The sequence below is a fragment of the Corynebacterium massiliense DSM 45435 genome (assembly GCF_028609805.1).
In the GTDB taxonomy this organism is placed as follows: Bacteria; Actinomycetota; Actinomycetes; order Mycobacteriales; family Mycobacteriaceae; genus Corynebacterium; species Corynebacterium massiliense.
This window is the reverse complement of record NZ_CP063189.1, coordinates 1,720,031-1,835,373: the sequence shown is the minus strand read 5'-3', so window position 1 is coordinate 1,835,373 and position 115,343 is coordinate 1,720,031. Positions and strand designations below refer to the sequence as shown.

The following is a 115,343-nucleotide window of genomic DNA, read 5'->3' as shown; positions in this document are numbered from 1 at the left end:
TATAGCCGTTGCATTCGATATCGCGCTTCGCTTTCTTGGCTCGCTGGGCGGCGCGCTTGTCTTCGATGTTGCAGATCATCAGCCACAGCGTTTTCAACGCCGCGGTATCGTTCGGGAACTGGCCGCGGTTACGGGTAGCTTTACGCAGTTCAGCATTCAGCGACTCGATCGAATTGGTGGTGTAGAGCACCCGGCGTGCCGCCGGCGGGAACTGTAGAAACGGCACGAACCGCTCCCAAGCGTCGCGCCAGACTTTGACCGATTGCGGGTATTTCCGGCCCAGTTCACTGGCTTCGAACGCATCCAAGGCGGCACGGGCGGTGTCCTCGTTTGCGGCCGTGTAGACCTCACGCAGCGCCCGGGAGACCCCTTTGCGGTCTTGGTAGGACACCCACCGGTTCGCAGCCCGAATCAGGTGCACGATACAGGTCTGCACCATGGAATTCGGCCAGGTGGCTTCCACGGCTTCCGGCAGGCCTTTGAGCCCGTCGCAGCAGACAATGAACACGTCCTGGACACCGCGGTTGGCCAGATCCGCGCAGACCGATGCCCAGAATGCGGCACCTTCATTTTCAGCGATCCACAATCCCAGGATGTGCTTGATGCCGTCCATGTCGACGCCAACCGCCATATAGCAGGACTTGTTGACCACGCGGTGGCCGTCACGGATTTTCACGCGTAGCGCGTCGAGGAAGATCACCGGGTAGAACTCGTCGAGCTGGCGGTTTTGCCAGATCATGACCTCGTCTAACACCGCATCGGTAATGGTGCTGATCGTATCCGGGCTCATATCCACCCCGAGCGTGGTCGCGAGGTGATGCTGGATATCGCGCACTGTCATCCCGCCGGCGTATAGCGAGACGATCATGTCGTCGAGTTCTGTGAGTCGGCGTGCGCCCTTGGGCACCATCCGGGGAGTAAAGGTGCCGGCACGGTCCCTGGGCACGGTCACTTCCACCGCGCCGTAGCCAGAATTGACGGTCTTGGTGTACGACCCATTGCGGTGATTGTTGCCCTGTGCGGATTCGACTTGGGCTTTGGTCTTGCGGTCAGAATGGCTATAGCCCAAATGCGCATCCATCTCCGCCTGCAGACCAGCGTTGATTGATGCCTGTAGCAGGCCTTTGACCAGCTCGCTTGCATCATCAGCGGAAGCCGACAGCTCGCTGATCAAGCTGGCGAGCTCAGGATTTTCCATCAGCTTCTCGCTGATCTCATTGACCTTTGCCGGGTCATGGTTTTTCTTCGGTGACACCGTAGTCATTATCGGTGAAACTCCTTCTAGATCAGAGCCTCACACACAAACTTCCTGACACCCTCCCGGCTTTTGGGCCCGGGTTATCCACAGGACTCGTCTCGTCCGCTAGCCGTGGCTGGCGGCGCGCTTTAGGTTCAGGTTCATGACTCTCACGAACCCGACCGCCAGCTCCGCGACCAGCTCCGCCGCCAAATCCGCGACCGACTCCGCCAGCCACACCCCCGATACGCCTCTCCTCGAGGTGTTCGCCGGGTTGCTTGCCGATGGTCTCAGCCTCCTCCATGCGTGCCGCGGCCACACCCGCGACGAGCTGATACACCTCGGCATACCAGATACCACCGCCCGGGATTTAGCCAAACTCGCAGATACCTATTTTGGCCAAACTGCCTATACCCGCCTACGGGATCAAACCCTTACGGCCATCGCGGAAAACCAGCACAGCCTTGTCACCCTGTTGGCGGTAGAAAAGCTCACCAACCAACTCAAACACTCCCGCGACAAATGGAAACTACGCCACCACGCCACCAACCACCCCGGCCCCACCAGCGCCGTATGTACAGCCGCCAGAGCCTACTGCCGAGGTCTGAAAGACCCACCCCAACCACCACAACCCGGCCTAGACATCATCCGGCGTAAATCAGGTGATACCTGGACACTGAAACTACACGCCACCAGCGACCAAGTCGCCGAAATGGCCCAACACATCACCACCCCAGAAGACCTCATCGGGCTGATCCGCCACCACGAACACACCACCGCCACCGCCACAACCAACCCCACCGACGCGCACACGTCATCGAATGAGCCACACGCCGCCGGGGCCAATAGCTCGGGTGACAATCAGCAATACTCCACCAACTCAAGCCCTGCAGCCGCACATCCTGACAACGGGCACACGGCCGGCGACTACCCCGCCCCGGAGGTGACAACCCAACACGTTATCTGCACCGACTGCGGCGCCACCACGGAAGCTACCCAGGTTGTCGCGGGATTGCGCACCAACGTAATCATCACCCTCGACCAGTTCACCGACATCCTCAACGACAACGGCGACGACGTCTTGCTCAAGATGACCAACAGCGCAACCATCACCGGCACCGAGCTGGTCACCCGCATGCTTGCCGATATCGGGCTGGTCACCCTCGTCCACCCCGTGGAAGGACCGATCAACCTGTACCGGCTAAGCAGGTTCGCCAACGACAAGCAACGCCTGATGGCGATGGCCGAAAACCCCACCTGCCCATGGGACGGATGCCACCACCCAGCAGACACCGCCCAAATACACCACCTAAAAGCGTGGAAGAACGGTGGCAACACCAACCCGAAAAACCTGACCGTTGCCTGCCCCTACCACAACGGCGTCAACGACGACGACCCGTCAAAACCCCGCCGCGGGCGGCTAGAACGCGTCAACGGCAAAGTCCGCCGCATCCCACCCTGGGCCACCACCTACCACACCACCACCAACCAACCCACCTAAACAACCGCGCCCGGCTAAACGGCAACACCGCCTAGATGGTCACGCTTGACCGAGCTGCATCCGGCAGGGCGAAACCACGCAAAACAGAACGCGCAAAGAGCCAGTTAACAACGGTCCCAAAGGGGGGGCGGCTGGTTAGCAACGGCCCCAACGGAAGAGCGGCTGGTTAGCAGCGGGCCGGACGGTTATGCGCCGACAAGGAGGGGTGGCCACCAGAGCGGGGAAACACAGCGAGACGGGTGGGGGAGAGCCGTTACTGCCCCGGCATAAACCCGGTCGCGCAAAAGTTAGCGCAGGCCGGGGCTACAGGCATGCCCTTTTACGCCCTAGACCAGCCGATTTGTGTGACAATTGTCGGTACCTGTAAAGTACTCATTCGTGCCGAACGGCACACATAACAATTAAAAATGGCCCTGTGGCGCAGTTGGTTAGCGCGCCGCCCTGTCACGGCGGAGGTCGCGGGTTCAAGTCCCGTCAGGGTCGCCGAGGCTACGGCCTCTCGGCCAGATAGCTCAGTTGGTAGAGCACACGCCTGAAAAGTGTGGGGTCGCCAGTTCGATCCTGGCTCTGGCCACACTCAGCCCCTCCCAAACCGGGAGGGGCTTTTGTGGTACATACGGGCGTATGGCCAACGAAGTCTCACTAAACAACGACTACCCGCGCTACGAAATCCGAGTTGGCGGCGAACTCGCCGGATTCGCCGACTTCATCGAGCGCGATGGCGTGCGCACCTTCAACCACACCGAAGTCTTCCCCGAATTTCAGGGCCAAGGCCTCTCGGGCGAGCTCATCCAATACGCCCTCGACGACACGCACGACGAAGGCAAGCAGGTTGTCCCGCAGTGTTCAGCGGTAGCGCACTTTATGGACAAGCACTCCGGCTACAAGAAGCTTCTCGCGCAGTAGCTCGAGGTGCACCTCAAAACGAAAAAGCCCCTCTCGGCTTACGCACCGAAAGGGGAGAGAAGCGGCTTAGGCTAAATAACGTAAAAGTCCGGGTCGACCAGCTTGACGCGCTCGCTGCCCTTGCGCGGACGGTTCTTCGCCGGAATACCAATAGAAATGTGCTCCGGCGGCACGTCCTTGGTTACCACAGCATTCGCGCCCACAGCCGAGTCGTGGCCAATCGTGATAGGGCCCAGCACCTTCGCGCCCGCACCGATGGTCACGTTGTCCTCCACGGTCGGGTGGCGCTTGGTCTGGGTGAGCACCTGCCCGCCGAGGGTGACTCCGTGGTAGAGCATTACGCCATCGCCAATCTCAGCGGTCTCGCCGATGACAATGCCCATGCCGTGGTCGATAAAGAAACGCCGTCCGATCGTCGCGCCCGGGTGAATCTCAATACCCGTAAAGAACCGGTTAATCTGCGCCAGAATCCGCGCCGGCCCCTTCGCTCCGCGCTTCCACATCCAGTGGCACACGCGGTGGCACCAGATGGCATGAAGGCCGGAGTACACGACGGCATTTTCGGCATCGCTACGCGCGGCGGGGTCGTGGTCCCTGGCGTTGGCCAAGTCTTCCCGAATCATTTTGAGGAGCTCCATAGACGGCATCCTACAGTGAGGTCGGTCATAAAAAAGCGCCTGCCCGTCCGGCGCGGGGACTGAGCAGGCGCTTTTCGATGGAAATTAGTCCTCGCGAATGTCCTGGTACAGGATGGTGGACACGTAGCGCTCGCCGAAGTCGCAGACGAACGTCACGATGGTCTTGCCCTCGTTTTCCGGGCGGGATGCCAGCTCGAGCGCGGCCTTGATGTTCGCGCCGGTGGAAATGCCGCCGAGGATGGCGTCTTCGGTGGCCAGCTTGCGGGAGTAGGCCACGGCGTCTTCGTTGGAGACGGTGATGGTCTCATCGAGAAGCGCACGGTCCAGGATCTCCGGCACGAAGTTCGCGCCCAGGCCCTGGATCTTGTGCGGGCCGGCCTGGCCCTTGGACAGCAGCGGGGACGCGGCCGGCTCAACGGCCACGGCCTTCAGGTCCGGGTTCTTTTCCTTCAGGAACTTGCCTGCACCGGAGATGGTGCCGCCGGTGCCTACGCCGGCGACGAGGATGTCGACGTTGCCGTCGGTGTCGTCCCAGATCTCCGGGCCGGTGGTCTTGTAGTGGATCTGGCGGTTGGCCTCGTTGGCGAACTGGCGGGCGAGGATGGCGCCGTCGTTTTTCTCAATAATCTCGTTCGCCTTGTCCACGGCACCCTGCATGCCGTCAGCGCCCGGGGTGAGGACGATTTCCGCACCGTAGGCGCGCAGCAGCACGCGGCGCTCGTTCGACATGGTCTCCGGCATGGTCAGCACGACCTTGTAGCCGCGCGCCGCGCCAACGAGCGCCAGGGCGATGCCGGTATTGCCGGAGGTGGCCTCGACGATGGTGCCGCCGGGCTTGAGCTCGCCGGATTCCTCGGCGGCATCGATAATCGCCTTGCCGATGCGGTCCTTCACCGAGTTTGCCGGGTTGAAGGACTCGACCTTCACCAGCACGTCGGCCTTCAGGCCCTCGGTCAGCTTGTTGAGCTTCACCAGCGGGGTGCCGCCGATGGTGTCCAAAATGTTGTTGTACAGCTTGCCCATTGGGGTGACAGCCTCCTTTAACGGATTCGTTTTCGTCCCCGCTCGGTGCCAAGCCCGGTCCGGGGAAATACAGCCCTTACCTTACACCGAAAAAGCAGACTCACCAGTCCACCCCAACTAGACAGACCTGTACAGTGGGGTAATTGGTTGTTTTACCCCCAAGCGGTTTAGAATTACCCCCGGACGTCAGCGAAAAGCTGGCACTAGCATTGATTTTCGCCCGTTAGCGCGGGTGTATTTGGGCGGCGTTTTACCCGCCCTGGACGAGGAGAGGGTCATGGATTCGCACCGCATCAAAAGTGATGACGAAGCTGTCCGCGCAGCACTTTCTTCGCTCAAGACGGCCACGGGGATTCCGGTCACGATGTACGGGAACCTGTTGGCGGACAACCGCCTGCAGATTACGCAGTGGGTTGGCTTGCGCACTCCCGCGCTGCAGAACCTCACGGTGCCCGTCGGCTCGGGTGTGGGCGGCCGCGTCGTCAGCACTCGCCGCGCGGTCGGCGTGTCCGACTACACCCGCGCGAACGCGATTAGTCATGAGCATGACAAGGCCATCAAGGACGAGGGGCTGCATTCGCTCGTGGCCGTGCCGGTGATGGTGCAGCGCGAGATCCGCGGCGTGCTCTACGTCGGCGTGCACTCGCCGGTGCGCCTGGGTGACAAGGTCATCGAGGAGGTCACCACCACCGCCCGCTGCCTGGAACAGGATCTGGCGGTCAACGCCGCGCTGCGCCGCACCGACGGCGGGGGACAGGCTGCGTCCCGTGGCGGGCACGTGATGAACGGCGCCGAGTGGGAGCAGGTGCGCTCGACGCACTCCAAGCTCCGCATGCTGGCCAACCGCGTCGATGACGAGTCGTTGCGCGGCGAGCTGGAAGCTCTGTGTGACCAGATGGTCTCGCCGGTGCGTGTGAAGCAGCCGACCAAGCTGTCTGCCCGCGAGCTCGACGTCTTGTCGTGCGTCGCGCTCGGCCACACGAACGTGGAGGCCGCCGAGGAGATGGGCATCGGCGCGGAGACCGTAAAGTCTTATCTGCGCTCGGTGATGCGCAAACTGGGTGCTCACACCCGCTACGAAGCGGTCAACGCCGCCCGCCGCATCGGTGCGCTGCCCTAAACAATTCCCCCTAACCCGACTCCGCGAGCGGAGCGCAAAGACCGTAAACTGGTCGCCGTGAAGGACCAATTTATCGTCTCGGGAGGCGCCCGCCTTGAGGGCTCTGTCAAGGTCGACGGCGCGAAGAACAGTGTTTTGAAGCTGATGGCCGCCGCGCTGCTGGCGGAGGGCACGACAACGCTGACCAACTGCCCGGAGATTCTCGATGTTCCCCTGATGAAAAAGGTCCTCGAAGGCCTGGGGTGCACCGTCTCCATCACCGGCGACACCGTGGTGATCGATGCGCCGGATAAGCCCAGTAGCTACGCGGACTTCGACGCCGTGCGCCAGTTCCGCGCGTCGGTGTGCGTGCTCGGCCCGCTGACCGCGCGCTGTGGTCACGCGAAGGTGGCTCTGCCGGGTGGCGATGCCATTGGTTCTCGGCCGCTGGACATGCATCAATCGGGGCTGGAGAAGCTCGGGGCATCGACACGCATTGAACACGGTGCTGTGGTTGCGCAGGCCGATCGCCTCACGGGAGCTTCTATCAAGCTCGATTTCCCGTCGGTGGGGGCGACGGAGAATATCCTCACCGCCGCCGTGCTTGCCGATGGAACCACTGTCCTCGACAACGCCGCCCGTGAGCCGGAGATTGTCGACCTGTGTGACATGCTCTGCGAGATGGGCGCACAGATTGAAGGCGCGGGCACGTCCACGCTGACCATCCACGGCGTGGACAAGTTACACCCGACCAACCACGAAGTTGTCGGTGATCGGATCGTCGCGGGCACGTGGGCGTATGCCGCCGCGATGACCCGCGGCGACATCACCGTCGGCGGGATTGCGCCGCGTCACCTGCACCTGCCGTTGTCCAAGCTGAAGTCCGCGGGTGCCGATGTCGAGACCTACGACCAGGGCTTCCGCGTGCGGATGGAGGGGCGACCGGCGGCGGTGCATTACCAGACGCTCCCGTTCCCCGGTTTCCCGACGGACCTACAGCCCATGGCTATCGGCCTGTCCGCGGTGGCGGAGGGTACGACCGTTATCACGGAGAACGTCTTCGAGTCGCGCTTCCGCTTCGTCGACGAGATGCTGCGCCTGGGAGCGGATGCCCAGGTCGATGGCCACCACGTGGTCATCCACGGGATCGAGCAGTTGTCGTCGACGGATGTGTGGAGCTCTGACATCCGCGCCGGTGCTGGTCTCGTGCTCGCCGCACTGTGTGCGGATGAAAAGACCACGGTCCACGACATTTTCCATATTGACCGCGGGTACCCAGATTTCGTGCACAACCTCAATCGCTTGGGCGCGAACGTGGAGCGTGTGTCTGGCATCTAGCGCGGGTGTCGCAGAAATTTTGAGCCGTCGTGGGTGTGTGTGCCTTCGGCGGTTTTTGTTGTTGTGGTGGTGGGTTGGTTTTGTGGGTTTGTGCTGGGGATTTGTGTTGTGTTGTTGGGGTGTGTAACTTAGTTCGAGTCGCCGCGAGGTAGCCGAGAGGTTAACGGGCGGTGACGGTGAAATAATTTTGAGATGAAGTGGTTTGCTTCCGGTTGTTGTTGGTGGTAAGCTTCTTCGGGCTTGCATTTCGCTCGGATGGTTTGTTCGGGTGGGTGTGGGTTGTGATGTGTGAGAACTCAATAGTGTGCCAATGTTTGTTTTGGCCAGCCCCTGGTTTTTCCTCGTTGATTGTGGGGGTTGGTTTGTTTGGTAATTTTTTTGCTGGGTGTCAGGCTCTTTTGGGCTTTGATGTCTCACAATTTTTTGTGGAGAGTTTGATCCTGGCTCAGGACGAACGCTGGCGGCGTGCTTAACACATGCAAGTCGAACGGAAAGGCTCCAGCTTGCTGGAGTACTCGAGTGGCGAACGGGTGAGTAACACGTGGGTGATCTGCCCTGCACTTCGGGATAAGCCTGGGAAACTGGGTCTAATACCGGATAGGACCGCACTTTGGTGTGTGTGGTGGAAAGGTTTTTTCTGGTGTGGGATGAGCTCGCGGCCTATCAGTTTGTTGGTGGGGTAATGGCCTACCAAGACGGCGACGGGTAGCCGGCCTGAGAGGGTGGACGGTCACATTGGGACTGAGATACGGCCCAGACTCCTACGGGAGGCAGCAGTGGGGAATATTGCACAATGGGGGAAACCCTGATGCAGCGACGCCGCGTGGGGGATGAAGGCCTTCGGGTTGTAAACTCCTTTCGCTAGGGACGAAGCTTTTTGTGACGGTACCTGGAGAAGAAGCACCGGCTAACTACGTGCCAGCAGCCGCGGTAATACGTAGGGTGCGAGCGTTGTCCGGAATTACTGGGCGTAAAGGGCTCGTAGGTGGTGTGTCGCGTCGTCTGTGAAATTCCGGGGCTTAACTCCGGGCGTGCAGGCGATACGGGCATGCTTGAGTGCTGTAGGGGTAGCTGGAATGCCTGGTGTAGCGGTGAAATGCGCAGATATCAGGCAGAACGCCGATGGCGAAGGCAGGTTACTGGGCAGTTACTGACGCTGAGGAGCGAAAGCATGGGTAGCGAACAGGATTAGATACCCTGGTAGTCCATGCCGTAAACGGTGGGCGCTAGGTGTGAGGCCCTTCCACGGGTTTCGTGCCGTAGCTAACGTGTTAAGCGCCCCGCCTGGGGAGTACGGCCGCAAGGCTAAAACTCAAAGGAATTGACGGGGGCCCGCACAAGCGGCGGAGCATGTGGATTAATTCGATGCAACGCGAAGAACCTTACCTGGGCTTGACATGCACCAGACAGGCGTAGAGATACGTTTTCCCTTTGTGGTTGGTGTACAGGTGGTGCATGGTTGTCGTCAGCTCGTGTCGTGAGATGTTGGGTTAAGTCCCGCAACGAGCGCAACCCTTGTCTTATGTTGCCAGCATTTGGTTGGGGACTCATGAGAGACTGCCGGGGTTAACTCGGAGGAAGGTGGGGATGACGTCAAATCATCATGCCCCTTATGTCCAGGGCTTCACACATGCTACAATGGTCGGTACAACGCGTGGCGATACTGTGAGGTGGAGCTAATCGCTTGAAAGCCGGTCGTAGTTCGGATTGGGGTCTGCAACTCGACCCCATGAAGTCGGAGTCGCTAGTAATCGCAGATCAGCAATGCTGCGGTGAATACGTTCCCGGGCCTTGTACACACCGCCCGTCACGTCATGAAAGTTGGTAACACCCGAAGCCGGTGGCCCAAACTTGTTAGGGAGCCGTCGAAGGTGGGATCGGCGATTGGGACGAAGTCGTAACAAGGTAGCCGTACCGGAAGGTGCGGCTGGATCACCTCCTTTCTAAGGAGCTTTATTTTTGTGGTCTGCAGTTGCAGGCTGTGTTGGTGGTTTGTGGATCCGGTTGTGGTTCCGCCACCTTTTGTGGACGCCTGCATCACGCCGTGAATGAGTGTGTGGTTGTGGGTGCGTGGCCAGCCTGGTCAGGCCAATGGGCTGTGGTTGGTAATGAGGACACGGTTAATTTTTTTCTTTTGGCAAATGTTGGTGCATTGTTGGGTGTCTGGGGCATCATGTCCCTTTATTGTGTGCCCATTCTGGTGGTGCCGCCACGTTGTTTGTGTGTGGTGGTTGCTTCTGGGGTGGGGTGGTGTGTGAGAACTGTATAGTGGACGCGAGCATCTGAATACGTGCAACATGCTGCATGTGACTGGTCATACGTGTGTGTGGCTGGTTGTGTGTGGGTGTGTTGTTTGTGTGTGTGATGTGATTATTTTTTGTGTGTTGTTGGGTCATCTTGGTGTGTTGTCGTTGAGGCGCATGGTGGATGCCTTGGCATGCTGAGCCGATGAAGGACGTGCTAGGCCGCGATAGGCCTCGGGGAGTTGTCAAAGGAGCGTTGATCCGAGGGTGTCCGAATGGGGAAACCTACTGCCTGTTATTGGGTGGTACCAGCTCGTGAATGTATAGCGGGTGTGGGGGTTACGCGGGGAAGTGAAACATCTCAGTACCCGTAGGAGAAGGAAATAATATTTTATGATTCTGCTAGTAGCGGCGAGCGAACGTGGATGTGGCTAAACCGTGTGTGTGTGATACGTGGCAGTGGTTGCGCATGCGGTGTTGTTGGGATTGATGTGTCTGGGTCTGCCAGCCTGGAGCATGGCTGCGACAGTTAGGTGAACTGGCCTGGGATGGTCGACCGGAGCAGGTGAGAGTCCTGTAGCTGAAGGCTGTGTGTGGTTGTGTTGTGTCTTTTCCCGAGTAGCAACGGGCTCGTGGAATCTGTTGTGAATCTGCCGGGACCACCCGGTAAGCCGAAATACTCAGTGTGACCGATAGTGGATAGTACCGTGAGGGAATGGTGAAAAGTACCCCGGGAGGGGAGTGAAATAGTTCCTGAAACTGTGTGCTGACAATCCGTCAGAGCACCTTTGTGTGTGTGATGGCGTGCCTTTTGAAGAATGAGCCTGCGAGTTTGCGGCATGTCGCGAGGTTAACCCGTGTGTGGGGTAGCCGTAGGGAAACCGAATCCTAATGGGGTGTTTTTAGTGGTGTGTCCAAGACCCGAAGCGGGGTGATCTACCCATGGCCAGTGTGAAGCAATTGTAAGAGGTTGTGGAGGCGCGAACCCACGTAGGTTGAAAACTGCGGGGATGAGTTGTGGGTAGGGGTGAAAGGCTAATCAAACTCCGTGATAGCTGGTTCTCCCCGAAATGCATTTAGGTGCAGCGTCGCACGTTAGGCCTTGTGGAGGTAGAGCTACTGGTTGGTTGAGCGGGACTATCATCTTAGCAACATCAGCCAAACTCCGAATGCCATAAGTGTTGGTGCGGCAGTGAGTCTGTGGGGGATAAGCTCCATGGTCGCGAGGGATACAGCCCAGATCGCCGGTTAAGGCCCCTAAGGGTGTGCTAAGTGGGAAAGGATGTGGGATCGCGAAGACAGCCAGGAGGTTGGCTTAGAAGCAGCCATCCTTGAAAGAGTGCGTAATAGCTCACTGGTCGAGTGGTTCTGCGCCGATAATGTAGTGGGGCTCAAGCACACCGCCGAAGCCGCGGCAAGCAACTTTTTGTTGTTTGGGTAGGGGAGCGTCGTGCATGTGGTGAAGCCATACTGTAAGGAGTGGTGGAATGTGTGCGAGTGAGAATGCAGGCATGAGTAACGAATTGTAAGGTGAGAATCCTTACCGCCGGATGACTAAGGGTTCCTGGGTCAAGTTCGTCTTCCCAGGGTGAGTCGGGACCTAAGGCGAGGCCGACAGGCGTAGTCGATGGATAACCAGTTGATATTCTGGTACCCGTAAACACGCGCCCCTGGTAAAGCAGTGATACTAACCACCAAACACATACTGACTTTCGCTGCACCTTTCGGGGTGTGGTTGTTGGTGTGTGTGCGGTGGGGCCTTATCTGTGGTCCACGTGATGGGGTGACGCATCAGGGCAGCCACGCCGCTTAGTGGATTGTTGGTGTAAGCGCATCGAGCGTGCAGGCTAGGCAAATCCGGTCTGTGTTATGCGTGAGGCGTGATGCATAGACCCTTTTTTGGGTTGAATGTGGTGTGCTTGTGGTGTCGAGAAAAGCCTCTAGCGATGTGTGTTTATGGCCCGTACCCGAAACCGACACAGGTAGTCAGGTTGAGCATACTAAGGCGTTCGGGTGAACTGTGGTTAAGGAATTCGGCAAAATGCCCCCGTAACTTCGGGAGATGGGGGGCCCACCTGGTGGTGGGTCGCAGAGAATAGAGGGGTCCGACTGTTTATCAAAAACACAGGTCTATGCGAAGACGGTAAGTTGATGTATATGGACTGACGCCTGCCCGGTGCTGGAAGGTTACGAGGACCTGTTAGACCCTTGTGGGTCGAAGCGGAGAATTTAAGCCCCAGTAAACGGCGGTGGTAACTATAACCATCCTAAGGTAGCGAAATTCCTTGTCGGGTAAGTTCCGACCTGCACGAATGGCGTAACGAGACCTCTGCTGTCTCAACCACAGGCCCGGTGAAATTGCATTACGAGTGAAGATGCTCGTTACGCGCGGCAGGACGAAAAGACCCCGGGACCTTCACTATAGCTTGGTATTGCCAGTCGGTTCGGTTTGTGTAGGATAGGTGGGAGACTATGAAGCTATCACGCTAGTGGTGGTGGAGTCGTTGGTGAAATACCACTCTGGCCGGATTGGCTGTCTAACCTTGGCCCATGATCTGGGTTGGGGACAGTGCCTGGTGGGTAGTTTAACTGGGGCGGTTGCCTCCTAAATGGTAACGGAGGCGCCCAAAGGTTCCCTCAGCCTGGTTGGCAATCAGGTGTTGAGTGTAAGTGCACAAGGGAGCTTGACTGTGAGACAGACATGTCGAGCAGGGACGAAAGTCGGGACTAGTGATCCGGCACCTACTTGTGGATGTGGTGTCGCTCATCGGATAAAAGGTACCCCGGGGATAACAGGCTGATCTTCCCCAAGAGTTCATATCGACGGGATGGTTTGGCACCTCGATGTCGGCTCGTCGCATCCTGGGGCTGGAGTAGGTCCCAAGGGTTGGGCTGTTCGCCCATTAAAGCGGCACGCGAGCTGGGTTCAGAACGTCGTGAGACAGTTCGGTCTCTATCCGCCGCGCGCGTGGAAACTTGAAGAAATCTGTCCCTAGTACGAGAGGACCGGGACGGACGTACCTCTAGTGTGCCAGTTATCCCGCCAGGGGTATGGCTGGTTGGCTACGTACGGGAAGGATAACCGCTGAAAGCATCTAAGCGGGAAGCCTGTTCTAAGATGAGGTTTCATACTTGAGGCGCCCTATAGACTATGGGGTTGATAGGCCAGATCTGGACGCGTGGTAACACGTGAAGGTGACTGGTACTAATCCGCCGAACAAACACAACTAAAACAAAAAAGACCCACACAACACAGTCGGGTCACAATCACACCATTTTGGTTTCGCGTCCACTATGCAGTATCTGACACACCACCCAAAGGTGTGCACACAAACAAAATAATGACATGGACAAGCCCTTATAGGTTTGTCGGTGGTGATAGTGGCAGGGCAACGCCCGGTACCCATTCCGAACCCGGAAGCTAAGCCTGCCCACGCTGATGGTACTGCACCCGCCAGGGTGTGGGAGAGTAAGTAACCGCCGACACCACACAACACAACAACTCAATACAACCCGGAGGGGGAGAAACACCAACCAACCACACGGCTGGTTCGTGTTTCTCCCCCTTCTTTTTCTATGTATTCAACCCCTGAACGGGACACTGTATGGCCGCTGCAAAACTCTACTGACGGTGCGTATACGTCCAATACGGGTGGGAACACACAATCCACCCCCGCATAGCTTTCTTGTGTTGTGTGCCGGTTCCGGGTGGGGTGCACGAAACGAGTACACAAGCACCCAAACCAGGCGGATAACCGGCCCTTGAGGACACACAACGTGCACCCGGGTCGTTACTGCCCAATGTGGGGAGACCAGCAACCTACCCAGGCGCCGCCCTTCAACCGCGGGGTACGCCTCGGTGCCTGAAAATGGATCCCAACCACCCCCACAACACGGGGTGGACACCCTAACGATCCAAAAACAGGCAGCGGGTGTCACAAAAGCAGTAGCAACCGAACCGCCATGGGTGCGGAACGCCGGGCAACACCCGTCCCGCTGGCACCTCCTTTACCCGCCTGCCGTACCCTGTACTCCGTAGCTATCCCGCGTGAAATTCAACACCCACCGCGGGAAAAATGACGCTTTAGATTACGGAAGGGAACGAATGACGAATCCGTCCGCTCCGGTCGCCGCCGCGCGCGCCGTTGAGCTGTACAAGCAGTACGGGGAGGGGAGCACCCGTGTGGTCGCCCTGGACCACATCTCCATCGAGTTCGCCCGTAACGAGTTCACCGCCATCATGGGCCCATCAGGTTCCGGTAAGTCGACTCTGATGCACTGCATGGCCGGTCTCGATAGTGCGACCTCGGGATCCGCGTTCATCGGCAATACGGATATGTCGCGCCTGTCCGACCGCGACATCACCAACCTGCGGCGCGACCGTCTCGGCTTCATCTTCCAGTCGTTCAACCTGGTACCGACCCTGACTGCCGCCGAGAACATCACTCTTCCCAGCGACATCGCGGGCAAGAAGGTGGACCAGGGCTGGTTCGACGAGGTCACGACCCGCCTCGGCCTGACCGAGCGCCTGAGCCATCGCCCCGCGGAGCTTTCCGGCGGCCAGCAGCAGCGCGTGGCATGTGCCCGCGCGCTTGTGTCCCGCCCGGAAATCATCTTCGGCGACGAGCCGACCGGCAACCTGGACTCCAATTCGTCCCACGAAGTCCTGCAGATTCTCCGCACTGCGGTGGATCAGGATAACCAGACGGTGGTCATCGTCACGCATGATGCGAAGGCCGCAAGCTTCGCGGACCGGGTCGTCTTCCTCGCCGACGGCCGCTTAGTCCATGAGATGCGGCAGCCGACCATGGAACGAATCCACGACGTGATGGCGGAGATTGAACAGTAATGGCACGTTCTAACACCATGCGCAAGGTGTCAATGCGCAACGTGTTGGCACACAAAACGCGCCTGGCCCTCACCCTGCTGGCCGTGGTGCTGGGCACCGCGTTCATCGCGGGCTCCTTCATGTTCACCAACTCGCTGTCCAACACCTTCGATTCGGCAGTGACCAACGCCTTCTCGGGCGTGGACGCCGCCGTCTCGCCGGCGGAGGGACAGCCGGGCGTGTCCAAGGAGACGCGCGAGGCCATCGAGAACGACGACAAGGTCGGCGGCGTCAACGTCAACTCGCAGCAGACCGTCGTCCTGGCCAACGAGGACGCGGAAGCCTACCAGACCCAGGGCGGCAGCGCGTCCATCTCGCCCTTCTACCAGGGAGATCAGAAGGTAGGCGAGCCGGACGAAATCACCGACGGCGAAGCCCCACACGAGGCGAACCAAGTAGTCCTCAACGAGGACGCGGCCGAAAAATTCGACATCCACATCGGCGACAAGGTGCTCGTGGTCCACCCGGATTCCCGCGAGACCGCGACGGTGACCGGCACGTTCAAGTCGGCGCTGGACCAGGCGGAGGCCCCCGGGACCATCCGCCTGGGCATGGATCCGGACAAGTACCTCGAGCGGTACCACCCGGACGGGATGACCGAATCGCTTGCCGTCGCCGCCGCCGAGGGGGAGGACCCGCAGGCGCTGGTCGACCACCTCAATGACACGTACGACGTCAAGGCGGAAACGGGCGAGAAAATCGCCGACGACATGTCGGAGACGATCACCAGTGCGCTGAAGTTCGTCAATTACTTCTTCGTCGCGTTCGGCCTCATCGCCCTGCTGGTGGGCACGTTTATCATCGCCAACACTTTCTCGATGATCGTCGCCCAGCGCACCAAGGAGTTCGCGCTGCTGCGCGCGCTCGGTGCGTCGCGTAACCAGATCATCCGTTCAGTGATCGGCGAGTCCATCATCGTCGGCATCATCGGCTCCCTGGTCGGTGTCCTCGCCGGCGTGGGGCTGGTCGCGGCCATCAAGGCCATCATGCGCGGCCAAGGCATGCCCATGGATAACGGCCTCGGCCTGAGCCCAACTGCGGTGTTGGTGCCGGTCTTGCTGGGCACCGTCGTAACGGTGGTGTCGGCGCTGGCGCCGTCTCTGCGTGCCGGTGCCGTGGAGCCCGTCGAGGCCATGCGCAGCACCGAGACCGCGTCGGCCACGTCGCTGAAGGGCCGGACCATCGCCGGCGTCATCCTTTTGGTGCTCGGCGTGGGCATTGGCCTCGCGGGGGCTTTGCTTGACGATGCCTCCACGACCAACCGCGCCATCTGCATCGGCGTGGGCGCGCTGCTCATCATCGTCGGCTATTTCCTCGCCGGCCCGGCGTTTACCATCCCCGTCGTCCCGGCATTGGGCCGTGCGGTGGGTGCCCCGTTCGGCGCCGTCGGGCGCCTGGCGGCGACCAACTCGCGCCGCAACCCGCGCCGCACCGCGGCGACGGCCTTCGCGCTGACGCTGGGTATCACGCTGGTGACGACCATCGGTATGCTCGGCGCCACGATGAAGTCCTCGGTGCAGGACACGATGGACCGTAACGTCGCCGCGGACTTCATTTTGACCGGGCCGCGCAGCGGTAACTTCCCGACCCCGGCGGACACCGCGGAGAAGGCCCGGGAGGCCGAGGGCGTGGACAAGGTGCTCGCGGTCTCCACCGCGCCCGTGACTGTCGATGGCGCCGGCTCGTACGGCATGGCCTCCATGGTCATGGACGACAACCCAGACGCGTTGGTAGAGCTCGATATGGTCGATGGCTCCGCCGACCTGAAGGGGGAGGGAGGCTTCCTCGCGTCGAAGAAGGTCGCCGACGAACACGGCTGGAAGGTTGGCGAGAGCTACCCGCTCGAGTCGGCGATGCAGATGGCGGGCGCGCAGCCTGGCGGCGCGCAGCCGGATGGTGCACAGCCTGGCGGCGGTCAGCCTGGCGGCGAGGAGAAGACCGTCAAGCTCACCGGTGTTTTCGAAGACAACAACGTCATCCAGAACCTCGTCGTCTCCAAGGACGTGGTAAAAGATGTGGTGCCCGATAAGGCCATCAACTTAACGATGGTCGGCGTGACCGGTAAGGAAGGCGTCAGCGACGACGATCTGCGCGCCAACCTGGAAAAGGCGGTCAAGGACTTGGTCGTCGTGCAGGTCATCTCCGCCGATGAGTTCGCCAGCGACGCCGCCTCGAGCATCGACATGATGCTCAACATCCTCTACGCCCTGTTGGCGCTTGCGGTGATCGTGGCTGTCCTGGGCATCATCAACACGCTCACGCTGGGTGTTATCGAGCGCCGGCAGGAGATTGGCATGCTTCGCGCGGTGGGCACGCAGCGCCGCCAGATCCGCACGATGATCACCCTGGAGGCGATCCAGGTGGCGGTCTTCGGCGCGATTATGGGCATCTTGCTCGGCCTCGCGCTGGGGTGGGCATTTATCCGCGTGCTCAGCTCCGAGGGGCTGGACTCGATGCAGATCCCGTGGACGCTTCTGGCGGTCATGCTCGTCGGGTCGGGCATCGTCGGCATTGTCGCCGCGGTGTGGCCGTCCGGCCGCGCGGCAAAGACCCCGCCGCTGGACGCTATCCAGGATTAAGCCGCTGCGGGCAGGGTCCCGCGGGGTGCTGTTACAGCCCGTAAACGATGCGCTCGGCCCACACCGCGCCGCGCCACGCGGCAATGATGCCGATGGCGAGTGTGGCCAGCGCGTACCACATAAGTTCGCGCCAGCGGCGGGCGCGGATCATTTCACCTAACTCTTTGGCCAGCGTGGACCACGTGGACAAGCCGCCGGCAAAGCCCGTGGCACACAGCGCGTAGAGCAGATCCTGGTGCGCCGGCGCCGACAGGGAAAGAAGTCGGGTCGCAATCCCGATGCAGAACGCGCCGAGAATATTGGCCGCGAAGGTGCCCCAGTGATTGTCGATAACCTTCGATAACCCATAGCGCACCATGCCGCCAGCAAAGGCTCCGACGGCAACCGCGATGGCCGAGTAGACAACAGTCACTGGCGGCCTCCCTCGATACCTCGCGCGTTGCTCGGCTGAGCCCCGCCACGCTGCGCGCCAATAAGCCATCCGCCCACGCAACCCACGACGGTCGCCGCGACGTACGCCGCCGCGCCGGCTGCGGAAAACTCGCCGGTGTACAGGGCGAAGGTGGCGAAGCTGGTGAAACCGCCCAGAACGCCCTTGCCCCAGAATGGGCCGGGGCGAAAAGCGCCCATCGCCACGCTGCCTGCGACGTTGATGAAAAGTAGCAGCATCGCGCCGCCGCCCAGGGCGGCAGTTAAGGCGAAGCGGGCCAGCGCGCCCACAGCAGCGCCGGCGCCGACGAGAAAGCTAGTGCGCATGGTCTACATGGTAGGCATCGCCACGCGGATGCTAACTCCAGTCCATCTTTTGCTGCTGGACGAAGCGGCGGACGTCCTCTGCAGGCTGGGTAAGTTTCGGATCGAACTTCAGGTAGGCCTTGGTCTCGCGGGCGACCAGGCCGGACAGGATGATGAGGCCGATGAGGTTCGGGATGGCCATGAGACCGTTGGCCAAGTCGGAGAAGGACCAGACCACGCCGAGCTCAGTGGCCGAGCCGATGAACAGTGCGACGATGAACACCATTCGGTAGGGCAGCGTTCCGCGCGGGCCGACTAGCGACTCCAGAGCGCGCTCGCCGTAGTAGCTCCAGCCGACGATGGTGGAAAAGGCGAAGAAGATTATCGACAGGGAGACGACCACGCCGCCCCATTCGCCGGGGAGGCCGGTGGAGAAGGCATCGGCAGTCATGGTGCCGGCGCGGTCCTCGCCCTGGTCCCACACGCCCGTGACGATGATGACTAGGCCCGTGATGCTCACCACGACGATGGTGTCGATGAAGGTTTGGGTCATCGACACCAAGCCCTGGCGGGCAGGGTGCGGAGTCTTGGCCGCAGCCGCCGCGATGGCCGCAGAACCCATGCCGGACTCGTTGGAGAAAATACCGCGGGCCACACCCAGCTGGACGGCGAGGATGATGCCGGAGCCCACGAAACCACCGGTCGCGGCGGTGCCGGTGAAAGCGTCGGTAAAAATCGTCGCCAGCGCGCCCGGGATGTTCGCGAGGTTGGCGCACAAGACGGCGATGCCGCCGCCCACGTAGAGCAAGATCATCAGCGGCACGAACGCAGCGGTGATCTTGCCGATCGCCTGGATGCCGCCGAGCAACACCGCGCCGACGAGGATGAACAGCAGGGCGCCGGTGGCGATCGGGGCGATGCCGAAGGTCTCTTCCATGTTGGTTGCCACGGCGTTGGCCTGCGTGAGATTGCCGATGCCGAAGGACGCCACGACCGCGAACACCGCAAACGAAACGCCGAGGACCTTGCCCAGCGGGCCTTTGATGCCGCGACGCAGGTAGTACTGCGGGCCGCCGGCCTGGTCGCCGTGCGCGTCGGTGGTGCGGAAGCGGATGCCGAGGTACGCCTCGGAGTACTTGGAGGCCATGCCCACCAGGCCGGTGACCCAAATCCAGAAGAGCGAGCCGGGGCCGCCGAGCGAGATCGCGGTGGCCACACCGACGATATTGCCCACGCCGACGGTGGCGGCGAGCGCAGTCGTAAGCGCCTGGAAGTTGGAGATATCACCGCCGTCCTTGTCGGAGCTGTCGCCGCTGCCATCGATAAACGCATGCCGCAGCGCGCGGCCCAGCATGCGGAACTGGAGGCCACCGAGGCGGTAGGTCAGCCACAGCCCGGTGAGGAGAAGGAGCGGCATGAGGACGAAGGGTCCCCATACCACTGCGCCGATGGCGTCGAGGACGCGTTGTATATCTTCCATGTGAGATAAACTACAGCAGGCGGACGTGTTCGCGATCACAATCGGGCAAATGGGTTTTGGTAGATGTGTCTACTACCACTCGTGCGCGGGCGGGAAACGCTTAGGTCGCGGGCGGGGCGCGGGGTACGATTCCGTGTGTGACAAAAAATCGCGTTCTCGACGTCATTAGCGCAATTGCACGCTTCTGGATGGGGTACGTGTGGTTGAGCGCTGGCATGTCCAAGCTCAACCACCAGCTCACGGTCTCGCAGAACATCCAGGGCTATCAGATCTTCACCCCGGAGTGGTCGGACTTCCTCGCGCACCTCATCGGCCCCCTCGAGGTGGCCGGCGGCGTGCTGCTCATCCTGGGCATTTTCCTGCGTGGTTCGTCCAAGGTGGCCTTCGCCGTGCTCGTGTTGTTTATGGTGGGCATCTCCCAGGCGTGGATCCGCGGGCTCGACATCGACTGCGGCTGCTTCGGCTCCGAGCCGAGCGACGTGCCGGGGATGGACTACGCCTGGACGCTCGCGCGTGACACGTTCTTCTTGTTCCTCACCGGGTGGACGATCTGGCGCCCATTCCGGAAGTTTGCCGTTTACGTGTAGCTCGCAGCGCCGCGAACGCGATAGTCTGTAGCAGATTTCGCCTCGGCAATAGATTGGAGAATGTGCCCCGTGACTGACACGAATCCTGGCGCAGGGAAGAACGACGCGCCGAAAAATTCCGCGCGGAAGGTGAGCCGCGCCGCGGATCAGGTTTCCGATAAGGGTGCGGTCAAGAAGGAGACCGCCAAGAAGACTGCTCCGAAGAAGGACGCAGCCAAGGCGCGCAGCGTCAGTGACCCGAGCGCGCAGAGCAACCGCGGGTTCCTGTGGGCGCTGCTCGCGCTGCTGCTTATCGTCGCGGCGGTCATCGCCTACATCGTCTGGTCCGGCCGTGGCGCGCAGCTGGACAAAATTGCAGAGCACAAGGAAGAGGTCAGCTTCACCGCTACCGAAAAGGACGACAGCTACGTCGAGCTGAAGTCCGACAAGGCGGCGAAGGACGCCAAGACCGTCGACCTGTACGAGGACTTCTCGTGCCCGCACTGCGCGGACCTGGCTAAGGCAACGGATGACCAGATGAAGGACGCCATCGATAAGGGCGACCTCATTGTGAACGTCCACCACCTCAACTTCCTCGACGGCCAGGACTACGGCACCAACACCGGCCACTCCACCCGCGCGCTGGCGGCCACGCACGTGCTGGCCAAGAACGGCGAGACCGACGCGTGGTGGAGCCTGCGCAAGTACCTGCTGGAAAACCAGGACGACGCCTACTCCTGGGAGGCCAAGGACTTCGCCGAGGCCGCCAAGGCCTTCGGCGCTGACGGCGAGTCCGTCTCCGAAATCAAGGACGGCAACCTCAGCGAGGCGCAGGACGTCGCCGAGAACAACGCCAAGAAGCTGGACGAGCAGACCGGCAACGTGTCCTCGCCGCGAGTGCTTGTCGATGGCAAGGACATGGACATCCAAAACCCCATGGACTGGGTGAAGGAAGCGACGAAGTAACTTCGCGGTTTCCTCTCTAAGGCGGGAAGGCTGACTCCTTGCGCGGGTCGCCTTCCCGCCTCTGCTCTTTTAGGCTTTGAGCAGGCGATTTGGTGAAATCTAGACCGCGATGTAGGTTATTAGAAGTTCACCCCAAGGGGCTATGGCGCAGCTGGTAGCGCACCACACTGGCAGTGTGGGGGTCACGGGTTCGAGTCCCGTTAGCTCCACAAGTTAGCCGCCTGGATGAAAAATCCAGGCGGCTTTTTGCATGTGGTGTTTCCGCATCGCGTGGCGATGCCTAGCCTGGAACCCATGACTTCACACGACGCGGAAACCACTACCTTTACCAAGCGCGTGGGCGACCCGGAAGCGGCCCTGGCGGAAGCGGCCGGCCTGCGGTGGCTGCGAGAGGCGACCGGCGCGGTGGTGCGCGTGGTCGAGGCGACCGAGCAGGCGATCACCACCGAGCGTGTTGAGCCCGCCCAGCCCACGGCGCAGGCCGCCCGCGCGTTCGGTGCCGAACTTGCCCGCATGCACAAGGCCGGGGCAGAGGCCTTCGGCGCCCCGCCAGCCGGTTGGGAGGGGAAGAATTTCATCGGCACCGTCGAGCAGGCGTGCGAGCCGACCGATCACTGGGGTGAGTTCTACGCCCACCAGCGTGTGCTGCCCTTCGCGGAGCGGGCGGGGCTGAAGAAGGCTGAGCTCAACGCGGTCGCAGACGCCTGCGAGGCCATCGCGGCGACTGACTTCGACGTCACGCCGGCCCGCATCCACGGTGATTTGTGGGCGGGCAATGTGCTCTTCGGCTCGCAAGGCGCCGTCATGATCGACCCCGCCGCCCACGGCGGACACCCGCACACCGATCTCGGCATGCTGGCGCTGTTTGGCGCGCCGTACCTCGACGACATCTTCGCCGGCTATGGCGCCCCGGAAGACATCGACACCTGGATCCCCATGCACCAGCTGCACCCGCTCGCGGTGCACGCGATGACGCACGGTCCGGCGTATAACGCCCCGCTGGCGCGGGCGGCGCGGCACACTCTCAAAGTCCTGGGATAAAACGCCCTGCTGCCACACCGCGCCTAGTTGGAAGCACTGTGCGGCCCCGGTGGCATCGTGCGCTTGTGCTCGCCGCGGCGCCACAACTCTTCGATGCGCTCGCGCGCAGCCGGCGGCACGTCGTTTCCTTCCAGGTAGTCGTCGATGTGCTGGTAGCTGACGCCGAGCGCTTCTTCATCGGCAAGCTGCGGGCGGTCGTCCTCTAGGTCGGCGGTGGGGACTTTCTGCCACGTCGAATCCGGTGCGCCGAGGTGGCGCAGCAGCGCCGCGCCCTGCCGCTTGGTCAGCCCCTCCAGCGGAATGAGGTCGGCGGCCCCATCGCCCCATTTGGTGAAAAAGGCGGTCACGTTCTCCGCCGCGTGGTCGGAGCCGACCACCAGCAGGTTCTTCTCTCCGGCGACCGCGTACTGCGCGCACATGCGCAGCCGCGCCTTTAAGTTGCCGCGATTGAAGTCGGTTAGGGAGGTGGTGCCGAGGGCGCTCGCGGTGGCATCGGCAAGCGCGGCGGTGGAGTCCGCGATGTTGATGGTCAGCTCATGGTCGGGCTGGATGAAGTTGAGGGCGACGCGGACATCGTCAAGGTCAGCCTGGACGCCGTGGGGCAGGGACACCGCATAAAACTCGGCGCCGGGGACCTCGTCGCACGCCAGCTGCGCCAGCCGGCCGGCAAGCGTGGAATCCTGGCCGCCGGAAATGCCCAGCACGTACCCGCCGGCGCCGGTCGTGCGCAGGTAATCCGCCAGGAACGCCACCCGGCGTTCCACCTCCGCTTCCGGTTCGATGTGGGCCCGCACGCCCAGGCGCTTGACGATGTTTTCCCGCACTGACCTATCCGTCTCAGACATGGCAGCCATCGTAAATGAGGCGCGACGAGTTTGGTTGTGTGCGCACGGTGCACTAAAGTAAGCGGTCGTGTCCCCGGCTGGTGGTTCGCCACGGCCGGTTGAAGGCAGCCGCGACCGCATCGCGGCGCCGTGTGATGTAGTGAGAATACTGCCCTCAAGCAGAGAAAGGAGCGCCCGATGAAGGTCCGTAAGTCCCTTCGGTCGCTGAAGAAGAAGCCGGGCGCCCAGGTTATCCGCCGCCACGGCAAGGTCTTCGTGATCAACAAGAAGGACCCGCGTTTCAAGGCTCGCCAGGGCTAAGCGCGGCAGTTCCGCATAAGCAGCGTCCCCTCCATCCTCGATTCGCCCGAGGGTGGAGGGGATTTTTCATGCCTACATGCGCCCGGGTGGCCGCCGCAAAGGGGGACCCCGCGGATGTGTGAGGTTGGCCACGTTTTCACATCCGTCCCTGCGGAAACGTGGCGGTAATTTCAGCGATGTTGTTTGCGGCTGCGGCGCGGGGTGAGGGCGGGTGGCTACATGTGGGGCTCGGGCTGGTCCCGTCCTGCGAATATCACGGCTGTAACTACTACATGTTGTGATGTTTGCGGGTTTCAGGCACAAAGTATAGTGTCGTTTCCAGCAAACGCGGCGAGTGAGACGGCGTCCCACTTACCGCGGTTCGGGGCCCTGGATACGGCAAGGATCCGCGGCCTCGGACTGGAGAAAAATGTCAGCCGTAACCGTTTTAGTGCAGCCGTAAGGAAACAGCCTGTATGTCTATCACCCTCTACACCAAGCCCGCCTGCGTGCAGTGCAACGCCACCAAGAAGGCCCTCGACCGAGCAGGGCTGGACTACGACACCGTGGACATCTCGGCCAACGATGAGGCCCGCGATTACGTCATGGCGCTTGGCTACGTGCAGGCCCCGGTCGTAGAGGCCAACGGCGAACACTGGTCCGGTTTCCGCCCAGACCGCATCAAGGCGCTGGCCAGCCTGCAGGCGACCGCGTAACCAGCGGGGTAGAAAGGGCGAATCGACGTGCTGGTCGTGTACTTTTCCTCAGCCACCGGAAACACCAAGCGTTTCGTGGACAAGCTGGGCCTTCCCAGCAAGCGTATTCCCCTGCGACGCAACGACGAGCCGCTGGTTGTCGATGAGCCCTACTGCCTCATCTGCCCGACCTACGGGGGAGGGGCGTCCATCAACCACCAAAACAGCCGCCCCGTGCCGCCGCAGGTGATCCGCTTCCTCAACAACGAGCACAACCGGGGGCTCATCCGGTGCGTGGTCTCGGGAGGAAACAGCAACTTCGGTCCGGACTTCGGCAAAGCGGGAGACGTCATCTCCCAGAAATGCCACGTGCCGTACGTCTACCGCTTCGAGCTGCTGGGCAACGACGAGGACGTCGATGTCTGCCGCGGCGGCCTTATCCACAACGCTGAGCAGCTCGGCCTGCGGCCGCTGGATTCCGCAGCGTAAGCCTAGTTTTCGGGCAGGTGTCTGACCTGCCTTATATGCTGTTTTCTGCCCGCTTAGAATTGTCTGTCTACAACTTCACATCTGTCTTTAACACCCCACTTTCACGCTTTGAACGAAAGGTCGAGTGCCGTCGTGAGTACGCAACTAGGCAAGAACGTCGCTGAACCTGTCAACCCCGAAGAGCAGCTCGACTACCACGCGCTCAACGCGATGCTGAACCTGTACGACGAAAACGGGCAGGTCCAGTTCGAAAAGGACCGCGAGGCGGCGAACCAGTTCTTCCTCCAGCACGTCAATCAGAACACCGTCTACTTCCACGACCTGGAAGAAAAGATCGGCTACCTGCTGGACAACAAGTACTACGAGCGGGAAGTGCTCGATCGGTACGACTTCTCCTTCGTGAAGGACCTGTTCAAGCGCGCCTACAGCTACAAGTTCCGCTTCAAGTCCTTCCTGGGCGCGTACAAGTACTACACCAGCTACACGCTGAAGACTTTCGATGGCCGCCGCTACCTCGAGCGCTTCGAGGACCGCGTGTCCATGACGGCACTGTTCCTCGCACACGGCGATACCGGCTTGGCGGAGCAGATTGTCGATGAGATCATGACCGGCCGCTTCCAGCCGGCGACGCCGACCTTCCTCAACGCCGGCAAGGCCCAGCGCGGCGAGCTCGTCTCCTGCTTCCTGCTGCGCATCGAGGACAACATGGAGTCCATCGGCCGCTCGATCAACTCCGCGTTGCAGCTGTCCAAGCGCGGCGGCGGCGTGGCGCTTTTGCTGTCCAACATCCGCGAAGAGGGCGCGCCGATTAAGCACATCCAGAACCAGTCCTCGGGCGTGATCCCGGTGATGAAGCTTCTGGAGGACTCCTTCTCCTACGCCAACCAGTTGGGCGCCCGCCAGGGCGCTGGCGCGGTCTACCTCAACGCCCACCACCCGGATATCCTGCGCTTTTTGGATACCAAGCGCGAAAACGCCGACGAGAAGATCCGCATTAAGACCCTCTCGCTCGGCGTGGTGATTCCGGACATTACCTTCGAGCTGGCTAAGCGCAACGAGGACATGTACCTGTTCTCGCCGTACGACGTCGAGCGCGTTTACGGCAAGGCCTTCGGCGACATCTCGGTCTCGGAGCACTACGAGGAGATGGTGGAGGATCCCCGGATCCGGAAAAAGAAGATCGGCGCCCGCCAGTTCTTCCAGACGCTGGCTGAGCTGCAGTTCGAGTCCGGCTACCCGTACATCATGTTCGAGGACACGGTGAACCGTGCCAACCCGGTGAAGACCGGGCGCATCAACATGTCGAACCTGTGCTCGGAGATCCTCCAGGTCAACAACGAGTCGCTGTTCAACGCGGATCTGACCTACGAGCAGATCGGCAACGACATCTCCTGCAACCTGGGCTCGCTCAATATCGCGATGACCATGGATTCGCCGGACTTCGCCCAGACCGTGGAAACCGCGATCCGCAGCCTGACCGCCGTGTCCGATCAGACCTCCATCGATTCGGTCCCGTCGGTGCGCCAGGGCAACGACCAGTCCCACGCCATTGGCCTGGGCCAGATGAACCTGCACGGCTACCTGGGCCGCGAGCACATTGAGTACGGCTCGGAAGAGGCGCTGGATTTCACCAACGCCTACTTCGCGGCGGTGATGTACGCCGCGCTGCGGGCATCCAACAAGATTGCGCGCGAGCGCGGCGAGTACTTCCGCGAGTTCCCGGAGTCCGACTACGCCACCGGCGAGTTCTTTGATTCCTACGACCCGGCAGAGTTCGAGCCGAAGACCGACCGGGTCAAGGAGCTGTTCGCGAACTCGAGCATCCACACCCCGACTGCCGATGACTGGGCGCAGCTCAAGGAAGACGTCCGCCAGCACGGTCTGTACAACCGCAACCTGCAGGCCGTTCCGCCGACGGGTTCGATTTCCTACATCAACAACTCCACCTCGTCGATCCACCCGATCGCCTCCAAGATCGAGATCCGGAAGGAAGGCAAGATCGGCCGCGTCTACTACCCGGCGCCGCACATGGACAACGAGAACCTGGACTACTTCAAGGACGCCTACGAGGTCGGCGCGGAAAAGATCATCGACACGTACGCCGCTGCCACCCGGTACGTGGATCAGGGCCTGTCTCTCACCTTGTTCTTCAAGGACACCGCCACGACTCGCGATATCAACCGCGCCCAGATCTACGCGTGGCGCAAGGGCATCAAGACCCTCTACTACATCCGCCTGCGCCAGCTGGCGCTCAGCGGCACCGAGGTCGAGGGCTGCGTGTCCTGCATGCTCTAACGGGGGCGGGGCGTGCAACAGCCCTAGCTGTCGCCGGCGCGGTTCGTATCCAAGATGCGCCGCGCCAGCTCCTCGGCGGCGTCGCACGCACCCTTATCGATGGCCCGCGCCAACTCCGCGTGCACACTCGCCGTGCCTGCCACGGGGTCGCGTTTGCGCGAGCCGTAGATGGACTTTCCCTTTAATATCGCCAACAGGCTCGGCGCCAGCGCCGCGAACATCTCGTTGTGGGACGCGCGCAGCACCGACGCGTGGAACTCCAGATCGGTTTCCAATTCCTCGCCCACGCGCTGGGAGGGGTGCGCAGCCAGCGACATCAGCCGGTTGGACAACCGGATGAGCTCGGCGCGTTCTGCCGCGGTCGCGTGTTCCGCCGCGGCGCGCGCGGCTATCGGTTCTATCCCGAGGCGCACTTGATTGAGCGAGCTCAACTGCGCGGCCCGCGACTTTTCCGCCTGTAGCCGCCACGAGATCACCTTGCTGTGAAACACCTGCCACCTCTCCTGTGGCAGCACCGTCATCCCGGTCCGCCGCGCCGCCGAGACCATCCCCAGCTGCTCGAGCGCGCGCATCACTTCACGCGCGACGGTGCGGGAGGTCTGCCAGCGGGAGGAGATATCGCCAAGCGTGAACGTCTCACCGGCCGGTAGGTCCCCGGCTGCGATAGCCGCGCCCAAAGAATCCAGGATGTCGTTCACCCGCGGGGGAGTGGTTCCGGTTCGGCCTCGGGGCCGCTCGGCGCGTCGGCCGCCAGGCCGATCACTTGGTCGGTCGCTGGTTCGGTCGCTGGGGGAGGCGGGCATTGAGACGAAAACCTCCTTCGCGTCGTGGGCGTGAATGTGGGCACCAGCGTACCGCACGGCCGTGCCGAATCGCCTGCTTAACGGCTTTTTATCCGTTTGCTGGCAAGGGGAGGGTTCCGCCAAAGTGGCGCCGGGCGGCGGGTAGGGTAAGGAGGCGAACGAACGGTATTTGCACATCGACAAGCAAGGCAGGTGGACACCCTCCATGTCGCACGAGTACGACTCCTACGTCGCTAGCCACGACAAGCCCGTAAAGGCGATCAACTGGAACAGCATTCCGGACGATAAAGACCTCGAGGTCTGGGACCGCCTCACCGGTAACTTCTGGTTGCCGGAAAAGGTTCCGGTCTCCAACGACATCCCCAGCTGGAACAAGCTGACCGACAGCGAGCAGGAGACGACCATGCGCGTCTTCACCGGCCTGACCTTGCTGGATACGATCCAGGGCACCGTCGGTGCTGTCTCGCTGCTGCCGGATTCGCTCACCCTCCATGAGGAGGCGGTGTACACCAACATCGCCTTCATGGAGTCGGTGCACGCGAAGTCCTACTCCAATATCTTTATGACCTTGTCGTCGACCGCCCAGATCAACGACGCCTTCCGCTGGTCCGAGGAGAATGAGAACCTGCAGAAGAAGGCCAAGATCGTCCTGTCGTACTACGAGGGCGACAACCCGCTGAAAAAGAAGGTCGCCTCCACGCTGTTGGAGTCCTTCCTCTTCTACTCCGGCTTCTACCTGCCGATGTACTTCTCCTCGCACGCGAAGCTCACCAACACCGCGGACATCATCCGCCTCATTATTCGCGATGAGTCCGTGCACGGCTACTACATCGGATACAAGTACCAGCAAGGGCTGAAGAAGCTCAGCGAGGCCGAGCAGATGGAGCTCAAGGAGTACACCTTCGACCTCCTCTACGATCTCTACGACAACGAGATCGACTACACCGAAGACCTCTACGACGAGCTCGGCTGGACCGAAGACGTCAAGCGGTTCCTGCGGTACAACGCGAACAAGGCGCTCAACAACCTGGGCTACGAGGGCCTTTTCCCGGCCGATGAGACGCGCGTGTCGCCGGCGATCCTCTCGGCGCTGTCGCCGAACTCGGATGAGAACCATGACTTCTTCTCTGGTTCCGGTTCGTCCTACGTCATCGGCAAGGCGGAGGAGACCACCGACGACGACTGGGACTTCTAACACGCCCGATCGTTCGGAAGTTTGATACTAACCGGGGGTGCATCGCGGGGCGTGGGAGAGCGTGCGGCCGCCGAAAAAGTGCGGTGCGTCACGCGCTTGCCGATGCCCTGCCCTCCCGCGCGACCGCCATACAGCGGTTAAGGCCGGTGCGGGGTGTGCTCGGGCCGTAAAGGGCCGGCTCATTTCTTATCGAGAGCTGGCAAAACCTCTGGGCCGTCCTTTACTATCAGAGGTTGTACAACAATAGCGTCGTGGGCTTGTGCCCGTGACGCTTGTTAGTCAGGAGGATTTTAATGACCGCTGTGGCGCCACGGCTCGAGGAATACGTCGAGCCGACCCGCCCAGAGCCGACGGGGAACGGGAAACCGGGCTCCAAGGCATGGGAGATGATCACCACCACCGACCACAAGCAGCTGGGCATCATGTACATCATCATGGCCTTCAGCTTCTTCTTCCTCGGTGGCTTCATGGCCCTGCTGCTGCGCGCGGAGCTTTTCACTCCGGGTCTGCAGTTCCTGTCCAACGAGCAGTTCAACCAGCTGTTCACCATGCACGGCACCGTCATGCTGCTGCTGTTCGCGACCCCGGTTGTGTGGGGCTTTGCCAACTTCGTGCTGCCGCTGCAGATCGGCGCGCCGGACGTGGCCTTCCCGCGTCTGAACAACTTTGGTTTCTGGATCACCACCGTCGGTGGTTTCGTCATGCTGGCCGGCTTCCTCACCCCGGGTGGCGCGGCTGACTTCGGCTGGACCATGTACATGCCGCTGGCTGACGGCGTCCACACCCCGGGCATCGGCGCGGACATGTGGATCGTTGGCGTCGGCGCCACCGGCGTGGGCACCATTGCTTCCGCCATCAACATGATCACCACCCTGCTCACCATGCGTGCGCCGGGCATGACCATGTTCCGCATGCCGGTGTTCTGCTGGTCCATCTTCACCGCCTCCGTGCTGGTCCTCATGATCTTCCCGCTGCTGACCGCCGCGGCCCTCGGTGTTCTGTACGACCGCAAGCTCGGCGCGCACATCTACGACTCCGCCAACGGCGGCGCCATCCTGTGGCAGCACCTGTTCTGGTTCTTCGGCCACCCGGAGGTCTACGTCCTCGCGCTGCCGTTCTTCGGCATCATCTCCGAGGTCGTTCCGGTCTTCTCCCGCAAGCCGGTCTTCGGCTACATCGGCCTGGTCTTCGCGACGCTGTCCATCGGCACCCTGTCGATGGCCGTGTGGGCTCACCACATGTACGTCACCGGCGCCATCCTGCTGCCGTTCTTCTCCTTCATGACCTTCCTCATTGCCGTTCCGACCGGCGTGAAGTTCTTCAACTGGGTCGGCACCATGTGGAAGGGCCACATCACTTGGGAGACCCCGATGATCTTCGCCATGGGCTTCATGGCGACCTTCCTTTTCGGCGGCATGACCGGCGTCATGCTGGCGTCACCGGCGCTGGACTTCCACCTGTCGGAGTCCTACTTCCTCATTGCGCACTTCCACTACACCCTGTTCGGCACCGTCGTCTTCTCCGCTTTCGCGGGCCTGTACTTCTGGTTCCCGAAGATGACCGGCCGCATGCTGGACGAGCGCTTGGGCAAGATCCACTTCTGGCTGACGTTCATCGGCTTCCACGGCACCTTCCTGGTTCAGCACTGGCTGGGCAACATGGGCATGCCGCGCCGCTACGCCGACTACGCCGCGTCCGACGGATTCACCGTGTACAACCAGATCTCCACGATCTTCTCCTTCGTACTCGGCGCGTCCGTCATCCCGCTCATCTGGAACGTGTTCAAGTCCTGGCGCTACGGCGAGATCGTCACCGTGGACGACCCGTGGGGTTACGGCAACTCGCTCGAGTGGGCCACCTCCTGCCCGCCGCCGAGCCACAACTTCACCTCGCTGCCGCGCATCCGCTCCGAGCGTCCGGCGTTCGAGCTGCACTACCCGCACATGGTTAAGCGCATGCGCGAGGAGGCGCACTCCGGCCACGGCCACTAAGCCGCCGCGCCACTCCTGACCGACCGGCACCTCACCTGCGAGGTGCCGGTTTTGGCGTTTTAGCGCCCCATCTCACACCGGAAGGCCTATTGATGACCGAGGATATGATGGACAACGATTTCGCACATAACCCCTCCCGCTGCGCTTATCCCCGTACGACCGATTTCCGTACGGCTGATCTCCGTACGGCTGATCTCCGCGCCGCCTATGACGAGCTCGTCGCGGCGTGTAGCGGCCGCGATTGGCGGGACGACCCCGAGGACGCCGACCGCCCCGAAACGATTCAGGCGATGCAGATTGCTTTGGACATGCCGAAGCAGGAACCGCCCGCCCGCAGCGCGCTGCTCGCCGCCGCGGCCCGCGCAGTGGTGGCGGTATGTCTCGACGCGCGCTTCTTAGATGAATTGCGCCCCTGGTACGGCCATCGCATCCGCAAGGTGGCGCGCCGCGCGCGGAACAAGGCGTGGAAGGACGTCCAGGAGCTTCCAGGCATCACCATCACGCACGCTGCCCCCGCTACCGCTGCCGACGAATCCGGTGCTGACACAACCGGCTCTGCCGCCCAGGCGCGCGTGTTTCCGCCGTCAGCGGTGAGTGAGGTGGACCCGCGCCTCGGCAAGCTGCAGATCGGCCACACTGACCTCCCGTACGACGAACCGGCGCTTCCTGACGATGAGTGGCCGGTCCTCTACGTCGACCGCGCCCTCAACATGAGCGCTGGGAAGGCGGCCGCGCAGGCGGGGCACGCGTCGATGCTGCTCGCCGGGAGCTTGCCGTTCGCGGCGGTGCACACGTGGGCCGCGTGCGGCTTCCCGCTGGCCGTGAGAGAAGTACCCCGCGCCGAGTTCGAGGCGCACTGCGGCGAACCTGGTGCAGTGGTGGTTCGCGATGCCGGCTTCACCGAAATCGCCCCCGACTCCGCCACGGTCGTGGCTGTCCCCGCCTCGTTGCGCGGGTAAAAGACCAGCAGCCGACGTTCACGCCGTCGCGACACCGGCCGCGCCTATACGCCGAGTGTCTTTTGCCAGCGCGGTGCACAACACAGCGGGGTGCGGCGGAGCGGATTCTGCCGGGCCGCTAGGTGCGCGGGGCGGTGGCGGCCTGCGCCAAGCGGCGCAGCGCGCCGCGCACCGTGTCGGGGTTCGTCGTCTGCCAAAACGGCGGCAGCGACGCCTTGAGGAAGCCGCCGTAGCGCTTCGTCTCCAACCGGTTGTCCAACACCGCGACGACGCCGCGGTCCGTCGCCGACCGCAGAAGACGCCCCGCGCCCTGCGCCATCAGCAGCGCCGCGTGGGTGGCCGAGACCTCCATGAAGCCGTTGCGGCCGGCGGCTTTGGCGGCATCGGCACGCGCTTGCAGCAGCGGGTCATCCGGCCGCGGGAACGGAATGCGGTCGATGAGCACCAGCGAGCACGCCGACCCTGGCACATCGACGCCCTGCCACAGGCTGAGCGTGCCAAACAAGCACGCATTTTCGTGGTCGGAGAACTTCTGCACCAGCGTGCCGATGGAATCCTCACCCTGCCGCAAAATCTCAAACGGCGTCCGCTGACGCATCGCATCCGCGGCTTGGTCGGCGGCCCGCCGCGATGAAAACAGCCCGAGCGTGCGCCCGCCGGCCGCGGTGAGAAGCTCCGCTATCTCCTGGAGTGTCTCCTCGGCCAGCCCGTCCCGCCCTGGCGTGGGCAGATGCCGCGCGGTGTAGAGAATGCCGGACTTGCCCGGGTCAAAAGGCGTGCCGGCGTCGAGGCTGTCCCACTTGCCGTCGGGCAACCCCCACGCGGCGGCCATCGCGTCGAAGCGCCCGCCCAGTGCGAGCGTCGCCGACGTCAGCACCACCGTGTTGTCCGAAAACAGCGAATTGCGCAGCGTATCCGCGACCGATAGGGGAGCGACCGACACCCCGCGGGTGTGCTCGCTTTTGTCTACCCACACCACGTCGTCGGAATCGGCAGGGTCGCCGGTGTCGAACACGTCGAGGATGCGCGTGACCGTCTCACCCATCTCCGCCAGCAAGTTCGACAGGTTGTAGCGTTCGGCCGCCTTCTCCGGGTCGTTTGCCGCCTCGCCCTCCGGCTGCCGGCCCACGGCCTCGCGGGCGCGGGCGAGCGTCTTGCCTAACCCCTCGAGCTGGGAGGCAGCCGTTTCCTCTTCCGTGGATTTCACCGCGAGCCAGCGGCCGGCGGGCAGCTCTTCCACCGTGGCGTCGAGTTCTACCGCCTGCTCTTCAATCTCGCTGGCTTCCTTCTCCGAGCCGAGCGTGCGGGTGCGCTTCGCCGCGAGTTTCAGAGAGCGCTGGCTCAGCGTCGCCGTGGCCACCCCGGTGATGCGCGCGTCGAGCTCGTGCGCCTCGTCCACGATGACGGCGCTGTGTGCGGGCAGGATATTTGCCTCGGAAAGCGCATCGATGGCGAGCATCGCGTGGTTGGTCACCACGATGTCCACGTCGGCCGCCTTCGCGCGGGCCAGTTCGGCGAAGCACTCCTCCCCGTGGGGGCAGCGTGCGGCGCCGAGGCATTCTTGCGCGCTTACCGATGCCTGCTTCCACGCCAGGTCGCTCACCCCCGGTTCGAGGTCGTCCCGGTCGCCCGTGTCGGAGTCGCCGGCCCACTCGTAGATGCGTTTGACCTGCGCACCGGTCCGCGACACCGCCGTCTCGTCGAGCAGCGCTTCCTCCGGCAGCGCCTCGTCGCGCGCGAGCTTGTTCAGGCACGCGTAGTTCGAGCGGCCCTTCAAGATGGCGAAGGTCGGTTTGTGGTCGAGGTGGCCGTCGAGGGCATCGGCAAGCCGCGGCAGATCGCGTTTGACCAGCTGGCGCTGCAGGGCCAGCGTCGCGGTGGACACCACGACGGCGGTGTCGTGTTCCTGCGCGTAGCGGATCGCCGGCACGAGGTACGCCAAGGACTTGCCGGTGCCGGTGCCCGCCTGCACCGCGAGGTGGCGGGACGAGTCCAGCGCCTTGGTCACCGCCGCGGCCATGCGTTCCTGGCCGGCGCGCCGGCTGCCGCCCAGCCCCGCTACGGCGGCGGCGAGTAACTCATCCCTGTCGTTCACTTCACCCGAGTCTAGTGGGAGGCGAAACCGGTCATGCGGGTGGGGACGGCGGCATCGTCACGCGTGAGCGCCAAACCCTCCCACGGCAGCGTCTTGATGTTTTCCGCCAGCATCTCCCGCGACTCCTCCAACGTGGGCAGGCCGGAAACGATCTCGCCGTCGCGCATGAGCGGGTGGGTGAGCTCGCGGACGGTGAGCGACCCGGTGTCCGGCGCCTCGGCCCCGAGCGGGAAGACGATCTCCTCCACGGCCACACCGGTGGAGCGGAAGGTGCGGATGGCCTGCTTCGCCCCGCCGGTCGACTGCTTCGACGACGAGCGCTTGGCCACCGGCACGCCGTCGACCTCCACGACCTTGTACACCAGCCCCGCGGTCGGGGCGCCAGAACCCGTGGCCACAGAGGTGCCCACGCCGTAGACGTCGATGGGATCGCCGCGCAGCCCGGCGATGGCGAACTCGTCCAAGTCCGACGAGACGACGATCTTGGTGTTGTAGGCGCCCAGCTCGTCGAGCTGCTGGCGCACGCGCCGGGTCACCGCGCCCAGGTTGCCGGAGTCGATGCGCACCCCGCCTAGGTCCGTGCCCGCGACCTCCACCGCGTTGTCCACGCCCTGCGTGATGTCGAACGTGTCCACCAGCAAGGTCGTGTCCGCGCCGAGCGAGTCCACCTGCGACTGAAACGCCGCCTTCTCGTTCGGCGTGCCGTCCGGGTTGACGTGGTTGAGCGTCCACGCGTGCGACGAGGTCCCGCCCGCCGGGATGCCGTAGCGGTGGCTCGCCTCCAGGTTCGACGTTGAGTGAAAGCCCGCCAGGTAGGCTGCCCGGGCGACGGTGACGGCGGCCTGCTCGTGGACGCGGCGCGAGCCCATCTCGATGATTGGGCGCCCGTCCGCGGCGACCACCATGCGCGCGGCGGCCGCGGCGACGGCGGAATCCGCGTTCAGGATCGACAGGATGACCGTCTCGAGAATGATGGCATCGGCGAACGTCGCGCGCACCGACAAGATCGGCGAGTTGGGAAAGTACAGCTCGCCTTCCAAGTAACCGTCGACCTGCCCGGTAAAGCGGTAGTTGCGCAGGTACTCGCGCGCCTCGTCGTCGAGGAACGACAGGCTGTCTAGCTGCTGTTCGCTGAAACGGAAATCGCGGATGGCCTCCAAGACGCGGGGGATGCCCGCCACGACGCCGTAGCGCCGCTCGTTGGGCAACTTGCGCCCGAAGACCTCGCAGGTGACCTCGCGGTGCGCGGTCCCGTCGCGCAGTGCCGACTGGAGCATCGTCAGCTCGTACATATCGGTCAGCAGGGCCGTGGAAGTGTTCAACGTTGCATCAGTCACAGTGCCCACCCTACGCGACCCTGGCACCCACTTTGGTTAGGGTGGAGGCCATGAATGCGCGCATGTCTCCGCAACTTATGGCCCCGCCGTTGGCCACCCCGGACATCGACGAGGAAGTCCAGGTGTCCACGAGCCCCGATCTGCCGTGGATGTGCATCGTCTGGGACGACCCAGTCAACCTGATGAGCTACGTGACCTACGTCTTCCAGACCGTATTGGGCTACGACAAAAAGCGTGCCCAGGAACTGATGATGCAGGTGCACACCGAGGGCAAGGCCGCGGTGTCGTCCGGCGCGCGCGACAAGGTCGAAGGCGACGTGAAAAAACTGCAGGTAGCCGGCCTGTGGGCCACGATGCAGCAGGCCGGGTAAGTAAAGGAGCGCGACGCATGCAACCGTGGAAGAAAAAGAAGCCGCTGATGCGGCAGGCGAAGTTCACCACCGTCTTCGACCCGATGGAGCGCGAGGTGTTAGGCAACCTGACCTCGACCGTCTCCGAGGCGATCATCCAGCGCGCGCAGTCCGCCCCGAAAGACGAGCTGGCGGAGATGATGGACATGCCCAGCGGCCACACCGAGGCGCCGGAGGATCCGTCGCTCGCCCGCCTGTTCCCCGACTTCCAGCGGCCCGAGGATCAGGAGTACGACGGCGACGCCTCGCTGTTGCGCTCGCTGCACGAAAATGACATCGCCAAGGCCAAGCTCAAAAACCTCCAGGTGGTAAACACCGCGCTCGGGCCGACCGGGGGCGTCGAGGTGGCCATCGGGGAGGACGAGGCCCAGGCGTTCGTCGCGGCGCTCAACGATCTCCGCCTCTACGTCGCCGCCGGTGAGGGCCCGAACGAGACGGACCGCGACGCCATCGTCGAGTGGCTGGCGTTCAATCAGGACTCCCTGCTGACCGCGATGATGGAGGGCTAATGCTTGGCGATGCCCAGCGCCGCCCCGTCCCCCAGCGCGGTGGCGCCCACGTGGGCCTGCGTTACGCGGTGGGCTACCTCGCCGTCATCTGGGCGGTCTTTTTCATCAACACCGTGTTCTTCGCCGGCCAGCTCAACGCGTTCGGCATCCGCCCGCGCGATACCGCGGGGCTCATCGGCATCGTGTGCGCGCCGTTCCTGCACGGCGGGGTGGACCACATCGTGTCCAACTCCATCCCGGGCGCTATCTTCTGCTTCCTCGTCGCCGCGACGTCGCGGCGCACGTGGTGGGAGGTCTCGCTCATCGTCATGCTGGTCAGCGGCATCGGCACGTGGTGCTTCGGCGGGGTGGGCACCATTCACGTCGGCGCGTCCGGCATGATTTACGGCTGGCTCGCCTACCTCGTCGTGCGCGGCTTTTTCAACCGCAGCTTCCGCCAGATCCTTTTAGGCGTGGTGCTCGGCCTGTTCTACTCCAGCCTGGTGTGGGGCGTGTTGCCGCTTTCCGAGGGCGTGTCCTGGCAGGCGCACCTGTTCGGCGCGGTGGGCGGCGTGCTCGCGGGGCTTACCATCACCTCCGATGATCCGGTGCGGCGGGAGTACACTTACCAGCCGTGAGTTCTGCGTCTGCACCCATCGGAATCTTTGATTCGGGCGTCGGCGGGCTGACCGTCGCGCGCACCATCGCCCAGCTTTTGCCGCGCGAATCCATCGACTACATCGGCGACACCGCGCACGGGCCCTATGGCCCGCTGCCCATCGCCCAGGTGCGTTCCTACGCCCAGGACGTCGCAGACCAGCTTGTCGATGCCGGCTGCAAAATGCTCGTCATCGCCTGCAACACCGCCACCGCCGCATTTCTTCGCGATGCCCGCGAGCGCTACGACGTGCCCGTCCTCGAGGTCATCCACCCGGCGGCGCGCCGGGCGCTGGCGACGACGCGCAACCGGCGGATCGGGGTCATCGCCACGCAAGGCACCGTCAACTCCGGCGAATACCAGGACCTGTTCAGCATCGCGCCGGGGGTCGAGGCGTGGGCAGTGGCGTGCCCGAAGTTCGTGGAATTCGTCGAGCGCGGCGAGACGTCCGGGCCCGAACTCATGGCGGTCGCGGAGAAGTATTTGGCGCCGCTGCGGGAGGCGGGCATTGATACGCTGGTGCTGGGATGCACGCATTACCCGCTGCTCAGCGGTGTTATCCAGATGATCATGGGCGACGATGTCCGGCTGGTCAGCTCCGCGGAGGAAACCACCAAGGACGTCTACCGGGTGCTCACGGAAAGCGGGCTGCACGCGCCGGCGGGATCGGCGGCGGTGCGGTCGTTTTCCGCCACGGGTGAGACCGCGGACTTCGACCGCGTGGCGGCCCACATCCTCGGGTTCGGCCCCGGTGAGGTCAACCACAGTGCCAACGTGAATTGAGATTCACCCCAAAAGGGCGACAAGCGGGGGCGATTCGTGAGAAGCTAAGCGGTATGAAATTGTCCGTCCTGGGATGCTCCGGCAGCGTGCCGGTGCCCGGTAACCCTGCCTCGGGTTACCTCCTGTCCTTCCCGGACGCTCCGTCGATCATCCTGGACCTTGGCCCCGGGACGTTCGCCGAGCTGCAGAAACTGCAGGACCCGTGCCGCGCGCACGTCGCGCTGACCCACCTGCACGCCGACCACTGCTCGGACTTTCCGTCGCTGATGGTGTGGCGGCGTTTTCACCCCACTGCGCCGGCGGCCCAGCGCAACCAGTTCTTCGGCCCGGCGGAGGCCTGCACGCGGCTCGGGCGCGTGTCGGCGGATTGCGACGGCGACATCGACGACATGTCGGATACCTTCGAGGCGCACGTGTGGCGCGAAGGTGAAACGGAGCGTGTCGATGCCGTCGCCATCACCCCGTACCAGACCGTTCACCCGACCGAGGCGTATGCGCTGCGTATCGAGGACGAGGCTGGGCGCGTGCTGACGTACTCGGGCGACAGCGCGTACACCGACGTGTTGGTCACGGCGGCGCGCGGGGCGGACGTGTTTATGTGCGAGGCGGCGTGGGGCGAGACCTCCGCGGGCAAGGCCGGGGGCATGCACATGTCCGGCGCGGAAGCCGGCCGGCTGGCGCGGGAGGCCGGCGTGGGCCAGCTCGTCTTGGTGCACCTGCAGCCGTGGGGTGATACGGAAGCGACCGTGGCCGCCGCCCGTAGTGAGTACGCCGGCGAGATCACCGTCGCCCGCGCGGGGATGACTTTTACTGTGTAGTGCGCGCTTGGGCGTCCGCCCGAGCGAGGTCAACCGGGCCGTTAAGCGCCACGACGTGGCGGGTAGGCTCGAGCGCATGACTGAACGCGAAACGTTTACCCGTGCCGATGGCCGCGCCTTCGACGAACTGCGCCCCGTGCGCATCACCCGCGGCTTCACCACCAACCCGGCCGGCTCCGTCCTCGTGGAGTTCGGCAACACGCGCGTGATGTGCACCGCGTCGGCGGAGACCGGCGTGCCGCGCTTCAAGCGCGACTCCGGCGAAGGCTGGCTGACCGCAGAGTACGCGATGCTGCCCGCCGCGCCCGCCGAGCGCATGCCGCGCGAGTCCATGCGCGGGAAGGTCAAGGGGCGCACCCACGAAATCTCCCGGCTCATCGGCCGGTCCCTGCGAGCCGCGGTGGACCTCAAGGCGCTGGGGGAGAACACGATTCAGATCGATTGCGACGTGCTGCAGGCCGACGGCGGCACCCGCACCGCGTCGATCACCGGCGCCTACGTCGCGCTTGCCGATGCCATCGCCGCCCTCCGCGAACGCGGCGTCGTCCCGGGCGAGCCGCTCCTCGACCCGATCGCGGCGGTCTCCGTCGGCATCATCGACGGCCGCGTGTGCCTCGACCTGCCCTACGAGGAAGACTCCCGCGCGGAAGTCGACCTCAACGTCGTCATGCAGTTGTCTGGAGACTTCGTCGAGATCCAGGGCACCGGCGAAAACGGGCTCTTCGGCCGCGTCGAGTTGGACGAGATGCTGGATGTGGCGCAGAAGGGCTGCCAGGAGCTCATCGTCAAGCAACGCGAAGCACTGGAGGGCTAAATGCAGCTGCTAGTCGCATCGAACAACCCCAAAAAGCTGCGCGAGCTGCAGCGGATCCTGGACGCCGCGGAGATAACCAACGTGGAGCTCGTCCCGCTCTCTAAGGCCCGCGCGTACCCCGAGCCCGTCGAGGACGGGGGTACGTTTGCGGACAACGCGCTGATTAAGGCGCGGGCCGGCGCGCAGGCCACCGGGCTGGCGTGCGTGGCGGATGATTCCGGGCTGGCAGTAGAAGAGCTCAACGGGATGCCCGGTGTGCTGTCGGCGCGGTGGTCTGGCGGCCACGGCGATGACGACGCGAACAATGAGCTGCTTTTGGGACAGATGTCGCACGTGCCGGACGAGCGCCGCGCGGCCGCGTTCGTGTCGGTGTGCGCGCTGGTCACGCCTGCGGGGCAGGAACACGTCACAGAGGGGCGGTGGCCCGGGCGGCTGCTGCGCGAGCCGCGCGGGGTAAACGGCTTCGGCTACGACCCGCTATTCCAGCCCGCGGGCGAAGAGCGCTCGGCGGCGGAGATGTCCGCGGACGAAAAAGACGCCGTCTCCCACCGCGGCCGCGCGCTGGCGCAGCTTGTCGATGTAATCCGGCGTCTCGCAGATTAGCGCGGACTGGCTTCCGCGCGGTCCGATTCCCGCGCGGTCCGATTCCCGCGCCAACTACATCAGGTATTTGTCCAGCACCTCGTGGCGGCGCTTTCCCTCCATCCAGAACGAGCAGAACGGGATGGTGCCCGCGAGGGCGGTGACCAGCATCTTGCCCGGCCCCCACTTCACGGCGGTGCCGAGCAAGAGCAGCGAAATGAGGAAGATGAAGTAGACCACGCCGTGGACCTGCGGGATGGCCCGTGCCCAAGCCGGCAGGTCGGCTTCGAACCCGTACTTCGCAACCATCTCGCCTACCAAAATGAGCAGGAAAATACCGGTCACGGTCGCCATGATGGTGAAAAACCGCAGCCGGATCGCGATGCCTTTGTTCTCCTCAGTGGTCATGGAGGGTCCTTTCCTAGTCGGTGGCCAGCTGTGGACTGCCGGCTCGAATTTAGCGCGAGTACTTAACGGCGGCGTCGCCGTTCGTGAGGGTCGTTCATCTCGTTGAAGGTGTCCACGTCGACGGTGGGGCGGTGGGGGAGGAAGTCGTCATCGATACGCGCTTCGCTCCCGGACTCGTACCGTGCGGGGCCCTCGCCGCTGTCCGCGGACTTGTGCTCGGCCTCGAGGCGCTCGTTTTCGTATTTGAGCGTGGCACGGTAGCCCACGACGACGAACAGTGCGAAAAGCGGCCACTGGAGTGCGTAGCCCAAGTTTTGGAAGGTGCCGGATCCCGATTGGAATCGGGTCCACTGCCAATACGCGAGGCCGAGGAACGCGACGACGACCAGCGCGATGAGCGCGATGTGCCACCAGCGGATTTTCACCTGGCGCGGCTGGGTGCTCGGGTCGTCTGTACTCACGGGGGTTAGCCTACTTTCCAAGGGATGCGATTTTCGAGTCGCGGGTGCATTTCGCCGCGGTTAGGCCGGGCATGTAGACTCTGGGCCTAGCTTTGCGCGCCCGTGGCGGAATTGGCAGACGCGCTAGATTTAGGTTCTAGTGTCTTTGACGTGTGGGTTCAAGTCCCACCGGGCGCACCACGAATCAGCAGCACAAATACGGCCGATCGCCTTGGCTGCACACTGGCTACATTCGACGGCTGCGCGGACATCGCCGTGCCGCGCTTGTTGTCCCCAGTAACCCGCTCGTTGCGTGTGTTTTGTTTTGGGCATGCGTTAGTGGCCGGGGAGCGGTGCTTTCCCGGCTGTGGGGCAGTGTGTGGACTATGCCCAGTTCTTTCCCGTTAGGACTCTTCCTTTCTGGGCTCTCTTTACCCTGGAGTCTTCGCACCCTGGGTCGGTTAGGCGGGTGCGGTTGTTTAGGTGGGTTGGTTGGTGGTGGTGTGGTAGGTGGTGGCCCAGGGTGGGATGCGGCGGACTTTGCCGTTGACGCGTTCTAGCCGCCCGCGGCGGGGTTTTGACGGGTCGTCGTCGTTGACGCCGTTGTGGTAGGGGCAGGCAACGGTCAGGTTTTTCGGGTTGGTGTTGCCACCGTTCTTCCACGCTTTTAGGTGGTGTATTTGGGCGGTGTCTGCTGGGTGGTGGCATCCGTCCCATGGGCAGGTGGGGTTTTCGGCCATCGCCATCAGGCGTTGCTTGTCGTTGGCGAACCTGCTTAGCCGGTACAGGTTGATCGGTCCTTCCACGGGGTGGACGAGGGTGACCAGCCCGATATCGGCAAGCATGCGGGTGACCAGCTCGGTGCCGGTGATGGTTGCGCTGTTGGTCATCTTGAGCAAGACGTCGTCGCCGTTGTCGTTGAGGATGTCGGTGAACTGGTCGAGGGTGATGATTACGTTGGTGCGCAATCCCGCGACAACCTGGGTAGCTTCCGTGGTGGCGCCGCAGTCGGTGCAGATAACGTGTTGGGTTGTCACCTCCGGGGCGGGGTAGTCGCCGGCCGTGTGCCCGTTGTCAGGATGTGCGGCTGCAGGGCTTGAGTTGGTGGAGTATTGCTGATTGTCACCCGAGCTATTGGCCCCGGCGGCGTGTGGCTCATTCGATGACGTGTGCGCGTCGGTGGGGTTGGTTGTGGCGGTGGCGGTGGTGTGTTCGTGGTGGCGGATCAGCCCGATGAGGTCTTCTGGGGTGGTGATGTGTTGGGCCATTTCGGCGACTTGGTCGCTGGTGGCGTGTAGTTTCAGTGTCCAGGTATCACCTGATTTACGCCGGATGATGTCTAGGCCGGGTTGTGGTGGTTGGGGTGGGTCTTTCAGACCTCGGCAGTAGGCTCTGGCGGCTGTACATACGGCGCTGGTGGGGCCGGGGTGGTTGGTGGCGTGGTGGCGTAGTTTCCATTTGTCGCGGGAGTGTTTGAGTTGGTTGGTGAGCTTTTCTACCGCCAACAGGGTGACAAGGCTGTGCTGGTTTTCCGCGATGGCCGTAAGGGTTTGATCCCGTAGGCGGGTATAGGCAGTTTGGCCAAAATAGGTATCTGCGAGTTTGGCTAAATCCCGGGCGGTGGTATCTGGTATGCCGAGGTGTATCAGCTCGTCGCGGGTGTGGCCGCGGCACGCATGGAGGAGGCTGAGACCATCGGCAAGCAACCCGGCGAACACCTCGAGGAGAGGCGTATCGGGGGTGTGGCTGGCGGAGTCGGTCGCGGATTTGGCGGCGGAGCTGGTCGCGGAGCTGGCGGTCGGGTTCGTGAGAGTCATGAACCTGAACCTAAAGCGCGCCGCCAGCCACGGCTAGCGGACGAGACGAGTCCTGTGGATAACCCGGGCCCAAAAGCCGGCAATCGGACCGAAAACAGCAAAACCGGCAGTTATCCACAGGCGATCCGATTCGCGCCAATAGAAAACGGGCGGAAACGAAAACCGGGCGACCAATAAACCGAGCGGGTAATGAACCAAACGGACGGAGAAGCAAGCGCGGGCCGGCTCCCCGCAAAACGAAAAAATCCCCGCCCGAGAAAGGGCGGGGAGAAAGAGAGGAGCTTTAGACGTTCTCCTGCTCGATGAGGTCGCCAGCCTTGTCGTTAACCTTCACGAAGTTGGTGGCGCTCACGCGGTCGTCGTCCTTGTTGCCGCGGATGAAGTCAGCAACCTCGGTGGCAGCGTTCTTGCCCAGGTCCTGGGACTCCTCGGAACCCTTGTCCACGTCCAGGTCGACAATCAGGTTGTTGCCGTCGGTGCGGACCTTGTCCACGTGGCCGCCCCAAGCGGCCGGGTCGCCAGCCAGCTCGTCGTAGTTCTGGATGCCCAGCTGCTCCTTGACAAAGGCGTCGGCCTCAGCGTTCGCAGCCTCGTCCTCCTGGCCGTTGACCGGCTTCTCGGTGCCGGTAGCGGTCTCCGCCTCGGAGGTGGCGACCTCGGAGGTAGCAGCCTCGGTGGTGGCCGGCGCCTCGTTGTCGTCGTCGTTGTTGCCGGACAGCCACCACCACAGCAGACCCGCCAGGATCAGCAGGGCCAGCAGCGGCAGCAGCCACTTCATCGGGTTGGAGCCCTCATCCTTGACCGGCTCGGCGTCGCGGCGCGGCTGGACCGGCTTCTCGTGCACGGTCTTCTCACGCACCGGCTGCTCGCGGCGGACTTCCTGACGGTTCTCGCGGACCGGGTCGGTGACGCGGTCACCGTTGCGCGGAGCGACGTGCTCCTGGCCGCCACGCGGGGAGAGCTGCTCTTCGCGGCCCACGCGGCCGGCGTTGTCGGCGCGGCCGGCATCCGGGCGCTCGATGCGGTGAGCGTCCTTGCCGTTGTTCTTCGGATCGTTCGGGTTAGTCATGTCGTTTCCTTTCCGGGAATCCGGGAACCGGTCCCGCTGTCTAACTCAAGGGCGACTTCGGTCAATTAGTAATGGCACGCGCCATCTGCGACCACTGTACGGGCGAAAGTGCAAGAGGATCGGGGGCGGGCATCGGCAAGCACGTGCTCCAGACCGCACCCCGGGCGGGCCGGAACGCCGCCTAGCAGCGCTTTTTATGGAAAGATAACGACCGCGACAAGAAAACGGAACAAATATAACAAGTCTGTAAAAACCGGACTGGAAGGGAACTTTATGGCGCCGCTAGTCGTCGGCTTCGTCGTGGTGGTCCTCCTCATCATTGCCCTCCTCAGCGCCTACACGGTGCGCACGCGCGAGGCGGCGATCCTGGAGCGGCTCGGGAAATTCCAGGGGGTCGCACACGCGGGCCTGCACTTTAAGATGCCGTTCGTCGACCGTGTGCGGGCGAAGATCAGCCTGCAGGTCCGCCAGCTCGACGTGTTGGTGGAGACGAAGACCCGCGACAACGTCTTCGTCCAGATTCCGGTGGCCGTGCAGTACCAGGTGGTGGAAGGCCGCGAGCGCGAGGCGTTCTACCTGCTGTCCAACCACGAGCAGCAGATCGTCGCCTACGTGCAGGACAACGTGCGCTCGTCGGTGGCGGAGATGGGGCTGGATGAGTCCTTTTCTTCTAAGGACGACATCGCGAAGAACGTGGCGCTGTCCCTGCGCGACAACATGGCGGAGTACGGCTGGGACTTCATCAACACGTTGGTGACCGACATCCGCCCGGACGAGCGCGTGCGGGAGTCCATGAACTCCATCAACGCTGCCCAGCGTGAGCGGGAGGCCGCCATCGCGCAGGCGGAGGCGGAAAAGATCCGGGTGGTCAAGGAGGCGGAAGGCGCGGCCGAGGCCCGCAAGCTGCAGGGCCGTGGCGTGGCCGACCAGCGAAAAGAGATCGTCGAGGGCATCGCCGCGCAGTACGAGATGCTGCGCAACGCCGGCGTGCAGGAGTCCCCGGAGGCGCTCATGCTGGTCTCGCAGTATCTCGACGCGATGGTCGACGTCGCCCAGAACGGCAAGGCGTCGGTGCTGTACATGCCGTCCAACCCGTCCGGGATGGGCGACATCTTCGACGGCATGCGCGACGTGTTGATGTCGAATTACGCGCTGACGGATTCAGCCAAGACCAAGGCCCCGCTTGACGATGCCCCGGTGGCCACCCCGGCATCGGCAAGCAAGGCTCCCGCGCCGCAGGAGACGGAAACGAATAAAAATACGGAGGAAGACAGCTAGGTCTCCTGCCGTTCGACCCCAGCTCACGGGCTGTATTTCAGGGGTCATACATTGTCCTTTCAGAAACTTGTGCGCTCCCGTAGTATGGCCTAAGTTTGATCCAGGAAAAGAAGGTGCGGGCCCGCCGCCCTCCCGCGCATAATTCCCGCGCAGGTAGTGGCGCGCCAGGTCAGGTCCCACTTTTTTAAACGACCCCAGTATCTCCCCATCTCTATAGGGCCAGAGTTGTCGGAAGGACAAGTATGGGACTGACAGGGTTCTCCCACCCGCGGGTGTCAACCGCGCTCAAACGCCTGTTCGCCGTCGTGGCCGCCTTCATCCTGGTGGCCACCCTCGCCGTCGCGCCGCAGGGCAACCCGCTCGCCACGACGCCCGATGCCGATGCGCAGACCAACAACGGCGGCGCCAGCAGCGGCGGTGCGCCAAGTAACTTCAACTTCGGTGACTGCAACTACCGCAAGGGCAGCGGCGAGGCGGCCGCCCGCGCCAACCAGCTGTGCTGGATCGACCTCGCCCACATGCCGCTGAACTACGACTCGGTGTCCGGCGATTTCACCCGCAAGATCGGGCGCTACACCTTGCGGTTCAAGGTGGCGGTGACCGATCCGCCGCGCATGAACCGGGATAAGCCCGGCACGCTGTCCACCCAGCGCGGTCCCACCTCTGATTCCACGATCTTCGGCAAGACGGTGAACGGCACCGACTATTTCGTCCCGCATGACGGTGACAACTCGGAGCTCATCATCCTGGCCAGGAAGTTCCTGTTTACGCGCATCCAGTTGCGGGACATCCGTTTTACGGACGAGGCGGGCAAATCCGTTCCGGGCTACCAGATGGCAGTAGCTGACGCCGAGGACACCACGCTGAGTGAGATGATCAGTGTGAATAACAGCACTTCCGAAGACAGCACGACTTTCGGTAAGGGCGTCAATATCTGGGAGCGCCTGACTCCCGACGGAAAGAGGGACGCGTGTAGGACCGGTCTTTCCTAGAAGTTCGGCCGGACCAACGAGTTCACCGACTGGGGAACCAGTAAGTACGAACGGGATTTCGTGTGTGGCGTGGGCAGTTCCGGCGCCAGTAACCCCGGCTCCTTTTTGGTCTCCGCGCCAGAGCCGACCACTTTGGACATCGGCATGGGCGCGTGGAGGGACAACGAGGCTGTGGCCCTCGCCATCCCTATGGGGCGCGTCGGTTTCGATCCTGAGCCGGTGAAGGCGAAGACCGATTTTGAAAAGAACGTCACCGGCACCGCCCGCCACCGAATTCAACTACAAGGCGTTCCAGCGCTCCGGTAGCGATGAGAAGGAAATTCCAGTAAACAAAGCGGGCTACTCCGGCGTTGTCCGCCCGCTCGATAACACCGGCAAGCCCACTGACGTTCTCGGCTTCCGGTCGGAGCCGAACGGGCTGGCTAATAATAGGGTCTTCGACCGCTACAAGCCGACGTGGCGCTGCACCCTGACCGATTCCCAGGACAAGCAGGAAGCCTTCACCATCACTGAGGGCAACGTCCCGGATAAATTCACCCTCAAAAACGATAAGGAAAAGGGCACCAGTGAGGTGACCCGCGCTGTCCGGGACAACCGGATCATTAACTGCTCGGTGGAGTGGACGCCCAAGTTCAGCCCGGCGACGGTGCAGCTGTCGAAGACTGTGGACGGCACCGCGCAGGACTTCACGTCCGTGCTGCGGCGTAAATTCGATATCAAATACACCTGCCAGTCGGATGATGCGTACAAGCAGGCGTACCCGGATAACCCGCTGGAGGGCACGGTAGAGCTGCAAAAGGGTGAGGCGCGCACCCTGAACTCGTTCCCGGCAGGTGCGAACTGCACGTTTAGCGAGTCTTTTCCGGAGGGCGACCCCGCGGTGCGCCCCGGCAAGAGCCTCGACCTGACGTGGTCGACGGGCGAGAAGTCTGGCAACTCCCGCAACGCGGAGCAGAAAACGACGGTCAAGCTGGGCGAGACGGTCAACCTGCGTGCGAACAACCAGTACAACTTCCGCGCCGGTTCGGTGACCATCAATAAGCAATTGCTTGGCGATGCCGCACCCGAACTCGGCGATCCCAAGACGTACCGTTTCCGCGTGCGTTGTGAGGGCACTCCGTTCACCGTGGAAAAGGATCTGGTGATCCGGAACAACGGCGGCAACCGCACTGGCTCGGTCACCGTCGACGGGCTGCCAGTTGCGCGTGACTGCTACCTGCGCCCGCTGACCGGCCTGTCCCAGGAGGAAAGCCGCACCATCCAGTTCGATGGCCGCGACGTGAACTTCAATGGTCAGCACGTGGACGCGGAGTCGAATGGCGAATACAAGTTCCGGCTGGACGACTACCAGGAGGGCGCTACCCCGACGAAGGGGACGCTGGATCTCAAGACCACGTATAACTACAAGGTCCGAGACGTCACGGTGGTCAAAGACATCACTGGTGATGGTGCGGGCAGCTCGGATCTCGAGGGGAAGACCTTCCCAGCTGCCTACCGCTGCACGTGGAAGAACGGCGGCAGCAAGGAAGGAAAACTCGAGCTGCAGCCGAATGCGTCCGAGCCCGCCAAGATCGAAGGCGTGCCCGTCGATGCGGACTGTCTGGTGTGGGAGGAAAATTCTCCCGAGCTGGAGAACGTGCGTCTGCAGGGGACTGAGGTCTCTGCGTCGAGCGTGTCGGACAACGGGAAGACCCTGAAGAACGATGAAGCGAAGAAGACGCCCATCCTGAAGGTGAGCCCGTCTACCGACGCAGGGCAGAACCGCGTCATCGTGCGCAACACTTACGCGCGCCGAATCGGCTCGGTGGATCTGCACAAGATTGTGGATAGCAACCTGTCGGTCCCGGTCCCGGAGAACTACACCTTTAACTTCACGTGCGGTACCCGCACGGTTGTGCGCGGGGACGGCACGTCCGTGCCCGTGGAGCTGAAGGGCACCGTGCAGGTGAACGGTGGCCAGACCCAGGGTCTGGTCGCGGACGTCGCAGACCCGGAGCTTGCCGAGCTGGTCAACGATCGAAACGGCAAGCTGGGCGTTCCGTACGGCAACAAGTGTTCCTTCGAGGAGAAGCAACCTGATTTCCCGTCGGGTGTTATCTGGAACTCCGACGCCGAAGAGTCTGTGGTGACCGTTAGCCAGGACACCACCACCAACGACATCACGAACAAATACACCGCTGCCGGCAAGGGCCTCACCATCACTCAGCGCAACGCTGGTGTGCCCCAGCTGAGCGAACCGGTCGAGTACTCCTTGCGCTGCACGCTGGATGGCGAAGACGTCGACCTAGGCGAATACTCCACCATCAAGATGGACAGCTCGCAGGGCGACAGCAACGTGGAGATTCCGGCAGACGTTTTGCCGGAGGGCACGGAGTGCCAACTGCGAGAGAAGAGCGCGATCAACAAGACCCGTAAGGGAGATAAGGGGCAGGATTTCCCGGTGCAGCGCGACTCGACGTCGCGCATCGCCAACACCAGTAGCCCGGCCGAGGATGGCAAATACGACGAGAGCGTTCCGGTAGATATCGACTTCTCCATCGGTGACACCACCACGTTGTCGATCACTCATACCTACAAGTTCGTCACCAGCTCGGTTACTGCGAACAAGGTGGTCGAATTCGACCCGGCGACGCAGCAGTACATCTCTGACACTCGAAAGGACACCAAGAATCACCGTAAGTTCCCGGTGACACTGCAGTGCACGGCGCCTATTGGTGGCGCGCGTTTCAGTACGACCGGAGACGTGGTTGCGGCAGAGGATGCCAAGGCGACGGTTTCGCTGGACGGTGTGCCGGCCGGCTCGACCTGTGTGGCATCGGAGGGCCAGACGAATACGGCCGAGGGCATTACCCTCACTCAGCAGACGTCCGCTGGCGGGGGACCGCGCCAGGACGGTGCGGCCGAATTTACGGTGGGAGCCGAGTCGACACCGGTGACGTTCTACAACTCGTACTCGCGCCAGATGGACAAGCTCCTGGTGAAAAAGAGCGCGCACCTGCCGGGTGACATCCGTGGTCAGATGGGCGATAGGCTCAATGACAACCTCTACGAACACAACTTCAATGTGGTGTGCAAGGACCCAGAGACTGACGACAAGGAGCAGCTGTCTAACGGAACTTTCGTCATCAAGGGCGAGGGAGAAAACACCGTTGAGATCCCGGTCGGCGCTGACTGCCAAATCACCGGCGATCACTTCGGTTCTCTCAAGCTGAACGACGGCGAGGATGAAGCGTATGTCCGCCCCGAACACGTGGAGTGGGTCGTAGATAGCAACGACGGTGACCGCCACCAAGATCGTGACTTGGTGGATGGAGTTACCGAGTCGCAAATGTTTAGGACCGTGTCGACCCCGGAGGGGCAGACCACGCCGGCGAACCAGGCGGTTTTGCATAACTACTACGAGTACGAGCGGTCTAACGTCCGAATGGATAAGGACGTGGTCGTCTCGGATGCTGACTGGAACATGCTTGACGATGATTTCGCCATGGACTTCACCATGCAGTGCAAGGGCGTTGGCTACCAGACCAGCACGATCGGCCAAGGCGACAAAACGCTTCCGACCCGCCTGACCAAGAAGGACTTCAAGGTCGTTGGCGAGGAGAACGGGAAGAAGATCCTGCGCTACAACTCGGACGACGCGTCTGTCCCGGCCGGCGCACTGTGTACATTCACCGAGGCCGGCATGGACAACCTGCCCGATTCGTTGAAGCACTCCGTGGACGAGCAGACCGTGCGCGAACGCGCACCGGAGCCGGACGTCAAAGAGGCCCAGCCGTTGAAATTCGTCAACCGCTTCGACCGCAAGACCGCGCCGGTGCGACTTGCTGTCCTGCAGGACGGCTACTTCAAGGATCTCGAGCCTGGTTACAAGGCATCCTTCGTCTGCAAGCCGTCCAAGGGCGGAGCGAGTGAGGTGCGCGTGGAGCGCGAGCTCGGTGCGCAGGACATCATCGACGGCGGCAGCGTGGCCAACCCGTCCGCACCAAATGGTGGTGTGACGGTAGATCTCCCGGTCGGCTACGACTGCGAGTTGGACCTCGACGGCAGCCCAGCCCTCGGGGCTCGGAACGTCGTCGAGAACATCGACGGCAACCGACAGCCGGTTGTTCAGTTCAACCACTGGGCCGATAACAAAGCCGACCAGAACGACTTGAGCAGCCTGGCGAAGACGGATCGTTCCGAGCTGAAGGGAACGAAGAAGAACTACAAGCATTCCTTCACCGTCCCGGACAACCTGGCGAAGAAGGATGCCGAAGAGTTCGTCGTCGGCGCCGAGGTGTTCAGCCCGCGCGCAGTCCGAGGGCAACTCTGGCGGCAGCGGCACGTTCAAGTTCACGGAGCAGTGCTCTGCTGACCAGAAACCATTCGACCTCAAGGCGGGCAACAAGCACACGCTGAAGTCCGTTCTGGTGGACACCAAATGCCTCGTCGAAGAGGTCAACGATGGCTCTGACGATCGCGACGCGCGCATCAGCATTACCCAGCAGGGTGACCGTCTGGCGGATGTTGAGGCCTCGAACACGGAGACAACGGTCGATCCGAATGCAGCTCACCCGGTCGACGGCGGCGTCGACGGTGCTGCGGCGAACAGCGACGAGGAGACCGAGGAACACGCCGGCAAGCCGGAGGATTCGAGTGAAGCATTGCACCGTGACATCAGCTTCACGGTCCTGCCTGTGGCGCAGGCCAGCGACTTGAGCAACTCCGGCCCGGCGTGGAGCCTGACCGCACTCAACAGCTTCGCCAACATGAACGTCACCAAGACCATTGACGGTGCTCCGATCAGCGAGGCCGTCGACGGCGTGACCAACACGGCGGTGCTGCCTGACGATGCCCAGTCGATGCGCGTTCACTACAAGGTGGCCAACGACGGCGCGGGTGCCCTGTCGAACTTCGCCATCAAGGACCCGAGCCTGGCGGGCCGCACGGTCAGCCGCGTCGGCTCGGGTGATACCACCACGGACGATTCCTTCACCGTCGGTGAGGAGGGAGTCATCCCGGCAGGTTTCTGCGGGCTTGGCGATGGCGCCGAGATCGCCAGCGGCGCCGAAAACGAGTGCGTCTTCGACGTGGACATCTCCAACGAGCCCATGGACAAGATGTTCCGTTACAGCGGCGAGGTCACCGTCACCGCAGACACGCAGAACCTGGGCAAGGTGACCGGCAAGGACTCCTACGGAGCGATTCGCCTGCCGCAGTCGGTGGCGTGGATGCTGCCGGACACCGGCCGCCAGACCCTCGTGTGGGTCTTGGTGCTGGGACTTATCGCCCTGGCCATCGGACTCCTGCGGTACCTGCGCAAGGACGACGAGGAAGAAGCGGACGCCGCCTTGGAACACTCCCGGGAGTAAGCCCCGCGAGTAGTCTCCGCGAGAAAGCCCCGCGGCTAACCGCCGCCCCCGGGCGTAGGGGGAGAAGCGTAAGGGCCGGCAGGTGAAAACCTGCCGGCCCTTGTCGCGTGTGTGTGGGGGAGAGAAGTCGGCGCCTACGCGTCTCCGCCGAGGCCGGCCTGCGCGGCGGCATCGGCACCCGGCACGCGCATCTCGAAGCGCTCGGTGACCACGGTGTAGTCGAAGTAGCCCATGCGCGCGATGGGTTTTGCCTTCAGGATGTCCAGCTTGCCGTCGGTGATGTAGTCATCGTCGATGTGAATGGTCTCCACCTGGGCGAAGACAATGTCGACGCTGCCGACATCCGAGTTCCCCGGTAAGCGATGAGTGGACAAGTACCGGCACTCGAACTTCACCGGGCTTTCCTTGACCATCGGGATGCGCAGGTTGTCCGCGTACTCCTTGGTCACGTCCAGCCGGTCCCACTCGCTGTCGTCGTGCTCTAAGGCCATGGCGGACTTGTTGACCTCCTCGTGCAGCGCGTAGGTGGCCATGTTCCACACGAACCAGCCGGTCTTTTCTGCGTTGAGCACGGTGTCCTTCCGGCGGCCGTCTGGGTACTGGTTGGCGGAAAACATCACCCGCGGCGGATCGAAGGTGAGGTTCTGCCACTGGCTGTAGGGCGCGATGTTTTCCCGGCCGTCCTCATCGATGCTGGAAAGCCAGCCGATGGGGCGCGGGACGGTGCTCGCCTTGAACGGCGAGTAGGGCAGCGGGTTCTTTTCTTCTTGCGGCTTCCACTTCATGGCGTGCGCCTTTCCTGTTGGTCGTGGGCTAGGTCACTTGCCGACTCTAGCCCGCGCAGGTGCCCAGCTGCGTCTGCAGCGCATCGCGCTCCGCGGGGGTGACCCACAGGCCGTAGGCGTGCTTGACACCGATGATCCGCCGCGCATACTCGCACCGGAACGCCTTGTTCGGCGGCAACCAGGTCGCGGCATCGCCCGCGCCCTTCTGCATGTTCAAGTGGCCGTCGACGGCGAGGAGGTTGCGCGGGTCGTTTGCAAAATTCCGGCGGGTGGAGGTGTCCCAGGACTGGGCGCCTTTCTGCCAGGCATCGGCAAGCGGCACGAGGTGATCAATCTGTACCGCATTCGAGGTGCCCTGCCCGCGCTGGAACGCGATGTGCGTGCCGGAATACGGATCGTCCAATACCCCGGTCAGCACAACGCAGCCGTGCGTGCGCGGCTTGAATGTCACCTCGGTGAGATCGCGGGCGAGGATGTTGTTGCGGGTGTCGCAGCCGTCGTGGCCGAATTCCACGTCGACGTCGTCGGACCAGCGCTGCCCGAACTGCTCGCGCGCGTAGCCGGTCTTGGGCGCCCGGCCCTTGACGGGGATGTCTGCGAGCGCCTGGTAGGCGGCGGCAGTGGCGGGGTCGGGATCGGATGCAGCATCCGGCGAGGGTTCTTCGGACGAAGGCTCGCCAGACGGGGCAGAGGTCGCGCCCGCGTGGGTATCGCTTAGACGCGTGTCGCTCGGACGTGGCGGGAGATCCTCTAGCACGCCGCCCACGGGCACCTCCGGCACCGAGCACGCGCTCACGCCGGCAGCCAGGGCGGCCGCAGCGAACACAAACGCGGCGCTTCGGCGGAGGGTGGAAAGCCAGCGCGACACGAGAGGGCGTGCCAAGCGGCGACGCGGCAAGCGGCGACGCGGCAAGCGTCTGGGCGGCGAAAATCGACGGGTGGACATGATGCTCGCTTACCTTAGGCCCCACCCCGGACACGGCCGAATCCCCACGATTGCCCGGCGCGTAAAATCAGCGTGAGCTTGTCGTCTGCAGGAGGTGGAAGCGACCATGGGACGCGCGGAATTCACCCGCCCCGGATTCATTCTCACGTTCGCCGGCCAGGGCAGCCACTGGCAGCCGGTGCTGCGCGAGTGGCTGGACCACCCCGACGGGGAGACGCTGCGCGCAGACATCCCCGCCGCAGACGGCATCCTGGGCGCGCTCGCCACCCAGCTCCCGTCACTAGAGCTGAGCACGGACGCCCCGACGCGCCCGGCGTATTCCACCCCGGGCATCCTCCTGGTGCAGCTCGCCACGTTAGATTCCCTCGCTGCCCAGGGCTTCCCGGTCGACACCGCGCGGGGGCACCTCGGCCACTCGCAGGGCGTGCTCGCCCAGGCAGCGGCCGCCGGGGAGCTCACCCGCCCGCAGGCGGTGGCGCTGGCCCGGCTTATCGGCGCGGCCATCGAGAAGGTGGCAAGCGTGACCGGCCTTCACACCACCCGCGACGGGGCGCCGATGCGCGCGGTTATGGGGTGTGCGCAGAAGGAGGTGGAGGGGGCCATCGCCAAGCAGGGCGGCGACGAGGTCTACCTGGGCCTTACAAACGCCCGCGACGAGCACATCCTTACCGGCACGCCCGCCGCGCTGAACCGGGTGGACCAGGCCCTCCCGGAGCACGCCACGGTGCAGCCGCTGCGTGTCGATGCCGCCTTCCACCATCCCGCCATGCGCCGCGCCGTGGACATGGTCGACCGCTGGGTCGGCCAGCTCAATAACCAGATCCCCGCGGCAACCGCCGCCCGCCTCGCCCGCGCGGTGCTCACCGATGTCATCGACTGGCCGCGGGCCCTGCGCGGTGCCGTGGCCGAGCACGACGCCGGGTGGGTGCTCGAAATCGGGCCGGGCACGCATCTGACCGTGATGAATGAGAAGGTGCTGGCTGGGCGCGGCGTCGGCACGCTGGCGGCGGGCACGCCAGACGGGCAGAACCTCCTTTTGACCCCCGGCGCGCAACCGCGCCAGCCCCGGCCGTGGGCAGCCCACACACCCCGCGTGGAGCACGGCCGGGTGATAACCCGCCTGACGGAGGTGACCGGCTACCCGCCGGTGTTGCTCGCCGGCATGACGCCGGGGACCGTGGACCCGGCTATCGTCGCCGCGGCCGCGAACGCGGGGTACTGGGCGGAGTTAGCCGGCGGCGGGCAGCACACGCTGGCCCAGCTGGAGGGCGCGCTGGCGACCCTGCACGACCAGCTCGATGACGGCGTGAATGCGCAGTTCAACGCGCTGTACCTCGACGCGAAGCGGTGGCGCGAGCAGATCACCGGCCCGCGCGGCATCGTTTACCAGCGGCGGGCGGGCGCGCCGATTAATGGCGTGGTGGTCTCCGCGGGGATCCCGCCGCGCGAGGAGGCCATCGAGCTGGTTCGCCGGCTTAAGGCCGCCGCGATCCCGTGGGTGGCGTTCAAGCCGGGGACCGCCCGCCACGTGGAGACGGTGCTCGCGCTTGCCGATGCCCTGCCCAACCAGCCCCTCATCCTCCAGCTGGAGGGCGGCCAGGCCGGCGGCCACCACTCGTGGCAGGGGCTGGAAGACACGCTTGCTGAGACGTACGGCGCCATCCGCGCCCGCGACAACGTGCTGCTCGTGGTGGGCGGGGGCATCGGAACACCGGAGCGCGCCGCCGAGTTCCTCACCGGCACGTGGGCAGAAGATTTCGACCTGCCGGCCGCGCCTGTCGATGGCGTGCTCATCGGCACCGCCGCCCTCACCGCCCGGGAATCGACCGCCTCGCCGGCGGTGAAACAGGCGTTGGTGGACACGCCGGGCACCAGCGAGTGGATCGCGCCGGGCACCGCGGCCGGCGGGGTGTCGGCTGGGCGTTCGCAGTTCGGCGCGGACCTCTACGAACTGGACAACGCCTGGGGTCGGGCCGGCCGGCTGCTCGGGCGGGTCACCCGGCGCGCGGCGGACGGGGACGCGGACGCGATTGACCGCGCCCGCGACGAGATCATCGCCGCGCTGGCGGAGACCGCGAAGCCGTACTTCGGCGACATTGCGGACATGACGTACGCGGGGTGGCTGCGCCGCTACGTGGAGCTGTCGTTTTTCGGTGCGGGCGACGGCGACGTGGGCGAGCGCGTCCTGCACCCCTGGGTCGATGAGAGCTGGGCGGCGCGCTTTGTCGCGATGCTTGCCCGCACCGAGGCGCGCCTGACCGACCGCGACGACGGCGAATTCCCGCTGCGCGTGGCTGGGCGAGTGGATGCGGCGCGGGACCCGGAGGGGGCCATCGCCACGCTGGTGCAGGCCTACCCGGCGGCCGCGGAATGCACCGTGCACCCGGCCGATAGGCACTGGTTCATTGAGCTCGTGCGCGGCGGCGACGGCGCCGGGAAGCCGCCGGGGTTCGTGCCGGTTATCGATGCTGACGTCCACGCCTGGTGGCGCCGCGATTCCCTGTGGCAGGCCCACGACCCGCGGTACGGCGCCGACGCGGTGTGCGCCATCCCGGGCCCGGTCGCGGTGGGCGGGGTGACCCGCGTGGACGAGCCGGTGGCCGATATTCTGCGGCGGTTCGAGGACGCCGCGGCGGCGCGGCTCGCGGGCGTGAAGGAGGCTTCCCACCGCAGCGAGGACGCGCGCTGCGAAGGGGAGCGCCCCAGCGATGTCGTGCGCCGCGCCCCGGTGCTTGAGTGGGCTGGCCGCCCGCGCGTCAACCCCGTGCACGCGGGGTCCGCGGCCGTCGTCGACGCCGCACACAGCGCAGATGCCGAGTCGGGCGCAGCCGCCGCGCTGCACCTTCCCGCCGCGGGGCCGACAGGGGAGCTCAACGGCGCGCCCGTGTCGGTCCCCGTCCACGTCGATACCGCGCTGCCCGCCGCGCGCCCACCGCGGGTGAGCCGTGAGGCGGCCCTGAGCGCGATGCGCGAGTGGGCCCGCCGCGCCGCCGGGGGAGTGCTGCCGGAAGTACGGGGCACCGATCGGGTCGCCGAGTGGACGGCCACGGTGGGCCCGGAGTGCGTTACCGCCCACGCGCTGGCCGTAACGGGTGCGGCCACGCGTGTCGATGCCCTCGTCGGCCTCGCCTGGCCCGCCATCTACGCGGTGCTCGCGGATCGCGAGGACCTCGTCGTCGATCTCCCAGACTTGCTGCACGCGGAGCACCGCATCGACGTCGCCGACAGCGACCTGGGCGCGTTCGATGACGACACGCACGACGTGACCGCCACCGCGAGGATCCGCGCGGTGGAGGCGGACGCGGCAGCGCGCCGGGTGACCGTCGCGGTGTCGATGCGCGCAGCTGCATCCGGCCGGCATCGCGAGCTGGCGCGCCTCGAGGAGGTCTTCGTACTGCCCGGACGCGGTGGGACGCCCACCCGCGGGGACGAGTCGGCAAGCGGGGACGCGCTGGCAAGCGACGCGTCGTACACGGCGAAGCCGCGCAGCTTCGTGCACCGCGCGACCGTCCGCGCCCCGCGTGACATGCGCGAGTTCGCCCTCGCCACCGGCGACATGAACCCGCTGCATCTGGCCGATCCTGGCGCGATCGTGCACGGCATGTGGACCTCGGCGGCGGCGCAATCGGTGGTGCAGGAGGCCACGCAAGAGGCCGCTCCGGCAGCCGTGCGCGACTGGTACGCCACCTTCCTCGCGCCCGTGCACCCCGGCGATGATGTCACCGTGACCGTCGAGCGCGTCGGCGTCGATCCGCGCCCCGGCTGTGGCGCGGTGCTTTCCGCCCACGCCACCGTGGCGGGCGAGCCAGTCCTGGAAGCGACCGCGACTCTAAGCGCCCCGGTCACCTTCTACGCCTTCCCGGGCCAGGGCATCCAGCACCGCGGGATGGGGATGGGGGCTTTCGGGGCATCGGCAAGCGCCCGCGCCGTGTGGGAACGCGCCGACCGGCACACGAGGGACCAGCTGGGCTTTTCCGTGCTGCACATCGTGCGGGCGAACCCGCGCCGAGTGCGCGTGGCCAGCGAGGACTTCACCCACCCGGACGGGGTGGTCAACCTCACCCAGTTCACGCAGGTGGCCATGGCCGTGCTCGCCTACGCGCAGGTCGAACAGCTGCGGGAGGAGGGCGTGCTGGAGGAGACCGCGTACTTCGCCGGCCACTCTGTGGGCGAGTACACCGCGCTCGCCGCCTTCGCCGGGGTGCTCAGCCTCGAGGCGGTCATCGACGTGGTCTACCGCCGTGGGCTTACCATGTACCGCCTGGTCAGCCGCGACGCGGACGGAAACTCCGCCTATGCGATGGCCGCGCTGCGCCCGCACAAAATGGCACCCCCGCCTGCCGATGCCGCCGCCTTCGTCGCCCACGTCGCCGACGCGTCCGGTGAGTTCTTAGAGGTGGTCAACCACAACGTCGCCGGCCGGCAGTACGCCGTGGCGGGCACGCGCGCCGGGATCGCGGCGCTGGAGGCTGCCGCGCACGCGGGGGCTGCGCGTGCCGATGCCGTCGTGCGCATTCCCGGCCTCGACGTGCCGTTCCACAGCTCCCGCCTGGTGGGCGGCGTGGACGATTTCCGCGCACACCTAGAAGAGCTCATTCCCACCGACGTGCCCGCCACGCGGCTGGTGGGGCGCTACATCCCGAACCTTGTGGCGCGGCCATTCGCGCTGGACGACGACTTCCTCGCCGCCGTGGAAGGGGTCGTCGATTCGCCCGTCATCGCGAAGCTGCGCCGGCAGCGGGCAGACGGCACGGCGCTTTCCGATGCCTCCCTCGCCCGCACCCTGCTCATCGAGCTGCTGGCCTGGCAGTTCGCCTCGCCGGTGCGCTGGATTGAAACGCAGGAGCTCATCCTGGGGCAACTTGGGGTGGAGCGTTTTATCGAGGTGGGCGTGGCCCAGTCGCCGACGCTTGCGAACATGCTGGGCCAGACCCTGAGCGCCCGCGGCAACGCACCGGACGGGCTCGAGGTGCTCAACGTCGAGCGTGACGCCGAGCGGGTTTTCGCCACCGACGTGGTGGAGGCGCCGGATACAGCGCCGGACGACGCGCCGAACGCGGTGCCGGAAGACGCACCGGACGCGGTCCCGGGCCAGGTTCCCGACGCAGCGTCCGATAAAGCCCCGCAAGAAGCGCCCGCGGAGTTGCCCGCGCCGGCCGACGGAGTTGCGGATCGCCCCGCGGATCGGCCTGCGGATAATCCGCTGTCTGTCGACATCGCGCTGCACCTGCTCGCCGCGGTGTGGACCGACGTGCGCCCGGATCAGATTGCGGCAACCGACAGCATCGAAACGCTGGTTGACGGCGTCTCGTCGCGCCGCAACCAGCTGCTTCTCGATGTGTGGCACGAGTTCGGCATCCCCGCCATCGACGGCGCGGCCGACCTGTCGCTGGCCGAGCTCGCGGAGGCAATCGCCGCGCGCGCAACCGGGTACCGCACCTTCGGGCCGGTACTGCGCGCGACCACTGCGGCAACGCTCGCGGGGATTTCCGGCCCGGCGGGCAAGAAGCCGGGGGAGGCGGCCCAGCGCGTCACCGGCGCATGGGAGCTCGGCGGCGGCTGGGCCGATCGGGTCATTGCCGAACTTACCGCCGGCACCCGCGCGGGTTCCTCCGTCCGCGGCGGGCAGCTGGCCACGCTCGCGCCTGCGAACCCCGCGTCCGCTGCGGAACTGGGCCAGCTCATCGACGCCGCCGTCGAGGCCGCCGGCGAGCGCGCCGGAGTGGCCATCCCGCGCCCGCGCCGGGAATCGTCGGGGGAGATGGGCCAGGTGGGCATCGGTAAGCAACAGCTGGCCAGTGCTGTCGGCTACCTCGCCGACGCGATGCACACCGCCGTCGAGGCCGGGGCGGAAGAGCTCGCGGCGAAGCTGGCGGTGGAACGGCCGGGCCGGGGCCGGTTCGACGGCGACGCGCGAGCCCAGCACGAGCCGGTCGCGGAACCGGACGCTGGGGCCGAGACCGAGGCGGATGCCGACAGCGATGCGCAGGTGGCCGCCGCCGCACGCCGTGAGCTGGGAAGCGACTGGATGCGGCGGGTGGAGCCCATCTTTGACCAGCAGAAAGTGGTGGTCTTCGACGATAGGTGGGCCTCGGCGCGCGAGGACCTCGTCCGGCTGGCGGAGGGCTGCGGCCGGACCGGCCGCGAACGCGATCCCGATGGGCACGATCGTGAGGTGGGGTCGTTCGTCGCACTCGGTGAGGACGTGGCCGCCATGGCCGAGTACCTCGCGGGCGGCGCTGGCCTTCCGGTGGCAGAGGCGCACGCGCTTGCCGATGCCGCCCGCCGCCACCCCACAGACCTCCCCTTCGATGGATGCACCGCGGTGGTTACGGGCGCGTCGCCGAATTCGATTGCCGCGGCCGTGGTCGCGGAGCTGCTTGCGGGCGGTGCGCGGGTCATCGCGACGACCTCGCGCTGGGACGCGGGCCGACTGCCGGGAGCGCGCCGCGGATTCTACCGCGAGCTGTACCGCCGTCACGCGGCGGGCCGGGCGAGCCTCGAGGTGGTGCCGGGGAATCTCTCATCCTTCGCCGACGTCGACGCGCTCGCCGGCTGGCTGGATGCGCGAGGGGAATCGTGCTGGGCGCTGTTCCCCTTCGCCGCCCCGCCGGTGGCGGGCACCCTCGCGGACGCCGGGTCGGGCGCCGAGGCGCAGATGCGGGTGTTGGTGTGGTCGGTGGAGCGGCTCATCGCCAAGCTGGCGCGGGCCGGGGCCGACGCGCACGTGGGGGAGCGGCTGCACGTGGTGCTGCCGGGCTCGCCCAACCGCGGCCTGTTCGGCGGCGACGGCGCCTACGGTGAGGCGAAGGCCGCCTTCGACGCGCTGGTGGCGCGCTGGGCGGCGGAACCGGACTGGGCGGGGCGCGTGGCACTGGTGCACGCCCACATCGGCTGGGTGCGCGGCACCGGGTTGATGGGCGCCAACGACGACCTGGTGGGCGCCGCGCGTCGCGCCGGGATTGCGGTGAGCGAGCCTGCCGAGACCGCCAGCCGCCTGGTGGGCTACCTCGCGGACGCGGATAACCGGGCGCGGATGGCGCAGCACCCGCAGACGCTGGATCTCACCGGCGGGTTGCGCGCCGGGGTGAGCCTGCGCGAGCTGCGCGCGGAGGCGGGCTCGGCGGGAGATGCGGAGCAGGCGGGCGCGGAGCAGGCGCAAGAACCGACCGCGCGGGCGTTGCCGAGCATTGACGATGGCCCACTCACCCGCGACGTCGCCACCGCCGAGGCGGCCGCGGAATTCACCCTGGCCGGCGGCGCGGACGCGCGGCAGGTGCTCGCGGACATGGTCGTCATCGTCGGCGGCGGCGAGCTCGGCGCGTGCGGTTCGTCGCGAACGCGCTGGCAGGTGGAATCGACAGGCGACCTCACCGCCGCGGGGGTCATCGAGCTCGCGTGGTCGATGGGGCTCATCCACTTCGACAGCGACCGCGGCTGGATCGCCACCACCGGGGAGGGCGATGCGCAGCCCATCGCCGAAAAGGACATCGCGGCCCGTTTCCACGACGAGGTGCTCGCGCGCAGCGGCGTGCGGCGCTTTACCGAGGACTTCGGTCCGGTCGCGCCGATGGTGGACAACCTCGCCCCAGAGCTTTCCACGGTGTACCTCGACCGCGATATGACTTTCGAGGTCGCCGACGAGGCCGCCGCCCGCGAGTTCGCCGCGGCGGACCCGCGCGTGCGTATCGCCCCGGCTAAGGCGGGCGAGACCGGCTGGCAAGTCACCCGGCCGAAGGGGTCGGCGGTGCGCGTGCCCAAGCGCGTGACCATGTCCCGCGTCGTTGGCGGCGCCATCCCCGACGGCTTCGACCCGGGTGTCTACGGCATTCCGCCCGAGATGCTTAACAACGTCGACCGGGCGGCGGTGTGGAACCTGGTGTGCACGGTCGAGGCGTTCGTTTCCGCCGGGTCCACTCCGGGTGAGCTGCTGCGCTGTGTGCACCCTGCGCAGGTGGCGTCCACCCAGGGCACCGGCATGGGCGGGGTGGAATCGCTTAGGGCGCTCTACGTCAACGGGCTGCTCGGTGAGGCGCGGCAGAACGAGGTGTTACAGGAAACCCTGCCGAACATCATTGCCGCGCACGTCATGCAGGACTACGTGGGCGGCTACGGCGCACAGCACAACCCGGTCGGGGCGTGCGCGACGGCGGCGGTGTCGGTGGAGCAGGCCAGCGATCTGCTGCGGCTTCGCAAGGCCGACTTCGTCGTGGCCGGGGCGGTCGATGACCTCAATGCGGAGACCATCACCGGTTTCGGCGACATGGGGGCCACCGCCGATTCGGGCGAGCTGGCCGCCCGGGGAATCGAGGAGCGGTACTACTCCCGCCCGAACGATCGCCGCCGCGCCGGCTTCGTCGATGCCGCCGGCGGGGGAACCGTGCTGCTCACGCGTGGCGATGTCGCCGCCGACCTCGGTCTGCCCGTCACCGCCGTGGTGGGCTTTGCCGGATCGTTCGCCGACGGCCTGCACGCGTCCGTCCCCGCCCCCGGGCGGGGGCTGCTCGCCGCGGCGCGGGGAGGCGCAGCCCGCGGAGGGGATGCATCGCCACTCGCGCGCGGGCTGGCGCAGCTGGGCGTGGGGCCGAACGACATCGCGGTGGTGTCCAAACACGACACCTCCACGCCGGTCAACGACCCGCACGAATCGGAGCTGCACGAGGACATCGCCGCCGCGCTCGGCAGGGACGCCGGCAACCCGCTGTGCGTGGTCTCGCAGAAAGCGCTAACCGGGCACGCCAAGGGCGGCGCGGCCGCCTTCCAGGTGCAGGGGCTGTCGCAAATCCTGGCCACCGGCATCATCCCGCCGAACCGCAGCTTGGACTGCGTCGATCCCGAGCTGCGCCGCTTTCCCCACCTGACGTGGCTGCGTAGGCCGCTAGAGCGGGGTGGCGCGGGAGTGATCAAGTGTGGCCTGATTTCCTCCCTGGGCTTCGGCCACATCTCCGCGCTGCTCGCCCTGGTCCACCCGGCGGCGTTCCGGGCGGCGCTCGCCGCCGCGCGCGGAGAGTCTGCGGCCGAAAAGTGGGCGCAGCGGGCCACCGACCGCCAGCGCGCCGGGGCGCGGCGCCGCCGCGAGGCGATGTACGGCGGGCCGCCGCTTTACCGCCGCCCGCGGGCCACCGAGACCGCCGACGGCCCCGAGCGGGCGGCTGCGGAGAAGGCCATGCTTCTCGATGCCCCCTCGACCAGCACCCCGAACGAGCCATGACCCGGCGTATGACGATCGGCACGGACCTCGTCCACGTCCCCGGCTTCGCCGAGCAGTTGGCGCGGCCGGGCACGCGGTTTGCGGAGGTCTTTTCCGCCACCGAGCGCCGCGTGGCCGACGCTTACCCGGAGGGTGCGCGCCGCGCGGAGCACCTGGCTGGGCGCTGGGCCGTGAAAGAGGCCTTCCTCAAGGCGTGGTCACAGGCGCGCTACGGAGCGCCACCGGTGCTCACGGGTACGGAGGTGGTGTGGCGGGACATCGACACGCGCCCGGACGCGTGGGGCAGGATTGCCCTGCACGTAAGTGGGGTGGTGCGGCAGGCGGTGGACCGCAGCCTGGGCGATGGCTGGGGCGCGGAAGTTTCGGTCAGCCACGACGGCGACTACGCGCTGGCCACCTGCCTGCTTACTTTCGATGCCCAGTAAGTATTAGGCGTCGACGCCCATGTCGCGCAGGATGCGCGCGACGTGGCCGGTGGCCTTGACGTTGTACTTGGTCAGGCCGATGGTGCCGTCCGGCTCCACGAGGAAGGTGGACCGGATAACCCCCTGGGTGACCTTGCCGTAGTTCTTCTTCTCGCCGAAGGCGCCGTAGGCGGTCATGACTTCCTTGTCCGGATCGGACAAAAGCGGGAAGTTGAGCTCGTGATCCTCGCGGAACTTCGCCAACTTTTCCGGCTTGTCCGGCGAGATGCCCACCACGTCGATGTCCTGGCCATTGAGCTGCTCGAGGGAGTCGCGGAAATCGCAGGCCTCCTTCGTGCAGCCCGGCGTGTTGGCGCGGGGGTAGAAGTAGACCACCACGCGGCGGCCGGCGAAATCACCCAGCGAAACGGTCTCACCGGAATCGCTGGTCAGGGAGAAATCGGGGGCCTTGTCGCCTTCGTTCAAACGATTGGAATCAGTCATGCGGCCCACAGTACTTCACCGGCAGCGGGAGGAAGCATCGGTCACGCGCGGCCCAGCCTGGGGGAGCCCCTCCTGCACGAAGGTGGCACGTTAGACTACTGTTGTCGTTGTTTACGCGGACTTTTACTGTCCCCATTTAGTCGATGAAGCAGGAGCGAAAAGTGGCACGCAACATTGAGGATATCGAGCGCGACATCGAGCGCACCCGTCGTCAGCTGGCCGGCACCCTGGACGAGCTGGCCGACCGCAGCCAGCCGAAGAACCTGGCGGATAACGCGAAGTCTGCTGCGACCGACAAGCTGCAGGATGAAAACGTGCAGAAGATCCTCGCCGGCGTGGCCGTGGTCGTCGTCGGCGGCATCGCATTCGCCGTCTTCCGCAACCGCCGTCGCTCCAACGACATCAAGGAGCTCAAGCGCATCCTGGCTACCCGCAAGTAGCCGGCTCGCGCTGATTTCCACCTAGATTCAACTGGAACCTCCGCCCAGGCCCTCTCTTCCGCGAGGAAGGGTCCGCGGCGGGGGTCATTTTCGTAGGCAGGTACGCCCCCTCATCATGGACTCTCCGATCCCCGATTACCTGGAGCAAATCCTCAGCAACGTGTGGGATGACACCGACGGCGAAGTCGCCGACTACATCCCGGAGCTCGCCGAGACGGACCCGAGCTACCTCGGCGCCGCGCTGTGCACGACCACCGGCCACCTGTACTCGACGGGCGATTGCACCGTGCCCTTTTCCATCCAGTCCATCTCTAAGCCGTTCGTCTACGCGCTCGCACTGGAGGAGTATGGCCTGGACAAGGTGCGCGAAATCGTGGGCATGGAGCCGTCCGGGGAGGCGTTCAACGAGCTTTCGCTCAACCGCTACGACAACCGGCCGGTCAACCCGATGATCAACGCCGGCGCGATCGCGGTGACCCAGCTCATTAACGGCGTGGACTCCTCGGTGGAAGACCGCGTCGAATGCATCCGCGCGTACTTTTCGCAGATGGCGGGCCGCGAGCTGCGCATCGTGGAAAGCGTGTGCGAGTCCGAGCTGGGCAGCACCGACCGCAACTACTCGCTGGCGCACATGCTGCGCAACTACGACATCATCAGCGACGAGGCGCACGACGCGGTAGCCACCTACGTCAACCAGTGCGCCATCGAGGTCACCACGGAAGACCTCGCGGTGATGGCGGCGACGCTGGCCAACGGCGGCAAGCAGCCGGTTACCCGCGAGAAGATTTTGAGCACCCAGGTCTGCCGCCAGACGCTGGCGGTGATGAGCTCAGCCGGCATGTACGACGGCGCGGGCCGCTGGATGGCGGCGGTGGGCATCCCCGCCAAGTCGGGCGTGTCCGGCGGGCTCATCGGCTGCCTGCCGGGCCAGCTCGGCGTGGCCACCTACTCGCCGCGGCTGAACGAGGAAGGCAACTCGGTGCGCGGCGTGCGCGCCTTCGAGCTGCTTAGCAACGACATGGGCCTGCACCTGATGTCCACCGAGGACCGCTACAACGTCCACTCCATCCGCAACGTGGAAGACACCGCGGATGCGACCGTCATCCACCTGCAGGGCGTGCTCAACTTCAACGCCGCCGAGAGCATCCTCTACCAGCTCGCCGATTACGAGTGGGACAGGCGCCGCGTGGTTCTCGATGTCTCCCGCGTCACCGAGACCAATCGCATGGGCTGGAAGATGATGAAGGAGGGCCTGCGCCGCCTGCGCGAGGCCGGCAAAGACATCGCCGTCGTCGACCCGGATGACAACCTCACAAACCGCACGCTGTCCGACGGCACTGAGGTCCCCGTCCGCGACGAGGACCCGGCAGAAAACTAATCCCCGCTGGCGCGGCACTATGCCGCGCCAGCGCTAGTGCTGCTCCAACCACCGGGCGGCGGTGCCCGCCACCACGTCCGGCGCGGCGTCGATGTCCACGACCGTGCCGGCCTCGTCGTCCCCCAGCGGCTCGAGCGTGGCCAGCTGCGAGTCCAGCAGGGAGGCGGGCATGAAGTGCCCGTCGCGCTCGTGCATGCGCTTTTCCAGCACCTCGCGGGAGCCGTGCACGTGGATGAACACGGTGTCCGGCGCGGCGGAGCGGATGAGATCGCGGTAGCTGCGCTTGAGCGCACTGCAGCCGATAATGCCGCCGGCGGGGCGCTCGCCTAACCACTCGGAGACGAGGGCAAGCCAGGGCCAGCGGTCGGCATCGTCAAGCGCATGCCCAGCCGCCATCTTGGCGATGTTCGCCTGCGGGTGCAGGTCATCGCCGTCCCGGTAGGGCAGGCCGAGTTTTTCGCCGAGCAGCGTGCCGATGGTCGTCTTCCCCGCCCCCGACACACCCATGACCACGATGTGCTGCGGGCGGGACTGCAGTGCGGAATAGTCGTGGTTTACCAATTGTGGACCGTCCCGTCCGCCAGGCGGTTGTACGGCAGGTACGCCTGCTCGTACGGGAACTTCTCGGCCACCTCCGGGTGGAAGGTGACGCCCAGGCCCGGGGCGTCGCTCGGGTGGAGCAGGCCGTTTTCGAAGGTCATGGACGTCTCGAAGACCTCCAAGGTCTCGTCGGAGTGGGTCATGTACTCCTGCGCGCCGTAGTTGTGGATGTTGATGTCCAGGTGCAGCTCGGCGGCGAAACCGATGGGGGAGACGTCCGTCGGGCCGTGGAAGCCGGACTTGATCTGGTACGGCTCGGCTTGGGTCATGACCTTCTTCAGCGGGGTGATGCCGCCGAAGTGGGTGGTCGCGCAGCGCACGTAGTCGATGAGCTGGTTGTCGATGAGGTCCTTGATGTCGTAGACGGTGTTGAAGACCTCGCCGATGGCAATCGGCGTGGTGGAGTGCTGGCGGATAATCCGCAGGTTCTCCTGGTTCTCACCTAAGGTGACGTCCTCCAACCAGAACAGGTTGTACGGCTCTAGGTCCTTGGCAAACTGGGCGGCCTCGCGCGGGGTGAGGCGGTTGTGCCCGTCGTGCAGCAGCGGCAGCTCCGGGCCGAACTCGTTGCGCACCGCCTCGAAGACCTTGGGCACGTGGCGCATGTAGGCGGCCGAGTCCCAGTCCTCTTCCACCGGCCAGTCGCCGCGGTTGGCCGGCTCGAAGTCGTAGCGCTGGCCCGTGGACTGTTCCTGGTCCGCGACGCCGTAGAGCTTGTCGATGCCCGGCACCGACGTCTGCACGCGAATCATGGTGTAGCCGAGCTCCATCTCGTAGCGGATGGAGTCGAAGAGGCTTTCCAGGTCCGTGCCGGACGCGTGGCCGTAGGCGCGGGCGCCGACGCGGGATGCACCGCCGAGCAGCTGGTAGACCGGCATGTTCGCCATCTTGCCCTTGATGTCCCACAGCGCCATGTCCACCGCGGCGATGGCCGCCATGGTCACCGGGCCGCGGCGCCAGTACGCGGAGCGGTAGAGGAACTGCCAGGTGTCCTCGATGTTCTGGGCGTCGCGGCCGACGAGCAGCTGGCAGACGTGCTCTTTCAGGTAGGCGGCCACGGCGAGCTCGCGGCCGTTGAGCGTCGCGTCGCCCACGCCGACCACGCCGTCATCCGTGGTGACCTGCAGCGTGACAAAGTTGCGCGAGGTGGAAAAGACGAAGACCTCGGCTTTGGTGATTTTCGCGGACATGGTGGGTGAGGTTACCTTTCTGGTGTTTAAGGGTGGTAAATGACTGATCCGGGGCTTTTTAGGTGTGGTCGCGGAGCCGCGGGTTGCGCTGGCCGCGCAGGGCTTCCGGCTTGGTGGTCCACCGCTTTTGCAGATAGCGGGCGGCGGCCTTCGGGCGGCGGTCGCGCGTGAACGCGCCCTTCTTGTTGCCGTCAACGCGGGCGTAGCCGAACTTGGTCTGGAAGTCGGCGAAGTTCCACATCTGCTCGCCGACCACCGCCTCCGAGGAGTCGAAGACGCGGGCGCACATTTCCAGGTAGGCGACCTGAAAATCCTCGGTGAAGGCGGTGTCGTACACCGAATGCAGGCCGGCGACCGTGTCCGCACCGAACTCGGTGTAGATGACGGGTTTGCCGTTTCCGGCCCACTCGTCGAGTTCGGCGCGCATGGCGTGTTCCGCCGTGGTTAGGTCGCCGCTCATGAGGTACCAGCCGAAGTAGCGGTTGAGCAGGATGGCATCGAAGAGGTCGTTAATTTTGTCTTCGTGCGGGGGAGCGAACATGACGTTCGCGTAGCCAACGGGCCGAGACGGATCGCAGTCGCGGGTGAGATCGACGAGGGGCTCGAAGTACCCGCGGGCACGGTCCGCGGCGCTGTCGGGCTCGTTCGCGATGACCCACATCACCACTGCGGGGCGGTTCTTATCGCGGGAGATAAGGCCTTCGATTTCTCGGCGGTGCTGCGCCTGAGTAGAGGCATCAACGTGCCCGTCCTCGAAGGTCTCACCACCGTCTGAATCGAGGATCCCGCCCGCCATGGACCAGTTGAGCCCCACAGCCGGGGTCTCGTCCAGAACCACGATGCCGTTGCGGTCGCAGTAGTCCATAAATTCTTCGGAATACGGGTAGTGACTGGTGCGCAGCGAGTTGGCGCCAATCCAGTTGAGCAGCTCGAAGTCCTGGACCATGTGCGGGTTGCTGTGGCCCTTGCCCAAAGTGTTGTGGTCTTCGTGCATTCCGAAGCCAGTGAAGTAGAACGGTTCACCGTTGATGAGGAAATCGGTGCCGCGGATTTCCACCGTGCGGACACCAAAGTGCTGGGCGTACTCATCAAGCACTTCACCATCGTTGGAGACCACCGTTATCACGAGGTCGTAGAGACCGCCCACTCCAGGGGTCCACACCACGGGGTTATCGATGACGACCGAGGAATCCGCCCCGCGACCTTCCGCAACGGCTTCGCCGGTGTGCTGGTCGACGATGGACACACGAATTTCATCACCTGCTGCCACCGCCGGCTCGGAGAGCTCGATGCGCCAGTTGACTGTGGCACTGTTCTCGTCGTGGGTGGTGGAGATAGTGACATCGTCCACGTGGCGCGGGCTGCGCGTGACGAGGTTCACGCTGCGGTGCAAGCCGGTGTAGTTGTATAAGTCGTGCAAATAGCCCTGCACGCGGCGGCCATCCGGCAGCACCTTGACCTCTCCCGGTGGAATGCACGAATTGTCCAGCCGGTTGTCCACGCGGACGGTCAAGAGGAACTCTTCCCCGGCGGTGACGTGGTCGGTGACGTCGAACTCGAAGGGGAGGTAACCACCTTTGAACGAACCGACGTGCTTGCCATTGATCCACACCGCGGCGTGGTGGGTCGCCGAGCCGAAATGCAGGGCGGTCTCCTGGTCCTTCCACGTCTTTGGAACACGAACGCGGCGCTGGTACCACCAGTAGCCCACATGGTCGCGAGTTTCGGAGTCTGCGAACTGATCGTTGACGGATGCCGGAACGGCAATTTCAACCGGGTGGGGGAGACCGCTTGTGGTCAGCTCGGCCGGGTCGAGGTCGTTATTCCAGTCGACCGCGAAATGCCAGATTCCGTCTAGACTGCGGGAATCGCGCGTGGCGGTCATCTGCGGCTTCAGCAAGGCGGGTCCTTTCTCAGCGAAGCGAGAGGAGAGGAAAATTGAATCGTTGGCAGGGAGGTACCTGCGCTTAAGGGGCAGGTGTTGTGGTGTTCCCAGCGAGTTCGGTGCCGAGGGCGTTTTCGGGGTGTCCACCATCGGCGCGCCCGGAGATCGTCTGCCCCTGCTGGCGGCGGGAGTTGATGGCCTGCATGATTTCCTGGAACTTTTCCTCCGTCAGCGGGTAGGTGAGCATGATGAGGCCGGCACCCAAGAAGCACGCCCCAGCGAAGACGGCAAACCAAAGCCCCATCGAATTGATGGTGTCACTGGACTGCCCAGCGTGGCCGGCCGCCTGGTCGTAGCTGGCAAGAGCCAAGGTCCACGAAGCGATAGCCATGCCCACACCCTGGCCAACCTTGCGGGTGAAAGAGAAAGCGGCGTAGGTGGCGCCCTCGGTGCGGATACCAGTCTTTAGCTCGCCGTACTCGGCCGTGTCAGCCTCGAGGGCCCACGTCATGGTGTTAAGCACGGCCATCGAAGCGCCGGTGATGAACAGACCCAGCAGGCCTACCCACAGGTTGGCCAGCAGCGAGTTTCCGATCCAGAAGATGAGAAGCCCGGCAGCCGCCACAGCAGAGGCGACCGCGAAGCCATTGCGCTTGCCCAGGTGGCGGGTCACCATGGGGCCGAACGGTCCCGTATACAGCACAGCGCCGGTGGTGATCACCATGATGGCGCTGGTGAGCCAGTTGCCGTCACTGAGACGTCCAAGCATGTCGATACCCAGGTATGCGCCCATCGCGGAGACAACGTTCTGACCGGTGAGGTAGAACAGCGAGGAACCGCACAGGCGCACCAGCGGACCGTTGTTTTTCACCGTCTCGATGGTGTCGCGCAGTGATACCTTTTCCACCTCGCGGTAGACCACCTCCTTCGAGGTGAAGAACGTGATGGCGAAGAAGATCGAGCCCACGACGAAGAACGCGACCGAGGTCACCAGGAAGGTGTGCTGCAGGTTGTTGGCAGACTTAATAGCCGGGGCCAGGAAGAGGGATAGAACCAAGATGGTGAAGCCGGAACCGACCATGCGTGCACTAGCCATGCGGGAGCGGTCGACCGGGTCTTGGCTCATCGCGCCAGCCAGCGAGCCGTAGGGGATGTTGACCAGGGAGTACAAAAGCCCCATGAGTGCATAGGTCGCGGCTGCCCAGCCGACCTTCTTCCAGTAGTCGTCGAATGGGGCCCAGAAACACAGGAGGTTACTGGCCAAAAGTGGCACGGCGTACCACAGAAGGAACGGGCGGAACTTGCCCCAGCGGGTCATGGTGCGATCCACCATGCGCCCAGCAAAAATGTCGGCGAACGCATCCCAGATCTTGATGAACAGGAAAATCGCGCCGGAGTGCTCAGGGCGGATGCCCACGACGTCGGTGTAGAAGACGAGCAGGAATAGACCGGTCATCTGGAACGCGATGTTGCATCCAGCATCGCCGAAACCGTAGCCGATGATGCGGCTAAACGGCAGGTGCGTAGTCGTCGCCTTTTCGGCGGATGTCAACGCGGCAGTCATAGTAAAACGCTTCTTTCCCTCGGCGTAAGCCGAGACGTTCTAGCGGAGGTGGGAAGAAATCTCTTCCGTGAGTTCGCGGATAAGCTCGACCGCTGACCGGTCGGTGCCCAGGCCCTCGTCGAGGGTGGAAACCAGTGCGGCGACGGGCGCGGAGCTTTGCCGGGCCCGGTTGAGCACGTCGGCGCGGGAGTCCGCGATGTCTTCGGAGCCGCCGTTGCGCAACAGGAAGGCAATCCAGGCGGCGATGGAGAACGCGGCGGCCTTGCCGTCGCGCCCCGCGCGGCGCTCCGCCTTCATAATCGGCACGGCGCGCATGCGCTGCTTGGTACCGCCGTCGATGCCGATCTGGGCGAGGTTGTGGCGGATGCGCGGGTTGTTGAACCGCTCCAGGAGCGCTTCGCGGTAGCCCGGCACGTCGAGGCCGTCGGCGGTGAGGTGGTGGGCAGCCTCGTCCCAGAGGGCCTCCACGTGGGCGCGGATGCCCTCGTCCGCGATGGCGTCGGCCACCGTCTCGTGGCCGCGCAGCTGCCCGTAGTACGCCATGAGCGAGTGCGACCCGTTGAGCAGCCACAGCTTGCGGCGCTCGAACTGCTCGATGTCGTCGACGAACTCGGCGCCGGCGGTCTCCCAGGCGGGGCGGCCGGCGGGGAAGTCGCCGGAGATGACCCACGAGGCAAACGGCTCGGCCACCACCGGGGCGTTATCCGCGTACCCGGTCTCTGCCGTGACCTCCTCAATGAGCTCATCGGTCGTCGCCGGCGTGATGCGGTCGATGGAGGTCGATGGGAAGGTGACGGTGCGCTCGATCCACTCGGCAAGTTCCGGGTCAACGGCGCGGGCCGTGCCCAGTACTGCCGCGCGGGTCATTTCGCCGTTGCCGGCGACGTTGTCGCAGCTCATCACGGCGATCCCGCGGACGGAACCAGACCCGTCGGAGTCCGCGTCAGCCGCGCCCGCGCGGCGCGCCGCGAGCCCGGCGACGATGCGGCCGGCAGCAGTATCTAGCGAGTCCGGCGTGCCCGGAGTGCCCGGAGTGCCAGGCGCGTCCGATGCGCCCGACGCGTGCGCGGCGCGCAGTGCCTTCACGTCGGCGACCACGTCGGCATCGTTCATGTCGAGCGTGCCGCTGTCCGTGAGGTGGTAGCCAGCCTCGGTGACTGTGAGGGTGACCATCGCGACGTCCGGGCCAGCCATCAGTTCCACGAGGCGCGCGAGGTTATCGGCCGGCTGTGCTTCCGACAGCGCGGTGATGAGCTCGGTGGAGTCGCCGTCGTCGGCGCGGGTGACCAGGGTGTACAGCCCGTCCTGCGGGGCGAGCGCCTCCGCCAGCTTTGGCCCGCGGCCAGTAAACGAGGCGTAGCCCCACTCATTGCCGTCTTCCGCGTGCTGGGTGTACCAAACCTGGTGAGCGCGGTGGAAGGCACCGAGGCCTAGGTGAACGAGGCGGATGGGGGCTGCCGGGGCATCGGCAGTCGTGCGGTTTAGCTCCTTGCTCATAGCTTGAACACCCTCCTCGGGGACGCGTCGATGAGATCCACGATGGCGTCGGCGGCGCGGTCTTCGGAGATGCGGTGCTCGGCCACCAGTCGGGCGAGGTAACCGGCCTCGACGCGGCGTGCGGTGTTGTGGCGCACTGGGATGGAGCAGTAGGCGCGGGTGTCATCGATAAACCCGGAGTAGCGGGAGAAACCGGTCGTGCCCGTCGTGGACGCGCGGAAACGGGCGATCGCGTCGACCTCGTCGATGAACCACCACGGCGCACCGACGTAGACCGACGGGTAGTAGCCGGCCATCGGCGCGAGCTCGCGGGAGAACGTCGTCTCGTCGATGGTGAACAGCACTAGGTGGAAGTCGGGGTTCTCGCCGAAGTCGCTGAGCAGCGGCTGCAGCCCGTTGATGAAGTCCATCTGGAACGGGATGTCGTGGCCGGTGTCCGGGCCGTACTTCTCCAGTGCGCTGCGGGAGCTGTTGCGCCACACACCCGGGTGGATGGTCATGGTCAGACCGTCCTCGGTGGCCATCTCCGCGAACCGGTAGGTCATATTGCCCTCGAAGGCGTAGGCCTCCTCGCGGGTTGCCTCGCCCCGCAGGCCCTTGTGCAGGATGCGGTCGGCCTCGGCATCGTCAAGCGGGTGCGCCCAGGCGTCGTGGGTGCCGTGATCGGAACTGGTCGCGCCGTGGTCAATGAAATACTGGCGGCGGTTGCGCATGGCCTCCAGGTAGCCAGCGAAACCGGTCTTGCCGTCGCCGGCCGTATCGATGAGCCGAGTGACGTTCTCTGCAAAGCCGGGGTTGTACATCTTCGTGTACGCGTCCGGGCGGAACGTGGGCAGCACCCGCGGCGAAAACGACGGGTCGGCCGCGAGCTTCGCGTGCGCTTCCAAGTCATCGAGCGGATCGTCGGTGGTGGCCAGGACCTCCAGCCCGAAGGAGTCGGCCAGCGCGCGGGGGCGGAAGTCCGGCTGCGCGAGCACCGACTGTAGCTCGTCGTAGACCGCGTCGGCCTCCTCGGCGTTCAGGCGGCCCGGGTCGATGCTGAAGACGTGTGCGAATTCCTGCTCCAGCCAGTAGCCGGACGCGGTGCCGGCATACAGCGACCAGTTCTCGCAGAAGATGCGCCACGCCTCGCGCGGTGACGTGCCCTCGGTGCTGCCGACGCGCAGGTCAGATAGCGGGATGCCCGCCGAATGCAGCACGCGCGTGACGTAGTGATCCGGGCTGATGATGAGTTCTGTCGGATCGGGGAACGCGGCGTCATCGACGAACATCTGCGCGTCCAGGTGCCCATGCGGGGAGATGATCGGCAGATCCTCCACGTGGTTGAGCAGGCGCCTGGCGATGTCCCGCGTCGTCGGATCGACCGGCAGCAACCGGTCCGGATGGTATGCGTGTGACTCCGTCATACCGAGAATTGTCACCGCCCCGGGTAGTGTGACTCAAAAAGTTGCCAAAAGTTGCAGTGAGCTACTTCTCACTGTCGTGTTGTTCAGGGCGGTGGGTTAACGCCGCCGCGTCGACTCCCGCTCGATGACTCGCGTGGGGAGGATGCGCGGTTTTACCATGTGGCTGCGCTGCCCGGTGACCAGCGCCATGGCGTTGGCGGCGGCGACGCGCCCGACGGTGCGCAGGGGGCCGGCGACGGTGGTCAGTGATGGCTGCACGATGGTGCACAGCTCGGTGTTGTCGAAGCCGACGACGGCGACATCGTCAGGCACGGCCACGCCCTCCTTCTGCGCCTGCTGCATGAACCCGACGGCGACCAAGTCGTTGAAGCAGACAACCGCGTCGGTGGGGCTTTTCGCCCACCGCGCAAACGCGCGCCGCCCGCCCAGGGTGTCGGGGGAGTCGGCGCGGAAGTGCGCGATGCTCACGTGGTGCAGCGGGTCCGTCACCGCCCGCGCGCGGGTATCGGGGCGGGAGTCGTGGTCGGGGTGGCCGACGGCATCGAAAAGCCCCCGCAGGCGGGTGGCGTCGGCCCAGGACTTTTCCGGGCCGGCGATGTACGTCAGCGACCGCGCCCCCATGTCCGCGAGCAGGCGCGTGGCCTTCAGCGCGCCGTCGTAGTTATCGATGAGTACGCTGGGCACACCGGGCACCGGCCGGTTGACCACGACGGTGGGCACGCGGCGGGCGAGCTTGGCGATGTCACTGTTGTCCAGCCGTGCCGAGGCCAACAGCAACCCGTCGATGCGCGGGATGATCGACTCGGCGGCGGAAACGGAACGGCCGGCGACCTCGTGGACGTTGGCCACGACAATCTGGAAGTTACCTACCCGGGCGGCGTGCTCGGCGCCTTGGACGATCTCCAAAAAGAACGGGTTGGCGATGTCCGCGACGATAATCCCCAGGTTCTTCGTCCGGTGCGCGCCAGGGGTTGGCTCGTGGCGGGTGGCCAGCTCCCGCTTGTAGCCCAACCGGTCCGCCGCCTGGCGGACCTTCTCCGCCGTGGCAAAACTCACCCTGTCGGGCCGGCTCAGCGCGCGCGAGACGGTCGAGCCCGACACCCCTGCCGCCGCGGCGACGTCATAGATGGTCACCCGGGAAGGTGAGGGATCGTCGGCGCGCGCAGTCATGTAGAGACACTATGCCACGGCCGCGCCGGCGCGCTCCATTTCCTTGAGCGCTTCTTTGCCGCCTTCCTCGTCCACCGCCGCACACAGCTCCGGCAGGATGCGGACGGCGAACCCCTCGTTCAGCGCGCTCAGCACGGTGGCGCGCACGCAGTAGTCCGTGGCGATGCCGCACACGTCCAGCGTGTCGATGCCCTCCGCCCGCAGGAACTCCGCCAGCCCGCGCCTCGCGGCGCTTACAGGCTGGGCCACGGTGCCATCGAAGCCCGAGTAGCCGTCGTCGTACTGGCCCTTGTGCACCAGCGTGTCGATGCGCGCCGGGTCCAGTGGCTCCCGCAGCGCCGCGCCTGCGGAATCGGCCACGCAGTGCACCGGCCACGAGGTCTGAAAATCCGGATCGTCGGCGAAGTGCGTGCCTGGGTCGATGTGCCAGTCTTGCGTGGCGATGACGCGGGTGTAGTCGTGGGTGCGGGAGGCATCGGCAAGCAGGGCGGCGATGCGTTGGGTCGCGACGTCACCGCCGGCAGTGGCCATGGAGCCGCCGGGGCAGAAGTCGTTTTGCACGTCGACGATGAGGAGGGCTGTAGTCATACCCGGTTAGTGTATGGGGCGCACATACAAAAATCCCCGGAAAGTGCGCTTTTGTTTCGCACCTCCCGGGGAGGGATTGTGCGCCATCAGGGACTTGAACCCCGAACCCACTGATTAAGAGTCAGTTGCTCTGCCAATTGAGCTAATGGCGCTTTGTTGCCTTCCGGCTTCTGTGTGCCGTGCTGTGCAACGGAAAGTAACTTTAACAGCGTATGTGCAACATGCAAAATCGCCAGGTGGATGCACGTTTTTAGGGGGTAGGAAGGGGTGTATAACTACCCGGTGTGAACCGGTCTGCAACACTTCGGTTTCAGTTTCGTTGGCGAAGGCGTCGCAGATGGAGTTGGTGCGGTTTGCGCGATACTCTGTATGGAACGTTTTACCCATTCCCGCGTGCTTTAAAAGGTTTAGGATTGACTCGTTTCGTTTTGCGGCCACGACGCATCGCGGCCGGTGTAACCGCATTTTCTGCTGCCCTGGTGCTGGCATCGTGCACCATTCCAACCGACGGGGATGACTCGGCGGGCAACGACACCCATCACGCATCCGCCGGCCCCGACGGTAAGGACGGCAAGGCCGGAAAGGATGGCTCCGCGGAAGGCGAGAAGAAGCCGGAGAAGAAGACCCCGCCGAAGGTGTCGGTGAAAGACGGTGCCGACAACGTCGACCCGTCCAAGCCGGTGACGGTCACGGACGACGACAAACTCGCCGAGGTCACCATGACCAACGAAAACGGCAAGGTGGTCGAGGAGAAGCTGTCGGCGGACGGCAAGGAATGGACCACCGCTGAGGAGCTGGGCTACAACCACACCTACACCGTCACTGCGAAGGACGAGAAGGGCGCGAAGACCACCACCTCGTTTACGACCCCGCAGGCTGCCGCCGTCACGCAGGTGGCCCTCAGCCCCCTGGAGAACTCCACCGTGGGCGTGGGGCAGACCATCAACATCAACTTCGGCCAGCCGATCCCGGACCGGAAGAAAGCCGAAGAGCTCATCACCGTGGATACCGACCCAGGGGTAGAGGGCGCGTTTTACTGGGTGAACAACCAGGAGGTGCGCTGGCGGCCCGCGGAGTACTGGGAGCCGGGCACCAAGGTGAAGGTCAAGGTGAAGCAGTACGGCAAGTCGCTCGGCGGCGGCGTGTGGGGCGGCGAGGACGCCTCCAACGAGTTCACCATCGGCGACCGCGTGGTCAGCATCATCGACAACAACACCAAGATGATGAACGTGTGGAAGAACCAGAAGCTGGTCCGCCAGATCCCGGTGTCCATGGGCGTGGACGGCAAGTGGGACACCCCGAACGGCCGCTACATCATCGGCGACATGCACGAGTCGATCGTCATGGACTCCGAGACCTTCGGTCTCGCGCACGACGCCGGCGGTTACCGCACCACGGTCAACTACGCCACGCAGATGTCTTACAACGGCATCTACATCCACGCCGCACCGTGGTCAATCTGGGCGCAGGGCAACACGAACACCTCGCACGGCTGCATCAACGTCACGCCGGAGGCCGCCCAGTGGTTCCAGGAATTCTCCAAGCGCGGCGACATCGTCAAGGTGGAAAACACCTACGGCGACACCCTGCCCGGCACGGACGGCCTAGGGGATTGGAATATCCCGTGGGAGACGTGGAAGAAGGGCAACGTCGGCTAACAGTATCTAAGGAAAAGGTGCCGACGGGGCGTGAGACTCTCGCCGGCACCTTTCAGAAATTCAGACTGACCTGACCGTTAAATTCCGGTGAAATCCCGAACGGCGGCGCTTCCCTGTGGGAGTTCCTGTTCCCCTTCAGGGCCCTTCGGGGAGACGTCCACATGCGGGAGATCGTTGCCCGGAGCAATGCTGCCGCAGTTGTTCGGTGCTGGTTTACCATCGAAGCGATCTTTCAGCCACAGGCTGGCAGTTGGGTACCAGACAGCAAACGCTGCGGTGTGGGGGAGCGGATACTCCTCGTACTGAACAGGGTTTCCGGCGTCGCAGATCTTGTGGGCCACGGTGCGGACGTCCCCGGCAACCATGACACCATCGCCGCCGCCAACCTCAGGGTTGGGTTGTGTGCCGTCGAGCTCGCCTTTGGTTGCCTGCCCAATAAAGAACGGAACCTCAGGATCTGGGGCTTGCCCCAGGTTAATCTTGTTGACCACGTCTACCAGTTCAGGAATCGAGGTCGGATCTTTGTATTCCGGCTTCACCAGCGAGGCCCACGTGATTCCGCCGTAACCGCCGGTAATTTCGGAAATCGACGCGTTTTGAATCTCTGAGGTAATGCGGCGACCGTAGTCGGACAGGTACGGATCCAGATCGATGCCATAGGACTTGGACAAGCCGACGATGGTCATCGGCAAAATACCGGCCCAGCTGAGTGACCCGTCGAGGTACTTGATGTTGTGCAGTCCGTTAACGAGCAGGCCGCCGGTCGCCGCACCAACCAGCTTTTCGTTGATTTCCGGAGCGTATTCCGGGGCGAGCTGGGCCGCCCAGTTCGTGGCGATAGCTCCGCCTGAGTAACCGAGAAGGCCGATCTTCGTGTTATCTCCAAGCCCGGTGGACGGCTCGGCCAACGCAGCGCGAAGAGCGTCCAAGGTGGTGGTGCCGTACTCAGGGCCAGCTGCGAAGTGAGCATCCTGCCCCTCGATGTCGGTAATGGCAACTGTAGTGCCATTAGCCAGGAAGCCGGCTACCGTAGCAGTCTCGGCGGAGCTTGCAATCGTGCCCAGGGCAACATCGCCTTGGATTGCTCGGGATGGGCTGTGGCTGGGATCGAGGGAATCGTAGACGGAGTGGAAAGAAACAAGTCGATCGTTCTGGGGAACCGGCGGCTTGACCACAGAAGTGACACCGTGTGTCGGCTCCCCCTGAGCATTGGTGGTGCGGAACTTAATCTGCACGACGTCGACGGGGCCTGAGAAGCCGAAAGCGTGGTAGGGGAGGTGGCGGGTTTCGATGATCTGCCCCGGTGTGAGGTCGGAGAAGTTACCACCATCAAAGAAGTCTGAACCACCCTGGATGACTGCGGATCCACCGAGCGGTGCGCCATCGTGCGGCCCGATAACGCTGGAGCCTGGGTCAGCAATTGCGTAGGTGGTCGAGGTTGCCGCGAAGACCGGAGCCAAAATCGCGGAGAGGAAGAGCCGGCGTTTCTTCATCTGGGAACGTCCTGTCTAGTTGAGGGATGACAAATTCTGCTGCTCAAGGGATTCTCAAGCAATAGACAGGTGCATTTTAGCTTGCTTTGGAACTTATTGTGCTCATTGAGCATAAATATGAGAGGATCTCAAAAATTCGCTCGGGCCGGACGCAAAAAGGCGCCTACCGAGAACGAAACCTCGGCAGACGCCTAACTGTCAACGATGTCGCGACAGCTTTGTCAACTATGACGCGACACAGGACAAATGGGGTGGCTGACGGTGTCTGAAGTCATGACATAGTTTACAAATCTGTTCTGGGGAAACGTCACTGACAGTTGACAGGTGTGTCGGGAAATCCTTTACAGAGGGTGTCAGGAAGTTTGTGTGTGAGGCTCTGATCTAGAAGGAGTTTCACCGATAATGACTACGGTGTCACCGAAGAAAAACCATGACCCGGCAAAGGTCAATGAGATCAGCGAGAAGCTGATGGAAAATCCTGAGCTCGCCAGCTTGATCAGCGAGCTGTCGGCTTCCGCTGATGATGCAAGCGAGCTGGTCAAAGGCCTGCTACAGGCATCAATCAACGCTGGTCTGCAGGCGGAGATGGATGCGCATTTGGGCTATAGCCATTCTGACCGCAAGACCAAAGCCCAAGTCGAATCCGCACAGGGCAACAATCACCGCAATGGGTCGTACACCAAGACCGTCAATTCTGGCTACGGCGCGGTGGAAGTGACCGTGCCCAGGGACCGTGCCGGCACCTTTACTCCCCGGATGGTGCCCAAGGGCGCACGCCGACTCACAGAACTCGACGACATGATCGTCTCGCTATACGCCGGCGGGATGACAGTGCGCGATATCCAGCATCACCTCGCGACCACGCTCGGGGTGGATATGAGCCCGGATACGATCAGCACCATTACCGATGCGGTGTTAGACGAGGTCATGATCTGGCAAAACCGCCAGCTCGACGAGTTCTACCCGGTGATCTTCCTCGACGCGCTACGCGTGAAAATCCGTGACGGCCACCGCGTGGTCAACAAGTCCTGCTATATGGCGGTTGGCGTCGACATGGACGGCATCAAGCACATCCTGGGATTGTGGATCGCTGAAAATGAAGGTGCCGCATTCTGGGCATCGGTCTGCGCGGATCTGGCCAACCGCGGTGTCCAGGACGTGTTCATTGTCTGCTGCGACGGGCTCAAAGGCCTGCCGGAAGCCGTGGAAGCCACCTGGCCGAATTCCATGGTGCAGACCTGTATCGTGCACCTGATTCGGGCTGCGAACCGGTGGGTGTCCTACCAAGACCGCAAAGGGGTCTCCCGGGCGCTGCGTGAGGTCTACACGGCCGCAAACGAGGACACCGCCCGTGCCGCCTTGGATGCGTTCGAAGCCAGTGAACTGGGCCGGAAATACCCGCAATCGGTCAAAGTCTGGCGCGACGCTTGGGAGCGGTTCGTGCCGTTTCTACAGTTCCCGCCGGCGGCACGCCGGGTGCTCTACACCACCAATTCGATCGAGTCGCTGAATGCTGAACTGCGTAAAGCTACCCGTAACCGCGGCCAGTTCCCGAACGATACCGCGGCGTTGAAAACGCTGTGGCTGATGATCTGCAACATCGAAGACAAGCGCGCCGCCCAGCGAGCCAAGAAAGCGAAGCGCGATATCGAATGCAACGGCTATATTGAAGGAGCGAAAGCCACCGGGTGGAAACAAGCCATCAACCAACTAGCCGTGGCTTACCCCGACCGATTCGCGGACTACTTGTAAACCAAACCCCCGCACACAAAGAATCGGACACTCTCTCCTTTACATCCCCAGCCGGGGCGAAGGCACGATGACAGTTGACAGGTGTGTCGCGTCATCGTTGACAGCATGAATAGTCCGTACCGCAATCTCGCGATCATCAAAGCTGTCCGTGAGCAACACCAACCAGTCGCTCGAGTCGCTACGCGTTTCAACGTGTCCCGCCAGTGGGTCTACGCCTTACTCCGCCGCTACGACACTGGCGGTCCACAAGCGGTAAAGCCGAAGTCGAAAGCACCGCACTCCAACCCACGCGCAGTATCCAAAAAGCTCAAGAAAACCATCATCAACATGCGCAAACAGCTCGACCACTCCGGGCTGGATTCCGGGGCAGAAACCATCCAGTTCCACCTGGAACAACAAGGTATGTATGCCCCATCTACCTCGACGATCGTGCGCATCCTCCGCGACCACGGCCTCGTGCAGCCAGAACCAAAAAAGCGGCCGAGAACCTCATTTATCCGCTTCGAAGCATCCCGCCCCAATGAATGCTGGCAAGCAGACATCACACACGCATATCTCACCGGCGGAAGACGCGTCGAAATCCTCGACTTCATCGACGACCACTCCCGACTGCTGCTGTCCATTACAGCCAGCCGGTCCTTTTCTGGGCCTGCCGTCGCCGACGAACTATCACACCTCATCAGCGACTTCGGCCCACCACAATCCACCCTCACCGACAACGGGCTGGTGTTTACCGCCCGCAACGCCGGGGCAAAAGGCGGCCGTAACGCCTTCGAAAAACTCATCCGCAACCACCGGATCCAACAGAAAAACGGCAGGCCAGGACACCCACAAACCCAAGGAAAAATCGAACGATTCCACCAAACACTCAAACGGTGGCTATCGCGCCAACCCACCGTCAACACCATCGACGAACTACAACAACAACTCGACCGATTCGCCGCCTACTACAACACCAACCGCCCACACCGAGCCCTCGGCAGACGCACCCCATACGAGGTCTACAACGCATCCACGAAAGCCAGCCCCGACGACAACCCCACCGACGAATGGCGCACACGCAACGACAAAGTCGACAAAGCCGGCCGCTGCACCATCCGCTACGCAGGCAGGCTTTACCACCTAGGAATGGGCCGAAAATACACCGGCCACCACGTCCTGATGATCATCAAAGACCGCCACATCACCACATCACTCAAAGACACCGGCGCCATCATCACCGAGCACTACATCGACACCAGCCGCAACTACCAAGCCCCAATCTGGAAACACGGCGAACCCCCACTCAACTAACCCCCACACAACAAAAGGCGCCCACCGAGAACAAAAACTCGGCGGACGCCCATCTGTCAACGATGTCGCGACAGTTTTGTCAACTATGACGCGACACAGGACATTGGGGTGGCTGACGGGACTCGAACCCGCGACACCCAGGGTCTTGACGCATAACTTCAGTACCTGTACGTATTGGAAAGTAGTAGCAGGTCTCAATCGTTTTTCGTACGGCTATGTACGTGTTGCTACGTACTGTTACTGAGGGTTTAAACGTACTTTTTAGCGTACTTCTACGTACGTCTACTGAGCGCTACGACCTCGCTTGTGCGGTCGCGCGGATCAGTGCTTCCACGTTGGCCCGGTCGTTGTAATACTCGTCTGCGACTTGCTCCGTGTGACCGAAAATGTCCGCCCGTGTCCTAGCGTCCATTACGTCCGCGTACACACCGTGTAGCGTCGCTCTCCACGAATGACTGCGCAGGTCTACAAGGATCGTCACGCCCGTCTCGTCGGCTATCTGACGATACAGCTCCGGTACCTTGTCGTCGGCGTTGGTCGCGTCCCACGGCTTCGCCGTCGTTGTTGGTGACCCCACTACGTACCGCTCGTCGTCTTCGCGATGCTGTCTCAAGTAGTCCGTCACGTCGGCTCTCAGGATAGGGATATAGCGCCCTTTTTCTTTGCCCTGACGCCCCTTAACAATGTCGCGCGTCGCGTTGATGATGACGTTCTCGCCGTCGTCTTCGACGTGCTTCCACCGCAGCCGGTTAGCTTCGGAGATGCGCAGGCCGGTCACTGCTTGTAGCAGTGTTAGCCGTGTGATACGCGCATGCGCGTTCATCGTTGATTGTCGCGCACCGCCCTTCTTTGGCTCGATCAGCGGTCCCGAAACGTCACGCGCTAGTAAGTGCTGTACAACCGCGTCGTATTCACCGTTAGTGAGTGTTCTACGACCACCTTCTCCGGCCTTCCCCTGTGCTCGGATGTCGAGCCTTGCCCCGCGTATGGGGTTGCCTGAAATGACTCCGTCGCGGACCAGCGCGTCGGCAATGTAGGTAGAAAGTATGGTTCTCGCACTCGATACGCTGCCCGGATGTGTGCGCGCGATCGCTTGTAGTGTGCGCTCTAACACCCTGAACTGCATCGCGTCAAAAACGCTGTAGCCCTTGAGTTCAGCCGCGACCAGGTTGAGCGATGCGAGATAACGCCGTTTTGATAGGTCTTTGAGCTGCGACGACTCTTCGATTTTCGGCCGTGTGACTTTCTCGATGTACACGTTCATCGGTGTACGCGGTGTCCACTCTGTTGAGGTTGTAGACAACAGCTCGTCGGCTTTGCGCCGTGCGCGTGCGCGTACTTCGCCTTTCGTCTTTGCCTTCGACCGTCGTTGTATGATCCTGCCGTCGTGTAATCGGACTGACCAGTCCAGCTGGTATCCGGTTTTCGTCTTTCTCGGTGTGGCTCGGTCGATCGATGTATGCCCCGGTTCGATCCGGGTTTTCGCTGTAGTGCTCATACCCTTTAACGTACTTTATGATCCGGGTTGGAAGGTACTTGCATCGTAAAGGTAAGTGCGTTACAGTAGGCACTGCGCATAAGTTCTTGTTTTTGCTAGAGAACTTTCTAAGACGCTAAGAAACTAAATCGTACACATGCCGGTAACATCCGGAGATGTCGCTCATCGCGCCCCTAAGCAAGGTAATCTCGTGTACGAGGCTGACAGGAACTTAGTGGTAGTGGGTCGCACCCACGTAAAGCAATTTTTGAGCACGGGAACCGTAGACCGCCACACATAGAAACCGGGAAGGCGTTACCTCCTGCCGGATAGCTTTGCTATCCCAGGAGATTTTTTATGTCCCCGGCTTTTCTGAAAACTACAGAAGCTGCTGTCTATCTCGGTCTGTCGCGCCGAACGCTCGAACATTGGCGCTACCAGGGTGAAGGCCCTCGCTACTCTCGTCTCGGTCGATCTGTCGTGTACGCGGTCACCGACCTCGACGATTTCACCCGCGCTCGCGCTGTCGGCGGTGGTGCATAATGCAAAAGGGAACGGCCCCCACCGCTGTGAACCGTGAGAGCTGGAGCGTAGATGCTTCAGTTATCAATGTATCACCGGAGATTCGTGAACGTTACGAACAAATCGAAAATGATGCTGTCGGTTGGGACACCCGGTTGGTCGATTTCCAGTCGGACCAGCGTGGAAAATTGACCGATTTAGCCGTCGTTTTACACCGCGTAAATGCCTGGCGCGTGGATGAAAATGACCCGGATCTCATCATCAAACAAATGAATGATGATGAAGATCATTCGAACATCGAGGGTAAAACCGCAGGTCAAACCATTCGAACGCGATCAGGCCAAAATATCCTACGAGGCTGCAGTTTGGCCTGGCCGGATGGCCAGGTCCAAAATGGTACCGGTTCAACTGACGTCGCTGACGATTTCACGAGTGTTGACTTTGGCTCTCTAGCTAGCGTCCGCGCGATGGGTAGTGGTGAAAAGCGTCTCGTCATCGGTTTTGATACCGAATTCGTCAGCGACGACTGTGAGGGTCGCCGCGACATTGTGAGCTACCAATTCAGTTGGATTGATCCGCTCGACGGTACGGAACATGAAGTCGTGATTATGCCCCTTGAGGGACAGCGGCTTCTTGTTGATAGCTGCTTTTACGCGATCTCTCTGCTTGGGAAACTCGAGCGCTACGCCAACGGTTTTAAAGATGTTGGTGAAATTGGTACCTCGGACATGGACCCGCGCGGGATTCTGCGGTCTGGGCTTGGTAAGGATCGTCTACGGGATTCGTTGTTCAAGCGTGCTTCGATTCGTATCGTGCTTGCCGGTCATTTTCTGAACGTCGATGCGACCGCTTTCCGTCGTCCAAAACGTCGGTGCGATGACATCTTGCATGAACTTACATCCGCTGGTGGCGGGCTTGTGAGCCTGCGGCCGGTCCGTGTCGTTCGTACCTCAGGGTTTGGATCGTTCCGGCGTCTTCTTCCCTTCAGTGTTGTCTTCCGTGACACTCGCAATCAGGCGTCTCCAGAACATAAGAGTTTGGAAGCGCTCGGTGATGCGTGTGGTGTTGGAAAACTTGACGTTGGCGCTGCCATTGAGGACATGGAAGCGCTGTCACGCGAGGATCTGTCCCGGTTCCTCGACTACGCAGCGAACGATGCGCGAATTGTGGTCCACTACCTGGGCACCGTCTGGGGCTACAACATAACCCCGCCGGTCACCATCTCGTCTGGTGGTGCGCGGGCGCTCAAGTCTGGGATTTTGAAGTTTTGGCGGGAAGAGGGGTTTATCGATTCTGGAGATATTGGTAGTGTTCTTGTCGATTCTGGTAAACCAGGCAACGCGATTTTCCGTCGGATGTTCCAAGGACTCAAGACTCGCGGTGTTGAGTTGGAATCTGACCGTGACTCGCTTGAGTACTACGCAGTTCGTGGCCTGGGGCCGGTTGACGGCGACGCGTGTGTATCTCACGCCTTGTGGGCCGACGCATTCGCTGGTGGCTACAACACTTGTCCGTCCCCGGGTGTGCATGCCTACCCTACGTACGACTGGGATCTGCAGTCTGCTTATCCCACTGCGATGGCCAGTATCTATGACCCTGATTACACCGATGGTGGTGTGATCAAGGAACACATCGACAAGCGTGAACTGACTCTCGATGATTTTCCGCTCGGGTATCTCACGCCTTTCGTTGGACATGTTTCGTGGGTCTTCCCCGACGATGTCGAAACTCCCTGCTTGCCGGTGCGGCGTGGTAACTCTCTGATCTTTCCTCAGACCTCATACGGCTGCGGCTTTGGCGAGGACGAGCGTCTCGACGAAGATGGTCTGGACCGTGAGGGTCGGGACCTTGGCGGACGGGATTACACCCGCGAACAGCTCGATGAGATCGCTGCGCGTGTCAACGGTGAGATCGGTGGTGTCTTTCACGGGTCTACCTGCGCCGGCCCCGAGGTCTACCTCGCGTTGAAGCTTGGCGCTCGCGTCTTTTGCCAGACTGGCATCACGCTCAAGCTTCTCACCCGCGAGGTAGATGGTGAGGTTGTGCGCTCCCGGTCTCTGCGTCCTGCGCTTCGTCAGATGGTTCTCGACCGTGCTGTAGCGAAGGAGACCTACGGGAAAAAGTCTCTTCAGGAGCTGACAATCAAGGTTGCGACCAATTCGTGCTACGGCAAGCTAGCTCAAGACGTCGTCGACCAAAACGGTTGGAATGCCTACGCCGAAGAGATGGAGAACATCGGTGGTTCTGCCGTAACTTCTCCCTACCACGCGGCTATGACGACGTCGTTGGTGCGTGCCGCGCTTACGGCTGTCTCTAACCAGACCTCTATTCTGAGTGCAACCACCGACGGTGTGATCACTGCCGATGATGATCTTGAAAGGCACGACCTTTTCGGTCTTGCTGAGATTCTCCGTGAGTCGCGTCTTGCGCTCGCGGACGACGATTCGATCTGGGAAGTGAAGCATCAGCAGTCTGACTTGGTGAACCTTTCTACTCGTGCGAACGTCTCGCGTGAGGACGGCGGTGTGCTGGCGAAGGGTGGTGTGCGAACCCCAAAAGTGTAAAGCGCGGCACTGTTGAGGAGCGGGAGTATTTCCGTAACCTCGCTCTGTCGCGCACCGGGAAAATCCCCAACCCCTACTCGACGTTCCCATCGTTCAAGTATCTGTCACGTTCTGAGAACCGCCTCGACTGTGTACTGGTCGCGCGGGAGCCTGAGCTATCCACGCTTGACTACGACCTCAAGCGTGAGCCTGTCCCTGAGACGTTCGAGTCCTCGTTCGTTGATGGGAACGAGCTCTGCGGGTTTGCAACCCGCCCCTGGTTGAGCGTGTTGCACTACGACAAAGCTCGCAGCATTGCCCGGCATCTTCAAAACCATCGTCCGGGTGCGGTTCATCTGACGGGTTGTCTTCGCACTCGTGGAGATTGGGGTAACTGGGACCGTAGGTACCGATCGAAGGGTGGACGTCGAGTCCGCACTGCAGGCAGTGCTCTGTTGTCTGAAATCGTAGCTGCGCATAAAGCCGGGCTGATTGATGTGCCTGAGTTGTCGTCCTCGCGTCTCACGATCGGCGACAAACTTGAGTGGTTGTCCTCTCTCGGGGCCGGCGAGTTCACCCGTTCTCAGTGGGACCATATGTCTAAACGGAACCGCCGCGAGAATGTTTTACGTGACGCGAATATGGATGAAGTTCGCGCCCTGGTCGATAAATTGAATCGGGAGGAAGAAGAAGAAATGAGTGACAGTCACGCGCCTTTTGTCAATGACTTGGCAGGCGGTATTGCCAATGCTGATTTGCCCGATATGGAACCTGCTATCAAGGCGATCAACGAGATGAAGGCTCCTCAAGATGTGGCCGCGTCTCCTGACTTTGAGCGCCTGGACGAGGTGGTCAAAGGCGTCGAAGAAGCACGCGCTAAGCGTGCGCGGCGCGAAGCCGAAAAGCAGTCTAAGGAGCGCGCCGCTGAAGCTGCTGCGCGTCCTCAACGGCGCAAACCGAAGCATCGGTTTGTGCCTCGTAACCCATCTACTGAACCGGGCCCTGAGGGCCCAGAAATGGAGCTTTAATCATGGCTACTAGTAATCAGATTGAACGTTCGGTTAATCGCGCGCAGAAGTTGCGGGAACAGAAGACTGCTCTTGCCGCGAAGTTGCGCGAGGCGGAACGTGAAGCCGACCGGATTGTCGGCGAGGCTTTGCGTGAAGGTGCGACCGATTCTCAGTCACGTTGGGCTAAGTACGAAGGCCTCAACATGAAGGAGTTTTACTTCTTGGTTGTTGAGGGTGTAGAGCCTTCCAACGGTGACGGTGATGCGGGTGAGGAGCCTTCCTACGATGACCGTGAAACTGTCGTGGAGGAGGGTGACGATACCCCGCCCGCTGAGCCTGAAAATCACGGTAGTGATTTCGGCGAAGCAACCGCTGACTTCGTCAGCGGAAACCAGGGGTTCTAGGGGGCGGAGCACCCCTAGCCAGCAGCCCGCTGGAGGACACGACCCGGAGGGTCGTTTGTCCGACAAGGGTGATGCTGGCCCCGCCTGTTGGAAGCCGCGTGCAGTGGGGCCACGAAGTAGGCCGAAACTGTTCGCGCGGCTGGAGGCCGGCGGTACGTGGGCGGTAGCCCACTAGCACGGAATGAGGAGTTGTGAAGAATGAATAATGGGCGACGAGTGACAGTGCGTCTGGGTGACGAAGAAGCCGAGGTGGTGCGTGGCACCGCGTCGGCTCTCGGAGTCACCGAAAGCGAAGTTATGCGTCTGGCCCTAACCGCGTTAGCGGGTAGGCTGCCTGACGATGTAACTGAGCGTGGGACAGCGGCTCCTGTGTCGCGGGAAGTGGTCGAGATGCGTGACGCTCTCGACCGCGCCGTGGCGGCTATTCGTCGCATCGGTGTCAACGTGAATCAGGTTGTCCGCATGGCTCATGTCATGGGCTGGTCTGATGATGTGGTGCCTGGGTTGCGCAAGATTCCCGATGCCGTCGATGGGTTGGCCGAATACATCGAGAAGGCGGTTGATGATGTCGGTAAGTAAAGTGCAGCGCTCCAAGAGTGCTGTCGCTTCCACTATCTACGCCGTGTGGGGGACGCGTAAGGCTATGAAGGCTGGCGAAGTTCGCGCAAGCGCGCTCTCTGTCGTTGGCCCTCGTGGCTCTAATCCGATGGCGTGGGCGATGGAAGTTCGGGAGCGCGTAGCAGCCTCTGCGCAACGTCGCAATGAGACCATCAACGTCATTCAATCTTTCAGCCCTGATGAATTTGATCCAGATAAGCCTCGTGACGTGGAACGTGCCCATTCTGCGGGGCTTGCTCTTGCGGAGGTAGTGGCCCCTGGGTGTGACGTGATTGTTGCTACTCACACCGATACTGCCCACGTTCACAACCACATTCTCATAGCCAATCACGACCGCATTACTGGTTACGGTGCCCCGAAGGGTGCTGGAAATGCTTGGCACGTCCGGGAGGTCAACGACGCTGTGATGGAGTCGTATGGGTTGGAGGTGCTGGAACAGCACGAGGTGTCCTACTCGCGCGATGAGCGAATGGCTAAAGGTAAGGGGCTTGATATTGACGGCTCCGAGCTGTCGTTGGATGAATTAACTCGTGAGAACTGGCGCGAGTTTGCTCGCGATCGCATCGATGAACTTCTTGAAGATGACCGTGTTGCTGGGGCCCTGGACGCCGATGGCGAAAAGGGTATCAACTCTGCCTTTGACGTGATGGAAGATATTGCGCCCGAGTATCACCTTTCCTTCTCACGTAAAGGGCGTGGCAAGCGCAAACGTGAGCGCTCGTCTTTCGCGGTTGTTGATGACAACGGTGATGTGCTCCGGGTGACTGGTGCAAACGGTAAAGGTAATGCTCGGGCCGCAAGTGCTGGCTCGCGTCTTGGTGCTGACTTCACATTGGACGGGCTTCGCGCCCAGCTACTGAAAATGCAGACAGAAGAAAATATTAAGGAAATAGGTGACTTTGATTATGCCGATGAATATGCGTCGGAAGAAGAATCGGGATACTGGCGAGAATTTGGAGCTGGTGAATCAACTTACTCAGGAGGTGAAGAAGCTTCAGGAGATTGTGGCGGGGCATCGCAAGGATGTGGTTCACGTGTCCGAGCAGCAGGTGAAAATCGGCCAGGACGTGAAGAAGCTCTCCAGTTCCGTCGGGGAGTTGATGAACTCCCCGACGGCATCCCTAGTCGAGAACCACGGGCAGACCTTGGGGGATATGCAGTCCTGGTTGACCAACTTGGACAAGCAACTGAAGGTCTTAAAGAATACAACCGTAGGAACGGAGGAATACAACGAGGCAGTAAAACAGACCGTGGCCGTGATGACGAAGGTCGCGGAAGCAGCGGCCCAACTGCCGGTAGCGATTCAAAATCAGAAACAGTCTCTGACGAACGGGGCGGCGGATATCGCCGAGTCCCTGACGTCTCTGGGAACTCTAGTCCAGGCCGTCCTCGAAGCAAGCGAGGGGCCTATGAGTCTAAGCGACAGCGCAGTCGAGAGGCTGAGCGACTGCATCGAGAGGCGTTTGACTCCGATGGTGGACAAGAGGCTGGAAACGACTATGAACCAGAGTTTTAGTCGTTATGAGGACTCTTTTCAGCGCATGATTGATGATGGCGTTGAGCGTCTCGCCCAGGAGCGCGAGCGCTTGGATGCCTCTATTCAGGAAGCCGCTAAGACTGCTGACCTCATCGACAAGCGGTTAAAGGCTGGTGCTGTTAATGTGGCTGGTCTCTTGCTGTTTGCCGCTACTCTCTGCCTCGCTGTGGTTGTCGTGTCCGGTGTCTTTGGTATGACTATCTCGGTCTTTGGTCTGGATTTGGCTTTGCCCGAGATATGGCAGCGTACCCATGATGCTGAGTCGTGGAAGGGTCATCTCGGCTGGGGCTTGCTAGGTGTAGCGGTGCTGGCGGGTTTGTTCGGTGCTATCTGGTTCGTCGCAAAGTGGATTTGGGAGCACACTGACTGGGGTGTTCGTTCTGAGAATTGACGATCCTTGTGGCCTGCGTGGGCTTCGTTGCCATCGGCGGTCTCGGCGTCGGCGTGATGACGTTCCTCGGCATCCCCGACGGTCTAGGGGCGCTCTGGAGTCACGTCGCTGGCGCTGAGACGTGGTACGGGACCGTTGGTTGGTTGATCGTGATCATGACGGTCATCGGACTCATCGTCGGCCCGATGGTCTACCTTGCCGAGAAGGTGATCGAGATCGGTGACGATGACTAGGGGTTAAGGGTTAGAAAGTGTGTCTGGGATCGGGGATTTTTAGGTTCTGACCTGTAGGTTAGCGTGAAATATATGCTTTGGGGGCATATATCTGGCCTCAACACGGTAAATCCCCGGTGTGGCTGCCAGTCTGTGGTAGTAGGCGGTGGTGTGGTGGCTCAATGCCAAAGAACCGACCACGCTGCTACTGCGGCGGTGATACCAAACGCAATGGAACAACCAGCAAAGGCACTACCCGATGGTGATGTAAGGCCTGCGGAGCCTCAGTCAATAAAAGTCTGCCAGATGTCACAGTAGCAGACCACCAGTCCCGTTAGACCCCCATGCGTAGCTACATTCTCACTATGCACAGTCCTTCACTTGCATACTTGGCAAGCATTAGACTTGCATGTACAGCAAGTGTTACACTTGCCTTAGTTGCAAACCAGGGAAGTTGGCGTTAGGGAGAAGAACGATGAGCGACGACCTTAAGATCATTCACGACGTTCAAAAGCGCACCACGTGGAAACAGAGCTGGTGGGCGGTGGCGATAGTGGCGCTTGGCGTCGGCGGCGGTATCGCGCTATTCAAGCTGTCATGGTGGTACGGCCTCGCGGTTCTTGTACCGACGTTCGTTCTGGGCTATCTCCTCAAAGATAAGATTGCGAACCCCTTCGTTCGGGTCAATCCCAATATGGGGCCGAGTAATGATCGCGCCACCTGGTCACGAGTACTGCTGCCAGGTGCCATGATGTTCTCCACCGTGCCGACGCCTGATACTTGGCCGTGGATGATTGTCTGCGGCGTTGTTGTCTCTACGGCGATGGCATGGATGTTGTATGAGAACCGCAATGCCGCCGTAAAGGGCGTCAATGTCTAAGGAGTCTACGCACCAATCAGCCAAGCTAGATCCGGTCATCCACCCCATCAATCGGCTCAAAATTTGTGCCACGCTGTTCCATTCAGGCGCAACCGGCGGCAGGCAGATGAAATACGCCGTACTTGCAGAGCTCACCGAGCTTCACGCCGATACGCTTTCCAAGCAGTTGAAACATCTTGAGGACAGCGGCTATATCAGCCGCACCCGCGAATATGGCTCCACGCGCGCGAAAGACGCCGTCTGGGTCGCGTTGACTCAGACTGGAACCGGAGCCTATGCACAGCACGTTGCCGCACTTAAAGCCATGACAGAGGGCTCATAGGCTGCGCAGCCACTGCATAATGTGCTGCCACAACTGTGGAAATTCGAGGTAACCGTCACTCCCCAGGAAGTGCCCACCGTTCTCAATGGTAGTGAGCGGGGCTGAGAAAACGTCGGCAAGCGTGATGGCTGTATCTAAAAACAAAACTGCCCGACGATCCCGTAGAAATCGCCAGACAGTCCAACTGGGGCCAGGACCAACTCGCCAAAGTACAAACCCTGACCCACAACGAGAACCAAGCCGACCACGAAACAGGACGACCAACCCTCTACGACAACGCTATCGACACCAACTACACCCATTCAATCGGCATCCAAAAAGGCCAAATCTAGCCCAAGCGACACGCCGAGCCAGACACACATTTTGACCCTTAACCCATGACTAGCGCCGGATTTCTAGAACCTATAACGTACTCTTTAACGTACCCGGCGTGAAAAGCGATGTACCCCGTAACCTGTTTGTGCAGGCTACGGGGTATTTTCGGGGTGGCTGACGGGACTCGAACCCGCGACACCTAGGATCACAACCTAGTGCTCTACCAGCTGAACTACAGCCACCATCGCTGCTCGAAAGCAACAGAAACTAGGTTAATGCACGCGGCGTAATTTACAAAAACGGCTGGTAATCCTCGGTAACGGAGGCCTGCGCCTCGGCCGCCTCATCACTGGTGGGGCCGCCGTCGGTGCGAAAGACGCTGGCGCGGTAGTACTCAAGCTCGCGCACCGACTCGATGATGTCCGCCAGCGCGCGGTGCGCCAGGCCCTTCTTCGGCTGGTGGTGGTACGCGCGCGGGTGCCAGCGGCGGGACAGCTCCTTGATGGTGGAGACATCCACCATGCGGTAGTGCAGCGCGGCATCGAGACGCGGCATGTAAGTGCGGATGAAGGTGCGGTCCGTGGCGATGGAGTTGCCCGCCAGCGGCGCCGGGTGGTGGGCATCGCAATGCTTGGCGATGAGCCGCAGCACCGCCTCTTCCGCCTCCTCGATGGAGGTGGTCGACTCGCGGATTTCCTTATCCAGCCCCGACTTCGCGTGCATCTTGGTTACAAAATCGTCCATCTCTGCCAGCTCTGCTTCGCTGGCATGGACGACCATGTCGACTCCGTCGATGTCGCCGTCCTCGGTGCGCAGGATGTTGAGGTTGGCGTCGGTGACGAGCGCGGCCACCTCGACGATGACGTGACGGGCGGGATCCAGTCCGGTCATCTCCAGGTCGATCCAGACCAGGCGGTTGTCTTTCGGTGCAATTTTCGCGTCAGACATGCCTCATACTCTAGGGCACGCAAAAAGCCCGGCCGCCAGGGAAGTGTTCCCATGTGTCGGCCGGGCTGAAAGCGTGGGGTGTGCGGAGACCCCGCTGAGGGTGTGTGGCCTACTTGGCCTGCTCGGCGTGCGGGTCCGCGGTGTCCTGCTTGATCACGCCGAAGGAGCCGTCGGCGAACTTGGCGATGGTATCGCCGGCCTCGGCGGTCTCGCCGCCCGGGACGTCGAGCTGGACCAGATCGAAGGTCTGGGTCTCGGGCTCGGAGAATTCGCCGCCGTCGAACCACTCCTGGAATGCGGCCGCGGCGGTGCCGGAGCCGGAGAACTCGTGGGACTCGACGACCTCCGGGGTGGAGGCGTCGATTTTGGCGCCGTCGGCGAGGGCGTCATCGGCAGGCACGGACTCCTGCGCCACCGCGGCGGTGTCGGTGTCCTGGGTGGCCGGCTCCGCGGCACCGGCCTCCGGCAGAGCGGGGCCGAGGTTGCCGCCCAGCAGGGCGAGGAGAAGGGCAGATGCAGAAGTAGTAACGGTGTTCAACATGCCGCCTACGATAACGAGGTGCGTCTGCAGTGTTAACCCCTTCCAGTCAACCGGCAGGGGATTTAGACGCTGGTGGCAGATTTAATTCGCTCTTGGGAAACGGCTTAGCCCATCTTGGCGTAGAACTTGCCCATCAGCGGTGACAGCAGTCCGGTGGGCGCGACCTTGGAGACGGCATTCATCGCTTTCGACAGCGGGCCGGGAACGACGCGGCGCTGGTTGCGGGCCATCGCCTCGATGGTCTCGCGGGAGCAGGACTCGTAGGTGGTCCACAAAAAGTCGGGCACCACCTTGTCCACGATGGACTGCTCCTCGTCGGGGATGGTCGCCTCCCGCACCGGGCCGGGGGCGAGCAGCGTGCAGTGCACGCCGGTGCCCTTCAGCTCGTAGTGCAGGGCCTCGGTAAAGGCGTTCACGCCCGCCTTGGTGAACACGTAGGTCGCGTTGTTGGGAATGGGGACGTTTCCGGCTGCGGAGCCGACGTTGCAGATGGCGCCGCGGCCGCGCTGGGTCATCTGCATGACTGCGGCGCGGGTAATGCGGTGGACGGCAGTGCCGTTGAGCGCGAACTGGGCGGTCTCGTAGTCCCAGTCCTGCTCGGTAAACGGGCCGAAGCTCGCGATACCCGCCGAGTTCACCACGATGGACACCTCGTGGCCGTTGATGAAGTCCACCACTCGGTCCACGCCGTCCGCCTGCGAGAGGTCGGCGGCCAGCGGCGTGGCCTCGACGCCGTGGCGGGATTGGAGTTCATCGGCAAGGCGGGAAAGCACTTCCTCGCGCCGGGCGACGAGCACGACGTTGAAACCTATCGCGGCGAAGTCACGTGCCATCGCCTGGCCGATGCCCTGGCTCGCGCCGGTGATCAGCGCGTGCGATTCGCGGGAGGGGGCGGGCAGGCCGACCGGCTGGTGGCGGGAAACGGGCGTGGCGGTCATGGTGATTTTCCTTTCGCGGTTTACTGCAGCGGGCCCATCTGGACGAACGTGTGCCAAGTATCCCATTCGTCCTGAAGCTGGGCGCGGCGGGACTCGTCGCTGGCCACGCCATCGATAAGGCTGGCGTCCTGCATGCGGATGCCGTTGGGGAAGAACAGGGCCGCGTGTGCCGATGCCCCGTAGCGCAGCACCGGCACCAGGTTCATGCCGTCGAAGGACAGCTGGGCGTTCGGCCGGACGTCGAGCCCGGCGATAGCGGCGAGGGTGGGGGCGAGATCCATCGGGGAGACCAGTTCGCGGCTCTCGCCACTTTCTGCCACCCCGGGCCAGAAGATGGCCAGCGGGGTGGGCTCAGCGGAATCGGCCGGCTGCCCGAGGGTCGCCACAGCCAGGATGCCGTCCGGGCGGGGGAGGGTGAGATTGCTGGGCTCTTCCCACAGGCGGAAGACGTTCTGGGGCTCGTTCGGAGTGTCGGTGCCTTCGGTGACGTGCCAGCCGGCGTCGGTGAACACATCGGTGATGCGGGTGGTGGCCTTTCGCTGCGGGTACTGGCCCGTCAGTGTCGAGTTGCGCGCCTCGGAGTAGGTCGGCGACGGCGTCCAGGCGTTGGAAAAGCGCATCCCCGGCGGGTCGAGGTGCTCCGGCCAGCGCGTGAACGTGGCGAGGGTGATGTCCATCGCGGTGCTTCTTCTTTCTCGGCGACAATCTTCTGGCAGCGGCTACCCGGGTAGCGGATAACCGCCCTTAGATTAGCGCGCAGCGGACAGTCCGATTCCCGCATTGAGGTTATGGACAAAGTATTCCGGAATGGTTAGTATGAAAACTATGGGAAGGCCTCGTGAGTTCGAAGAAGCAGAAGTCCTCTCCACGGCGACGCGCATGTTCGGCAGGAGAGGCTTTAATGCGTTGTCTGTCGATGCGGTGCTGACTGAACTCGGATTGAACCGGTCGAGCTTTTACAAGATCTATGGCTCGAAGCATGGACTGTTCCGGGCGGTGCTGGAGGCGGTGTGCGCCAACGCTGAGGCTGGGGCGGTAGATAACGCGGCGAAAGACTTTACCGTCGTGTCGCTGGTCGAAGTGGCCCCGGGAAGCCGGGATGTGCGCGCACTGACGCAGCGCGCGGTTCAGCTGTGCTTTGGCGATGACTTCTGCGCTGTAGGCCAGCACGTGGTCTCCCGTGTTCACCGGATTGCACGAAGTGAAGGGAAAGAATCATGAGCAACAAAGTGACGTTGACGGACACCGCGCTCGTCGTCGAGCCGCGCGGCCTGGACAAGATGTGGACTTTTACCGGGAGCCTCGAAATCCCGTGGGACCACGTCCGCGGGGCAACGCACGACCCGGGAATGAAGCAAGAACCGAAAGGCTGGCGCGGCCCGGGCCTGCGGGTCGGGCAGAAGCTGTCAGGAACATTCCATGCGGACGGCGAGCGCCAGTTCTGGAATGTCAATGGATTTGAAGACGCCGTCGTCATCGAACTGCGGGACGAGGACTACACCCGGCTTATCGTTTCGCTGGATGATCCGGTGGGGTCGGCGGCGCGTATCAACGAGCGCGCGCAGGCTGACTAGAACGCGCGCCCGTGTTTAGTGCTTAGAGAGTGAACTCTTGGTTGTCGCCTGCCACGGTGAACGCGCCGGAGTAGACCGCGCGGGCGGCGTCGAACGCGGAATCGGGCGCATGCCCCGGCACGATGTGGTGAAGCGCGAGCTGCTTCGCCTGCGCGTCGGCCGCGATAGTTGCGGCGTCCTTTGCCGACGAGTGCGACTTCTCGTGGTGCTCGATAACGGACGGCTCCGGCACGGTGCGGTAGACCCAGTCGAAATCGATGGCCTCGTGCAGGAGTAGATCCGTGCGGTCTGCCAAGCGCCGCAGGTTGGTGGAAAAGCCCGTATCGCCGGAAATGGTCACGCTCTTGCCGCCGGCGGTGTCGAAGCGGAACGCGAACGCCGGCGCGATGGGCGGGTGCACTACCAGGGTGGCGGTGACCGTGACCCGCTCGTCTTCGAAGATGACGAAGGGTTCCATCTCGGGGGAGAAGTTGTCGTTCGGGTGGTAGCCGATCCCGTCGGGGATCTGGATATCGCGGCCGCACCACAGGTTTTCTGGGTTCCGGCGCAGCGAATCCATCACGCGATCGTTGATGTCCGTCGCTCCCGCGCGCAAGTAGCGCTGCACGGTGGCGGCGGTACCCGGCGTCGGATCGTCGGGAAAGGCCGGCGCCACTGGCTCGGTAGCCAATTGCGAGACCGGTGGCAGTTCCCCGCGGTCGCCGGGACCAAAGACCGGGATGGTGACATTCGGGTCGCAGATATCGGGGAAGCCGAGCACCATCACGTTGTTGAGGTCGATGAGGTGGTCGGAATGTAGATGGGTAATAAAAATGCCGCCGAGATCGGGGAACTCTAACCCAGCCTTGCGGATCTGGCGATAGACGCTCTGGCCGCAGTCGACGAGGTACCACTTGTCACCCACCACAACGGCAGTGGCGATGCCGCAGCGCGGCTCACGTTTTCCTTCGTGCAGCCAGGTGCGCGGACCTCCGGCGGTACCAAGCGTGATCACCTTCAGTTCGTCAGCCAAGGGTCCGGGTCCTTTCTGGGTGAGGGGGGTAGTCGAGATTCTCTCGACCCAGGATATGCGGGACCGGCTACTGCGCACTGTCTGCGTAAAAGCGCCCCTACCAGGACTCGAACCCGGGACACGCGGGGTAGAAACCCGCTGCTCTAATCCACTGAGCTATAGGGGCAGGCGTTTGCGCACACCGCGTGGCACATGATGGACGCGGCACGCACGAACGCTAGCAGTGTAACCCAGCGGCGCGACGAAACTGAAAGTACGGGCAGGCGCGAGGGTTAGGGCGCGGGTTGCGGGGCCGTTTACAATAGCGGCCATGTCGAAGGCCCAGGAAGATTCCGCAGATTCCGCTGTCCAGGGCGGGAAACGTGCGGGGAAGAGAGTGAAGGGAAGCTGGCCGGTCTACCTCATCGCGGCGATTTTCGCCGGCGTGGTGGCCGGGTTCATCTCGTATTTCTTTCTCGCGGACTCGCTCGCCGCGCTGGGCATCCCCGACCCCGGGCGGCTCACCACGGTGGGGCTGCCCTTCCTCCGCGGCGCGTTCTGGCTCAGCCTCGCGGTGGCGGTGGGGTCGTTCATGGTCTCCGCGTTCCTGATTTCCCCGCGGGTGCCGGGAGGCGACAACGACCGCCTCATCGAGGCGCCACTGACTGTCGATGGCCACGTGGCCGCCCGCACCGGCGCGTGGGCGGCGCTGGTCTCCGCACTCATCGCATTTCTGGAAGTCCCGCTGGTCATGTCGGACGTGTCCGGCACCCCGTTCTTCCAGACACTCAACCCGCAGATGATGGGCGTGGCGCTTAGCCAAATTGCCACCTCCCAGGTGTGGCTGGTCACCGCGATTATGTGCGTCATACTGGCCATCGGCGGGTTTGTCTCCCGGATGTGGGCGGGACAGCCGCCGCTTTTGGTCCTATCGGTGCTGTGCGTGGTGCCGCTCGGCATGGAGGGCCACTCCGCCTCCGGCGGTGACCACGACTACGGCACGAACACGCTCATCTGGCACCTGGTGTTCATGATCCTGTGGGTCGGCGGGCTCATCGGGCTTATCGCTCATGCGCGCCGGCTCGGCCCGGAGCTGCCGCTGGCGGTGCGCCGCTATTCGCGCCTGGCGTTCATCGCGATCTGCGCGATGGCGATCTCCGGTGTCATCAACGCCGCGATCCGCATCGAGTTCAGCGACTGGTTCACCACCCGCTACGGACTCATCATCACCACGAAGGCGCTGCTGACCATCGCGTTAGGCATCCTGGGGCTCGCGCACCGCACGCTCACCATCCCGCAGCTTAAACACAAGCCGCAGCTGTTCCGGCGCATCGCCATCGGCGAGGTGCTCGTTATGGCAGCGACAGTCGGCGTGGCCATCACCATGGGGCGTACTCCGCCGCCCCCGCCGCGTGACCCCAACCTTTCGGCCATGCAGATCCAGATGGGCTACAACCTGGACCAGCCGCCGTCGGTCATTAACGTGTGGACCCAGTTCCGCTTCGACGTCATGTTCGGCGTCATCGGCTTAGGTCTCGCGGCCTTCTACGCCTGGTCCGTCTACCGCCTGCACAAGCGCGGGCTGTCGTGGCCGGTAGGCCGCACCATCTGGTGGATGCTGGGCTCGCTGGGACTCACCCTGGTCATGTCCACCGGTATCGGGCTGTACATGCCGGCGATGTACTCGATGCACATGCTCGCCCACATGGTGCTGTCCATGGTCATCCCGCTCTTCTTAGTACTGGGCGCGCCGATGACCCTGCTCATGGAGGCCTACCCGTCGGGCCGACCCGGGCAGCCGACCATTCACGACTGGGTCGTCGCGCTGACCAAGTCGCGGGCGCTGCGGGTCATTACCCATCCCGCGGTCAACCTGGTGCAGTTCCTGTTCTTCTTCTACGCGCTGTACCTAAACTTCGACCTGTACCAGGTGGCCATCTCCGAGCACGCCGGCCACGTGATCATGAACTGGGTCTTCCTGCTGTCCGGGTTCATCTACTTCTGGGAGGTCGTTGGCCCGGACCCGCTGCCGCACCGCGCGCCCATTCGCGTGCGCCTGCTCATCCTGTTTTTCTCGATGCCGATCCACCTCTTCCTCGGCGTGTACCTCATGCAGCTCAACCAGATCCTGGGCGAGGAGTTCTACCTGAGCCTCAACCTGCCGTGGGATCAGGACCTGCGCAACGATCAGCGCCAAGGAGGTGGCATCGCCTGGGGCTTCGGCCAGTTCCCGTTGGTCATCGTCTTCGGCAAGCTCTTTATGGAGTGGCTCCGCGAGGATCACTCCGAGGCCCGGCGTTTCGATGCCAAGGCGGACATCGACCACGACCAGGACCTAAGCGATTACAACGCGATGTTGGAACAGCTCAACAAGACCGGCGACCAGTCGGTCTTCCGCCAGCAGTAGACACCCGCGCGCGCCGGCGAGGGCAGTGCCGGCGCGCAAATAAAAGCCCCGCGCTCTATACACGGGTGGTAGTGTGGAAAGCAAGGGTTCGGGCGCCGGGCTGTGGATAACTGGGGGTTTTCGGGGCATCGCCAAGCGCCGGGCGCGTTTCGGCGGGAGTTATCCACAGGCAGCCGAAAGAACGCTTGCCACCCCGGCCAAACCGGGTGACGATGCGGTGTGACGCGGTCAAAGGGCCGCGGATTTAACTCACACACTGCAACTTTGAGGAGAAGTTATGTCGCAACACCCGATTACCCTGACCGGCCGGCTGACCGAGACGCCGACGCTGAGCAAGATCAATACCGATATGTACAAGGTGACCTTCCGGGTGGCCTCGTCGAAGCGGCGGAAGACCGACCAGGGGTGGAATGATTTCGACCCGCTGTTTATCGGCGTGGAGGCCTGGGGTCAGTTCGCCATTAACATCCGCGCGTCTCTGGAAAAGGGCATGCCGGTGGTCGTGGTGGGCTCGTTGTGCTCGTCGGAATGGCAGGACCGTGAGACGGGGCAGAACCGCTCGCGCATCGTCATCAAGGCGCAGTACGTCGGCCTGGACTTGAACCACCACGTCATCGGCTCGAAGCGCATCGCCGTGACCCACAACCTGGCGGGGGTCAACATGGGCGATACGGACGAGCAGGAGTTCCCCATCGACCGCGACTTCACCGTGCCGGATTCCGCGGCGCTTGGCGATGCCACCTCGGCCGAGAACTCCTCGCCCGCCGCGGTGGGAGATTCGGCCGCGGACTCGGCGGCCGACCGCCGCGCCGCTGCGATGTCGGCGGCGTCCATGCATTCCGCAGCCGCAGGCGCAGCACGGGAGCCGGAACCGGAGACGGAGCCGGATGCAGGCTACGGCCCAGAACCGGCAGCGGCGGAGCGGGAAGCGGCCGAGCGGGAAGCGGCGGAGCGGGAGGAAATGGGCACGCGTTCCCGCATAGAGGAGGCCGCCGCACCGTACTAGAGCTGGGGCGCAAGCGGCGGCGAAGTGGAGGCGCGGCCGCGGTTCGGTGCAAGTGAATGCGGCGCCTCGGGGGAGGGGCTTGCCCATGTCGTACTGATGTAGTCTTTGGGGTGTTATACCGCTAACCCCGTAAAAGATGTGAAGGGAAGACATGGGCGAGTTCATCTACACGATGAAAAACGTGCGCAAGGCCATCGGTGACAAGGTCATTTTGGATGACGTCACCATGGCCTTTTACCCGGGCGCCAAGATCGGCGTTGTCGGCCCGAACGGTGCCGGCAAGTCGTCGATTCTGAAGATCATGGCCGGGATGGACCAGCCGTCCAACGGCGAGGCCTTCCTGGATCCGGGCGCCACGGTGGGCATCCTCGAGCAGGAGCCGCCGCTGGATGATTCCAAGACCGTGCGCGAAAACGTCGAGCAGGGCCTGGGCGACATCTTTGAAAAGAAGCAGCGCTTCGAAGAGATCGCCGAGAAGATGGCCACCGACTACAGCGACGAGCTCATGGAAGAAATGGGCAAGCTGCAGGAGGAGCTCGACGCCGCGGACGCGTGGGAGGTCGACTCCAAGATCGAGCAGGCGATGGAGGCGCTGCGCTGCCCGCCGTCGGACGCTTCGGTAGAAAACCTCTCCGGTGGTGAGCGCCGCCGCGTGGCCCTGGCCAAGCTGCTTCTTACCGAGCCGGACCTGCTGCTCCTCGACGAGCCGACCAACCACCTGGACGCCGAGTCCGTCCTGTGGCTGGAGAAGCACCTGGCCGACTACCCGGGCGCGGTCCTGGCCGTGACCCACGACCGCTACTTCCTCGACCACGTCGCGGGCTGGATCTGCGAGGTCGACCGCGGCAAGCTCTACCCGTACGAGGGCAACTACTCCACCTACCTGGACAAAAAGCAGGAGCGCCTCGAGGTTGCCGGTAAGAAGGACGCGAAGCTGCGCAAGCGCCTGAAGGAAGAGCTCGCGTGGGTTCGCTCCGGTGCAAAGGCTCGCCAGGCGAAGAACAAGGCTCGTCTGGAGCGCTACGAGGAGATGGCGGCCGAGGCCGAGAAGTACAAGAAGCTCGACTTCGAAGAAATTCAGATCCCGACCCCGCCGCGCCTGGGCAACAAGGTCGTGGAGGTGGACAACCTCAACAAGGGCTTCGACGGCCGCACGCTGATCAAGGATCTGTCGTTCACCCTGCCGCGCAACGGCATCGTCGGCGTCATCGGCCCGAACGGCGTGGGCAAGACCACGCTGTTCAAGACCATCGTGGGCCTGGAGGAGCCGGATTCCGGTTCGGTCGAGGTGGGCGAGACCGTCAAGCTGTCCTACGTTGACCAGAACCGCGAGAACATCGACCCCGAGGCCACGGTCTGGGAGGTCGTCTCGGGCGGGCTCGACTACATCCACGTCGGCCAGAACGAGATGCCGTCGCGCGCGTACCTGTCCGCGTTCGGCTTCAAAGGCCCGGACCAGCAGAAGCCGTCGAAGGTGCTTTCCGGCGGTGAGCGCAACCGCCTCAACCTGGCGCTGACGCTCAAAGAGGGCGGCAACCTGATCCTCCTCGACGAGCCGACCAACGACCTGGACGTTGAGACCCTGGGCTCGCTGGAAAACGCCCTGGAGAAGTTCCCGGGCTGCGCCGTGGTCATTTCGCACGATCGCTGGTTCCTGGACCGCACCTGCACCCACATCCTTGCCTGGGAGGGCAACGTGGAAGAAGGTAAGTGGTACTGGTTCGAGGGCAACTTCGGCGACTACGAGAAGAACAAGGTTGAGCGCCTCGGCGAGGATGCTGCCCGCCCGTCGCGCGTGACCCACCGTAAGCTCAGCCGTTAACCCCGCCCCTGGCACGTTCACCCCTTTCAAAAAGGAGACAACGCACGATGGCACAGGCAACCCCGCACGAGGTGTCGGTCCCGGTCCGGTGGAGTGACTTCGACCGCTACGGGCACATGATGAACGCGAACTACATCGAGATCGCCCAAGAGGCGCGTCTCGCGTTCGCGCGCGACGTCATCTACCCGGAGATTCCGGATTTCGACGTCTTCGTCCGCCACATCGACGCCGACTTTCAGCGGCCGGTCGATCCGCGGAAGAACTCCGCGCTCACGGTGCGCTCCGCGGTGTCCAAGTTGGGCAACACCTCGCTGACCACCCGCCAGGACATCGTCGACGCGGATGGGGAGACCGCCTGCGTTATCTACACCGTCCAGGTGATGGTGGACATGCAGGCTCAGCGCCCGCGCCCGCTGTCCGATGCCGAGCGCGAGATCCTCAGCCAGCTGGTCGTGGACGAGCACTAACGCCATGCCCGACCCTGCTGAGACATTGCAGCTCACCGGCGGGGGACCGGGGCTGCAGGCCCTCCTCGCGCGTGCGGCGGGCATGGACACGCAGGCGGCCGTGCGCATCCGCCAGCTTGCCGATGGCGCACTCGACGTCTTCGTCACCACCCCATTCGAGGTCATCGCCGCCCGCCGCGCGCAAGGCTCGGTGTCCCGCGACGGTGCGGCGGTAAGTGCCGCCGCGCTAGTCAGCGCGCTCGCTGAGAACGACAGCGCCCGTGGCGCCAGCACCGACAACCCGGTCGATTTGCCGCTGGGGCCGGCGCTCGATGCGGCGTGGCCGGGCGCCTTGCCGCCGGCTAAAGGCTTCGAGCTCCTCGACACGCTCCCGGTGGCGGTCGTGCGCGATCTGTCCGACAAGGGACAGAAGCTCACCCGCGAGTTTTCCGGGCCGATGGGCCCGCCGGCGAGCCTGCTCAACCAGACGGTCGTCGCCGTCGAGGGGGACCAAGGCTCGGTGGACATCCCCATGCGCATGATCTTCGCCTGCACCAATTTGAGCCTCATCCCGGGCTTCGCCGCGCCCATGGATATCCCGCGCCACCTGCGCGTATCCAAGATGGGACGGTGGGTGCGCGTCGACGCGCCTTTCGGATCGGTGTATCACTCCACGCGGTTGTCTCTGGTGTAGCGAGACCGAAAATATAGCGCAGCTCACTTTCTTGGCTTTTCTGTGGCATTATTCATAGTGGCCGATGTTCTGAGTCTCGGCATGCCGTGCCGAGGTGGTGTAAAGGAGTGTGTGAGCTACCCATGCGTATTTCGGTACCCGCAGAAATCATGAACAACGAAAACCGCGTGGCCCTGTCGCCCCATGCGGTGGAGACCCTGACCCGCGACGGCCATGAGGTCTTCGTACAAGCCGGCGCCGGTGCGGGCGCGAACTTCACCGACGCGGACTACGAGCAGGCCGGCGCGACCGTTCTAGACAGCGCAGAGGAGACCTGGGCGAAGGCGGAGCTTCTGCTCAAGGTGAAGGAACCGCTGGAGGAGGAATACCAGTACCTCCGCGAGGACCTGCTGCTTTTTACCTACCTGCACCTCGCCGCCAACCGCGAGCTGACCGAAAACCTGGTGAAGTCCGGGATGACGTCCATCGCGTACGAGACCGTGACTGATTCCCGCGGCATGCTCCCGCTGCTTAACCCGATGTCCCAGGTCGCGGGCCGCCTCGCGGTCATCGAGGGCTCCCACCATCTCTTGTCCACCCAGGGTGGCCGCGGCGTGCTGCCGTCCGGCGTGCCGGGTACGCAGCCGGCCCGCGTTGTGGTCATCGGCGGCGGCCAGGTGGGTGCATCTGCCGTGGCGATGGCCCGCGGCCTGCGCGCCGAGGTGACTGTCTTGGACCTGGATCCGCTGGTGCTCCAGCGCTTCGACGAGCAGTACCACGGCAGCGTGCGTACCCAGATCTCCGATCCGGCCACTCTCGAGGCCGAGCTACTCGAGGCCGACCTGGTCATCGGCGCGGTGCTGGTGCCGGGTTCCGCGGCACCGAAGCTGGTCCGCGAGGACACCGTCAAGCGCATGAAGAGCGGCGCCGTGCTTGTCGATGTCGCCATTGACCAGGGCGGCTGCTTCGAGAACTCGCACAAGACCAGCCACGACGATCCGACCTTCAAGGTCCACGACACGTTGTTCTACTGCGTGGCCAACATGCCGGGCGCGGTGGCGAACACGTCCACCCGCGCGCTGACGTCGGCGACGCTGCCATACGTGCGCGCCATCGCCAGCCACGGCCTGGACCGCGCCATCGAGCGCCACGGCGGTCTCGAGCCCGGCGTGATGACCCGCGACGGCCGGCTCATCTCCGAGCCGGTGCGCGAGGCTTTCGACTGGCAGGACTAGCGCAGGCCCTTCCGGGCCTGCGCTAGGAGAGCGGGCTTTCGATTGCCCCGACTAATGCAGGCCTATTTGCGGGCGGTGCGGATGCGCCGTCCGCTAATCGGGGGTATTGACGAGCATCGCCGACACCCGCTCCATGTGGTCCCACATCATGGAGCGGTAGGCCGGCGGGATGGTCTCGTCATCGATGCGCGCAAAGGAATTGCCCATGAGGGTGAGCCACCGCTCGGCCGCGGCGCGGTCGATGCGGAACGGGTGGTGGCGCATCCGCAGGCGCGGGTGCCCGCGCTCTGCGCTGTAGGTATTCGGCCCGCCCCAGTACTGGATGAGGAAGAGCTTCAAGCGGCGGCGGGCGCCCGCCATATCTTCCGGCGGGTACATCGGGCCCAGGATGTCGTCGTCGGGGACTTGGGCGTAGAAGCCATCGACAAGCTGGTCGAACGTCGCCTCACCGCCGATGGCCTCGTAGACGTTGCCGGGGCTAATCCCCGGACCGGAAATCTGCATGGTGGGCCTAGTCTTCCTTCTTCTCGTTGGCCACGTACTGCGCGGCACCCATGCCGTGCGGGTACGGCACGCGAATGCCGGCATCCTGCATCGCGTTCAACACGTGCACCTGGGAGTGGCGCTGAACGTGCCACTGCTGGCCCGGCATCGTCTTGATGGAGATGCGGTAGGAGATGTGGTCCGGCTCCCACTCGGAGATGCCGTCGAGCACAGGCTCCGCCAGCACGTCGCCGCGGATGGCTGGGTCGCGCACGGCCTCGTGAATAGCGCGGTCGATGACCTCCCACGCGTCGGTGGCGTTGTTGGACAGGCCGACCGGGATCTGCAGGCGGCAGATGGCGTACTGGTCGGAGAAGTTGCCCACGCTCATGATGTCGCCGTTGCGCACGGTCCACAGGGTGCCGTCGATGTCGCGCACCTTGGTCACGCGCAGGGTGATGTCCTCGACCTCGCCGATGATCCCGTCTTCCAGCTGGACCACGTCGCCGATACCGTACTGATCCTCGATGAGCATGAAAATGCCGGACAGGAAGTCCTTGACCAGCGACTGGGCGCCGAAGCCCAGGGCGACGCCGACCACGCCGGCCGAGGCAATAAGTGGCGCGATGTTGATGGTGAGCGTCTGCAGGATGATAAGCCCCGTGATCGTCCACACGACGATGGCCACCGCGGAGCGGCCCACGCCGGCCAGCGTGGTAATCCGCGACTGGCGGCGGGCCTCCTTGGCCTTATCCAGGGCGCTCATCTCCGCGGCCTGCTCGCGGGCCTCGCCCCGCGCGGACGCCGGGGTGGGGCGCCGGAGGTTCGGCTTCGGGGCGGTGCGTGCCTTAGCGGCGAGCTTGTTGATGATCCGCCGGCACACCCACTGCGCGATGACCGCGAGGACGATGACGAGCAAGATCTTCAGCGGGCGGGCGATGAGCCATTGCTGCATGTGCTCGTCTTGCCACCACTCGGTCACGTTGTCGACGGCATCGCCGGCCGCATCCGCAGCGGAGCCGCCACCACCGGGAGCGGCGGCAGCGAGATTCGCGGCTAGGAAAGTGTCAAACATGGCAGAAGAAAACCACCTTCTGTAGTCAGCCGTTTCGTGCTTGCTAGATCTCGATACTAAAACGAACGACGCGCCGCGGGCCGAACGTGAATCTAAAAGCTCTCCCGGCACCCCGAACTGAACCGCTTGGTCTATAGTTTGCGGACATGACCGACCAGACCAAGCAGGACCTCGCGCGCGGGTTCGCCTCGCGCTCCATCCACGCAGGTTACGAGCCGGATAGCCACCTCGGATCCATCAACGTCCCCATTTACGCCTCCACCACCTTCGCCCAGGACGGCCTCGCCGAACTGCGTGGTGGCTTCGAGTACGGCCGTGTGGCCAACCCGACCGTGCGGGCACTGGAAAACACGCTCGCCTCTTTGGAAGGCGCCGCGTATGCGCGGGTGTTCTCGTCGGGTATGGCGGCCATCGACACGCTGGTGCGCATCCTGGTCCGCCCAGGCGACCACGTCATTTTGGGCAACGACTGTTACGGCGGCACCTACCGCCTGCTGCACGACGATTTCGGCGAGTGGGGCGTCGAGCTGTCCATCGTCGATACCACCGACCCAAAGGCGGTGGCCGCGGCCATCCGGGACAACACCAAGGTCATCTGGTTGGAAACGCCGACCAACCCGGCGCTGAACATCACCGACATCGCCGAGATCGCCGCGGTGAAACGGCACGCGAGCGTCGTCGTGGACAACACCTTCGCCACCCCGTACCTGCAAAACCCGCTGGCGCTCGACGCGGACCACGTGGTGCACTCGACCACCAAGTACCTGGGCGGGCACTCCGACGTCATCGGCGGCGCGGTGGTCACCAACGACGCGGGTGTCGATGACCGCCTGGCCTACTTCCAAGGCTGCGTCGGTGCGGTGGCCTCGCCGTTCGATGCCTATCTGAACCTACGCGGCATCAAAACCCTCGGCGTGCGCATGGACCGCCACTGCGCTAACGCGCAGGCGGTGGCGGAATACCTGGCCACGCGCCCCGAAGTGCGCCAGGTGCTCTACCCGGGGCTTGGTGATCACCCGGGGCACGCCACCGCACGGGCACAGATGCGCGGGTTCGGCGGCATGGTCTCGGTGCGCTTTCACTCCGCGGAGCACGCCAAACAGTTCTGCCTGAACACCCGCCTTATCTGCCTGGCCGAGTCGTTGGGCGGGGTGGAGTCCCTGGTGGAGCACCCGAAGAACATGACGCACGCGTCCGCGGCCGGCTCCGATCTGGTGCCGCCGGAGGATCTGGTGCGCATCTCCATCGGCATCGAGGACCGCGACGACCTGCTCGCTGACGTGGCCCAGGCGCTCGACGCCTTGGACTAGGCGCCCGCCACGCGCAGCAGCGACGCGGCCGCTTTGTCCGTTTCCTGCAACATGAGCGGATCCGTGCCCGGCAGCGGGGAGATGGTCGTATCCGGCCACTGCGCGTAGGTGGGGATGCCCACCAGGTGGAGGCGTGCGTCGCGGCTGCCGTCGGGGTGGACGGTCTGCCGGGTGGCGTCGTCCGTTTCCGGCGAGCCGGTGTCCACGCCGTGATCGGCGAAGGGGCGCAGGCGATCATCGGCAAGCAAACGCTTGGTCAGCTCATCGCCGGGGCGGCGGATATCCGGCTTGTACATCCAGGCATCGACCAGGGTGGCGGCCTCTACGGACCGTTCGCCGGAGGTGGCGCAAAAACCGGCGTCAGTCACGGTGACCTGCGGGTTGTTGCCCAGGAAGGTGATCAGACCGGCATCGACAAGCGCGAGCAACTGCTGGAAGCGGAACAGCGGCGGGCCGGAGCCGGCCATCTGCCCCAGCGCCATGAACTCCGAGTAGCGGCCCAGGCGGGACTCGCGCGTAAACCGCGCCGGCGAGCCCAGGATGGACACCGGTTTGCGTGCGGCGGAAATCTCCCACAGCGCGGCCTTTTCCGGCGACTCGGTGCCCAGCTGGGCGTGCTCGATGTGCCAGACCATGCGCTGAGCGATAAACGCGGTGACCTCGTCGGGCGACATATCCGCGGTGACCTGCGCCAGCGGGGCGGCGTACTCCGCTAGGTCGAACGGGCGGGTGGTTAGCGGCGCGGTGGCACTGGCCAGTTCGTCGGGCGAGGCCGCGTCGATGGCGGTGTGGATTTCGGACAGTGGCGCGGTGAGCGCGTCTGGGGCGGTGCGCGCCAGGGTGGTGAAGTAGGCCGTGTACGCGTCGCGGGCGATGGCCGGCCACACCGCGGTGGCGAAGTCGATGTCGCTTTCCCCGCTGAGTGCGGCGATCGCGTCCTTGGTCCGCTTCAGCGTCGCCTTCGGCGGCAGGCCGCCGTAGTCCGACTTGGGGAAGAAGGGGAAACCGCGCCGCGAGGTCACCACGAAGTGCGGCTCGTTACCGGTTGCCTCGTAGCGCAGGCCGCTGCGCGCGGACTCGTCGGCGATAAAGCGCCCGCCGCGCCCGATGGTGGAAAGCGCCATGATGTCGTAAAAGCCCATGCCGAGCCCCCGGGTGAGAACGCGCTCGCCGGCGGGGATGTCCGCGTAGTTCTGGTCGATGGGGTTGCCGGGGCGGATCCAGCGGTGGCCGGAAGCTTCCGTGGCCGCATCCGCGGTTGCCGCGGCGAACTCCTCTTCCGCCGCGCTTGGCGCGGGCTGGACCCAGCCGGCGGCCCACACGGTGGCATCGGCACGCAACGTCTCCTCGCCCTGTGCTGACTCGGTAGCGGTGGGGCGCAGGGTGAGCTCGTCGACGTCGCCGCGGTCCCGGATGCCGGTCACGCGCGCGGCGTGGCGGTGCACCGTCACCGATTCCGGCAGGCGCGCCAAGACGGCGTCCAGCACCCAGCGCAGGTACTCGCCGTATAGCGCGCGGGTGGGGTTGGACTGCGGGACGGTCGCGCGAATCTCATCGCCGTAGGTCGCCATCACCCGCTCGTCGGCCGGGTGCGCGCGGAAGAGCGCTTCCTGGGCGTCGGTGATGTCGCAGGCCGCGGGGTCATCGCCACGCAACAGCTGCAGCCACTGGTACATGGTCGGGCCCTCCACCACCGGGGCAGTCACGGTCGCGCCGGGCTCGGTGAACAGGGTGACCCGCCCAGCCAGCGTGTTCATGCACAGCGTGGACGTCTGATCCGTGTCCCACACGCGGCCGGCGCCCACCTGGACGTCGTCGATGAGGTGGATGTCCACGGCGGGGGAGTGGTCCTCGCGGCGGGCGGCGATGCGCTCGAGGACGGAAATGCCCCGCGGGCCGGCGCCGATGATGGCGATTGATGCGGTAGTCATAGCCACTATCGTGCCACACCACCCCGGTCGCGCTCGGGGTAAGCCTGCCCTTCAATATGGCCCGCTTTGACTAGACAGATCTGTACTTTCACAAGGTGATGGCGATTTTATGTCGCCCAGTTGATTAGACAGACTTGTCTTGACTCCGGTCTATTCGGCGTGCTCTAATGAGCTGCTGTGAAGAATCTGACTGCGAAAATCGTGACTGCGACGGTACTGGGAGCTATCTCGTGCTTTACCGCTGGCTGTAGCGTCGCATCGGATGCGCAGGACACCGGCTGGGTCACCTACGCCGAGCCGAATTCGTTCAAGAACCTCTACCCGCCGTCGGGCGGGTACTACCCCAACGGCGGCGTGCTCAACAACATCACCGACCGCCTCCTGTGGCAGGACCCGGACACGCTGGAGCTGCACCCATGGATCGCCACCGATCTGCCCGAGGTCAACGCGGATTCCACCGAGTTCACCTTCCACCTGCGCGACGACGTGACGTATTCGGACGGCTCCACGTTGGATGCGCACAACGTGGCGAAGAACTACGACCTGTTCGCCCGCGGCGACGAAGAGCGCATGCTCACCCCGTCCGAGCAGCTGCCGGGCTACGAGCGTTCCGAGGTGGTGGACGACTACACGGTCAAGTTCTACTTCTCCCAGCCCTCACCGGGCTTTCCGCAGTCCACCAGCGCGATGAACCAGGGGCTTTTGTCCAATGCCGCGCTCGACATGGATGACTCCGGGTTCGCGCCCGGTAATGCAGAAAAGGTCATCGGCTCCGGGCCGTTTTATATCGCGGACGAGAAGCTGGGCACCGAGCTCACCTTGAAGCGCCGCGACGATTACAACTGGGGGCCGCCGGACGCCGACCACCACGGGCCGGCCGACATCGAGGGCGTGAAGTTCGTGCTCGCCGAGGAGGACTCGGTGCGCGTGGGTTCTTTGGTCGCCCACCAGGCGGATGTCGCCCGCCAGATCGAGGCGCCGAACGAGCAGCACCTGACTTCCCACGGAGTGGAGATCTTCGCCGCCCCTACCCGCGGGGTGAACAACACCTACCACTTCCATTTCCGGCATCCACTGCTGCAGGATCAGCGGGTGCGCGAGGCGATCATCGCCGCGGTGGACCGCGACCAGATCGTGGACACGCTGTACTCGGAGTCCTACCCGAAGGCGTCGTCCATCCTGGCGCAGACCGCGGTGGGCTATAGGGAGCAGAAGGGCGCGTACGACTTCGACCCGGACAAAGCCAACCGCCTGCTCGACGAGGCCGGCTGGCAGCGCGGCGCGGACGGTATCCGCACGAAAGACGGCGAGCGCTTGTCGGTGACCTTCAACGAGTCGGTGCCGCAGCCGCGTTCGCGCGAGATGTTCACCAAGGTCCAAGAGATGCTCCGCGCCGTGGGCGTGGAGGCGCACCTCAACCCCGGTGACCGCGCGGCGCAGCAGAAGGCGATGAAGGACATCGACACTGTGCAGATCCGCCACTCCATGGTGGGGCGTGCGAACGTGGACACCATCGCCACGTGGGTCGACGGCAACGAGCGCAATTCCTTCCTCAACAAGGACGAAAAAGACGGCTCCCTCGGCGACGAAAAGCTGCAGCGCATGGCCGACGAGTTCTACGAGCTGTCCACCGAGAAGGAGCGGCTGGCCGCCGCCGGCGAGATCCAGGACTACCTCACCGAGAAGGCCTACGTGCTGCCCATGTTCGAAGAGCCGCAGGTCTTCGGCCACCAGGACTACGTCAAGGGGTTTGCCACCGAGCCCATCGGGCGGCCGACGTTCTATGGCGTGGAGCTCGACCAGACTGCCGGAGGTGACCGCTAAATGACGGGCAAAGATATCCTGCGCCGCATCGGCCAGGCTCTCATCGTGCTGTGGGCAACGTTCACGCTCGCCTACGTGCTTCTGGCGGCCCTGCCGGGCGATGCCATCGTGGCGCGCTACGACGACCCGTCGCTGGGTCTCAACGCCGAGCAGCTGGAGGCCATCCGGCACACCTACGGCGCGGACCAGCCGCTGCTGTCGCGCTACCTGTCCACCCTGGGCGGGTTCCTCACCGGGGATTTCGGCGTCTCGGTGGCCACGGGTACCTCCGTGTCCACGCTGATTGCCGATGCCCTGCCCAGCACCCTGCTCCTGGCCACCCTGGCGTTCCTTCTGGGGTCTGTGGTGGCGGTGGGCATCGCCGTAGCGGCGACTTTCTCCCGCACCCGCTTTCTTGCCGATGCCGTCCGCGCTCTCCCGCCGGTGCTCATCTCCCTGCCGACGTTCTGGATCGGCATCCTGCTCATCCAGGTCTTCTCGTTCCACCTGCGGTGGGTGCCGGTCATCGGGGCATCGACGGCGCAGGGGCTTATCCTCCCGGTGATCGCCCTGTCCGTGCCCGTGGCCGCGCAGTTGTCCCAGGTGTTCGTCCGCTCCGTCGACGAGGTGCTCGCGCAGCCCTTCGTACAGACGGTCCGTTCCCGGGGCGCGTCTGACAGCTGGGTGCTGTGGCGTAACGTAGCGCGCAACGCCATGTTGCCGACCCTGACCATGGCGGGGCTGACCTTCGGTGAGCTCATCGGCGGCTCCGTGGTCACCGAGTCCGTCTTCGCCCGCCAGGGCATCGGGGCCGTGACTGTCGATGCCGTGACCAACCGCGACACCGCCGTTCTACTCGCCATCGTGGTGCTGGCCGCGACGGCATTCATCCTCATCAACCTGGTCGTGGACCTGCTCTATCCGGTGTTGGACCCGCGGCTGCGGGCGCCCCGGACCCAGACCGCACGGAAGGCGGTGAAGTAACCATGCAGTGGAAGAAGAATCTCTCGCCGCTGACTGTCGCCTCGCTGGTCATCCTCGCCATCGCGATCCTCTGGGCGTTGGTGCCGGGGCTGTTCACCAACCAAAACCCGATCCAGGGCGGCGACACCCCGGCGCTGCTGGCGCCAAGTGGGGAGCATTGGTTCGGCACCGATCCGGTGGGCCGTGACCTGTATACCCGCGTGGTCTACGGCGCGCGCCAATCGCTCCTCGGCGCCCTGCTCGCCGTGCTTTTCGGGCTCGTGGTGGGCACCATCCTCGGCGTTATCGCCGGCGTGAACAAGGGCGTGGTGGATTCGGTCATCATGCGTGTGGTGGACGTGTTCTTGTCCATCCCGTCGCTGCTGCTATCGCTCACGGTCATCATGGTGCTCGGCCACGGCACGTTCAACGCGGCGATCGCCGTCGGCGTGACCTCCGTGGCTACGTTCGCGCGCCTGGCGCGCTCCCAGGTGCTCGCGGTCGCGGCGAGCGACTACGTGGAAGCCGCCTACGGGTCCGGCGCCTCGCCGGCGCGCGTGCTGTTCCGGCACGTGCTGCCCAACTCCCTCGGCGCGGTCGTGGCAGTGGCGGCCCTCCAGTTCGGCCTGGCCATCCTGCAGCTGGCCACGCTGGGCTTTCTGGGTTACGGCGCCCCGCCGCCGGTGCCGGAATGGGGGCTTTTGGTCTCCGAATCGCGCGACTACATCGCCACCGCCGGCTGGCTGACCCTGCTGCCCGGCGTGGTCATCGTGCTGGTCGTCCTGGCGGCGAACCATCTCAGCCAGACTCTGCGAAAGGCGGCCTGACATGGATACTCTGCTGAAGATTTCCGACCTCTCGGTGGCGTACCGCACGCCCCGCCAGGGCGAAAAGCTGGCGGTCAGCGGCGTGAGCCTGGCGGTATCTCCCGGGGAGATGACCGCGATTGTGGGCGAGTCCGGCTCCGGCAAGTCCACCACCGCGCAGGCGGCCCTTGGCCTGCTGCCGAAGAGCGCGACGGTGCTGGGCGGGCAGATCACTTTTGCCGGCCGGGGCATGGTGGGCCTTTCGGATCGCGCCTGGCGCGACGTGCGCGGCACGCGCATCGGCTACATCCCGCAGGATCCGAACAACTCGCTCAACCCGACCAAGACCATCGGCGCCTCGGTCGGGGAGGGGCTGGCCATCCACCGGGTGGGCGATGCAAAAGCTCGCCGCGAAAAGGTGGTGCGGCTGCTGGACAAGGTCGGCATCGATAACCCGGACAAGCGCTACGACCAGTACCCGCACGAGCTGTCCGGCGGCATGAAGCAGCGCGCACTCATAGCCGCCGCCGTGGCGTTGGAGCCGGATCTCATCATCGCCGACGAGCCGACCTCCGCCCTTGACGTGACGGTGCAGAAGGTCATCCTCGATCTTCTCGATGAGATGCGCGCGGAGCTGGGCATCGGCATCCTGTTCATCACCCACGATCTCGCCGTGGCGGGCGACCGGGCCGACCGCGTGGTGGTGATGGAGGACGGTCAGGTGCGCGAATCCGGCATCGCCGCCGCGGTGCTGACTGACCCCAAGGCGCCTTACACGAAACGGTTGCTGGCCAACGCGCCGTCGCTGTCCGCCGCGCCCGTCCGGCGTCCGGCGGTTCCCGCGAACGCCGGCGCGCCAGCGCTGCTTGAGGTCCGCGACGTGACCCAGCGCTTCGGCGACTTCACCGCCGTCGACGGCGTGAGCTTTTCCGTCCCGCGCGGCTCCACGCACGCCATCGTGGGCGAGTCCGGCTCGGGCAAGACGACGACGGGGCGCAGCATCGCCATGTTTAACCGGCCCACCGCGGGCGAGGTGATGTTCAAGGGCCAGGATCTCACCCAGGCCAGCGTGAAAGAGATCCGCCGCCTGCGCGGGAGCATCCAGCTGGTGTACCAGAACCCGTACTCCTCGCTGAATCCGCGGATGAGCATCGGTGACGCGGTCGCGGAGCCGGTGCGCAACTTAGGTAGGGCGACGAAGCGCCAGGCACGGCAGACGGCCCGGGAGTTTCTCGAGCTTGTCTCGCTGGATCCGTCGATGTACGACCGCAGTCCCGCAGAACTGTCCGGTGGCCAGCGCCAGCGCGTGGCCATCGCCCGGGCGATCGTCATCGAACCCGAACTGGTGGTCTTGGACGAGGCGGTCAGCGCCCTCGACGTCACGGTGCAGGCGCAGATCCTCGAGCTGCTGGACCGCCTGCAGCGCGACCTAGATTTAACCTACGTCTTCATCTCGCACGATCTCGCGGTGGTCAACCAGATCTCAGACACGGTTAGCGTGTTGAGCCGCGGCCGGCAGGTGGAAGTGGGCAAGACCGCGGACATCTTTGCTCACCCGCAGACCGACTACACCGCGCGCCTCATCAACGCCATCCCCGGCCAGCGCTACCGCGCCGGCGACCTTAACCTGGGGCTTTAAACACACGGAACACAAAAGGAGTGATCCCTACGGTGGACATCATCAACCAGCTGGCAGAAATCGAGCCCGGCGGGCGCCTCGACGAGGTACGCAACCTCAGGCCGAAGGCCAAGCAGAACGCGCAGGCGACGTTCACGGCACTCCTCGAGCCGGAGGATACCGGCGCGTTCAGCTACGCCGAGCGCTACGCGGTCGCCGCCTTTGTCGCTGGCCTTTTCCAGGTGCCCGCCGCCGCGGAGTTCTACCTGGATTTGCTTGGCGATGCCGCCGCCGACGACATCGTTGCCGCCGTCCGCCAGGCCACCGACAGGGGCGCGACGCGCGGTCCGGCACACGATGCGGGGTTTGTGACCTTCCAGGACATCGACGGTGCTGACGCGCGCTTGAGCGCGGCCTTCGACTTCGCGCACCTGCTGGTCTTCCATCCGCAGGACGCGCGGCCGGCGGCGCTGGGGCACTTGGAGGAGGCCGGCTGGGATGCCGACGGCATCGTCAGTCTGGCCCAGCTCATTGCTTTCCTCGCGTTCCAGGTCCGCGTGGTCCACGGACTGCGCGTGCTCGGCGGGAAGGGTGACCCGGCAGGTAATACCGCGGGCGCGAATGAGGCGGCGAATGTAACCGAGGTGGAATCTGCAGGCGCGGACTCCACCTCGCCGGGCTGGCACGTTGCCGGGGACGTTATCGTGCCGGAGGTGCACGCCCCAGAAGGGTTCGTCAACCACTCGCTGGGCTGGAAACCGTGGATCCCGGCGGTGGCCAAGGAAGACATGACGCCGCAGCAGATCGATGCGCTGATCAAGCCCGAGCGCGTGGACAGCGAGTACTTCCGGCTGCTCGCCCGCGCCCCGGAGGCGCTGCGGGCGCGCACGGAGACGGACCTGGACATCTTCTACAACACTGACGGTGGCATGGCCCGCGCCGAACGCGAGCTGGCGGCCACGGTGGTCTCCCGGCTCAACGGCTGTGCTTACTGCGCCTCCGTGCACCAGGCCCGCTGCGTGGATGAGGGCGGCGACCGCGAAGTAGTCGATCGCCTGTTGGATGAAGGTGTGGACACGGACTTGGGCTCGGACTACTGGTCCGCCATCCGGAACGCGGCGGTGGCGCTGACTCGCACGCCCAGCGAGTTCACCGCCAAACATATTGATGCGGTGCGTGCAGCCGCGCCGGGTGTGGCGGCCGCTTCACCGGGCACGGAATCGGCTGGTCACGCCGATGCCGTGGTCATTGACCTCATCAACTGCTCGTCGTTCTTTAACTGGGCCAACCGGCTAATGCTCACCCTCGGTGAGCCCGACGTGCCGCGCCGCTTTCGGTAGGCTCACGGGGCATGAACGCTCCGACTAAGACTGCAGTAGTTACCGGCGCGACCGGTGGAATGGGCCGCGAGATCGTCGCGGATCTCGCCCGCGACCACCACGTCATCGCGCTTGGCCGAAACGCGGACAAGCTCGCCCAGCTGGCCGCCGAGAACGACACCGTCACCACCGTGGCCGGCGATCTCACCGGTGACGGGGTGAGCGCGCTCGAGCTGCCAGAGCTGGAACGGGTCGACGTGCTCGTGCACGGCGCGGCCATCGCCCGTCGCGCCACCGTGGCGGAGGCGAGCGCCGATGAGTGGCGCGC

Annotated in this window: 95 protein-coding genes, 7 tRNA genes, 3 rRNA genes and 1 pseudogene (2 of these 106 running past the window's edge); 68 read left to right on the top strand and 38 right to left on the bottom strand. The window is 63.8% G+C overall.

Annotation, left to right across the window (positions count from 1 at the left end; translation table 11 throughout):
• On the bottom strand, nt 1-1,264 hold the 5' portion of the coding sequence (locus CMASS_RS08575; protein ID WP_273665896.1) for an IS256 family transposase. The gene continues 86 nt to the left of window position 1, outside the view; the window shows 1,264 of its 1,350 coding nt (coding positions 1-1,264); the start codon lies at nt 1,262-1,264; the stop codon falls past the left edge of the window.
• Nucleotides 1,265-1,400: 136 nt separating this feature from the next.
• Between CMASS_RS08575 and CMASS_RS08570 the strand changes: the two genes are divergently transcribed.
• The 4 genes from CMASS_RS08570 (at nt 1,401) to CMASS_RS08555 (ending at nt 3,644) form a co-directional block, all read left to right on the top strand.
• On the top strand, nt 1,401-2,738 hold the full coding sequence (locus CMASS_RS08570; RefSeq protein WP_273665897.1) for an HNH endonuclease signature motif containing protein: 1,338 nt from the start codon (nt 1,401-1,403) through the stop codon (nt 2,736-2,738).
• A gap of 409 nt (nt 2,739-3,147) precedes the next feature.
• Nucleotides 3,148-3,221 (top strand) — tRNA-Asp (locus CMASS_RS08565).
• Between the two features lie 18 nt (nt 3,222-3,239).
• Nucleotides 3,240-3,312: transfer RNA gene (locus CMASS_RS08560), tRNA-Phe, on the top strand.
• Nucleotides 3,313-3,362: 50 nt separating this feature from the next.
• Nucleotides 3,363-3,644, top strand: a complete 282-nt coding sequence (locus CMASS_RS08555) for a GNAT family N-acetyltransferase (protein WP_022863865.1) — start codon at nt 3,363-3,365, stop codon at nt 3,642-3,644.
• Nucleotides 3,645-3,715: 71 nt separating this feature from the next.
• On the opposite strand, the gene epsC is transcribed toward CMASS_RS08555, so the two are convergent.
• Together epsC and cysK are read right to left on the bottom strand one after the other, a co-directional pair.
• Nucleotides 3,716-4,282: a serine O-acetyltransferase EpsC gene (gene epsC / locus CMASS_RS08550; protein WP_022863864.1), complete on the bottom strand. Its 567-nt coding sequence runs from the start codon at nt 4,280-4,282 to the stop codon at nt 3,716-3,718.
• 84 nt (nt 4,283-4,366) lie between these two features.
• Entirely contained in the window at nt 4,367-5,305 is a 939-nt protein-coding gene (cysK, locus tag CMASS_RS08545) for a cysteine synthase A (RefSeq protein WP_022863863.1), read from the bottom strand.
• Between the two features lie 277 nt (nt 5,306-5,582).
• On the opposite strand from cysK, the gene ramA reads away from it, so the two are divergent.
• From ramA to CMASS_RS08510, 7 genes are all read left to right on the top strand, one after another.
• A complete protein-coding gene (ramA, locus tag CMASS_RS08540; RefSeq protein WP_022863862.1) occupies nt 5,583-6,425 on the top strand; it encodes an acetate metabolism transcriptional regulator RamA in 843 nt (280 codons plus the stop codon).
• Between the two features lie 57 nt (nt 6,426-6,482).
• Nucleotides 6,483-7,742 (top strand): UDP-N-acetylglucosamine 1-carboxyvinyltransferase, encoded by a 1,260-nt coding sequence (gene murA, locus CMASS_RS08535; protein WP_022863861.1) that lies wholly within the window; start codon nt 6,483-6,485, stop codon nt 7,740-7,742.
• A 422-nt stretch (nt 7,743-8,164) separates the two neighbouring features.
• Nucleotides 8,165-9,685 (top strand): 16S ribosomal RNA (locus CMASS_RS08530).
• Nucleotides 9,686-10,141: 456 nt separating this feature from the next.
• Nucleotides 10,142-13,215 (top strand): 23S ribosomal RNA (locus CMASS_RS08525).
• 138 nt (nt 13,216-13,353) lie between these two features.
• Nucleotides 13,354-13,471: ribosomal RNA gene (rrf, locus tag CMASS_RS08520) — 5S ribosomal RNA — on the top strand.
• The 16S, 23S and 5S rRNA genes sit together here, the layout of an rRNA operon.
• 619 nt (nt 13,472-14,090) lie before the next feature.
• Nucleotides 14,091-14,834 (top strand): ABC transporter ATP-binding protein, encoded by a 744-nt coding sequence (locus tag CMASS_RS08515; protein WP_022863785.1) that lies wholly within the window; start codon nt 14,091-14,093, stop codon nt 14,832-14,834.
• Entirely contained in the window at nt 14,834-17,452 is a 2,619-nt protein-coding gene (locus CMASS_RS08510; RefSeq protein ID WP_022863786.1) for an ABC transporter permease, read from the top strand. Before CMASS_RS08515 ends, CMASS_RS08510 begins: the two co-directional genes overlap by 1 nt.
• 31 nt (nt 17,453-17,483) lie before the next feature.
• Here the strand turns inward: CMASS_RS08510 and CMASS_RS08505 are convergent, their stop codons facing one another.
• The 3 genes from CMASS_RS08505 to CMASS_RS08495 are packed head-to-tail and all read right to left on the bottom strand — an operon-like array spanning nt 17,484 to nt 19,667.
• Entirely contained in the window at nt 17,484-17,864 is a 381-nt protein-coding gene (locus CMASS_RS08505; protein WP_022863787.1) for a fluoride efflux transporter FluC, read from the bottom strand.
• Nucleotides 17,861-18,208 carry a fluoride efflux transporter family protein gene (locus CMASS_RS08500; RefSeq protein ID WP_022863788.1) on the bottom strand — a complete coding sequence of 116 codons (348 nt, stop codon included), beginning with the start codon at nt 18,206-18,208 and terminating at the stop codon, nt 17,861-17,863. Before CMASS_RS08500 ends, CMASS_RS08505 begins: the two co-directional genes overlap by 4 nt.
• 31 nt (nt 18,209-18,239) lie before the next feature.
• Entirely contained in the window at nt 18,240-19,667 is a 1,428-nt protein-coding gene (locus CMASS_RS08495) for an alanine/glycine:cation symporter family protein (RefSeq protein WP_022863789.1), read from the bottom strand.
• A gap of 137 nt (nt 19,668-19,804) precedes the next feature.
• Here CMASS_RS08495 and CMASS_RS08490 point away from each other — a divergent pair, with 137 nt between their 5' ends.
• From CMASS_RS08490 to CMASS_RS08475, 4 genes are all read left to right on the top strand, one after another.
• Nucleotides 19,805-20,254: a DoxX family protein gene (locus CMASS_RS08490; protein ID WP_022863790.1), complete on the top strand. Its 450-nt coding sequence runs from the start codon at nt 19,805-19,807 to the stop codon at nt 20,252-20,254.
• 69 nt (nt 20,255-20,323) lie between these two features.
• Nucleotides 20,324-21,199, top strand: a complete 876-nt coding sequence (locus tag CMASS_RS08485; protein WP_022863791.1) for a DsbA family protein — start codon at nt 20,324-20,326, stop codon at nt 21,197-21,199.
• 136 nt (nt 21,200-21,335) lie between these two features.
• Nucleotides 21,336-21,408 (top strand) — tRNA-Ala (locus CMASS_RS08480).
• A gap of 85 nt (nt 21,409-21,493) precedes the next feature.
• A complete protein-coding gene (locus CMASS_RS08475) occupies nt 21,494-22,240 on the top strand; it encodes a fructosamine kinase family protein (RefSeq protein ID WP_022863792.1) in 747 nt (248 codons plus the stop codon).
• 23 nt (nt 22,241-22,263) lie between these two features.
• Here the strand turns inward: CMASS_RS08475 and nadE are convergent, their stop codons facing one another.
• Nucleotides 22,264-23,094, bottom strand: a complete 831-nt coding sequence (gene nadE, locus CMASS_RS08470; protein ID WP_027018835.1) for an ammonia-dependent NAD(+) synthetase — start codon at nt 23,092-23,094, stop codon at nt 22,264-22,266.
• Nucleotides 23,095-23,262: 168 nt separating this feature from the next.
• On the opposite strand from nadE, the gene ykgO reads away from it, so the two are divergent.
• From ykgO to nrdE, 4 genes are all read left to right on the top strand, one after another.
• Complete coding sequence (gene ykgO / locus CMASS_RS08465; protein ID WP_003847162.1) at nt 23,263-23,385, top strand: type B 50S ribosomal protein L36; 123 nt, start codon at nt 23,263-23,265, stop codon at nt 23,383-23,385.
• Nucleotides 23,386-23,840: 455 nt separating this feature from the next.
• Nucleotides 23,841-24,080: a glutaredoxin-like protein NrdH gene (gene nrdH, locus CMASS_RS08460; RefSeq protein ID WP_022863794.1), complete on the top strand. Its 240-nt coding sequence runs from the start codon at nt 23,841-23,843 to the stop codon at nt 24,078-24,080.
• 27 nt (nt 24,081-24,107) lie between these two features.
• Nucleotides 24,108-24,548 carry a class Ib ribonucleoside-diphosphate reductase assembly flavoprotein NrdI gene (nrdI, locus tag CMASS_RS08455; protein WP_022863795.1) on the top strand — a complete coding sequence of 147 codons (441 nt, stop codon included), beginning with the start codon at nt 24,108-24,110 and terminating at the stop codon, nt 24,546-24,548.
• A 132-nt stretch (nt 24,549-24,680) separates the two neighbouring features.
• A complete protein-coding gene (gene nrdE / locus CMASS_RS08450; RefSeq protein WP_022863796.1) occupies nt 24,681-26,843 on the top strand; it encodes a class 1b ribonucleoside-diphosphate reductase subunit alpha in 2,163 nt (720 codons plus the stop codon).
• A 23-nt stretch (nt 26,844-26,866) separates the two neighbouring features.
• On the opposite strand, the gene CMASS_RS08445 is transcribed toward nrdE, so the two are convergent.
• On the bottom strand, nt 26,867-27,541 hold the full coding sequence (locus CMASS_RS08445) for a FadR/GntR family transcriptional regulator (RefSeq protein ID WP_022863797.1): 675 nt from the start codon (nt 27,539-27,541) through the stop codon (nt 26,867-26,869).
• A gap of 310 nt (nt 27,542-27,851) precedes the next feature.
• Between CMASS_RS08445 and nrdF the strand changes: the two genes are divergently transcribed.
• From nrdF to CMASS_RS08430, 3 genes are all read left to right on the top strand, one after another.
• The gene (gene nrdF / locus CMASS_RS08440) at nt 27,852-28,841 is read left to right on the top strand and encodes a class 1b ribonucleoside-diphosphate reductase subunit beta (protein ID WP_022863798.1); all 990 of its coding nucleotides are present in this window, start codon (nt 27,852-27,854) and stop codon (nt 28,839-28,841) included.
• 293 nt (nt 28,842-29,134) lie between these two features.
• Nucleotides 29,135-30,832 (top strand): aa3-type cytochrome oxidase subunit I, encoded by a 1,698-nt coding sequence (ctaD, locus tag CMASS_RS08435; RefSeq protein WP_022863799.1) that lies wholly within the window; start codon nt 29,135-29,137, stop codon nt 30,830-30,832.
• Between the two features lie 92 nt (nt 30,833-30,924).
• A complete protein-coding gene (locus CMASS_RS08430; protein WP_022863800.1) occupies nt 30,925-31,791 on the top strand; it encodes an aminoacyl-tRNA hydrolase in 867 nt (288 codons plus the stop codon).
• A gap of 118 nt (nt 31,792-31,909) precedes the next feature.
• Here the strand turns inward: CMASS_RS08430 and CMASS_RS08425 are convergent, their stop codons facing one another.
• Nucleotides 31,910-33,886, bottom strand: coding sequence for an ATP-dependent DNA helicase (locus tag CMASS_RS08425; protein WP_022863801.1), 1,977 nt, complete (start codon nt 33,884-33,886; stop codon nt 31,910-31,912).
• A gap of 11 nt (nt 33,887-33,897) precedes the next feature.
• Nucleotides 33,898-35,223: a nicotinate phosphoribosyltransferase gene (locus tag CMASS_RS08420; protein WP_022863802.1), complete on the bottom strand. Its 1,326-nt coding sequence runs from the start codon at nt 35,221-35,223 to the stop codon at nt 33,898-33,900.
• Between the two features lie 50 nt (nt 35,224-35,273).
• On the opposite strand from CMASS_RS08420, the gene clpS reads away from it, so the two are divergent.
• The 7 genes from clpS (at nt 35,274) to rdgB (ending at nt 39,797) form a co-directional block, all read left to right on the top strand.
• Nucleotides 35,274-35,594, top strand: a complete 321-nt coding sequence (gene clpS / locus CMASS_RS08415; RefSeq protein ID WP_022863803.1) for an ATP-dependent Clp protease adapter ClpS — start codon at nt 35,274-35,276, stop codon at nt 35,592-35,594.
• Between the two features lie 17 nt (nt 35,595-35,611).
• Complete coding sequence (locus tag CMASS_RS08410; RefSeq protein ID WP_022863804.1) at nt 35,612-36,142, top strand: DUF2017 domain-containing protein; 531 nt, start codon at nt 35,612-35,614, stop codon at nt 36,140-36,142.
• Nucleotides 36,142-36,759: a rhomboid family intramembrane serine protease gene (locus CMASS_RS08405; RefSeq protein ID WP_022863805.1), complete on the top strand. Its 618-nt coding sequence runs from the start codon at nt 36,142-36,144 to the stop codon at nt 36,757-36,759. The genes CMASS_RS08410 and CMASS_RS08405 overlap by 1 nt, the downstream gene beginning before the upstream one ends.
• Nucleotides 36,756-37,562 carry a glutamate racemase gene (murI, locus tag CMASS_RS08400; protein ID WP_022863806.1) on the top strand — a complete coding sequence of 269 codons (807 nt, stop codon included), beginning with the start codon at nt 36,756-36,758 and terminating at the stop codon, nt 37,560-37,562. The genes CMASS_RS08405 and murI overlap by 4 nt, the downstream gene beginning before the upstream one ends.
• A 53-nt stretch (nt 37,563-37,615) precedes the next feature.
• A complete protein-coding gene (locus CMASS_RS08395) occupies nt 37,616-38,380 on the top strand; it encodes an MBL fold metallo-hydrolase (RefSeq protein WP_022863807.1) in 765 nt (254 codons plus the stop codon).
• 76 nt (nt 38,381-38,456) lie between these two features.
• Entirely contained in the window at nt 38,457-39,194 is a 738-nt protein-coding gene (gene rph, locus CMASS_RS08390; protein ID WP_022863808.1) for a ribonuclease PH, read from the top strand.
• Nucleotides 39,195-39,797 (top strand): RdgB/HAM1 family non-canonical purine NTP pyrophosphatase, encoded by a 603-nt coding sequence (gene rdgB, locus CMASS_RS08385; RefSeq protein ID WP_022863809.1) that lies wholly within the window; start codon nt 39,195-39,197, stop codon nt 39,795-39,797.
• A 54-nt stretch (nt 39,798-39,851) separates the two neighbouring features.
• Here rdgB and CMASS_RS08380 read toward each other — a convergent pair whose 3' ends face one another.
• Together CMASS_RS08380 and CMASS_RS08375 are read right to left on the bottom strand one after the other, a co-directional pair.
• Nucleotides 39,852-40,184, bottom strand: a complete 333-nt coding sequence (locus CMASS_RS08380; protein ID WP_022863810.1) for a DUF3817 domain-containing protein — start codon at nt 40,182-40,184, stop codon at nt 39,852-39,854.
• A gap of 62 nt (nt 40,185-40,246) precedes the next feature.
• On the bottom strand, nt 40,247-40,645 hold the full coding sequence (locus CMASS_RS08375; protein WP_022863811.1) for a membrane protein: 399 nt from the start codon (nt 40,643-40,645) through the stop codon (nt 40,247-40,249).
• 96 nt (nt 40,646-40,741) lie between these two features.
• On the opposite strand from CMASS_RS08375, the gene CMASS_RS08370 reads away from it, so the two are divergent.
• A tRNA-Leu gene (locus CMASS_RS08370) sits at nt 40,742-40,825 on the top strand.
• Nucleotides 40,826-41,103: 278 nt separating this feature from the next.
• On the opposite strand, the gene CMASS_RS08365 is transcribed toward CMASS_RS08370, so the two are convergent.
• Nucleotides 41,104-42,441 carry an HNH endonuclease signature motif containing protein gene (locus CMASS_RS08365; RefSeq protein WP_273665897.1) on the bottom strand — a complete coding sequence of 446 codons (1,338 nt, stop codon included), beginning with the start codon at nt 42,439-42,441 and terminating at the stop codon, nt 41,104-41,106.
• A 283-nt stretch (nt 42,442-42,724) separates the two neighbouring features.
• A complete protein-coding gene (locus CMASS_RS08360; RefSeq protein ID WP_022863736.1) occupies nt 42,725-43,510 on the bottom strand; it encodes a hypothetical protein in 786 nt (261 codons plus the stop codon).
• A gap of 273 nt (nt 43,511-43,783) precedes the next feature.
• Between CMASS_RS08360 and CMASS_RS08355 the strand changes: the two genes are divergently transcribed.
• From CMASS_RS08355 to CMASS_RS08335, 5 genes are all read left to right on the top strand, one after another.
• The gene (locus tag CMASS_RS08355) at nt 43,784-44,788 is read left to right on the top strand and encodes an SPFH domain-containing protein (RefSeq protein WP_022863737.1); all 1,005 of its coding nucleotides are present in this window, start codon (nt 43,784-43,786) and stop codon (nt 44,786-44,788) included.
• Nucleotides 44,789-45,030: 242 nt separating this feature from the next.
• Nucleotides 45,031-45,780: a hypothetical protein gene (locus tag CMASS_RS08350; protein WP_022863738.1), complete on the top strand. Its 750-nt coding sequence runs from the start codon at nt 45,031-45,033 to the stop codon at nt 45,778-45,780.
• 69 nt (nt 45,781-45,849) lie between these two features.
• A complete protein-coding gene (locus tag CMASS_RS08345) occupies nt 45,850-46,086 on the top strand; it encodes a hypothetical protein (protein WP_156831834.1) in 237 nt (78 codons plus the stop codon).
• The gene (locus CMASS_RS08340) at nt 46,019-50,134 is read left to right on the top strand and encodes a DUF5979 domain-containing protein (protein ID WP_022863740.1); all 4,116 of its coding nucleotides are present in this window, start codon (nt 46,019-46,021) and stop codon (nt 50,132-50,134) included. The genes CMASS_RS08345 and CMASS_RS08340 overlap by 68 nt, the downstream gene beginning before the upstream one ends.
• Nucleotides 50,028-51,131 carry an LPXTG cell wall anchor domain-containing protein gene (locus tag CMASS_RS08335; RefSeq protein WP_022863741.1) on the top strand — a complete coding sequence of 368 codons (1,104 nt, stop codon included), beginning with the start codon at nt 50,028-50,030 and terminating at the stop codon, nt 51,129-51,131. Before CMASS_RS08340 ends, CMASS_RS08335 begins: the two co-directional genes overlap by 107 nt.
• A gap of 134 nt (nt 51,132-51,265) precedes the next feature.
• Here CMASS_RS08335 and CMASS_RS08330 read toward each other — a convergent pair whose 3' ends face one another.
• Both CMASS_RS08330 and CMASS_RS08325 read right to left on the bottom strand, forming a co-directional pair.
• Nucleotides 51,266-51,916 carry a flavin reductase family protein gene (locus tag CMASS_RS08330; RefSeq protein ID WP_022863742.1) on the bottom strand — a complete coding sequence of 217 codons (651 nt, stop codon included), beginning with the start codon at nt 51,914-51,916 and terminating at the stop codon, nt 51,266-51,268.
• A gap of 46 nt (nt 51,917-51,962) precedes the next feature.
• Entirely contained in the window at nt 51,963-52,784 is an 822-nt protein-coding gene (locus tag CMASS_RS08325) for an HNH endonuclease family protein (RefSeq protein ID WP_022863743.1), read from the bottom strand.
• Nucleotides 52,785-52,968: 184 nt separating this feature from the next.
• Between CMASS_RS08325 and CMASS_RS08320 the strand changes: the two genes are divergently transcribed.
• Both CMASS_RS08320 and acpS read left to right on the top strand, forming a co-directional pair.
• Nucleotides 52,969-62,073, top strand: a complete 9,105-nt coding sequence (locus CMASS_RS08320; protein ID WP_022863744.1) for a type I polyketide synthase — start codon at nt 52,969-52,971, stop codon at nt 62,071-62,073.
• Between the two features lie 8 nt (nt 62,074-62,081).
• Nucleotides 62,082-62,498: a holo-ACP synthase AcpS gene (acpS, locus tag CMASS_RS08315; protein ID WP_022863745.1), complete on the top strand. Its 417-nt coding sequence runs from the start codon at nt 62,082-62,084 to the stop codon at nt 62,496-62,498.
• A 3-nt stretch (nt 62,499-62,501) separates the two neighbouring features.
• Here the strand turns inward: acpS and bcp are convergent, their stop codons facing one another.
• The gene (gene bcp / locus CMASS_RS08310; RefSeq protein ID WP_022863746.1) at nt 62,502-62,981 is read right to left on the bottom strand and encodes a thioredoxin-dependent thiol peroxidase; all 480 of its coding nucleotides are present in this window, start codon (nt 62,979-62,981) and stop codon (nt 62,502-62,504) included.
• Nucleotides 62,982-63,142: 161 nt separating this feature from the next.
• On the opposite strand from bcp, the gene CMASS_RS08305 reads away from it, so the two are divergent.
• Together CMASS_RS08305 and CMASS_RS08300 are read left to right on the top strand one after the other, a co-directional pair.
• Nucleotides 63,143-63,421 (top strand): DUF3618 domain-containing protein, encoded by a 279-nt coding sequence (locus CMASS_RS08305; RefSeq protein ID WP_022863747.1) that lies wholly within the window; start codon nt 63,143-63,145, stop codon nt 63,419-63,421.
• A gap of 115 nt (nt 63,422-63,536) precedes the next feature.
• Complete coding sequence (locus CMASS_RS08300) at nt 63,537-64,799, top strand: glutaminase (protein WP_022863748.1); 1,263 nt, start codon at nt 63,537-63,539, stop codon at nt 64,797-64,799.
• A 33-nt stretch (nt 64,800-64,832) separates the two neighbouring features.
• Here the strand turns inward: CMASS_RS08300 and CMASS_RS08295 are convergent, their stop codons facing one another.
• The 9 genes from CMASS_RS08295 to CMASS_RS08255 form a co-directional block, all read right to left on the bottom strand.
• Entirely contained in the window at nt 64,833-65,306 is a 474-nt protein-coding gene (locus CMASS_RS08295; RefSeq protein ID WP_027018823.1) for a gluconokinase, read from the bottom strand.
• A gap of 47 nt (nt 65,307-65,353) precedes the next feature.
• The gene (gene manD / locus CMASS_RS08290; protein WP_022863750.1) at nt 65,354-66,589 is read right to left on the bottom strand and encodes a D-mannonate dehydratase ManD; all 1,236 of its coding nucleotides are present in this window, start codon (nt 66,587-66,589) and stop codon (nt 65,354-65,356) included.
• A 58-nt stretch (nt 66,590-66,647) separates the two neighbouring features.
• Nucleotides 66,648-68,489 (bottom strand): beta-glucuronidase, encoded by a 1,842-nt coding sequence (uidA, locus tag CMASS_RS08285; RefSeq protein WP_022863751.1) that lies wholly within the window; start codon nt 68,487-68,489, stop codon nt 66,648-66,650.
• A gap of 67 nt (nt 68,490-68,556) precedes the next feature.
• Nucleotides 68,557-70,038, bottom strand: a complete 1,482-nt coding sequence (locus CMASS_RS08280; RefSeq protein WP_022863752.1) for a glycoside-pentoside-hexuronide (GPH):cation symporter — start codon at nt 70,036-70,038, stop codon at nt 68,557-68,559.
• 39 nt (nt 70,039-70,077) lie between these two features.
• Nucleotides 70,078-71,535 carry a mannitol dehydrogenase family protein gene (locus CMASS_RS08275; protein WP_022863753.1) on the bottom strand — a complete coding sequence of 486 codons (1,458 nt, stop codon included), beginning with the start codon at nt 71,533-71,535 and terminating at the stop codon, nt 70,078-70,080.
• Entirely contained in the window at nt 71,532-72,941 is a 1,410-nt protein-coding gene (gene uxaC / locus CMASS_RS08270; RefSeq protein ID WP_022863754.1) for a glucuronate isomerase, read from the bottom strand. The genes CMASS_RS08275 and uxaC overlap by 4 nt, the downstream gene beginning before the upstream one ends.
• Before the next feature lie 96 nt (nt 72,942-73,037).
• Nucleotides 73,038-74,111 carry a LacI family DNA-binding transcriptional regulator gene (locus CMASS_RS08265; RefSeq protein ID WP_022863755.1) on the bottom strand — a complete coding sequence of 358 codons (1,074 nt, stop codon included), beginning with the start codon at nt 74,109-74,111 and terminating at the stop codon, nt 73,038-73,040.
• 9 nt (nt 74,112-74,120) lie between these two features.
• Entirely contained in the window at nt 74,121-74,699 is a 579-nt protein-coding gene (locus CMASS_RS08260; protein WP_022863756.1) for an isochorismatase family protein, read from the bottom strand.
• Between the two features lie 79 nt (nt 74,700-74,778).
• Nucleotides 74,779-74,851 (bottom strand) — tRNA-Lys (locus CMASS_RS08255).
• A 261-nt stretch (nt 74,852-75,112) separates the two neighbouring features.
• Here CMASS_RS08255 and CMASS_RS08250 point away from each other — a divergent pair.
• Nucleotides 75,113-76,357: a L,D-transpeptidase gene (locus CMASS_RS08250; RefSeq protein WP_205617741.1), complete on the top strand. Its 1,245-nt coding sequence runs from the start codon at nt 75,113-75,115 to the stop codon at nt 76,355-76,357.
• A 77-nt stretch (nt 76,358-76,434) separates the two neighbouring features.
• Here CMASS_RS08250 and CMASS_RS08245 read toward each other — a convergent pair whose 3' ends face one another.
• Entirely contained in the window at nt 76,435-77,850 is a 1,416-nt protein-coding gene (locus tag CMASS_RS08245) for a lipase family protein (RefSeq protein WP_022863758.1), read from the bottom strand.
• A 402-nt stretch (nt 77,851-78,252) separates the two neighbouring features.
• Here CMASS_RS08245 and CMASS_RS08240 point away from each other — a divergent pair, with 402 nt between their 5' ends.
• Entirely contained in the window at nt 78,253-79,602 is a 1,350-nt protein-coding gene (locus tag CMASS_RS08240; RefSeq protein ID WP_273665896.1) for an IS256 family transposase, read from the top strand.
• 105 nt (nt 79,603-79,707) lie between these two features.
• Nucleotides 79,708-80,895 carry an IS481 family transposase gene (locus tag CMASS_RS08235; protein WP_273665895.1) on the top strand — a complete coding sequence of 396 codons (1,188 nt, stop codon included), beginning with the start codon at nt 79,708-79,710 and terminating at the stop codon, nt 80,893-80,895.
• Between the two features lie 292 nt (nt 80,896-81,187).
• Here CMASS_RS08235 and CMASS_RS08230 read toward each other — a convergent pair whose 3' ends face one another.
• Nucleotides 81,188-82,153, bottom strand: a complete 966-nt coding sequence (locus tag CMASS_RS08230; protein ID WP_240482825.1) for a site-specific integrase — start codon at nt 82,151-82,153, stop codon at nt 81,188-81,190.
• 576 nt (nt 82,154-82,729) lie between these two features.
• On the opposite strand from CMASS_RS08230, the gene CMASS_RS10340 reads away from it, so the two are divergent.
• The 11 genes and pseudogenes from CMASS_RS10340 to CMASS_RS08180 all read left to right on the top strand — a co-directional run.
• Nucleotides 82,730-82,915, top strand: a complete 186-nt coding sequence (locus tag CMASS_RS10340) for a helix-turn-helix transcriptional regulator (RefSeq protein WP_027018816.1) — start codon at nt 82,730-82,732, stop codon at nt 82,913-82,915.
• Nucleotides 82,915-85,458, top strand: coding sequence for a hypothetical protein (locus tag CMASS_RS08225; protein WP_240482826.1), 2,544 nt, complete (start codon nt 82,915-82,917; stop codon nt 85,456-85,458). The genes CMASS_RS10340 and CMASS_RS08225 overlap by 1 nt, the downstream gene beginning before the upstream one ends.
• A 434-nt stretch (nt 85,459-85,892) precedes the next feature.
• On the top strand, nt 85,893-86,465 hold the full coding sequence (locus tag CMASS_RS08220; RefSeq protein ID WP_156831830.1) for a hypothetical protein: 573 nt from the start codon (nt 85,893-85,895) through the stop codon (nt 86,463-86,465).
• Nucleotides 86,466-86,467: 2 nt separating this feature from the next.
• Nucleotides 86,468-86,851: a hypothetical protein gene (locus tag CMASS_RS08215; RefSeq protein ID WP_022863700.1), complete on the top strand. Its 384-nt coding sequence runs from the start codon at nt 86,468-86,470 to the stop codon at nt 86,849-86,851.
• 198 nt (nt 86,852-87,049) lie between these two features.
• On the top strand, nt 87,050-87,430 hold the full coding sequence (locus tag CMASS_RS08210; RefSeq protein ID WP_156831831.1) for a ribbon-helix-helix domain-containing protein: 381 nt from the start codon (nt 87,050-87,052) through the stop codon (nt 87,428-87,430).
• Nucleotides 87,321-88,985, top strand: a complete 1,665-nt coding sequence (locus CMASS_RS08205; RefSeq protein WP_084684457.1) for a relaxase/mobilization nuclease domain-containing protein — start codon at nt 87,321-87,323, stop codon at nt 88,983-88,985. The genes CMASS_RS08210 and CMASS_RS08205 overlap by 110 nt, the downstream gene beginning before the upstream one ends.
• Nucleotides 88,969-89,397, top strand: coding sequence for a hypothetical protein (locus CMASS_RS08200; protein ID WP_156831832.1), 429 nt, complete (start codon nt 88,969-88,971; stop codon nt 89,395-89,397). Before CMASS_RS08205 ends, CMASS_RS08200 begins: the two co-directional genes overlap by 17 nt.
• On the top strand, nt 89,394-89,630 hold the full coding sequence (locus CMASS_RS08195) for a hypothetical protein (protein WP_022863704.1): 237 nt from the start codon (nt 89,394-89,396) through the stop codon (nt 89,628-89,630). Before CMASS_RS08200 ends, CMASS_RS08195 begins: the two co-directional genes overlap by 4 nt.
• 454 nt (nt 89,631-90,084) lie before the next feature.
• Nucleotides 90,085-90,489, top strand: a complete 405-nt coding sequence (locus CMASS_RS08190; RefSeq protein ID WP_022863705.1) for a hypothetical protein — start codon at nt 90,085-90,087, stop codon at nt 90,487-90,489.
• A complete protein-coding gene (locus CMASS_RS08185; RefSeq protein ID WP_022863706.1) occupies nt 90,482-90,811 on the top strand; it encodes a transcriptional regulator in 330 nt (109 codons plus the stop codon). Before CMASS_RS08190 ends, CMASS_RS08185 begins: the two co-directional genes overlap by 8 nt.
• Nucleotides 90,812-90,936: 125 nt before the next feature.
• Nucleotides 90,937-91,143: pseudogene (locus tag CMASS_RS08180) on the top strand (IS1249 family transposase); the annotation flags it as partial.
• Nucleotides 91,144-91,295: 152 nt separating this feature from the next.
• Here the strand turns inward: CMASS_RS08180 and CMASS_RS08175 are convergent.
• The 5 genes from CMASS_RS08175 to CMASS_RS08155 form a co-directional block, all read right to left on the bottom strand.
• Nucleotides 91,296-91,368 (bottom strand) — tRNA-His (locus CMASS_RS08175).
• A 49-nt stretch (nt 91,369-91,417) separates the two neighbouring features.
• Complete coding sequence (gene orn, locus CMASS_RS08170) at nt 91,418-92,074, bottom strand: oligoribonuclease (RefSeq protein ID WP_022863707.1); 657 nt, start codon at nt 92,072-92,074, stop codon at nt 91,418-91,420.
• 109 nt (nt 92,075-92,183) lie between these two features.
• A complete protein-coding gene (locus tag CMASS_RS08165) occupies nt 92,184-92,615 on the bottom strand; it encodes a hypothetical protein (RefSeq protein ID WP_022863708.1) in 432 nt (143 codons plus the stop codon).
• A 104-nt stretch (nt 92,616-92,719) separates the two neighbouring features.
• The gene (gene cmrA / locus CMASS_RS08160) at nt 92,720-93,553 is read right to left on the bottom strand and encodes a mycolate reductase (RefSeq protein ID WP_022863709.1); all 834 of its coding nucleotides are present in this window, start codon (nt 93,551-93,553) and stop codon (nt 92,720-92,722) included.
• Between the two features lie 20 nt (nt 93,554-93,573).
• Nucleotides 93,574-94,230, bottom strand: a complete 657-nt coding sequence (locus CMASS_RS08155; protein WP_022863710.1) for a hypothetical protein — start codon at nt 94,228-94,230, stop codon at nt 93,574-93,576.
• A 148-nt stretch (nt 94,231-94,378) separates the two neighbouring features.
• On the opposite strand from CMASS_RS08155, the gene CMASS_RS08150 reads away from it, so the two are divergent.
• Together CMASS_RS08150 and CMASS_RS08145 are read left to right on the top strand one after the other, a co-directional pair.
• On the top strand, nt 94,379-94,774 hold the full coding sequence (locus tag CMASS_RS08150; RefSeq protein WP_240482827.1) for a TetR/AcrR family transcriptional regulator: 396 nt from the start codon (nt 94,379-94,381) through the stop codon (nt 94,772-94,774).
• Entirely contained in the window at nt 94,771-95,127 is a 357-nt protein-coding gene (locus CMASS_RS08145) for a hypothetical protein (protein WP_022863712.1), read from the top strand. The genes CMASS_RS08150 and CMASS_RS08145 overlap by 4 nt, the downstream gene beginning before the upstream one ends.
• A 22-nt stretch (nt 95,128-95,149) precedes the next feature.
• On the opposite strand, the gene CMASS_RS08140 is transcribed toward CMASS_RS08145, so the two are convergent.
• A complete protein-coding gene (locus CMASS_RS08140; protein ID WP_022863713.1) occupies nt 95,150-96,139 on the bottom strand; it encodes an MBL fold metallo-hydrolase in 990 nt (329 codons plus the stop codon).
• A 92-nt stretch (nt 96,140-96,231) separates the two neighbouring features.
• Nucleotides 96,232-96,305: transfer RNA gene (locus CMASS_RS08135), tRNA-Arg, on the bottom strand.
• Nucleotides 96,306-96,449: 144 nt separating this feature from the next.
• Between CMASS_RS08135 and CMASS_RS08130 the strand changes: the two genes are divergently transcribed.
• From CMASS_RS08130 to ald, 6 genes are all read left to right on the top strand, one after another.
• A complete protein-coding gene (locus tag CMASS_RS08130; protein WP_022863714.1) occupies nt 96,450-98,525 on the top strand; it encodes a bifunctional copper resistance protein CopD/cytochrome c oxidase assembly protein in 2,076 nt (691 codons plus the stop codon).
• Between the two features lie 277 nt (nt 98,526-98,802).
• The gene (locus CMASS_RS08125) at nt 98,803-99,531 is read left to right on the top strand and encodes a single-stranded DNA-binding protein (RefSeq protein WP_022863715.1); all 729 of its coding nucleotides are present in this window, start codon (nt 98,803-98,805) and stop codon (nt 99,529-99,531) included.
• A 151-nt stretch (nt 99,532-99,682) separates the two neighbouring features.
• Nucleotides 99,683-101,353: an energy-dependent translational throttle protein EttA gene (ettA, locus tag CMASS_RS08120; protein ID WP_022863716.1), complete on the top strand. Its 1,671-nt coding sequence runs from the start codon at nt 99,683-99,685 to the stop codon at nt 101,351-101,353.
• Between the two features lie 47 nt (nt 101,354-101,400).
• Entirely contained in the window at nt 101,401-101,820 is a 420-nt protein-coding gene (locus CMASS_RS08115; RefSeq protein WP_022863717.1) for an acyl-CoA thioesterase, read from the top strand.
• 4 nt (nt 101,821-101,824) lie between these two features.
• A complete protein-coding gene (locus CMASS_RS08110) occupies nt 101,825-102,493 on the top strand; it encodes a DUF8185 domain-containing protein (RefSeq protein WP_022863718.1) in 669 nt (222 codons plus the stop codon).
• A 122-nt stretch (nt 102,494-102,615) separates the two neighbouring features.
• A complete protein-coding gene (ald, locus tag CMASS_RS08105) occupies nt 102,616-103,707 on the top strand; it encodes an alanine dehydrogenase (RefSeq protein WP_022863719.1) in 1,092 nt (363 codons plus the stop codon).
• A 93-nt stretch (nt 103,708-103,800) separates the two neighbouring features.
• Here the strand turns inward: ald and CMASS_RS08100 are convergent, their stop codons facing one another.
• Nucleotides 103,801-104,211: a globin gene (locus CMASS_RS08100; protein WP_022863720.1), complete on the bottom strand. Its 411-nt coding sequence runs from the start codon at nt 104,209-104,211 to the stop codon at nt 103,801-103,803.
• A gap of 7 nt (nt 104,212-104,218) precedes the next feature.
• The gene (locus tag CMASS_RS08095) at nt 104,219-105,265 is read right to left on the bottom strand and encodes a mechanosensitive ion channel family protein (RefSeq protein ID WP_022863721.1); all 1,047 of its coding nucleotides are present in this window, start codon (nt 105,263-105,265) and stop codon (nt 104,219-104,221) included.
• A gap of 146 nt (nt 105,266-105,411) precedes the next feature.
• Here CMASS_RS08095 and CMASS_RS08090 point away from each other — a divergent pair, with 146 nt between their 5' ends.
• Nucleotides 105,412-106,575, top strand: coding sequence for a cystathionine gamma-synthase (locus tag CMASS_RS08090; RefSeq protein ID WP_022863722.1), 1,164 nt, complete (start codon nt 105,412-105,414; stop codon nt 106,573-106,575).
• Here the strand turns inward: CMASS_RS08090 and CMASS_RS08085 are convergent.
• Nucleotides 106,572-108,506 carry an FAD/NAD(P)-binding protein gene (locus tag CMASS_RS08085; protein WP_022863723.1) on the bottom strand — a complete coding sequence of 645 codons (1,935 nt, stop codon included), beginning with the start codon at nt 108,504-108,506 and terminating at the stop codon, nt 106,572-106,574. The genes CMASS_RS08090 and CMASS_RS08085 overlap by 4 nt on opposite strands.
• A gap of 177 nt (nt 108,507-108,683) precedes the next feature.
• Here CMASS_RS08085 and CMASS_RS08080 point away from each other — a divergent pair, with 177 nt between their 5' ends.
• The 6 genes in view from CMASS_RS08080 to CMASS_RS08055 are tightly spaced (at most 32 nt apart) and all read left to right on the top strand, a layout consistent with a single transcriptional unit that may run on beyond the window.
• A complete protein-coding gene (locus CMASS_RS08080; RefSeq protein WP_022863724.1) occupies nt 108,684-110,330 on the top strand; it encodes a TIGR04028 family ABC transporter substrate-binding protein in 1,647 nt (548 codons plus the stop codon).
• Complete coding sequence (locus CMASS_RS08075; protein WP_022863725.1) at nt 110,331-111,293, top strand: ABC transporter permease; 963 nt, start codon at nt 110,331-110,333, stop codon at nt 111,291-111,293.
• 2 nt (nt 111,294-111,295) lie between these two features.
• On the top strand, nt 111,296-112,099 hold the full coding sequence (locus CMASS_RS08070; RefSeq protein WP_022863726.1) for an ABC transporter permease: 804 nt from the start codon (nt 111,296-111,298) through the stop codon (nt 112,097-112,099).
• A gap of 1 nt (nt 112,100) precedes the next feature.
• Nucleotides 112,101-113,717 (top strand): dipeptide ABC transporter ATP-binding protein, encoded by a 1,617-nt coding sequence (locus CMASS_RS08065; protein ID WP_022863727.1) that lies wholly within the window; start codon nt 112,101-112,103, stop codon nt 113,715-113,717.
• Nucleotides 113,718-113,749: 32 nt separating this feature from the next.
• Entirely contained in the window at nt 113,750-115,036 is a 1,287-nt protein-coding gene (locus tag CMASS_RS08060; RefSeq protein ID WP_022863728.1) for an alkylhydroperoxidase domain protein, read from the top strand.
• Between the two features lie 11 nt (nt 115,037-115,047).
• A protein-coding gene (locus CMASS_RS08055; RefSeq protein ID WP_022863729.1) for an SDR family oxidoreductase crosses the window boundary here: on the top strand, nt 115,048-115,343 show its 5' end (the start). 388 nt of this gene lie beyond the right edge of the window; 296 of the gene's 684 nt are visible here — the first part of the coding sequence; its start codon is at nt 115,048-115,050; its stop codon lies beyond the right edge, outside the window.

Bases quoted from the DNA above. Each gene is read 5' to 3' on its own strand.
- CMASS_RS08570 (WP_273665897.1), top strand. From the start codon at position 1,401: ATGACTCTCACGAACCCGACCGCCAGCTCCGCGACCAGCTCCGCCGCC.
- CMASS_RS08555 (WP_022863865.1), top strand. From the start codon at position 3,363: ATGGCCAACGAAGTCTCACTAAACAACGACTACCCGCGCTACGAAATC.
- epsC (WP_022863864.1), bottom strand. From the start codon at position 4,282: ATGGAGCTCCTCAAAATGATTCGGGAAGACTTGGCCAACGCCAGGGAC.
- cysK (WP_022863863.1), bottom strand. From the start codon at position 5,305: ATGGGCAAGCTGTACAACAACATTTTGGACACCATCGGCGGCACCCCG.
- ramA (WP_022863862.1), top strand. From the start codon at position 5,583: ATGGATTCGCACCGCATCAAAAGTGATGACGAAGCTGTCCGCGCAGCA.
- CMASS_RS08515 (WP_022863785.1), top strand. From the start codon at position 14,091: ATGACGAATCCGTCCGCTCCGGTCGCCGCCGCGCGCGCCGTTGAGCTG.
- CMASS_RS08510 (WP_022863786.1), top strand. From the start codon at position 14,834: ATGGCACGTTCTAACACCATGCGCAAGGTGTCAATGCGCAACGTGTTG.
- CMASS_RS08500 (WP_022863788.1), bottom strand. From the start codon at position 18,208: ATGCGCACTAGCTTTCTCGTCGGCGCCGGCGCTGCTGTGGGCGCGCTG.
- CMASS_RS08495 (WP_022863789.1), bottom strand. From the start codon at position 19,667: ATGGAAGATATACAACGCGTCCTCGACGCCATCGGCGCAGTGGTATGG.
- CMASS_RS08475 (WP_022863792.1), top strand. From the start codon at position 21,494: ATGACTTCACACGACGCGGAAACCACTACCTTTACCAAGCGCGTGGGC.
- nadE (WP_027018835.1), bottom strand. From the start codon at position 23,094: ATGGCTGCCATGTCTGAGACGGATAGGTCAGTGCGGGAAAACATCGTC.
- ykgO (WP_003847162.1), top strand. From the start codon at position 23,263: ATGAAGGTCCGTAAGTCCCTTCGGTCGCTGAAGAAGAAGCCGGGCGCC.
- nrdH (WP_022863794.1), top strand. From the start codon at position 23,841: ATGTCTATCACCCTCTACACCAAGCCCGCCTGCGTGCAGTGCAACGCC.
- nrdF (WP_022863798.1), top strand. From the start codon at position 27,852: ATGTCGCACGAGTACGACTCCTACGTCGCTAGCCACGACAAGCCCGTA.
- ctaD (WP_022863799.1), top strand. From the start codon at position 29,135: ATGACCGCTGTGGCGCCACGGCTCGAGGAATACGTCGAGCCGACCCGC.
- CMASS_RS08430 (WP_022863800.1), top strand. From the start codon at position 30,925: ATGACCGAGGATATGATGGACAACGATTTCGCACATAACCCCTCCCGC.
- clpS (WP_022863803.1), top strand. From the start codon at position 35,274: ATGAATGCGCGCATGTCTCCGCAACTTATGGCCCCGCCGTTGGCCACC.
- CMASS_RS08410 (WP_022863804.1), top strand. From the start codon at position 35,612: ATGCAACCGTGGAAGAAAAAGAAGCCGCTGATGCGGCAGGCGAAGTTC.
- CMASS_RS08405 (WP_022863805.1), top strand. From the start codon at position 36,142: ATGCTTGGCGATGCCCAGCGCCGCCCCGTCCCCCAGCGCGGTGGCGCC.
- CMASS_RS08395 (WP_022863807.1), top strand. From the start codon at position 37,616: ATGAAATTGTCCGTCCTGGGATGCTCCGGCAGCGTGCCGGTGCCCGGT.
- rph (WP_022863808.1), top strand. From the start codon at position 38,457: ATGACTGAACGCGAAACGTTTACCCGTGCCGATGGCCGCGCCTTCGAC.
- rdgB (WP_022863809.1), top strand. From the start codon at position 39,195: ATGCAGCTGCTAGTCGCATCGAACAACCCCAAAAAGCTGCGCGAGCTG.
- CMASS_RS08380 (WP_022863810.1), bottom strand. From the start codon at position 40,184: ATGACCACTGAGGAGAACAAAGGCATCGCGATCCGGCTGCGGTTTTTC.
- CMASS_RS08365 (WP_273665897.1), bottom strand. From the start codon at position 42,441: ATGACTCTCACGAACCCGACCGCCAGCTCCGCGACCAGCTCCGCCGCC.
- CMASS_RS08360 (WP_022863736.1), bottom strand. From the start codon at position 43,510: ATGACTAACCCGAACGATCCGAAGAACAACGGCAAGGACGCTCACCGC.
- CMASS_RS08355 (WP_022863737.1), top strand. From the start codon at position 43,784: ATGGCGCCGCTAGTCGTCGGCTTCGTCGTGGTGGTCCTCCTCATCATT.
- CMASS_RS08350 (WP_022863738.1), top strand. From the start codon at position 45,031: ATGGGACTGACAGGGTTCTCCCACCCGCGGGTGTCAACCGCGCTCAAA.
- CMASS_RS08335 (WP_022863741.1), top strand. From the start codon at position 50,028: ATGCCGAAGAGTTCGTCGTCGGCGCCGAGGTGTTCAGCCCGCGCGCAG.
- CMASS_RS08330 (WP_022863742.1), bottom strand. From the start codon at position 51,916: ATGAAGTGGAAGCCGCAAGAAGAAAAGAACCCGCTGCCCTACTCGCCG.
- CMASS_RS08320 (WP_022863744.1), top strand. From the start codon at position 52,969: ATGGGACGCGCGGAATTCACCCGCCCCGGATTCATTCTCACGTTCGCC.
- acpS (WP_022863745.1), top strand. From the start codon at position 62,082: ATGACGATCGGCACGGACCTCGTCCACGTCCCCGGCTTCGCCGAGCAG.
- bcp (WP_022863746.1), bottom strand. From the start codon at position 62,981: ATGACTGATTCCAATCGTTTGAACGAAGGCGACAAGGCCCCCGATTTC.
- CMASS_RS08300 (WP_022863748.1), top strand. From the start codon at position 63,537: ATGGACTCTCCGATCCCCGATTACCTGGAGCAAATCCTCAGCAACGTG.
- CMASS_RS08295 (WP_027018823.1), bottom strand. From the start codon at position 65,306: ATGGGTGTGTCGGGGGCGGGGAAGACGACCATCGGCACGCTGCTCGGC.
- manD (WP_022863750.1), bottom strand. From the start codon at position 66,589: ATGTCCGCGAAAATCACCAAAGCCGAGGTCTTCGTCTTTTCCACCTCG.
- CMASS_RS08280 (WP_022863752.1), bottom strand. From the start codon at position 70,038: ATGACTGCCGCGTTGACATCCGCCGAAAAGGCGACGACTACGCACCTG.
- CMASS_RS08275 (WP_022863753.1), bottom strand. From the start codon at position 71,535: ATGAGCAAGGAGCTAAACCGCACGACTGCCGATGCCCCGGCAGCCCCC.
- uxaC (WP_022863754.1), bottom strand. From the start codon at position 72,941: ATGACGGAGTCACACGCATACCATCCGGACCGGTTGCTGCCGGTCGAT.
- CMASS_RS08265 (WP_022863755.1), bottom strand. From the start codon at position 74,111: ATGACTGCGCGCGCCGACGATCCCTCACCTTCCCGGGTGACCATCTAT.
- CMASS_RS08260 (WP_022863756.1), bottom strand. From the start codon at position 74,699: ATGACTACAGCCCTCCTCATCGTCGACGTGCAAAACGACTTCTGCCCC.
- CMASS_RS08245 (WP_022863758.1), bottom strand. From the start codon at position 77,850: ATGAAGAAACGCCGGCTCTTCCTCTCCGCGATTTTGGCTCCGGTCTTC.
- CMASS_RS08240 (WP_273665896.1), top strand. From the start codon at position 78,253: ATGACTACGGTGTCACCGAAGAAAAACCATGACCCGGCAAAGGTCAAT.
- CMASS_RS08235 (WP_273665895.1), top strand. From the start codon at position 79,708: ATGAATAGTCCGTACCGCAATCTCGCGATCATCAAAGCTGTCCGTGAG.
- CMASS_RS10340 (WP_027018816.1), top strand. From the start codon at position 82,730: ATGTCCCCGGCTTTTCTGAAAACTACAGAAGCTGCTGTCTATCTCGGT.
- CMASS_RS08225 (WP_240482826.1), top strand. From the start codon at position 82,915: ATGCAAAAGGGAACGGCCCCCACCGCTGTGAACCGTGAGAGCTGGAGC.
- CMASS_RS08215 (WP_022863700.1), top strand. From the start codon at position 86,468: ATGGCTACTAGTAATCAGATTGAACGTTCGGTTAATCGCGCGCAGAAG.
- CMASS_RS08210 (WP_156831831.1), top strand. From the start codon at position 87,050: ATGAATAATGGGCGACGAGTGACAGTGCGTCTGGGTGACGAAGAAGCC.
- CMASS_RS08205 (WP_084684457.1), top strand. From the start codon at position 87,321: ATGTCATGGGCTGGTCTGATGATGTGGTGCCTGGGTTGCGCAAGATTC.
- CMASS_RS08200 (WP_156831832.1), top strand. From the start codon at position 88,969: ATGAACCAGAGTTTTAGTCGTTATGAGGACTCTTTTCAGCGCATGATT.
- CMASS_RS08190 (WP_022863705.1), top strand. From the start codon at position 90,085: ATGAGCGACGACCTTAAGATCATTCACGACGTTCAAAAGCGCACCACG.
- CMASS_RS08185 (WP_022863706.1), top strand. From the start codon at position 90,482: ATGTCTAAGGAGTCTACGCACCAATCAGCCAAGCTAGATCCGGTCATC.
- orn (WP_022863707.1), bottom strand. From the start codon at position 92,074: ATGTCTGACGCGAAAATTGCACCGAAAGACAACCGCCTGGTCTGGATC.
- CMASS_RS08165 (WP_022863708.1), bottom strand. From the start codon at position 92,615: ATGTTGAACACCGTTACTACTTCTGCATCTGCCCTTCTCCTCGCCCTG.
- cmrA (WP_022863709.1), bottom strand. From the start codon at position 93,553: ATGACCGCCACGCCCGTTTCCCGCCACCAGCCGGTCGGCCTGCCCGCC.
- CMASS_RS08155 (WP_022863710.1), bottom strand. From the start codon at position 94,230: ATGGACATCACCCTCGCCACGTTCACGCGCTGGCCGGAGCACCTCGAC.
- CMASS_RS08150 (WP_240482827.1), top strand. From the start codon at position 94,379: ATGGGAAGGCCTCGTGAGTTCGAAGAAGCAGAAGTCCTCTCCACGGCG.
- CMASS_RS08145 (WP_022863712.1), top strand. From the start codon at position 94,771: ATGAGCAACAAAGTGACGTTGACGGACACCGCGCTCGTCGTCGAGCCG.
- CMASS_RS08130 (WP_022863714.1), top strand. From the start codon at position 96,450: ATGTCGAAGGCCCAGGAAGATTCCGCAGATTCCGCTGTCCAGGGCGGG.
- CMASS_RS08125 (WP_022863715.1), top strand. From the start codon at position 98,803: ATGTCGCAACACCCGATTACCCTGACCGGCCGGCTGACCGAGACGCCG.
- ettA (WP_022863716.1), top strand. From the start codon at position 99,683: ATGGGCGAGTTCATCTACACGATGAAAAACGTGCGCAAGGCCATCGGT.
- CMASS_RS08115 (WP_022863717.1), top strand. From the start codon at position 101,401: ATGGCACAGGCAACCCCGCACGAGGTGTCGGTCCCGGTCCGGTGGAGT.
- CMASS_RS08110 (WP_022863718.1), top strand. From the start codon at position 101,825: ATGCCCGACCCTGCTGAGACATTGCAGCTCACCGGCGGGGGACCGGGG.
- ald (WP_022863719.1), top strand. From the start codon at position 102,616: ATGCGTATTTCGGTACCCGCAGAAATCATGAACAACGAAAACCGCGTG.
- CMASS_RS08100 (WP_022863720.1), bottom strand. From the start codon at position 104,211: ATGCAGATTTCCGGTCCGGGGATTAGCCCCGGCAACGTCTACGAGGCC.
- CMASS_RS08095 (WP_022863721.1), bottom strand. From the start codon at position 105,265: ATGTTTGACACTTTCCTAGCCGCGAATCTCGCTGCCGCCGCTCCCGGT.
- CMASS_RS08090 (WP_022863722.1), top strand. From the start codon at position 105,412: ATGACCGACCAGACCAAGCAGGACCTCGCGCGCGGGTTCGCCTCGCGC.
- CMASS_RS08085 (WP_022863723.1), bottom strand. From the start codon at position 108,506: ATGACTACCGCATCAATCGCCATCATCGGCGCCGGCCCGCGGGGCATT.
- CMASS_RS08075 (WP_022863725.1), top strand. From the start codon at position 110,331: ATGACGGGCAAAGATATCCTGCGCCGCATCGGCCAGGCTCTCATCGTG.
- CMASS_RS08070 (WP_022863726.1), top strand. From the start codon at position 111,296: ATGCAGTGGAAGAAGAATCTCTCGCCGCTGACTGTCGCCTCGCTGGTC.
- CMASS_RS08065 (WP_022863727.1), top strand. From the start codon at position 112,101: ATGGATACTCTGCTGAAGATTTCCGACCTCTCGGTGGCGTACCGCACG.